This is a genomic window from Amycolatopsis vancoresmycina (genome assembly GCF_000716785.1).
In the GTDB taxonomy this organism is placed as follows: Bacteria; Actinomycetota; Actinomycetes; order Mycobacteriales; family Pseudonocardiaceae; genus Amycolatopsis; species Amycolatopsis vancoresmycina.
The window spans coordinates 57672-168157 of sequence record NZ_JNYY01000004.1 but is presented as its reverse complement, the minus strand read 5'-3'; the positions used below and the strand labels follow the sequence as shown (position 1 = coordinate 168157).

Sequence of the window (110486 nt, the reverse complement as noted above, 5' to 3'; positions counted from 1 at the left end):
CGTCAGCCTCGGCAGCGTCGACACGCTGATCCAGCACCCGGGTTCGATCAGCCACCGGATCGTCGACGCGGGCGACCGCCACGACGCCGGCGTCTCCGACCAGCTGATCCGGCTGTCCGCCGGGCTCGAGGACGTCGAGGACCTGTGGGCCGATCTGGAGCAGGCGCTGAAGGCGCTTTAGCCGCAGCAGCCGCCTCCGCAGCAGCCACCGCCGCCGGCCGGGGCCGCGGGACCGCTCGCGGCCCCGGTGAGGGCGACGGTGGTGAGCAGCTTGACGGTGTCGGCGTGGCCATCCGGGCAGGTCGCCGGTGCGCCGGATTCGCTCATCGGGCGCAGGAGCTCGAACGTCTCGGTGCACTCGCGGCAGCGGTAGGCGTAGGTCGGCATGCCGTGATTATCGCCGGAAACGGGCGGCCGGGACAGCCCGGGTCCGGGGTCGCGCCCGGGCCGGAACGCCGAGCGGTGGTTTCCGGCGCCGCCGCTCGGCTGCCCGGACCTGCCGGTGGGAAGCTGGGCGCGTGCAGCCGCCTCCGCTCGCCGACGTCCCGCACCTCGGCCAGGTCGTCCCGTCCCTGCTCGCCGCGCTCGGGGTGCCCGGCTGCGTGAACACGCTGGCGTTGCCGGAGGTGCGCAGCGCCGGCGTCCTGCTCGTCGACGGGCTCGGCTGGGAGCTGCTCGCCGAGCACGCCGCGGACGCCCCGGTGCTGGCCGAGCTGGCCCGCGAGCCGCTGCGCGTCGGCTTCCCCTCGACGACGGCCGCCGGCGTCGCGGCCATCGGGACCGGGCTCGCGTCGGGCGAGCACGGCATGGTCGGCTACACCTTCGAAATGCCCGGCACGGGCGTGCTCAACGCGTTGCGCTGGTGCAGCCACGAAGACGGCAGCGACCTGCGCGGCGCCCTCCCGCCCCGCGAGGTGCAGCCCCTGCCGACGACGTTCGAGCGGGCCGCCGCGGCCGGGATCGACGCCGCGGTGGTGTCCGCGGCGAAGTTCCGCGACACGGCACTGACCCTGGCCACCCAGAGCGGGGCGCAGTACGCCGGGGTGCACGCGCTGGGCGACCTCGCCGCGCGGACGTTGTCGGTGCTCGGCGGGCGGGCGTTCTGCTACGCCTACCACAGCGAACTCGACCTGCTCGGGCACGTCTACGGCCCCGGTTCGGCCGCCTGGCGGATGCAGCTGCGGCAGGTCGACCGGCTCGTCGAGTCCCTTGTGGACGGTCTGCCGCCCGGCGCGCTGCTCGCGGTGGTGGCCGACCACGGAATGGTGACCGTCGACGACAAGCTCGACCTCGAAGACGTCCCCGAGCTGCTGTCCGGCGTTCGCACGTTCGGGGGCGAGGTCCGGGCCCGGCACGTCTACACCGAGCCGGGCGCGGCCGCCGACGTCCTCGCGGCCTGGCGGGCGGTGCTGGGCGAGCGGGCCTGGGTGCGTTCGCGGGAGGAGGCCGTCGCCGAGGGCTGGTTCGGGCACACGGTCAGCGACCGGGTGCTGCCGCGCATCGGTGACGTCGTCGCCGCGGCCCGCGGCCGGTTCGGGATGGTGCGGGGGCTCGCGGAAGCCGTCGAGACGTCCCTGATCGGCCAGCACGGCTCGCTGACCACCGCCGAACAGCTGGTCCCGCTGGCGCTCGCCCAGGGCTGACCCCCGGTTTCCGGGAACGTGCTCCGGCGGGAACTTTCGCCGTCCCGGTGCCGACCTGTCCACTGCGTACCGGACTGACGGGAGTGGGCGGAATGAGCGTGCTGGACGGGATCGGGGTCGTCGGGGCGGGCGGCGAGGGACGGGCCGTGGCGGCCTACCTCGCCGCGCGGGAGCTGCCCGTGCACCTGTACACGCGGGACCTCGCGGCGGTGGGGGAGATCGCGCGCCGCCGGGAGATCGTCGCGCACGGGGTGCTCGACGGGCGGTTCCCGCTGCGGGAGGTGACCGCGGACCCGGCCGGGATGGCCGCGCGGGCCGTCGTCCTGGTCGCCACCGTGACCACGGCTTATCCGGAGGTCGCCGCCCGGCTCGCGCCGCACCTGCACCCGGGGCAGGTCGTGGTGCTGTTCTCCAGCAAGCTGTGCGGGAGTGTCGAGTTCGCCCACGCGCTCGCCGCCGCCGGGGCGCCGGACGTCGACGTCGTGGAGACGGACGCGCTGTTCGCCGCCCGGCCGTCCGGGACCGGCGGTGTCACGGTGCTGGGCGTCAAGGGGTGGAACCTGATCTCCGGCTGCACCGAGGCCGCCGTCGGCCGGCACGCCGGGCTGCTGCGCGAGTGGTTCCCGATGCTGGAGCTCGCGCGCAACCCGGTGGAGCGCGGCCTGCACGACTTCGGCGCGGTCGCGCACGTGCCGATCGCCCTCGCGAACCTGGGCACCATCGACCGGGCGGAGGAGCTGCTCTTCTACGTCGAAGGCGTTTCGCGGCGCACGGTCGCCCTGCTCGAACGCACCGAGGCCGAGTTCGCCGCCGTCGCGCACGCCTACGGCGCCCGGCTGCTGCCCATGACGGAGGTCCTCGACCGGTACTACGGCTGCCCGGCCACGACGTTGCTCGACGCGCTGCGGACCGTGGAGCCGTACCGGACGATCGCCGCGCCGACCAGCCTCGACCACCGCTTCCTGACCGAGGACATCCGGTCGACGCTCGTCCCGCTGCAGGCACTGGCGCGGTGTGCGGGCGTGGCGACGCCGATGGTCGACGCAGCGATCACCATCATGTCGGTGCTCGGCGGCGAGGACTTCCGCCGGACGGGCCGGACCCTGCGGCGGCTCGGCTGGGACGGCCTCGGCCACGAGGCGATCCTGGGCCGGCTGCGGTCCGGGGAGCGGGTGGCGGACCGGGCTGCTTGAGCCGACAAGGGCATCACGCGTGATTGGAGGGGCATCACGTGTGATTGAGGGGGCATCTCACGTGATTGGCGGGGCATCACGCGTACCTGGAGAGACGACTTGCGTACCTGGAGGGACGACTCGCGTACCTGGAGGGACGACTCGCGTACCCAGGGGGACGACTCGCGGGGGTGGGTGGGGGCGCGGTTACCGTTTGGGGGTGCCACGACGCAACCGTCCCGGCCGCCGCTCGGACGGTGGGCCGCCGCCCGAGCGGGAGCTCGGTGCCGCCACCGGGTGGGCCAGGGCCGAGTCCGGCACCGATGGGGACTGGCTCGTGCGGACGGTGCCCGGGAGCCAGGCCACCAAGGTCTACCGCTGCCCCGGGTGCGACCACGAGATCCGGCCCGGGACGCCGCACCTCGTCGTCTGGCCGGCCGACGAGACCGGCTCGGTCGCCGACCGGCGGCACTGGCACCGGGCCTGCTGGGAAGCGCGGGCCCGGCGGCGGCCCTCCCGCCGCTGGTGACTTCGCTCTGGAGTTGTCAAACAGCGCCCGGCCTCAGCGCCGGTAGTGCCGCGACATCGCGCCCTCGTACAGCTCCTCCGTGTACTCCGTGAAGCCGAGCCGCTCCGCCACCCTCAGCGACGGCTTGTTCGCGATGCTCACGCTCGCCAGCACCGGCACCGACGGCAGCTCGCGCGCGCACCACCCGAGGACCGCCTGGCCGGCCTCGACCGCGTACCCCTTGCCCCACGCCGACGGCCGGAACCGGTAGCCGAGGTTGAGCACCTTCTCGCCGTTGAACTCGCGGAGCCGCACGCCGCACGTGCCGATCACCTCGGTGCCGCCGCGTTCGGTGACCGCGGGGTAGCCGAAGCCGTGCTCGGCCCAGTGCGCCAGCCACCCCGAGAACATCTCCGACGCGCGCGGGACGTCGGGCGGGTCGGGGTGGAAGCGGTTGGTGCGCGGGTCGGTGTGGATGTCGACCATCGCCTGCCGGTCCGCCTCGTGGAGCGGACGCAGCAGGAGCCGGTCGGTTTCGATGTCGGTGAACACGTCGGCCAAGCTAGCGGCGGGGTCCGACAAAATGACGCGCATGACCGAACTGCCGCTGGTCCTCCTCCACGCCTTCCCCCTGGATTCCCGCATGTGGAACGCGGTGCGGGAGCCCCTCGCTTCACACCTTCGGGTGATCACCCCGGACCAGCGCGGGCTCGGCCGCTCGCCGCTGCCGGAGACCGATCGCGAACCGAGCCTGGAAGACGCCGCCCGCGACGTCGTCGCCCTGCTCGACCGGCTGGAACTGGACCGGGTCGTGCTCGGCGGCTGCTCGATGGGCGGCTACCTCGCCATGGCGGTGCTGCGGCTCGCGCCGGAACGCGTCGGCGGGCTCGTGCTCATCGACACCAAGGCCACGCCCGACACGCCCGAGGCCGCGCAGACCCGGCTCGACGTCGCGGCCCGCGTCGAACGGGAGGGCACCGCGACCTGGCTGGCCGAAGGGAACCTGCCCACCCTGCTGGCGGAATCGATGCGGGAGCAGCGTCCCGAGCTCGTCGAGACGGTCCGCGGGATGATCGAATCGCAGCCGCCCGCCGGCATCGCCTGGACGGCGCTGGCCCTGCGGACCCGGCCGGACTCCCTCGACCTGCTGCGGGACGCCGGCGTGCCCGCGCTGGTCGTCGTCGGGGAAGAAGACCCGATCACCCCGGTGGCGGCGGCGAGCGCGATGGCCGGGGTCATGGACGGCTCGACGCTGGTCGTGCTCGCGGGCGCCGGTCACCTGACCCCGCTGGAGGACCCCGCGGGCGTGGTCGAAGCGATCCTGTCCTGGTACCCGGCGACTCACGAGAAGTAGGCGTCGAGCGCCGAGCGGGCTTCGGGAAGGCGGTCCGGGAACCGCCGGGCGATCACGAAGCGCCAGGCGACGGCGAAGAGTTCGCGCAACCGCGTGTACGCGCGAAGGGCGTCGTCGGACGCGGAGCCGGGGTAGGCGGCCAGGTACTCCGGGCCGCCCTGACGGCCCAGGATGCCGAGGTCCCAGGCGAGCGGCCCGAGCCAGGTGTCCTCGAAGTCCAGCCAGCACGGCCCGGCCGCGGTCGCGATCAGGTTGCCGGGGTGCGCGTCGCCGTGCAGCGGCTGGACGGCGACGCCCGGCAGCCCGGCTTCGACGCGCGCGGCTTCCGCACGCAGGCGGGGGTCGAGGTCGTACCGGCCGAAGAGCCGGTCCAGGTCGTCCAGCGGCCCGCGGCGGGGCAGCTCGCCCGGGTACTCGCGCAGGGCCGCGTGCAGTTCGGCGAGCGATCGCGCGACGACGTCCGGGGCGTACCGGTGGGCCGGATCGTGCGGGGTGTGGTGCCAGAGCGTGACCGGCAGGCCGTCCGCGAAATGCGGCCCGGCCGGGGGATCCGCCGAGGGTGAGACGACGAGCACACCACGGTCCGTGAGGAACCGCGAGAGGGCGACGTCACGCGCCAGCCAGGCCGCCGGTTCCGGCCGGAGCAGCCGGGTCGTCGCGGGCACCCTCGCGACCAGCGGACCCAGTCTCACCAGCACGTTCGACCGCTCGTGGAGCACGTCGGGGTCCTGGTCGGGCAGGCCGAGCCGGGCGGTCACGGCGCGGGCCGCGCGGACCGCCGCGCGGGTGTAGTCGTCGGCCACGGCCCGATCTTGCCAGCCGGTGCGCGCGACTGTCGGTAGCGAGGGCTACGATCCCCCTAAGCCGCCGGATCGGGCCTTCCCGACCCCCGGTGGCGCGACGATGACCACCACAAGGTTTCAGTGTTGGAGGCAGGAGTGACGGCCGTAGCCCCCAAGCCGATCGCGACGCGCCCGTATCCCGCGCGCGAGTCGGTCAAGGGTTCGTACCTGCTGCGGTTGTTCCGCACGACGGACCACAAGCAGATCGGGATCATGTACCTGGTCACGTCGTTCGCCTTCTTCATGGCGGGCGGCGCGATGGCCATGCTGATCCGCACCGAGCTGGCGCGGCCGGGGCAGCAGTTCCTGTCCCAGGAGCAGTACAACCAGCTGTTCACCATGCACGGCACGATCATGCTGCTGCTGTACGCGACCCCGATCCTCTTCGGCTTCGCGAACTTCGTGCTGCCGCTGCAGATCGGCTCGCCGGACGTCGCCTTCCCGCGGCTGAACGCGTTCTCGTACTGGCTGTACCTCTTCGGCGGCCTGATCGTGATCTCCGGCTTCCTGACCCCGGGTGGCGCCGCCGACTTCGGCTGGTTCGCCTACACCCCGCTGTCGGACGCCATCCACTCGCCGGGCGTCGGCGCGGACCTGTGGATCTCCGGCCTGGTGGTCTCCGGTCTCGGCACCATCCTCGGCGCGGTCAACATGATCACCACCGTGGTCTGCCTGCGCGCGCCGGGCATGACCATGTACCGGATGCCGATCTTCACCTGGAACATCCTGGTGACGTCGATCCTGATCCTGCTCGCCTTCCCGATCCTGACCGCGGCCCTGATGGGCCTGCTGGCGGACCGGCACCTCGGGGCGCACGTGTTCGACCCCGAAAACGGCGGCGTGATCCTCTGGCAGCACCTGTTCTGGTTCTTCGGCCATCCCGAGGTGTACATCGTCGCGCTGCCGTTCTTCGGCATCGTGTCGGAGATCTTCCCGGTGTTCAGCCGCAAGCCGCTGTTCGGCTACAAGAGCCTGGTCTGGGCGACGCTGGCCATCGCGGCCCTGTCGGTCGCGGTGTGGGCGCACCACATGTACGCCACCGGCGCCGTGCTGCTGCCGTTCTTCTCCTTCATGACGTTCCTGATCGCCGTCCCGACCGGCATCAAGTTCTTCAACTGGATCGGCACGATGTGGAAGGGCCAGCTGTCCTTCGAGACGCCGATGATCTTCTCGATGGGCTTCATCGTCACGTTCCTCTTCGGCGGCCTGACCGGCATCCTGCTGGCCGCGCCGGCGATCGACTTCCACGTGTCGGACAGCTACTTCGTCGTCGCGCACTTCCACTACGTGCTCTACGGCACGATCGTGTTCGCCACCTTCGCCGGCATCTACTTCTGGTTCCCGAAGATCACCGGCCGGATGATGGACGAGAAGCTCGGCAAGTGGCACTTCTGGACCACGTTCATCGGCTTCCACGGCACGTTCCTCGTCCAGCACTGGCTGGGTGCCGAGGGCATGCCGCGCCGGTACGCGGACTACCTGACCAGTGACGGCTTCACCACGCTGAACACGATCTCCACGATCGGCGCGTACATCCTCGGTGCCTCGACGCTGCCGTTCATCTGGAACGTCTTCAAGAGCTACCGGTACGGCGAGATCGTCACGGTGGACGACCCGTGGGGCTACGGCAACTCGCTCGAGTGGGCGACCTCCTGCCCGCCGCCGCGGCACAACTTCACCGAGCTGCCCCGGATCCGCTCCGAGCGGCCCGCGTTCGAGCTGCACTACCCGCACATGCTCGAACGCATCCACAAGGAAGGCGAGATCGGCTTCTTCGGGAAGCAGAAGGTCAACAGCCACGCGGCGCCGTCGCAGCTGCTCACGGAAGCGGTGATCCCCGGTGATCACTCGAACGACAACGCGAGTGAGCAAGGGGATAAGTAACCCCTGATCGAGTGGAGCGCGTGCCCGGCTTATGTGAAGCCGGGCACGCGCTCTACTTATGTTCGACCCCGGACCGGCAGACTGATCGTGCAGCGTTGCCGAACGAGGGATGACGAGAGTGACCCAGACCCCCGTCCTGATCACGACGACCGGCCCCGACAAGCCGGGTGTCTCGTCCGTGCTGTTCGCCGTGCTGACCCGGCACGACGTCGACGTGCTCGACGTCGAACAGGTCGTCATCCGCGGGCAGCTCGTGCTCGGGGTGCTCGCCGGGGTCTACCGCGACCCGGAGGGCCTGCAGGAGTCGGTCGAGCAGGCGATGGCGTCCGTCGGGATGCACGTCGACGTCAAGATCGGTTCGGCGATCGGGGAAGACCCGTTCGCGCTCGGCCGCCGCGACTCCACCCACGTGCTGGTCGTGCTCGGCCGCCCGGTCACCGCGCGCGGCTTCTCCGAGGTCGCCCGGCGGCTGGCGGCGCTCGGCGCCAACATCGACGCGATCCGCAGCGTCGCCGACTACCCCGTGACCGGGCTGGAGCTGTACGTCTCGGTCGACCGGGACACGCCCGAGGCCGACGCCGCCCTGCGCTCTGAGCTCGCCGACGCCGCCGTCGAAGTCGGCGTCGACATCGCCGTCGAGCGGGCCGGGATCACGCGCCGGGCCAAGCGCATGGTGGTCTTCGACGTCGACTCCACGCTCATCCAGGGCGAGGTCATCGAGATGCTCGGCGCGCACGCCGGCGTCGAACCGGAGATCCGCGAGATCACCGAAGCGGCCATGCGCGGCGAGCTGAACTTCACCGAGTCGCTGGAACGCCGGGTCGCGCTGCTGGAGGGCCTGCCCGCCACGGCGATCGACGAGGTCGCCGCGACGATCGAGCTGACCCCGGGGGCCCGCACGACGATCCGCACGCTCAAGCGGATGGGGTTCAAGACCGGGGTGGTGTCCGGCGGCTTCACGCAGGTCATCGGTGGCCTGGTGGAAGAGCTGGGCCTGGACTTCGCGGCGGCGAACGAGCTCGAGATCGTGGACGGCAAGCTGACCGGCAAGGTCGTCGGCGACGTCGTCGACCGTGCGGGCAAGGCGAAGGTGCTTCGCCGCTACGCCGCCGAGTACGACATCCCGCTCGAGCAGTGCGTCGCGGTCGGGGACGGCGCCAACGACATCGACATGCTGTCGGCCGCGGGCATGGGGGTCGCGTTCAACGCGAAGCCCGCGCTGCGCGAGGTGGCCGACACCGCGCTGTCGCACCCGTACCTCGACGCCGTGCTGTTCGTGCTCGGCCTCACCCGTGGCGAGGTCGAAGCGGCCGACGCCGCCGACGGGCTCGAGCTGATGCGTCCGTGAGCAGCGTTCTCGACCCCCTGGGCGCCCGCTACGCCTTCTGGCTGGGGCTCCCGGCCGAAGACACCTCGGACACCTCCGGCGAGCTCCCCGGGGAAGTCCGGGCGATGCCGGTGATCCTCCGCATCGAGCGGGCCGAGCCGCCCGGCCGCACGCCGCTGCTGGAAGCCGCGGCGGCGGCCGCGCTCGCGGTGTGTCTCGACGAACGCTCGCAGCCCGGCGGCGAGTGGGCCGAACCGATGCACGCGTGGCTGGACAACCGGATCCGGAAGGTCGCACGGCGGGCGCGGGGCGCGCACTGGGCGGCCGTCCAGGACCTGCCGGGCATCACCGTCGAGGTCGACGGCGCCCAGGCGCGCGCCCTCGTGCCGGGCCTGGTCACCGAGACGCCCAAGGACGTCGCGCGGCTGCAGATCTCGGGCAGCGAACTGCCGCCTGACGAGCCGGGCCCGCTCCCGAACGGCGTGCCGCTGCTGCTGCTCAACCCGCACGTGCCGATGACCGTCGGCAAGGCCGCCGCGCAGGTCGGCCACGCGACGATGATCCTGGCTGCGCTGCTGGACGACGCGAAGCGGGCCGCCTGGGCCGAGCGGGGCTTCCGGGTCGCCGTGCGCACGGCGAGCCCCGTGCAGTGGAAGGAACTGCACCCGGGCGACGACCCCGAGGGCGCGTGGCGGCGCGACCGGGTGATCGCGGTGCGGGACGCCGGGTTCACCGAGGTCGACCCGGGCACGATCACGGTTCTTGCCCAGTGGGAGCCGGAACAAGCGGCTTCCTGACCCGGTTGGAGGGGGCATGGCACTGGAAGTGGAACGCACTGGCGAGCACGCGTTCGTCGGGCGCAACGAGCGGGGCGCGGAGGTCCGGCTGGGCCGGAAGGGCGCCGAAGGGGCGTTCTCGCCCGCCGAGCTGCTGCAGATCGCGGCGGCGGGCTGCAGCGCGGTGACGGCCGAAGAGCTGATCGTCCGGCGGATCGGCGAAGACGCGAAGTTCCGCGTGAACGTCACCGCGGATCGGCGTGAAGGCGCTGCGGAGCTGGACGCCGTGCACGTCGCTTTCGACGTCGACGTGTCGACATTGGCCGCGGATCAGCGGGAAGCGCTGGCCGGGGCCGTGGACCGGGCGATCGAGCGGCTCTGCACGGTGAGCCGCACGCTCAAGAAGGGGATTCCGGTGACGGAGGAGTTCCCGGCGTAGCGTCGGGGGCGACCGGGATCAAGGTGTCCCACTCCTCGGCGAGCTTGCGCTGGTACTGCTCGTCGAGGAAGGGCACCACGGCGAAGCAGGACCGGCAGACCCGGGCGTGCCGCACCAGGAACACCGGCCGGGGCTCGAGGAACCCGGGCCGCTTGAACAAGATCCGCGCCATGCTGGAGGCCGTGTCGAAATCGGCGAGCGGGCTCAGGCTCTCTTCGCCGCAGACCGGGCAGCGCACGTCAGTTCTGGCCGGATTCCCACACGACGTACGCCTGGTCGGCGTCGGTCGTCATGGCCTCGATGAACTTCTCGTTGTCGAAGCCCGGCAGGGCCTGCAGGCGCTCGATCAGCGCGTCGGCCGCCGGGTCGCCGCTGGGGACCGCGGTCCCCTTGCCGTCGGTGCCCACCAGCATGAAGAACACGTCTTCGTTCCACGGGCCGTCGGGGATCACCCGGACCATCACCGAGGACAGCTCGGACCACGTGACGGCCTCTTCGCTGCCGTCCGCGAGCCGCCGCCGCACGCCGGTGTCGTCGACGCTGACGGTCCGGGACTGGGCGCTGGACGAATCCTGGGTCAACCGGTGCTCCCTTGTTGCTTCGGTGGCTTCACCGTACCGGGCGCGGCTGTGGACCGCGTCACGCGGGCGCGGCTGCGTCGAGCCGGCGCAGCGCGTCCCGCACCACCTTCGGGTCCATCGTGGGCCAGAACGGCGGCAGGGACGCACGCAGGAATCCGCCGTAGCGGGCGTTCGCCAGCCGCGAATCCAGCACCGCCACCACCCCGCGGTCGCTGACCGCGCGGTGCAGCCGCCCGGTGCCCTGTGCCAGCAGCAGTGCCGCGTGCGTGGCCGCCACCGTCAGGAACCCGTTGCCGCCGCGGGCTTCCACCGCGCGCTGGCGCGCCGAGGACACCGGGTCGTCCGGGCGCGGGAACGGGATCCGGTCGACCACCACGAGCTGCAGCGACGGCCCGGGCACGTCCACGCCCTGCCACAGGCTCAGCGTGCCGAACAGGCAGGTGCGGACGTCCTCGGAGAACTTCTGGACCAGCAGCGACGTCGCGTCGTCGCCCTGGCAGAGGATCGGGAAGTCCAGCCGCTCGCGCATCTCCTCCGTGGCCTGCTTGGCCGCCCGCATCGAGGAGAACAGCCCGAGCGTGCGCCCGCCCGCGGCCTCGATCAGCTCGGCCAATTCGTCCATTGTGGACGAAGTCAGGCCGTCGCGGCCCGGCGGCGGGAGGTGCTTGGCCAGGTACAGGATGCCGTTGCGCCGGTGGTCGAACGGCGAGCCGACGTCCAGGCCGGTCCACTTCGGGCCCGAGTCGTCCGACGGCGCTTCCTTCTCCGTCGCGGCGCCCGGCGCCTGCTCGACCCGCGCCGCGCCCGGCGGGAGGCCCCACTGGCGCGCCATCGTGTCGAACGTGCCGCCCAGGGTCAGCGTCGCCGACGTCAGGATCGTCGTGTGCTGGTTGAACACGCGCTCTCGCAGCAGGCCCGCGACACCGAGCGGCGCCACCTTCAGCGCCGGCGGCCGCGGGTTCGACGAGTACTTGTCGCCGGAGAGCCAGACGACGTCCCGCTGGTGCGCCTGGTCCTCGTCGAACGCCTCCAGCAGCCGGACCGCGGTGTCGTGCACCTCGTCGAGCAGCGACCGCGCCAGCTTGCGCGCGGTGGCCCCCTCGACGTCCTCCTTGCGGTCGCTGCCCAGCGCCGTGATGCACGCGTGCGCGGCGTCGCGGACCGCCGGGATCGCGCCCTTCAGCGGCCGCGGCAGCTCGTCCATCCGGCCCGCGGGCAGGTCGTCCACGATCAGCGCCAGCCCGTCACCCGCCTCCAGCAGGCGGTCGGCGACGTCGGCGTCGATGAGCTTGCCGCAGCGGCGCGCGGCCGAAGCGCACATCGCGCTGGTCAGCTCGCCGGTGGCGACCGAGGTGACCCGGTCGACCAGGTCGTGGGCCTCGTCGATGATCACCACGTCGTGGTCCGGCAGCACCTGGTAGCCCTGCAGCGCGTCGATCGCCAGCAGCGCGTGGTTGGTGACGATGACGTCCGCGCGGCCGGCCTCGGCGCGGGCCTTCTCGGCGAAGCAGTCCGTGCCGATCGGGCAGCGCGAAGCACCGAGACATTCCTTCGCCGTCACGGAAACCTGACGCCACGCCTGGTCGGTGACGCCGGGGACAAGCTCGTCACGGTCGCCGGTTTCGGTGTCCGACGCCCACTCCCGCAGCCGCGTGACCTCCTTGCCCAGCCGGGACACCGCGAACGGGTCGAACAGCTGCGCGTCCTCCGGCTCGTCCGGCGCGCCGGAATCCAGCCGGTGCAGGCACATGTAGTTGCGGCGGCCCTTGAGGATCGCGAAGGTCGGCTCGCGGCCGAGCGGCTTCTTCAGCGCCTTCGCCAGGCGGGGCAGGTCGCGGTCGACGAGCTGGCGCTGCAGCGCGATCGTCGCCGTGGAGACCACGACCGTCGCTTCCTTCTCGACGGCGTGCCTGATCGCGGGCACCAGGTAGGCCAGCGACTTGCCGGTGCCGGTGCCGGCCTGCACGGCCAGGTGCTCACCGGTGCGGATGGCACGGCCGACGGCGTCGGCCATCTGCACCTGCCCTGGGCGTTCGGCACCGCCGACGGACTCCACCGCGTGGGTGAGGAGTTCGAGGACGCCGGGGAAATCGGTTCGGGCGGGCACAGCGACACACATTAGCCGCCACCACCGACAGAGATCGGTGCTCCGTCGCGAACGGGCCACTCGCGTCGCGGAGGACCCCGGCTCGTGAGTGGTAAGGGCAGTTAGAACTGCCCTTACCACTCACGAGGGCTCGGGCGATCAGTCCTGGGTGCGGCCGGAGACCAGCTTCCAGGTCAGTGGCAGCAGCCCGGCGGCCACGACGATCTTGACCGCGTCCCCGATCAGGAACGGCGTGACGCCCTTGGCGAACGCCGTGGACAGGTCGAACCCGGTCGAAGCCATCAGCCACGGCACGCCGAACGCGTAGATCACGACGTTGCCGAGCACCATGGTCCCCGCGGTGCGGACCGGCGTCCGGTCGCCGCCGCGGCCGGCCAGCGCGCCGACCAGCGCACCGGCGAAGACGAACCCGACGATGTAGCCGGCGCTGGCGCCGGACAGGCCCGAGGTGCCGTGCTGGAACCACGGCACGCCAACCGCGCCGACCAGCAGGTACACCAGCATCGACGCGGCACCGCGCGACATGCCGAGCGACGCGCCGACGAGCAGCGCGGCGAACGTCTGGCCGGTCATCGGCACCGGGCTGCCCGGCACCGGGATCGTCAGCTGCGCGGCGGCGCCGGTGAGCACGGCACCGCCGGCGACCAGCGCGATGTCCCGCACGAGCGAGCCGGGCACGAGGTCGGCCAGCACGGGCCGCTTGCCGGCGAAGGACAGCGAAGACACGAAACCTCCCGAGGAGAACAGGCGACGCCCGAGGTTAACGCTCGTTACCGTCCCGCGGACCCGCCGAGTTGCGTTCCTCACCGGCCACTCGTCCGGGTGGACCCGATCAGGGCGGCCGCCGGACCGGCCGATGACGAAGGGGGCGACTGCGAACTGTCACGGAACCGAGGAGGCCGGAGCATGCGAACCGCCAGGAAGAGGACATTTCGGTTGCTGGCCGTGACGACGCTGGCCGTGCCGGTGCTGGGGGCCGCCGCTCCCGCGACGTCCACCGGATGGGCGGCTTCCGGCTCGGTGGACGTGACGATCGACAACGAGCACGTCGTCACCGGCGACCTGGCGAAGTGCACCGTCGACGGGCCGTACCGAGGCTGGACGCAGGGGGGTGCCACCGGCGACGTCGCCGTGTTCGGCGCGGGTGACAGCGGGTGCGGGCGGTCGGAGGACGTGTCGGTCGCGCAGGCGTCCGGACGCCGCTTCCGGGCGACCGTGCTGCAGCGCTACGGCGGTCCGGAGATCACCGTGCGCACGTACTCCGTGAAGTGCGCGACGACCGCGACCGGCAGCCTCGGCGAAGTGGCCGTCGGAGCCGTCGAGGGCATCACCGTGCCCGGGCAGATCCCGCCGAACCACCGGATCGTCATCCCCGGCGGCGCCGCGGGCACCGCGCTGGCGACGGTGACCCTCAACGAGACCGTCACGCCCCAGCCACCGGACGGCAGCCTGGTGACGCACGCGGTGCACATCAAGCTGTTCCCGCAGGGCGGTCCCGCGAGCGGGGACATCTACCTGGGCACGGCCGCCTGCGACCCGTTCGCCGAGAAGTGATCAGGCGGTCGTGAAGCGCGAAGCCGCCGCGACGAACTCGCCCGCCCGCGCGGCCAGGTCCGGCAGGCTGCCGCCGGACGAGAGCGCGTCGCCCAGCAACGGCGTCGCCGCGGCGACCGCGATCGCGCCCGCCCGCAGGTAGCCCTCGACGTCGGCCAGGTGGACGCCGCCGGTCGGCACCAGCGGGACGTCCGGCAGGGGCGCCCGCACCGCGCGCAGGTACGCGACGCCGCCCACGGCCGCGACCGGGAACACCTTCACCGCGGCCGCGCCGAGCCGCCACGCCTGGTCGATCTCCGTCGGCGTCAGCGCGCCGCAGACCACCGGGGTGTCCAGGGCCGCCGCCCGTTCGAGGACCGCCGGGTTGACCGTCGGCGTGATCAGGTACGCCGCGCCGGCGTCCACCGCGATGTCCACATCGGACGGTTCGCGGACGCTGCCCGCGCCGATCAGCGCGGCTTCGCCCAGCGCCAGGCGCAGCGCGGTGATGGCCGCGGGCGCGCCCGGCGTCGTCAGCGTCGCTTCGAGCAGGCGGACGCCCGCCGCGTGCAGCACCATCGCCGCGTCGGCGAACCGCGACGCGTCGGCGGCCCGCAGGATCGCGACGAGCCGGTGTTCCGCCAGCGCCGCCTGCAGGTCCTTCACGCGGCCGGGCCGACGACGGCGGTGCCGGTGTAGGTGACGCCCGCCTCGTCGAAGTCCTTCAGCGTCGCGTCGACCGTCGGCTGCGAGCCGCCGACGGTCAGGTCCAGCAGCACCCGCACCCCGAAGCCGGCCTTCTTCGCGTCGAGGGCCGTCGCGCGGACGCAGAAGTCCGTCGCGATGCCGACGACGTCGACGTCGGTCACGTCGTGCTCGCGCAGCCACGCCTCCAGGGACTTCCCGTCGCGGGCCGCGCCCTCGAAGCCGGAGTACGCGGCGCTGTACTCGCCCTTCGAGAACACCTCGCCGATCGGGACGACGTCGAGCGCGGCGTGGAACGACGCGCCCGCCGTGCCGGCGACGCAGTGCACCGGCCAGCTGTCCTTGAAGTCCGGCGTCTCGCTGAAGTGGTCGCCCGGGTCGATGTGGTTGTCCCGGGTGGCCACGACGTGGCTGTACCCGCCCTCCGCGGCCTGCTTGGAGATGCCGGCGGCCGCCGCGGCCCCGCCCGGCAGGCCGAGCGAACCCCCTTCGCAGAAGTCGTTCTGCACGTCCACCACGATCAGCGCGGTCGCCATCGGTCGGCCTTCCTGTCAGAGAAACAACGTCGGGATCGCGGGCTCGCCGTGCGAGAGCTTGAGGCCCTCCCACGGCAGGCTGACCAGGCCGCGGCGCAGCCGCTGCCTGGCGTCGTCGAGCGTAGGCAGGTCCGGCTCCGGGCGGCCAGCGCGCAGCAGCGGGATCTGCAGCGGCCGGTCGTTGGTTTCGGGCTCCGGCGTGCCCGATCCGGAAGCCCAGACGACCTCCTCGACCGCCGTGCCCGTGCCGCGGTGGCGCCGCAGCGCGGACTTGCGGCCGCCGCGGGACTCCTTGTGCGCGCTGCGCTTGGCGACCGGCTTGCCGTCCACCTCGACCAGCTTGTAGACCATGCCGGCGGTCGGCGCGCCGGACCCGGTGACCACCGAGGTGCCGACGCCGTACGCGTCCACCGGCTCCGCGCGCAGCGCCGCGATGGCGTGTTCGTCGAGGTCGCCGGACACCACGATCCGGGTGTCCTTCGCGCCGAGGGAGTCCAGCTGCTCGCGGGCGCGGCGGGCGAGCGGGCCGACGTCGCCGGAGTCGATCCGGATCGCGCCGAGCTCGGGCCCGGCGACGCGGACGGCCGTCTCGATGCCCGCGGTGATGTCGTAGGTGTCGACCAGCAGCGTCGTGTCCGCGCCCATCTTGTCGACCTGGGCGCGGAAGGCCGCTTCTTCGCTGTCGTGCAGCAGCATGAAGGCGTGCGCGACGGTGCCGCGGGTCGGGATGCCGTAGCGGCGCCCGGCTTCCAGGTTGGACGTCGTCGCGAACCCGGCCAGGTAGGCGGCGCGCGCGGCCGCGACCGCGGCGTACTCGTGCGTGCGGCGGCCGCCCATCTCGATGATCGGGCGGCCGTGCGCGGCGCCGGACATCCGGGCCGCCGCCGACGCGATGGCGCTGTCGTGGTTGAGGATCGACAGCACCAGCGTCTCCAGCAGCACGCACTCGGCGAACGAGCCGGTGACGGTGAGGATCGGCGAGCCGGGGAAGTACAGCTCGCCTTCGGGGTAGCCGTCGATGTCGCCCGAGAACTCGTAGTCCGCCAGCCAGGCGAGCGTCGCGTCGTCGACGACCGCGGTGGCCTCCAGCTGCGCGAGCTCCGCGTCGGTGAAGCGGAAGTCCGCGATCGCGTCGAGGACACGGGCGGTGCCCGCGACGACGCCGTAGCGGCGGCCGTCCGGGAGCCGCCTGGCGAAAACTTCGAACACGCAGGGCCGCGCGTGCGTCCCGTCGGCGAGCGCGCTGCCCAGCATGGTCAGCTCGTAGTGGTCGGTGAGCAGCGCAGTGCTGGCCGTGGCCGGTTCCGGTGAACCCATGGGGTAAGCCTATTCACCCACATGGCCGGACCTGGCGCGGCGTACCCCGTGACCCCCGTGACACCATGGGGTGCATGTCCACGCCTGTCGCATCCGAACAGACGCAGGTCGAACCGGCCGGTGCGGAAGTCGCCGAGTCGGACACACCGTGGCGGACCGTGGTGTGGAACGACCCGGTCAACTTGATGTCGTACGTGACGTACGTCTTCCAGAAGCTGTTCGGCTACAGCCGCGACCACGCCACCAAGCTGATGCTGGACGTGCACCACAAGGGCAAGGCGATCGTGTCGTCCGGCAGCAAGGAGAAGGTGGAGACGGACGTGGCGAAACTCCACGCGGCCGGCCTCTGGGCCACCATGGAGCAGCCCTCGTGAACGGATGGCGGCGCAAGGGTGCGGTGATCCACGCGGGCTTCGAGCAGCAGGAAGCGGCCGTGCTGCGCGGACTGGTCAGCCAGCTCGAGGACATGCTCACCGCGCGCGCCGAAGAGGCCCCGCAGGACGAACTCGCCGAGCTCACCGGCATCCGGACCGGGCCGACCGAGTCCCCGGACGACCCGGTGCTCTCGCGGCTGCTCCCGGACTTCCACAAGCTCGACCCGGACAACCCGTCGCGCGAGGACATCGACTCCTCCGCGGCGATGCGGTCGCTGCACGAGCCGGAGCTGCTCGACATCAAGGTCGGCGTCGCGAAGATCGTGCTCGACACGCTGCCCCGCGACGGCGGCCACGTCCGGCTGACCGAGGAGCAGGCCGACGCCTGGCTGGGCGCGCTCAACGACGTCCGGCTGGCGCTCGGCACCGCCCTCGACGTCACCGAGGACATGCCCGACGAACTGCCCGAGGACGACCCGCGGGCGCCGCACCTCGGCGTCTACCACTGGCTGACCTGGGTGCAGGAGACGCTGATCCAGGCGCTGACCGGGTGATCACCGACGTGCCCGGTGTCCTCGTCGGGCACCACGAGCGGGTCGGCGACGGCTGGGCCACCGGGACGACGGTGGTGCTCGTGCCCGAGGGTGCGGTCGGCGCGGTCGACCAGCGCGGCGGCGCGCCCGGCACGCGCGAGACGAACCTGCTGGAGCCGGAGAACCTGGTGCAGCGGGTCAACGCCGTGTGCCTGTCGGGTGGGTCGGCGTACGGCCTGGCCGCGGCCGACGGCGTGATGCGGTGGCTGGCGGAGCGGAACCTGGGCTTCCCGGTCGGGACGCAGCCGCACGAGGTCGTGCCGATCGTGCCCGCGGCGGTGCTGTTCGACCTGCCGCGCAGCGAGTGGGGCAACCGGCCCGACGCGTCCTTCGGCTACGCGGCCTGCGAAGCGGCTTCGGGCTCCTTCGCCCTGGGGACGGTCGGCGCGGGCGCCGGGGCGGCTGTCGGGTCGCTGAAGGGCGGCATCGGCTCGGCGAGCGAGGTCGTCGGCGAGTACACGGTCGGGGCGCTGGCGGCGGTCAACGCGGCCGGGGAGGCCGTGGACCTCTCGACAGGCCGGGCCTACGCGGCCGACCACGGCGAGTTCGGCGTGACGTGGCCCTCGCGGGCCGCTGACCTGCCGTCGCGGCGGACGGATCTGAACACGACGATCGGCGTGGTCGCGGTCGACGCGGCCCTGTCGAAGGCCGAGGCGCGGCGGATCGCGGTCGCGGCGCAGGACGGGCTGGCGCGTGCGGTGCGGCCGGCGCACTCGATGTTCGACGGTGACACGGTGTTCGCGCTGGCCACGGGCGCGCGCGAGCTGCCGGACGCGAGCGGCCCGTTCGGCGCGGCGACCCGGCCGGCGGCACTGGACGCGCTGTGCTCGGCGGCCGCCCGGGTGTTCGCCCGGGCGATGGTCCACGGGCTGCTGGCGGCGACCACAGCCGGCGGGGTGCCCGCCTACCGGGACGTCTGGCCGGAAGCGTTCGCGTAACGCCGGGCGGCCCGGCTCGGATCATCCTGGGGTGCAGCTCGACGAGAAGTGGGTCGTCCGGATCCACGATGACAACGTGAACAGCCACGCCGGGGTGGCTTTGGTGCTGGCGGAGCTGCTGGAGCTGCCGGCCGAAGACTCCTGGGCCGCCGCGGAGCGGGTCCACACGACCGGCTCGGTCGCGCTCGACCCGCTGCCGGCCGGACCGGCGGAGGACTTCGCCGCGGCCCTGCAGGTCCGCGGCCTCCACGCGACCCTGGAGCCGGCCCCGTGACCGACTTCGCGCACGTCACGGCCTGGTCCGGGCGCGTCCGGATCGCGTTCGCGCCCAACACCGCGTCGGTGCTGCACGGGATGCTCTCCGACGTCGCGGCCCGGCTGGGCGGCTCCGGGCGGAAGGGCATCGCCGACACCACGCTGTTCCCGGACGCCTACCGCCGCCGCAAGCCGAGTGCCGCGTTCCGGGACCGGCACGGCGCGGCGATGCGCGCCGAGGTGGTGGCCGCGTTCTCGCGGGTGCTGGCGGCGTGGTCCGGCGGGCCGGAGCTGGAGCTCGACCTGGCGGGCGCCCGCGACCTGCGGCTCGTGCTCGCCCACGCCCAGTCGGCGTACCTGCGGAAGCCGCGCTGGGAGGTGCCGGCCGACGAGCTGTTCGCCACGCGCTGGGGCGCCGAACTGAAGTTCGCCTGGCTCCAGGAACTGGAAAGCCACGTCGCCGCGGCGGCGCTGGCCCGGGACGACGTGCCGGTGTTCCTGGAGCTCTGACCCTTCAGCCGCCTGGGTAGGGGTCTTCGGGCAGGGCGTCGTCGCCGATCTCAAGGTTCGCCGCGCGCACGGCGCTCACGTATTCCTCGTCGATCTCCATGTCGATGCCGCCGACCGACAGGACCGGGCCCAGCGAGGGGTGGATCTCCAGCGGGCCGAGCTCGGTGCTGCGCGGCAGGCGTTCCCAGATCTGCTTCGGGCGGTGCAGGCTCCAGCGGCTGCACGCCAGGAGCGTGACGTGCCGGTCGGTCACCATGACCAGGAACCCGACCCGCATGCGCATGCGGTTGACGTAGAGCGACATCCCGGGGATCAGGTACTGGATCCGCTCGTCCGTGCCGAGGTACATCCGGCACCGATCACGCACTTTCGACGACAGCGGCACCCGGCCAGTATCCCAAGAACGGCCGGTGAGCGGTATGTCTCATCATCTGGACCAGCTTTGTCCACCACCTAAGATGTCGGTGTGCTCCGGATCCGCCGTGAACTCGTCGACGAGATCGTCGCCCACGCCCGTCGTGACCACCCCGACGAGGCGTGCGGGGTGATCGCCGGGCCCGACGGCTCGGATTCCCCCGAGCGGTTCATCCCCATGCTCAACGCGGCCCGGTCGCCGACGTTCTACGAGTTCGACTCCGGTGACCTGCTGAAGCTCTACCGGGAGATGGCCGCGAACGACGAGGTGCCGGTGGTCATCTACCACTCGCACACCGCGACCGAGGCGTACCCGTCGCGGACCGACGCGAACATCGCCGCCGAGCCGGACGCGCACTACGTGCTCGTCTCCACCCGCGACCCCGAAGTGCACGAGTTCCGGTCGTACCGGATCGTGGACGCCGAGATCACCGAGGAGCCGGTCGAGATCGTCGACTGAGTCCCGTCGGAACAAACCGCGCGCCGAAGGCGTCTGCGTCTAGGAAACCACCGGAGGTAAGAACCCATGGCCGTGACCGTCTCCATCCCGACGATCCTGCGCACCCACACCGGCGGCGAGAAGTCCGTCGAGGCGAAGGGCGCGACCGTCCTCGAGGTCATCGACGACGTCGAGGCCCGGCACGCCGGCATCAAGGCGCGCCTGGTCAAGGAGGAGAAGCTGCACCGCTTCATCAACGTCTACGTCAACGACGAGGACGTGCGCTTCGCCGGCGGGCTCGAGGCCGAGGTCAAGGACGGCGACACGCTGACCATCCTCCCCGCCGTGGCCGGTGGCTGATCGATGGCTCGCTTCGAGTCCCTGCTCGACGCGCTCGGCGGCACCCCGCTGGTCGGGCTGCCCCGGCTCTCCCCGACGCACGACGTGCGCCTGTGGGCGAAGCTGGAGGACCGCAACCCGACCGGCTCGATCAAGGACCGGCCCGCGCTGGCCATGATCGAAGCCGCCGAGCGTGAAGGCAAGCTGCGGCGCGGCTCCACGATCCTGGAGCCGACGTCGGGCAACACCGGCATCGCGCTGGCCATGGCCGCCAAGCTCAAGGGCTACGGGCTGGTCTGCGTGATGCCGGAGAACACCTCCACCGAGCGCAAGCAGCTGCTGCAGGCGTACGGCGCGCGGATCGTCTTCTCCCCGGCCGCGGGCGGCTCGAACGAGGCCGTCCGGCGGGCGAAGGAGCTGGCCGAGGCGAACCCCGACTGGGTGATGCTCTACCAGTACGGCAACCCGGCCAACGCCGACGCGCACTACCGCGGCACCGGCCCGGAGCTGCTCAAGGACCTGCCGACGCTGACGCACTTCGTCGGCGGCCTCGGTACGACCGGGACCCTGGTCGGGGTCGGGCGGTACCTGCACGAGGCGAAGCCGGACGTCCAGATCATCGCGGCCGAGCCGCGCTACGGCGAGCTGGTGTACGGCCTGCGCAACCTCGACGAGGGGTTCGTGCCGGAGCTGTACGACGCTTCGGTGCTCAACGGCCGCTACTCCGTGGGCGCGTACGACGCCCTGCGGCGCACGCGGGAGCTGCTGGAGCACGAAGGCATCTTCGCGGGCATCTCGACGGGCGCGGTGCTGCACGCGGCGCTGGCGGTGGCCGAGAAGGCCGCGGCCCGCGGCGAGCAGGCGGACGTCGCGTTCGTCGTCGCGGACGCCGGGTGGAAGTACCTGTCGACCGGGGCGTACGCGGGATCGCTGGACGAGGCGGCCGAGCGGCTCGACGGGCAGCTCTGGGCCTGAGTCACTCGAGCCGCCAGAGCTCGGGGAGGGCGAGGTCGACGCCGTCGGCCAGCCGCTCGAAGGTGGCCATCGTCGTCCCGAGGTCGTCGAACACCTTCGGCAGCACCTTCAGCGGCTTGCTCAGGGGGCGCCAGAAGGCGTCCCAGTGCACCGGCCGGACGGTTTGCGCGCCGACCGCGCCGGCCGTCTCGCGCCAATACCGCTCCCGCCACGCCTCGGTCTGCTTCCCCGCCTGCCCGACGCCGAGGTAGCAGACGTCCGCCTCGTGGCCGGCCAGTGCGCCGGGCACGAAGTTCGCCGACGCGTGGACCAGCACGGTGCCCGCCGGGTGCGCGATGTGGAACGAATAGCAGCGACCGGTCTTGAACGCCTTGGACCTGGCCGGCAGCCGGACCGGCTCGGTGATCTCGCCGGGCACGCGGTCGCCGGCGCTGTGCACGGCCTCGACCGGCGTCACCGTGAAGGCGCCGAACTCCACCGGCCGGCCGGGCACCAGCTCCTCGAACGGTTCGGCGGCCAGTCCGTAGCCCTCCTGGACCTTCCGGGTCGACGGTGAGCCGGCCAGCGTGGCGCCGGTCCGCTGCGCGACGACCGGCGCGTCCAGGACGTGGTCGACGTGCGAATGCGCGACCAGAACGGCATCGAACCCCGTGACACCGAGCCGGCCGAGCGCGTCGTCGATGCGCTTGCGGTCCGGGGCCACGCGGGTCGCCATCTTCAGCAGCGACGGCCGGGAGAAGAAGCCGTCGACCAGGACGGCCGAGCTTCCGTCGGTGACCAGGACGTTCGAAACCCCGGCGAAGGCCGTGCGCAGTTCGGGCATGCTGGACATCATGAAGGTCATCGGGCTGCTCGGCGGGATGAGCTGGGAATCCTCGATCGAGTACTACCGGCTCGTCAACGAACGGGTCAAGGCCGTCCTCGGCGGGTTCCACTCCGCGCACACCGTGCTCTACTCCGTCGACTTCGCCGCCATCGAGCGGATGCAGGCCGAGGACCGCTGGGACGACGCCGGTGCCGAGCTCAACCGCGCCGCTCGCGCGCTGGAGGCAGCCGGCGCCGGCTTCGTCGTGCTCTGCACCAACACCATGCACAAGGTCGCCGACCGGCTCGAAGCCGGCCTCGGCATCCCGCTGCTGCACCTCGGCGACACCACCGCCGCGGCCATCAAGGCCGCCGGGATCCGCCGGGTCGGCCTGCTCGGCACCGGCTTCACCATGGGCCAGCCGTTCTACCGCGACCGCCTCGCCGCGCACGGCCTCGACGTGCTCGTGCCGAGCGCCGAAGACCGCGACCTCGTGCACCGCGTCATCTACGACGAGCTGGTGCTGGGCGTCGTCAAACCCGAGTCGCGCGAGGCCTATCGCGGCGTGATCGCGCGGCTCGCCGACGCGGGCGCCGAGGGCGTCATCTACGGCTGCACCGAGATCGAACTGCTGGTCGGCCCGGCGGACAGCCCGGTGCCGACCTTCCCGACGACCCGCCTGCACGCCGAAGCGGCGGTGGACTACGCGCTGGGCACCACCTCGCTGCCCTTGTCCCCGACGTGAGCCTCGTGCTGCGCGACGACGTTCCGCCACAGCCGTTCGCGTTCCTCGCTGGTGAACGCCGCCGCGGGGATGCCGAAGACGTCGCCGGCCGCCGTCCACCAGTCCGCCGGTGACCCGATCAGCTCCTTGACACCGTGGCGGTTCAGGGTCCGCGCCCGCAGCGTGTCGACGCCGGTCGCGTCCCGCCCGCTGCAGCACGCAGACCCGCACGAACCCGGACTCCGGCGAGGTCGACAGCCAAGTGTGCTTCTCGGCGAAGTCGGCCATCTCGGCGGGACCGGGTGCGAAGTCGAAGCCCGCGAAGCTGCCCGAAGGGTCGTGGTCGAACCGCCAGCCGCCCGGCGCCACCTCCGACGGCCGCAGCCGGTAGGTGTGCGGGCCTTGGACGTAGGTGCCTTCCCGGAGGGGGAGCGGCTCGTGGATGCCGTCGCCGAGCCCGACGTCCACCACCCAGGCCGCCGACGGTTCCCCGGGCAGGCCGGTGACGGTGAGGGCCAGGTGGTTGCGGTCCACGTTCGGCGCGTCCGCCGGACTGCCCTGCACCCCGCCCAGATGCCGCGTCACCTGGTAACCGAGGGCGCGCAGCAGCGCCGAGAAGGCGCCGTTGAGGTGGTAGCAGTACCCGCCGCGGCCCCGCAGGATCCGCGCCAGCGAGGCCGACGGCTCGAGCGAGGTCGGCCGCCCGAGCTGGATCTCCAGCGGCTCGTACGGCACGCGCTCGACGTGGGCCGCGTGCAGGCGCCGCAGCGCGGCCAGGCTCGGCGGTTCGGGGTCGAGGCCGAGCCGCGCGAGGTATCCGGTGACGTCCATGCCGACAAGCTAGCGGCGACCACCGACAAAACCGCGGGATCAGGGATTTCACCCGAGGTGGACCGCCCGCACCCCGTCGTAGCCTCGAAGCGTGAGCACTCTGAACCCCGCCCCGGAGGCCGACGCCGCCAAGCGCGTGCTGCCGCCGAAACCGATGGCGGCCGCGCTCGTCGCGCTGTCGTTCACCCTGCTGCTCTACCTGGTCGAGCTGGTGGACGTGATCCTGCCCGGCGACCTGGACCAGGGCGGCATCCACTCGCGCTCGCTGTCCGGCCTCGACGGCGTGCTGTTCGCGCCGGTGCTGCACGCCGGCTGGTCGCACCTGTTCGCGAACACCGTCCCCGTGCTCGTGTTCTCCTTCCTCGCGATGGCCGCCGGGATCGGCCGGTTCGCGCTGGTCACGGCGATCATCTGGGTGGTGTCCGGGCTCGGCGTGTGGCTGATCGGGCCCGCGAACGGCGTCACCGTCGGCGCGTCCGGGCTGGCCTTCGGCTGGCTCGCCTACCTGCTGGTCCGTGGCCTGTTCAACCGCGCGGCCGGGCAGATCCTGGTCGCCGTCGTGCTGCTCGGCGTGTGGAGCGGCATGCTGGCCGGGCTGCTGCCGGGCAACCCCGGCGTCTCCTGGCAGGGGCACGTCTTCGGCGCGCTGGCCGGCATCCTCGCGGCCTGGCTGACCACCCGCCGGTCCCGCAAGGCCGCCCCGGCGCCTGCGGGTAACCTCGAAGGGTGACATCCTCGCCCGCTGATGCCCCGATCGGCGTGTTCGATTCCGGTGTCGGCGGGCTGACGGTCGCGCGCGCGATCCTCGAGCAGCTCCCCGCCGAGCAGCTCCGGTACGTCGGCGACACGGCGCACAACCCGTACGGCCCGCTCCCGATCGCCACCGCCCGCAGCTACGCCCTCGCGGCGCTCGACGAGCTCGTGGAGAGCGGCGTGAAGGCGCTGGTGATCGCCTGCAACACGGCGTCGGCGGCCTGCCTGCGCGACGCGCGCGAGCGCTACGACGTCCCGGTGATCGAGGTCGTCCTGCCCGCCGCGCGCCGCGCCGTCGTCGCGACGCACACCGGCCGCGTCGGCGTGATCGGCACCGAAGGCACCGTGCGGTCGCGGGCGTACGAAGACGCCTTCGCCGCGGCGCCCGGCATCACCCTGACCAGCGTCGCCTGCCCGCGGTTCGTGGACTTCGTCGAGCGGGGCATCACGACCGGGCGGCAGGTGCTCGGCCTCGCGCAGGGCTACCTCCAGCCGCTGCTCGACGCCGAGGTCGACACGCTCGTGCTCGGCTGCACCCACTACCCGCTCCTGCAGGGGGTGCTGCAGATCGTGATGGGCCAGGAGGTCACCCTGGTGAGCAGCGCGGAGGAGACCGCCAAGGACCTCGTCCGCGTGCTCACCGAGCGGGACCTGCTGACGAGCGGGGAGACCGCGCCGCGGCACGAGTTCCTCGCCACCGGCTCGGCGGAGCCGTTCACCCGGCTCGCGCAGCGCTTCATGGGCTTCGCTCCGGGTGTCCTCGCTCCCACCACTGCGTGAACGGCCGTGCGGACGCTTAGGGTGTCGTCGTGCGACTGACCATCCTCGGGTGCTCCGGCAGCATCCCCGGGCCGAACGCCGCCGCGTCCGGTTACCTGATCGAGGCCGAGGGCTTCCTGCTCGGCCTGGAACTCGGCAACGGCACGCTCGCGCAGCTGCAGGCCGTGGCCGATCCGTTCGACCTCGACGCCCTCGTGCTGACCCACCTGCACCCGGACCACTGCGCCGACGTCAGCGCGCTCACCGTCCTGCGGCGCTACCACCCGGCGCCGCCGTACCCCGCCCGGCCGCGCCTGCTGCCGCTGTACGCGCCGCCGGACGCCCCGGTCCGGCTGGCGAACGCGTACGCGCCCAACGAGACCGAGCGGGCCACCACGGACCTCTCCGACGTCTACGACTTCCACCCGCTGCGGCCCGAGCCGTTCCGGATCGGGCCGTTCGAGGTGGTCGCGGTCGAGGTCGACCACCCGACCCCGGCGTACGGCCTCCGGATTTCCTACGGCGGCCGGATACTGGCGTTCACCGGCGACACCGGGCCCTGCGCGGCGCTGAACGAGCTCGCCGACGGCGTCGACCTGCTGCTCGCGGAGGCGTCGTGGACGGACTCGGCGGAGCGGCCGGCGGGGGTGCACCTGTCCGGCAAGCAGGCGGGCGAGCTGGCGCGCGCCGCCGGCGTCGGGCGGCTGCTGCTGACGCACATCGCGCCGTGGACCGACGCCGGCGCGGTCCTGGCCGAGGCGTCGGCCGGGTTCCCCGGGGCCGAGGTCGTCAAGCAGGGTGCCGTCTACGACGTCTGAGGGCCGGTCATAGAGTGCACTGGTGGCTCGTAAAGATGGCAGGACCGACGACCAGCTCCGCGACATCAAGATCACCCGGGGGTTCCAGCAGTGGCCGGCGGGGTCGGTGCTGATCGAATTCGGCAACACGCGGGTGCTGTGCGCGGCGAGCGTGACCGAAGGGGTGCCGCGCTGGCGCGCCGGGTCGGGCCTCGGCTGGGTGACGGCCGAGTACGCGATGCTGCCGTCGGCGACCAACACGCGCGGCGACCGCGAGTCGGTGAAGGGCCGCATCGGCGGCCGCACGCACGAGATCTCCCGGCTGATCGGCCGGTCCCTGCGGGCGTGCATCGACCTGGCGGCCCTCGGCGAGAACACGATCGTCATCGACTGCGACGTGATCCAGGCCGACGGCGGCACCCGAACGGCGGCGGTGACGGGCGGCTACGTGGCCCTGGCGGACGCGATCACCTGGCTGGCGGCGGCGAACCGGTTGAACGACCCCCAGCCGCTGTCGTCCTCGGTGGCGGCGGTGAGCGTGGGCGTGGTCGACGGCCGGGTCCGGCTGGACCTGCCGTACGAGGAGGACTCGCGCGCGGAGGTCGACATGAACGTGGTGGCGACGGACGCGGGCACGCTGATCGAGGTCCAGGGCACCGGCGAGGGCGCGACCTTCGCGCGGTCCACTTTGGACACGATGCTGGACATGGCGCTTGCGGGGTGCGCGGAACTGACCCGGCTGCAGAACGAGGCGCTGGCGCTGCCGTACCCCGGTGAGCTGCCGGAGCCGCGTCCGGACAAGAAGAAGGGCGCGAAGTGACGAAGCTGCTTCTGGCCACGCGCAACGCCAAGAAGCTCGGTGAGTTGCGGCGGATCGTTGCTGCTGAGGGACTTTCGGGGATCGAGGTCATCGGGCTTGCCGATGTGCCTTCGTTCCCGGAGGCTCCTGAGACGGCGCCGGACTTCGAGGGCAATGCCGTGGCGAAGGCTCGGGATGCTGTTGCTGCTACCGGCTTGGCTGCGATTGCCGATGATTCGGGGCTTGCTGTCGATGCGCTGAACGGGATGCCTGGGGTGTTGTCGGCTCGGTGGTCCGGGCGGCACGGGGATGATGAGGCGAACCTGGATCTCGTGCTGGGGCAGCTGCGGGACGTGCCGGATGAGCGGCGGGGGGCGCAGTTCGTTTGTGCTGCGGCTTTGGTGCTGCCGTCCGGGGAGGAGACGGTGGTTCGCGGAGAGTGGCGGGGGACGCTGATCCGGGAGCGGCGTGGGGTGAACGGGTTCGGGTATGACCCGATTTTCCAGCCTGATGGGGAGGGGCGGACCTCGGCGGAGATGGAGCCGGCGGAGAAGGATGCTCTTTCGCACCGGGGGTTGGCTCTGCGGGCGTTGTTGCCTGCGCTGCGGGATCTGGGTTAGCGGAGTTTGACGCCGGGGCCGAGCTTTTCGGTACCGATGAGCTCGGTGTCCACGGCTGTGATGGTCAGCTCGAGGTCCGAAAGCGGGCTGACATCGACGGGTGCGGTGAACGAATCGAAAGTGATCGAACGCAGCCGGGGCGTGGCGAGAGCACGAAGATCGGTGATCCCCATGCCGAAGAAGTGAATTGCTTTCATGCTGGGAAAGCAGCGTGCGATGGTTTCGCCGCTCAGACTGTTGTCCCCGGGGTCGTATCGGAAAAGGCCGATCTTGGTGGGCGCGGTGAGGGGCGTCGAAGCCTCCAGGGTCTTCGCCCGGATTTCCCAGAGGGCGATTTCGTCCAGGTTTTCCAGTGCGGCGAGTGGGTCCAGGTTGTCGATCGAATGCAGCTTGTCGAGCGCGAGGCGCCTGAGGCCGGTCAAACCGCCGAATGCTTCGATGCTGCGCCAGGCGGTGCTCTGGAAGATCGTCAGGGCCTCCAGCTTCCGCAGTTTCTTCAAACTCGGCAACCGCGTGAACCGGCGGGCGAAGTACAAGGAGACTTCGACGAGGCCGGGATGGTGTCCCAACGGAGCGAGGTCGACGGTCGCCCCACGGTGGAAGTCCGTCACGATCCGGGTCAGGTGCGGCAAGCCGTCCACCAGGCCGAGATCGGCAGGGGACTCCGAGTTGAGGAGGTCGACCTGCAGATCGGTCAGGTGCTTCAGGTGCCGTACGTGGGGCAGGAGCTGCGCTTGCGCCACCAGGACTGTGCCGTCGGGCAACGGTGAGTCGGCCAGGACTTCGACGGCATAGCGTTCCGGTTCGAAGTACTGCCACGCCTGGAGCAGCTGGTCCTGCACCGCAACCCGGGGGTCTCGCGCATAGGTGCGGAGCACCTTCAGTGCATCCTCTCCCGCAGTCAGTGCAGCCGCCCGGACCGACGCTGCGGCGACCGCTTCCGACAGGCCGTCCAGGCTCTCCGGGAGGTACCGCAGCACGCGGTGCCCGATCGATGCCAGCGATCGCGTCTCCCGCAAGCTCCGCGGCGGCACCAGCTGATCCCGGATCACCGCCTCGACCCGAGCGATGATCTCCGGATCCGCATTGCTCACAGTCTCGAGAGAAGCGGCCGCCAGCAATCGCAAGTGGCGCGCGTGGCGGGGCTCGGCATCCGCCCGGTCGAGAATGCCCCTCAACAACGTCCCCACCTGGTGGTGCTTCGCGTGGCCGCAGGCCATCACGAACGTCTCCCACCACGTATCCAGGTGCGCCCGGTCGATCAGCGTCTCCAGGTGGTCCTGCTCCGTCGCCTCGTTCGCCGCCAAGCACTCCTGGAACGTCCGGTGCACGAAATCCACCCGGCCCCGGACCGGTTCCCGCAGCACACCGCTTCGCTCCAGCAAGTGGTCCAAGACTTCCGAAGGCGTGTGATCGACATGCGGCAGCGAAGGCAGCCGAAGGGCGACATGCGACAGCACCCGCTCCTTCGGCAGCTCCACCTTCGACGCCAGCGAGAGCCGCCAAGCCAGATCACCCAGCAAGATCTGCTTCTGCGCCTCCGTCAGGATCACGTCGATCCGCCGCTCCGCGTCCCGCAGGTGCAGCAGCATCGACAACGCCTTGCGGTACAGATCCATCCGGTCCCGCGGCAGCTCCGACCGATGCGCCAGGTTGAGCGCGCACAACATCGCGCACAGCAACGGGCTTGCCGCGAGAGTCCGCAGGTGCGGCCGCGAGTCGAGCTGGTTGAGCAGCCGCCTTTGGACCGCCGCCAGGTCCGTGTCCCGGCGGACCTGGCCGCCGGCCGCGGCCGCGTTGTGCCAGCGGGTCACCAATGCCTGGATGTCGTCCGCGTTCATCGGCTCCAGCAGCACACAACCGAAGCCTTCCTGGGCCAGCCAGCGCTGATCCGCCGCCGCTGTCCGGGAGGTCACCACGATCAGCGTGTCCGGGAACGTCGAGGCGAGCTTTCGCAGCCATGCCTTCACCTCGCGGCGGTGGCCCGCGCCGACCTCGTCGACGCCGTCGACCAGGACCATCGCGCGGCCGCTCTCGAGCACCCGGCGGGCCCAGCCCTCCGGGGGCGCCTGCATCGGCGCGATGTGCGCGAGGAACTCCTCCGGCCGCGGCAACGGCTCGGCGGCGAAGCTGCGCAGCCGGATCGGGAAGGGCACCCGGCCGTTCCAGCCGGCGAGCTTCCCGGTGAAACCCGCACGGGCCGCCGTCACCGCCAGCCAGTCCAGCAGGGTCGTCTTGCCGGATCCGGCCTCGCCGCGGACCAGGACGTGCGTGGTCCCGCTCAGCGCCGTCTCCACGCGCATGTTCGCGCTGCCCAGGTGGTCCTGCCGCTTCTCGAACCACAGCTCGTCCACCCGGCGCTTGCGGGGCTCGCCCTCGGGCGAAACGCTCAGGCTGAGGTAGGCGACGGTCAGCGGCAACGCCGGCTGGTCGTCCATCGTCAGGCCGAGCAGTTCGAGCCGGTCGAGTTCGCGGGCGATCGAGCGCAGGTACGCCGACTCGAACTCGGCGTCGTGGTCGACGCCTTCAGGTGCTGCGAGGCTCGTCTTCGGCACCCGGGCCAGCAGCTCCTCGAGCTGGTCGCTCTGGCGGCTCAACCGCCCCAGGACATCCGCCAGCGCGCGCGGCTGGAACGACGGCAGGTGACGCACCACCTGGACCAGGTGGCGGCACGCCTGGTCCAAAGCGAGGTCGTACAGCGCCGCCGCCTTGGGCGCGAGGAGGCGTTCGTGCGCGAGGCCGCCGCGGATCTTCCGGGCCAGCTGCTCGGGATCCGCGTCCGCCGCCAGCAACGCCGAGTCCGACAGGTCCGCCTTGGCCAAGGCGTCTTCCACCGCCACGAACGCCGCCTCGACCTCCTGCGGCGGCAGCGTCGAGAAGCGGTCGGCGAGGACCGGCTCCAGCTGCTCGGCCACCTGCATCCCGATGTGCTGGACGAGGTTCTCGAGCTTGGCCCGCTCGAGCGGCCCCTTGAGCTCGCCCGCCACCAGGTCGACCAGCTCGGCGGACCGCTCGTGGGCCGCCTTCCGCCGTCGCAGCCACGACTTCGCCGCCGCCGAGGCGATCTGACCGCCCAGCTTGAGCGCCGGTCCCTCCAGGCTGGTCAAGGGTTCAGGACGCCAGGCCGAGGTCCCGGATCAGCTTGGCCACGTGGCCGGTCGCCCGCACGTTGTACCAGGCGTTGGCGATCTTGCCCTCCGGGTCGACGACGAACGTCGAGCGGATCACGCCCATATACGTCTTGCCGTAGTTGCGCTTCTCGCCCCACACGCCCCACGCCTCGAGGACGCCCTTCTCCGGGTCGCCCAGCAGGGGGAACGTCAGCTCCTCGTGCTCCACGAACTTCGCCAGCTTCGCCTGCTTGTCCGGCGAGATGCCGACGACCTGGTAGCCGGCGTCGTTCAGCTCGGCGAGGTTGTCGCGGAAGTCGCAGGCCTGCTTCGTGCAGCCCGGGGTGCTCGCCGCCGGGTAGAAGTACACGACCACGGACCGGCCGCGGAAGTCGCTCAGCGAGACCTCCTTGCCCGTGCTGTCGGGCAGGGTGAATTCCGGGGCTTCGTCACCGGGGGAAAGGCGCTCGGTCATGCCCCGAGCCTAACGGCGGACGGTCAGGCGGGGCCACAATAGGTGACTGCCGTGGGTTCCGTCGCGCTCGGCCGGAGCTGCAGGCGCAGCTGCGTCTGCTCCTGCGGCACCGCGAACGCCAGCGTCAGGTGCACCGACCGGCCCGGCAGCACGTCCTTGCCCGCGTCGGTGATGCCGGTGAACCCCTGGGTCGTGTCCACGACCTGCTTGACCGGGTTGCCCGCCGCGGTGGCGGTGACCGTCAGGCCCGAAAGCTTGTACGTCGTCGAACCCTCGTTGATCAGCTCGACGTCGAAGGCCGCGCCGCGCGGGCTCTGCGGGTACGCCGACGGGCTGGGGCGGAACGACGCCGGGGAGCCGACCGAGATCGTGACGCCGCTGGGGAACTTGTGGTCGGCGCCGAACTTGAGGTCGTTGCCCGCCGGCGAGGCCGACGCCCCGGCGCCCGCGGGGGAGCCGCCCACGCCGAGCGCCGCGGTGCCGTCGTGTGCCGAGGGGACCCCGCACGCCACCGCCAGGCCGAGCAGTCCTGAGGTGAACATGATCTTGCACGTGCGCGCGAGCGCCATCGCGGGTACTCCAGTCGGCGGGTCGGGGTGCCGTTCGGCAACGGGGATGCCGGGCGAACCCGCTCCACTCTGGCCGTGATCGCGCGCGGTTACGAGGCGCGACCGGGGGTTGTCGCGCACCTGGTGCCGCCCCGTGGCCAATCCGTGACCGGAACGGCACGGCTCGTGACAATCTCTGGCCACATGCCACTTAAACCGCGAGCGCGAACAACAGGATGAAGATCGCGACACCGGCCACCCAAGCGGCCATCAGCCAGCCGAAATCCCGGACCGGGTCGACCGCGCGGCTCTCTTCGCCGGGCACGTACACGCCGCGCTCCTCGAACCAGTCCGCCCACCGGGCGAACCAGCGCAACGGGTTGCGCGACGACATGCTTCACCTCCGGGAACCGGTTCCGCCGGTTACAGTACGGGTTCGGCCGGGTGCCCCGGAAGGCGCGGGCGGCCGTCCACCCCCGACACCCCACGGCCGGGTGAACTTCGGTGGCGTCGGTGTAGCAGTTCAGGCGAGTCCGTTACGCCGCAGCACCGACACCGCACGGACGGTCGCGTAGCCGCGCCATTCGAGTGCCGCCGCGGGTGAGTAGCTCGCGAAATCGACCCGCCAGCCGCCGTCGTCCTGCTGTTCGCCCGCGAGCCGCCGCAGTTCGGCGTCGATGACGCCGTCGGCGAACAACGCGCGCGCCGGGCGGTCCGGCAGCGGCGCGAAATCCAGGGCGCGCAGGGTTTCGCCGTCCGAACCACCGTCCACCGGGGCCAGGCCATCGGCCGGGACGAACGCGGCGAGGTGGGCCAGCAGCGCGGCCGCCTCCTCGTGGAGTTCGTGGGCGGCGTCGGCGAACTGCACCGCGAAGGACAACGCGATCGCGTGCGGTGCCGAGGACAGCTCACGGATCGCGCGGAAACAGTACTGCGTCGCCGCGGCCAGCCACGGGTGCTCGCGCACGGTCGCGTCGTGGCGGGCGACGCGCAGGGCCACCCCGGCGGCGAAGGCAGTGCTCTGGAGGGTGGCCACCGCCGGATCGGCCTTGGCCCAGAAGGGCGCGCAGCCGGCCGGGTCCGCCACGGGCAGGGCGAACGGCAGGCCGCCGTCCGGCCGGGACGCCGTCGCCAGCCAGTCGCAGAGCTGCGCCGCGTGCGGTGTCGTGACCGGGGCGATCTCCTCGAACACTTCGAAGGCGTGCAGGGCGCCGCCGGGCTGGCTTTCCGGGGCCCGCAGGTCCGGCTCGAGGCCCCAGCCGTAGCCACCGTCGGAATTGCGGTAGCCGTCGACCGCGGCCAGCACGGCGTCGGCGTTCGCCGCGCCGCCGAGCAGTTCGAAGCGGCGGCGGTCGAGGAGGCGGGCGTGCGTCGCCATGAAGGACGCCGCCGCGGGAAGGTTCACGGGCATGCGGCCAGCGTCGCACGGCCGTCTTGAACGGATCGGACGCTCAGGGCAGCTGCGGCCCGGTGGTGACGGCTTCGCGCAGCCGCGCCGCGTCCTGGCCGGGTGGCGCGCCGAACAGGCGGCGGTACTCGCGGTTGAACTGCGACGGGCTGTCGTAGCCGACGAGGTGCCCGACGCCGGCGACGTCACCCGTGCCGGCCAGCAGCAGCGACCGCGCTTCTTGCAGGCGGATGCGCTTCTGGAACTGCAGCGGGCTCATCGCGGTCGCCGCCCGGAAGTGGCGGTGGAACGCCGACGCGCTCAGCCCGCTCAGCCGGGCGAGCTCCTCGATCCGCACCGGTTCGGCGTAGTTGTGCCGGATCCACCGGATCGCGCGGCCGACGTGGGCGGCGCCGCTGTCGGTGAGGCCGAGCCGGCGGACCAGGCCGCCGTGCGGGCCGGTCAGCAGCCGCCAGAGGATCTCCCGTTCGATCAGCGGCGCGAGGACGGGCACGTCGGACGGGTGGCCGAGCAGCCGCACCAGCCGCAGCACCGCGTCGAGCAGCTCCGGACCGGCGTCCCCGATGGCGATGGGCGACGCCGGCGGCGTGCGCGGCGGCGCCTCGAGCAGCAGCGGGGCGATCGCCGCGGGCCGCAGGGCCAGGCCGATGCCCAGCGCGGGCGTCCGCGGCGTGGCGCCGACGAAGTGGCCGGTCACCGGCAGGTCGGTGCCGACCAGCAGGTACTGCCCGGCGCGGTGCTCGTGCACCTGCTCGCCGAGCAGCAACCGCTTGCCGCCGCGGGCCAGCACGACCAGCAGCGGCTCGGCGAGCGAGTGGTGCGGCTCGCTCGTGTCCACTTTGGACAAAAGGAGGCCGGGCACCGGGGTGCGCAGGTCGGCGTGCGCGTGCCGGGAGACGAGGTCGCGGAGTTCTTCGAGCACCGGTCCAGACAACCGAGGTCGAGAGGATTGTGCAAGAGGTCGCGGCGATCGGTCTACCGGTGAGCAGGTGATCCGCGGTTTCCTGGTCTCACTCGATTCGTTCGTAAGGAGAGTTTCGTGCCACTCGATCACTACGTCACCCTCGGCCGGTCCGGGCTCCGCGTCAGCCCCTTCGCCCTCGGGGCGATGACGTTCGGCGAGGACCCCGGCGGCGCCGGCTGCAGCGTCGAGGAGTCGGAGAAGATCCTCGCGGCCTACCTCGACCTCGGCGGGAACTTCGTCGACACGGCGAACTTCTACACCAACGGCCATTCGGAGCAGATCCTCGGCGACTTCTTCGCCGCCCACCCCGGGCGCCGTGCGCGTGTGGTGCTCGCGTCGAAGTTCTTCGGCAACATGTTCCCCGGCGACCCGAACGGCGGCGGCGCCGGCCGCGCGTCGATCATCGCCCAGCTCGACGAGACGCTCCGGCGGCTGCGGACCGACTACCTCGACCTGTACTGGCTGCACAACTGGGACCGCAGCACGCCGATCGAGGAAACCATGCGGACGCTCGACGACCTGGTGCGCGCGGGCAAGATCCGGTACGTCGGCTTCTCGAACACCCCGGCGTGGGTCACCGCCCAGGCCCAGACGACGGCGCTGCTGCGGGGCTGGACGCCGCTGATCGCGCTGCAGGTCGAGTACTCGCTGCTGGCGCGGACGGTCGAAGGCGAATTGGCGCCGTTCGCGCTCGACCAGGGACTGGCGCTGGTGCCGTGGAGCCCGCTGAAGAACGGGTTCCTGTCGGGCAAGTACCGGCGTGGTGCTCCGGCGCCCGATTCGGCCCGCGCGGCTTTCGTCGGCGGACCGTCCGAAGCGGAGTTCGCGGTCATCGACGTCGTGGCCGGGATCGCCGGGGAACTCGGGACGACGTCCGCGGCGGTGTCGCTGGCGTGGCTGCTGGCCCGGCGCGCCACGGTGGTCCCGATCGTCGGCGCGCGGCGGCTGGAGCACCTGACCGGCAACCTCGCGGGCCTGGACGTGACGTTGACGCCCGGGCAACTGGCCACTTTGGACGAAGTGTCGGCGCCGGCGCTGGACTACCCGGCCCCGATGCACGGCGCCCAGCGCGCGATGCTGCAGTTCGCGGGCGCGACGGTCGACGGTAAACCGTCCACTGTGTACCCGCCGTTGCTGCAGAGTGCCGTCCGTTATTGAGTCAGCCGGGTGAGGACGGCGTCGAGGCCGTGTCCGATGTGGTCCGGCACCCCGGCTTCGCGCAGGGTGTTCCCGAGTTCTCCGAAGACGTGGGCGACGTAGGCGTTCGCGTCCTCGGCGCGGACGCCGTGCGCGGCCATCCACGCGGCGATGGTGGCGAGCTGGTCCAGGTGCGCGGCGAAGGTGGCCGTGGCGGCGCTGAAGGTGGCCAGGGTGGTTTCGTTCTCGGGGACGACGACTTCGCCGACGCTTTCGAAGAGCGTCCGGGCGACGGGGTCGTCCGGATAGAGGGCGGTGCAGCTCGCGCGGCGGCTCGCCGTCGGGAGGGGGATGGCGCGGACGATGCGCTCGGCCGGAGCGACGTGGTCGCGCAGTTCGGCGAGGGACACCGCGGCGACCGCGCTGACGACCACGTGGTCCGGCCGGAAGGTCAGCTCTTCGAGCACGTCCCGGGTGATCTGCGGCCGAACGGCGATGACGACGGCCGTGGCGCGGTCGAGGACCTCCTGGTTGCTGCCGCAGGCGGTCACGTTCGGGAACCGGGCGGCGAGGTCGTGCGCGATGCGCTGGTTGCGCGGGGAGAGGAAGACCGGCGGCGGAGCGGGACTGCCGGCGCTGAGACCTTCGACGACGGCCGCGGTGAGCTCACCGGTGCCCACGAATCCGTACGGCTGCACGGGTGGACCCTAACTGCGGAACGTCCGCCGGTAGGTGTCCGGGGGCACCCCGACCGTCCGGTTGAAGTGCCGCCGCAACGTCGTCGCCGTGCCCATGCCAACCGCCTCCGCCACCGCGTCGATGCCCGCGTCCGTGTGCTCCAGCAGCTCCTGGGCCCGGCGGATGCGCTGGTTCAGCAGCCACTGCAACGGGGTGGTGCCCGTCGCGGCGCGGAAGTGGCGGGCCAGGTGGCGGGAGCTCATGTTCGCCTGGCGGGCCAGGTCCTCCACCGTCAGCGGGCGGTCGAGGCGGTCCGTGATCCACGGCAGCAGGGCGGCCAGCGGGTGGTCGTCGCGGGCCGGGACCGGGGCCGGGACGAACTGGGCCTGGCCGCCCGCCCGGTGCGGGGGCACCACCAGGCGGCGGGCGATCGCGTTGGCCGCCGCCGGGCCGTGGTCGGCGCGGACCAGGTGCAGGCACAGGTCCATCGCCGCCGCCTTGCCCGCCGAGGTGAGCACCTGGCCGTTGTCGACGTAGAGGACGTCCGGGTCCACCGTGACCCGCGGGTGGCGGGCGGCGAGGACGTCCGTGTGCGCCCAGTGCGTCGTCGCGCGCAGGCCGTCCAGCAGGCCGGCCGCCGCGAGCACGAACGCGCCCGTGCACAGCGACGCCACCCGGGCGCCGCGCGAGTGGGCCGCGCGTACCGCGTCGATCAGGTCCGCCGGCGGGGCCGCGTCGACGTCCGCCCAGCCCGGCACGATCACGGTGTCCGCGCTCGCCAGCCGGTCGAGGCCGTGGTCCGGTTCGAGCAGGAACCGGCCGACCCGCACCGCGTGCGAGCCGCAGACCGCGAAGCCGTAGCGGGGATCGTCGCCGAAGACCTCGGTGGCGATGGTCAGCTCGAAGCTGAGCATCCCGTCGGTGGCGGCGAGCGCGACTGCGTGCATGTCCGAAACTGTACGCAGCACGTCGTTCCGGACACTGGTGACCGGGTCCGGCGGTGGCCAGGATGATCGTCATGACTTCGGTACTGGTTTACGGCGCGTACGGGCACACCGGCCGTTTCGTGGTGGCTGAGCTGCGCAAACGCGGCTTCGAGCCGGTTCTTTCCGGCCGGGACGCGGCCCGGTTACCGGGCGGGCGGCCGGCGTCGGCCGACGACCCGGCGTCCCTGGACCGCGCGTTCGACGGCGTGGCGGCGGTGATCAACTGCGCGGGCCCGTTCGCCGTGACGGCCCGCCCGGTGGCCGAGGCGGCGATCCGCGCCGGCGTCCCGTACGTGGACGTCGCCGCGGAGATCGAGGCCAACCTCGACACCTTCGAGCTGGCGGCGGAAACCGCGGTGGTGCCCGCGATGGCGTTCTTCGGCGGCCTGGCCGACCTGCTGGCCACAGTGGCCATGGGCGACTGGCCGGCGGCCGACGAGGTGCACGTGGCCTACGGCCTCAGCGGCTGGCACCCGACACCCGGCACCCTCGCGGCGGGCCGGGTGTCCCGGGAACGGCGAGCCGGCCGCCGCGTCCGGTACGCGGGCGGCCGCCTGGAGTACCGCGACGACGCCCTGCCGTCGCTGGAGTGGGCGTTCCCCGAGCCGCTCGGCCCGCGGCCGGTGCTGGGCGAGTTCTCGATGGCCGACATCGTGACCATCCCGCGGCACCTTCAGGTCCGAGACGTGACGTCCTATATGACCTTGGACGCTGCCGAGGGCTTGGCGGCGGCCGGCGAACGCGATTCGGCGGAGACGTTCGTGGTCGAGGTGGTGGTGCGCGCGGGCGGTGCGGAGCGCCGGATCGTGGCGCGCGGGGAGGACATCTACGCGGTGAGCGCGCCGCTGGCGGTGGAGGCGGTGGAGCGGATCCTCGCCGGCCGGACCCGGGTGAAGGGGGTGGCGCCGGCGGGGGAGATGTTCGACGCGGGGGACTTCCTCCGGGCGCTGGCGCCGCGGATCACGGTGGAACAGCGGTGAAGCCGGGGTGGCATACCGTCACTACAGCAAGCGGCTGTCGAAGCCGGCGGCCACCAGGCGGTTGTAGGCGCCCTCGACGGCCGGCGGTACCGGCTGCGGAATGGCGAAGCCGCGCTCCGGGTAGACCATGACGCGCTGGAGGTCGCCGACCATCATGTCGACGACCTCCGCTGCGTCCCCGACGGTCTTGACGTACTCCTCGAGCGTCAGCGAAGCGGAGGTGCAGATCGGCGCCACCTCCGGCCAGAGCCGGCGGCAAGTGGCGTAGGCGCGCCGTTCCATGTACGGCATCGAGATGAGCAGCACGGATTCCGGTGTCAACCCGGCGCCGGCCAGGACGTGGCGGGCGAGGGTGATGTTTCCGCCGGTGTTGGTGGCTGCCGGCTCGACCAGGATGGCGCTGTCCGGCACGCCCAGTTCCAAGGCGCGCTCGCGGAAGTGGACGGCTTCACCGCGCGGGAAGACGTGTGCGGTGTCGCGGCTGGTGGCGCCGGTGAACACGACCGTCGGGAACAGGCCGCGGTGGTACAGGTCGGCGGCGTAGTCGGCAACGCCGATGTCGTTGCAGCCCAAGGCGACGGCGGCGGCCGCAGGCGCGACTCTGTGATGGACCCGGTGAAAGTCCCACACGGCTTGCGCGTCCTGCCATTCGGCGTCGGTGAGTTGCCGCTTCACGACGGGGTAATGCTCCTCGGGTCCGGCGAGCGGGCTACGCCTGCTGTTCGTAAGCCCGGCGAATACCCGTGATGGCCTGTAGCTGATGCAGCATGCCGTACTCGGTCGCGGTGGCAGCGGCGCCCTCCAACAGCGCGAGGCCGCTGTCTGCCGTGGCAGGGTCGGACAACAGGAGGTGACCGTGCGCGGTGTCGAGGCGAACGCGCTGCATGGGGGCATCGCCCGCCCGGTGGTCGAGGGCCACCTCGAGAGCGGCGGTGGCTTGGCGGAGGTCGCCGTCGCCGCGGTACGCCAGCGCCAGTTTCTGATACGCCACCGACCAGTCCTGCGGCTCTTCGAGGGCTTCGAACCGCCGGATGGCGGGCCGGATGAAGGTGATGGCCGCAGTGCCCTCGCCAGCCTTGCTCAATGCCGTCCCGACCCAAAGTAACGCGCGAGTGCGATCGCGGGCATCGAGCCGGTGATCGGCGGCCAGCCGCTCGTACTGCCGGCCGGCGGCTTCGAGCTGTCCGCTCATCTCGTCGAGGACCGCAAGGTGCAGTTCGAGTTGAGCCACTCGCCGGTCTGAATGCAACTCGGCGAAGACGGCCATGGCCTTGCGGTAGCTCTGTCGGGCGGACAACGGCCCGGTGAGCACACCCTGGTCTTGGCGCAGATCGCCGAGGAGCCGTAACGAGCGGCCGTAGAGATGCAAGGCGCGCTGGTCTGCGCCGGATGCGAGCTGACCGGTCCAACGGTCGAGTAGGAGCTTGGCCGCGACGAACTCCTGCCGCCCAAGGCACACGGCCGCCCGGTCGAGGTCATCGGCCCAAGTGTCGTAGTCGAGATCACCGCTGGTCGTGACGGCGTCAGCCGGTGGCGGAGCGGCGGCTGAACCGGCTGCGGACGGCGCGTTCTGTCCTTCGGCGAGCAGTTCTTCCAGCTGTTCGCGGTCGACGCCCAGCAGCTTGGCGAGCTTCGGCCGCTTGTACGGAAGTGGTTCGGACTTGCCCCGCTCCCAGTGGCCGACGGTGGTGGGGTCGACGTTCAAGGCGTAGGCGAGCGTCTCCTGCGTGTAGTAGGCCGCCTTGCGCGCCCGGATGAGCCGGGTTCGTCGCTCACCCACGAACACCTCCCTTGATTACAAACCGGGGTTGAAAGATTACCCCAGGTCAGAATGTCGAACGCAAGATCTGCGCCGCGAGTGGGCCAGGTCGCCGCCCTGGCCGCGCCGGTGGTGGCCGGTAAAGGTCGGTTCCGGCATCCCGCCACCTCGACGACCGGCAAACGACCAGGACGAACTTCATGACTGCTTCCTCGCTGCTCTCCGTACCCACCCTCTCGGCGGATGACAAACCGACGGCGCTCCTCCCCGCCCCGCCGGCCTACGGGTACCTGCGCGTGCCCGTCGATGTACCGGACCGTCGGGCGCGAGAACTCGAACTGGCCGTCATCCGGTTCGCCGAAAGCAGGAGCCTGAACTTCGTCTCGTTCTTCTTCGATTCCGACTTCGGAGTTCGCGGTGGGTTCACCGAGCTCGTCGCCGAGCTGGTCCGAGCCAACGCTCGTCATGTCGTCGTCCCGAGTCTGCGGCACCTGGCGCGCCACGCCCGGTTGCAGGACGCGATGCAGGACCGGCTGGTCTTGGATGCCGGGGCCGAAGTCCACGCCGTGTGGCACTCGGAGGCCGGCTGCCGGGAGCGATGGGTAAGCGGCAGCGCGGGGGCGGATGCATGACCCGACTCACGCAGGACCCGCTGCGGTAATCCTGCTGCACACCGCCTGTCGGGCGGAGCGTGGTGGGCTGTGTCGCTGCTGGTCAGAGTGGGGGGAGTGGGCCCGGAGAGACTCGAACTCTCACTGGCACGGACCTAAACCGTGTGCCTCTGCCAATTGGGCTACGGGCCCCCAGCAGTCCGAAGCGTAGCGTGCGGCGTGGCCCGTGCGGCGGCGGTGGGGCGGTCGACTAAGTTGGGGCTCGGAAGTACCGGCGGCGAGGAGGACACGTGGCCCGCGATCCCGAGACGATCGAGCGTGAGATCGAGCAGGCTAGGACCGCTCTGGCGGCGACGCTCGACCAGCTCACCGTCAAGGCCGACCCGAAGAAGCTCGCCGATGCGGCCAAGGACGGCGTGCGCGCCAAGCTGGACAACCCCAAGGTCAAGTTCCCGCTGATCGGTGCGGGTGTCCTCGTGCTCGTCCTGCTGGTGCGCAAGCTCCTCAAGTAACGCTCAGGCCTGCTTCGCCGGCGCCTTGCTCTCCGGGGCGGGCGCCGGCTCGGGCTTGCGGTCCTCGACCGCCTTCGGGAGCTGCTTGCTCGGCGGGAGCTGGGGCTTCTTGTCCGCGGACGCCTGCGTCTGCTGCTTCGGGACGCTGCCCGGCGGCGGGACCTCCAGCGGCGGGAGCTTCGGCAACGTCAGCCGCGCCGTCATGTAGGCGCTCGTGAAGTCCAGTGCACTGCCGTTGAGCAGGTGGACCACCGTTGTCCGGCCGTCGCCGGCGAGTTCCTCCACCAGCTGGTCGGCGCGGTCGCGGGCGGCGATGATGCCCGGCGCCCGCGCGGTCAGCTCCTTGCCGCGGCCGCTGACCGTGATCGCCCAGTCCGCGTCCTCCTGGACGTACGTCGCCGTGATCGTTTCCACCATCTGCCTCACGCCCCTCTCCCTCACCAGCATCCTTACACAACCGTGACGCGGTCACTGCGCTTTCGTGACGCGGCTCCCGTGCCCCTCCTCCGGTCGCGAAGGTCCAGCACACTTTCTACCGTGTCAGCAGAACAGTAGAGCAACTCTGTGTCACAGGACACGACAGCGCTGAGTAACGACCAAATGGCCTAGTGCACGCGCAAGCTAACGTGCACGCCGCTCCAGGCCGCTCCACAGCACGTCCATGGCGTATTCGGTGGCCGATTCGGGGCTCACTTCGTCGTGCCGCTCGCACCAGATCGCGAGCCGTTCGCACGCCCCGACCACGAATTCCGCAGCCGCCTCGGCCCGGAGGTCGTCGCCGCTGTCGAAGTAGCCGCTCATCAGCGCCGCGATCAGATCGGTCTGCTGGCGGCGGGTCTCCTCGACCTCGTCCGCGGCCGGCGTGCCGATCAGCGCCATCTCGTGCCGCAGCAGCGACCACGCCTGGCGGCGCTCGCGGATGAAGACGAAGAACGCCAGCAGGCCGCGCCGCAGCGCGTCCTCGGCGTCCGCCGCGCCCACCGTGGCCTGCTCGGTGACCTCGCGCAGCACCGCGCGGGACTCCCGGATGCAGGCCAGCAGCAGGCCCTCCTTCGAGTTGAAGTACTCGTAGAGCATCGGCTTCGAGACGCCCACCAGTTCGGCGATCTCGTCCATCGACGCCGCTGCGTACCCGCGCTGGGAGAAGACCTGCTCGGCGACCTCGATCATCTGCCGCATCCGGTCGGCTCGTGGCATGCGCTTGCGCTTCGCGGTGGTCACCCCGCACACTCTACCGGGGGTAACCTACTCTGAGTAAGATGGACGACGGGTAACAGGAACCGGGAGGCGTCATGGGCAACCGCACGGAGACCGGGGTCGTCATCGTGGGGACCGGGTTCTCCGGTCTCGGCATGGCGATCCAGCTGCGCAAGGAGGGCCGCGACGACTTCGTCATCCTCGAGAAGGCGCACGACGTCGGCGGCACCTGGCGCGACAACAGCTACCCCGGGTGCGCCTGCGACATCCCGTCGCACATGTACTCGTTCTCCTTCGAGCAGAACCCCGGCTGGTCGCGGGCCTACTCGCCGCAGCCGGAGATCTGGCGGTACCTGCGCGACGTCGCCGGCAAGCACGACCTGCACCGGTTCACCCGCTTCGGCCAGGAGATGACCGGCGCCCGCTGGGACGCCGAAGAGAACCGCTGGCACATCGCCACGAAGGGCGGCGACGAGTTCGTGGCGGACGCCCTGGTCGCCGGGGTCGGGGCGCTGCACCTGCCGATGATCCCGGAGCTGCCCGGCATCGAGGGGTTCGGCGGGCCGGCGTTCCACTCCGCGCAGTGGCGCCACGACGTCGACCTCGCGGGCAAGAAGGTCGCCGTGATCGGCACCGGCGCCAGCGCGGTCCAGTTCGTGCCGAAGATCGCCCCGGCCGTCGAAGCGCTGACGCTGTTCCAGCGGACACCGCCGTGGATCATGCCGAAGGCCGACCACGAGATGTCCGGGCGCACCCGCGCGCTGTTCCGGGCGTTCCCGCCGGCCCAGCGCGCCTACCGCACGCTGCTCTACTGGCTGCTCGAAGCCCGCGCCATCGGCTTCAACGGCCAGTCGTGGGTGATGAAGCTCGGGCAGCGGCTGGCCAAGCGCAACATCGACCGCGCGATCACCGACCCCGCGCTGCGGCGCAAGGTCACCCCGGACTACACCATGGGCTGCAAGCGCGTGCTCATCTCCAACGACTACTACCCGGCGCTGGCCCGCGACAACGTCGACGTCGTGACCGAGGGCGTCCGGGAGGTCCGCGAGCGCAGCGTCGTCGACGCGGCGGGGGCCGAGCACGAGGTCGACGTCATCGTCTACGGCACCGGCTTCCACGTCACCGACGCCTTCGACGACCTGGAGATCGTCGGCCGGGACGGGCGCAACCTCGGCAAGGAGTGGGCGGCCGAGGGCATGCGGACGCACCTCGGCATCACCGTCGCCGGCTTCCCGAACCTGTTCTTCCTGCTCGGGCCCAACACCGGCCTCGGGCACAACTCGGTCGTGTTCATGATCGAAGCCCAGATCTCGTACGTGGCCGAAGCGCTGCGGCTGGCCCGCGGGCAGGCCGTCGAGCCGAAGCCCGAGGTGCAGGAGCGGTTCAACGCGCGGATCCAGCGCAAGCTGGCCAAGGGCATCTGGACCCGCGGCGGCTGCAAGAGCTGGTACCTGGACGCGAAGGGCGTCAACCGGACGATCTGGCCCGGCTTCACCTGGCGCTACTGGCTCGACACGAGGAAGGTGCGCCGCGAGGACTTCCAGGTCGGCTGAGCGGTCGTGAGTGGTAAGGCGAGTTCTAACTCGCCTTACCACTCACGACCGGGCGGGATCAGCGGGAGGTGTAGCGGCGGAGGTGGGCGATCAGGTCCACGGTCGGCAGTCCGCACAGCTCGGCCATCCGCTCCAGCGCCGGCAGGTCGAGGGCGACCTCGCCGCCGGTCTGCTCGCCGGTCCGGCGCAGGCGGTCCTCGGCCCAGCGGCGCAGCGGCAGCAGGTCGGCCGGGGCGTCGGCGACGACCTTGCGCAGGTCGACGCGGACCCGGCCCGGCTCGTCGACGAACACCCGGCGGTGCACCTTGGCCAGCAGGTCCTGGGGCAGTTCGTCCATCGCGACGCACAGCTCGACCAGGCGCACGACGGAGCACTGTCTGGTGCCCAGCTCGTAGGTGGCCAGCGTCTGCAGCGAGATCTCGCTCTGCAAGTGCTGGTTCAGCTCCTTGCGCGTCCAGCCTCGGCTGCGCCGGAGCTTGCGGAGCTCGTCTCCGAGGATCCGCTGGTACTCCTCAGCGTCGATCAGCACATCAATGTCCCCTGCCGTGCGCTCCCACGGCACCCGCACGGCCGTGATAATTCCCGTGCAGGTGCACCCTCACGTGTATGTAAGTGCGCAGACCCCCGGCCCTTACGCGAATTCGGGCATGTCTTTGATACCGATTGCGCGAGTTAGGCCGAACGGGTTAACGGTGGCTCGCTGAGCGGTTCAGTTGACGCAGGGAACGCCCTCGGCCGTGATCGGTTTGTCATCCTCGGCGGCCGGCGGCGGGGCGGCCGCCTGCGACGACGTCGCGCCCGCGGCGCCGGCACCCGCGCCCGCGGCGGCGGTCGTGCTTTGGTAGTCGGCGCCGAGGAACACCGTCACGTGCCCGGCCTGGACGCTCTTGTCCTCCTGGACGGTCGGCGAGCCGCCGAGCGCGTCCGCGACCGCCTGCCCCTTGTCCCGGCCGCCCTTGGGCACCCAGATCACCGTGGTCTTGCGCGCGGTCGCGTTGGCCGTTTCGCCGGAGGTGAAGCCCTTGCCCTCGAGGGTCTTGGCGACGTTCGCGGCGAGGCCGGTGCGGCCGGAGGCGTTGCGGACGTCGACCGTGGTCGCCTTGTTGGCCGGGTCGGCCTGGTCCGCGGGCGGCGCGGTCTGGCCCGGCTGCGGCCCGGCGAGGCCCTGGACGAACTGCTTCACCTCGGCCGGGTCGACCTGGATGGCGACGCCGTCCTCGGGGGTCTTGTACTCGACGTTCTTCACCGGGATCGTGCGGAACTCGAGCTGGCCGCCGGTCAGGCCCTTCATCTGCTGGGCGAAGCCGAAGATGTCCCAGTTCTGGTTGAGCACGACCGACTTCTTGATGGCGTCGATCAGGTCGGACAGCTTCGACGGGTTGGTCAGCGTGCCGGCCGAGAGCACCTTGCGCGCCATGCCGGCCATGAACACCTGCTGGCGGACGACCCGGTCGAGGTCGCCGTTGGGCAGGCCGTGGCGCTGCCGCACGAACTCGAGGGCCTCGACGCCGGAGATCGTGTGCTGGCCCTTGGTGAAGTCCGCGCCGGAGTACTCGTCCTTGACGTTGTTCTTCAGGCAGACGTCGACGCCGCCGATGGCCTTGGTGATCTCGCTGAAGCCGAGCAGGTTCACCGCGGCGTAGTTGTCGATGGTCGAGCCGGTGAGCTTCTCGATGGTCTCGATGAGCTCCTTCGCCCCGGCCTGGTTGGCCTTGACGTCGAGCTCCTTCGGGTCGGTGACGCCCTGCTTCTGCAGGTCCTTGCGGGCCTGCAGCATCGCCCTGGCGTACGCCGAGTTGATCTTGTGCTTGCCGTAGCCGGGGATGTCGACGTAGGAGTCGCGCGGCAGGGACATCGCGACGGCCTTGCTGCCGTCGTTCGGGATGTGCACGAAGATCAGGGAGTCGGTGTTGAGCTCGCCGTCGGCGTCGCCGGCGCGCAGCTGGTCGAGCACCTCGCGCGGCAGCGGGTTGCCCTGGGCGTCGGTGCGGCTGTCGAGGCCGACCAGGAGGATGTCGCGGGCGCCGTCGGCGGGCTTCTCGCCGCCACCGCCGTCGCTGATCACGTTCTGGTAGTTCAGCCCGTTGACCAGGCCCTGCATGGCCGCCCACGCGTACCCGGTCAGGCCCATCACCAGCAGCGAGACGACGGTCAGCGCGATCTTCGCGCCGCGGAAGGAGTTGCGGCGGGCGCGCGGGGCCGGGCGCGGCTGCGGGCGGCGGGACGGCGACGGCGCGGCGCGCCGGGCGTCCGCCGGGTCACGGCGGGGTGCGGGGCGGCGCGGCGGCGGGGTGCCGCGCCGGGGAGCGTCCCGGCCTGGCTCGTCCTGCCAGGGCCGGGCGGGGCGGCGGCCGCCTTGCCCGTTCCGAGGCGGGTGATCCACGCGGGTGACTCCTCACTACATCGATCGGGTGGTGCCAGGGATGGGACGCATGGTGCCTGCCCCGGGTTGCCGTAGCGTTACACATCCCCCTGTGAATGTGTCATGCACCACCCATTTTCCCGCACCTTCGACGGTTTCGCCTGGTCAGGAAGGCACATTGGCCGTCGGCCGGACGGGCAGGAGCGTGCCGGCGGCGGCGAGCAGGGCGAAGCCGGCCGTGACGGCGTGCAGGGTGACGCCGAGGAACCCGGGCGTGCTGCCGCCGGCGGCGAACAGCAGCGAGGGCGCGCAGGCCAGTGCCGTGGTCAGCCAGGTGCCGGTCGCCGCGCCCGCCCCGATCCGGATCGTGTGCAGCAGGAACACCCCGAGCAGCAGGTGCACCAGGCTCTGGATCGGGTCGAGCCGCAGGCCGAGCAGGTCGGCGTCGGCCGCCACCCCGCCGAAGCGGGTCAGCGCGAAGCCGAACACGCCGAGTGTCGCGTAGCCGATCCCGAGCCCGGCCGCGGCGCGGGTCAGCACCGCCGTCCGGCGGCCGGGGTGGTCGGCCGCGCGCGGTGCCCGGGCGCCGTGGGTGTGCCGTTCGAACCACCAGAAGACGAGCGTCGCGGGCACCGCGAGCAGCCCGACCGCGACCAGCGTGCGGGGCCGGATCAGCCAGCTGAGCCCGTCGGCGATCCGGCCGGGCAGGTAGACGACGGCGACCAGCAGCAGCATCGCGGCGAGGAACGCCAGGTAGAGGCTCATCGGCGCGCGCAGGACGAACCGGAACGCGGTGACGACGCCGGGCCGGCCGCCGATCCGGGCCAGCGGGACGGCCAGCAGCCCGAGCAGGCCGAGCTGGACCAGGCCGAGCAGCAGCACGCCCCACGGCGGCGCCGACAACGCCGCGGGGGCGCCCGGGCTGCCGAGCAGGACGGGCGGCCCGTCCTTCAGGACACTCGCCACGGCGAGGCCCGCGACCCCGGCCGCGGCGGCCACGGCGAGCAGACGCCGAGACGGGCGTACGCCGTCAGCGTGCGCGAAGGCGAGTTGCTGGGCGAGGAGCGCGAGGGCGAACGTCGCGGCGTAGCGGGGCAGCGGCGAGCCGACGGCGTCGGCGGCCACCTCGCCGCCGACGACCAGGGCGAGCAGGCCGGCGGCCGCGCTCACCGGGGCCCGGCGGTGCAGGGCCAGCAGCGGGGGCGCGCAGACGATCGTCAGCAGGTAGACGCCGAGCAGCCAGAGCGGGTGCAGCGCGATTCGCATGACGGTCGCCGTCGTCCCCGCCGGGATCCCGAGCAGCTCGAGCGCGAGCGGCGTCAGCAGGGCGACGACCGCGAAGATCAGCGCCGGGCGCAGCAGCGGGCTGGCCCGTTCGGCCAGGTAGTGGCGGTAGCCGCCGCCCGCGGCCTGTTCGGCGCGCCAGCCGGCCGCGTTGGCGTGGCCGCCGGCGAAGAAGATCAGCGGGGCCAGCTGGGTGAGCCAGGTCAGCGGCCACAGCGCCGTCTCGTCCGCTCCGGCCCAGTGCACGAGCGCCGTCACGGATTCGCCGAGCAGCAGCACCACGACGCCGCCGGCCCCGAGCAGCGCCCAGCGGCTGACCTCGGCGGGCGTGCCGACGGGCGCGGGCGACCGCGGTTCGCGTCGCGCCCGCAGCCAGCCGCGCAGCCGGAAGACCAGCAGGCAGCCGATGACGAGCACCCCGGCGACCATCGGGCCGATCGGGTCGCCGACCGGCGGGCCCCAGCGCTGGTGCCACGAGTTGACGACCAGCCCGGCCGAGTAGAAGGAGGCGACGACCCGGCAGGTCAGGGCCGAGTTCATCGGGTTGAGGTCGCAGGTGTGGTGCATGTCGTACGACAGCCGGTCGTCCAGCGCCTCCCGGACCTCGGGCCCGAGCGGGTGGCCCTTGCGGTCGGCGTACCGGAGCAGGTCGTAGCCGAGGTCGTGGGCCTTGCACGGCACGGCGTAGTCCCACTTCGTGTTGTCGTCGCCCCAGGGCGTCGAGCAGCCGCCGTCGACGTGGACCGCGCGGACGGTGCCGTCGCGCGCCGGCATCGCGCCGGGGGTGACGCCGCTGAGCGCGGTGAAGTCCTTCGGCAGCCGCGCGAGGGCGTCGGGGTGCGGGCCGGGGTGGACCAGGGCGTCGATGGCGTTCTGCGCGGCGAGCACGTCCCCGGTGGGCGGCCCCTGGTCCGGCGGCGACGGCGGCCGCGAAGCGATCAGCCCGAACGCGAAGACGACCAGCAGGACCAGCAGCAGCCACCCGGACGTCGACCAGGGTCGGCGGACACGCGGCGGCTCGGACGGGGCTGGCATGGGTCCAAGGGTGCCAGCCCGGCCGCGGGGCCGGCATGGGGCTGGCCCCCGGAGTGCGCGGTGGTTTCCCGCAGCCTGCCCGGACGGCTGCCCGTTTCTCCCTGGTGCGCCCGGGACGTCCGGAACGAGACTGGAAAGGGGGCGCGGCGACCAGGAGGCTGCAGTGCGCTCGAGCGGATCGGCGGCGCCGGTGGAGGACACCGTCCGCGCCCTGCGGCGGCTCGCCCCCGGCGCTTCCCTGCGCGAGCCGCCGACACCGGAGCTGCGGCTGCTGGCGGCGGCGTTGCGCGACTGCGCGCCGGGTTCGCTGGCTTCGCGGCATCCCGAGGCGGTGGCGCGGGTGGTCCGGGGCGCGCAGCTGCGGGCCCTGCGACGGGCGATGACGGGGTTCTTCGGGACGGCGGGCCCGGAGGCGGCGCGGCTGGTCCGGGCGGCGCGGTTCGGCGAGGGGGCGGTGCGCGAGCGGCTGCGCGAGCCGGGCCTGCGAGCGGCGGCGCTGGGCTGGGCGGAGGTGCGCGGGTACCGGATGCTGGCGGGCGAGCTGTGCGGGGTGGCGGTGACGCCGGACGAGGAGGACGGGCGGGCAGCGGCGGAGCTGACGGTGGCGGCGCTGCTGCCGGCGGCCGACGCCGGGGAAGGGGGGCGCGAGGTCCTGCTGCCCGGGGCGGAAGGGGTGGGCGGCGCGCGGCCGGGGGCCGGCGCGGACCGGCTGCCCGGGCCTGGTTCGGGCGGCGCGGCGCCGGAGAGTGCCGGCGGGGACCGGGGGCCTGGGCCTGGTTCGGGCGGTGCGGCGCCGGAGGGTGCCGGCGGGGAGCGGCTGCTCGGGCCGGTGGCCGGTCGCCCGCCCACCGCGCCGCAGCGTCCCGGGACCGGCGAGCCGCCCGGACGGGCGGGCGGGGCCAGCGCCTTCCTCGATGTCCGCTCGGTGCGCGTCGGCGAGCGGGGGTTCCGGATCGATGTCCACGCCGATCCGCCCGTCGAGCTCCTCCGCGACCCCGGCGGCCTCGCGCTCCGGGCCCTCTGGTGGAACGGCCTCGGGCGGGTCGCCGACGATCTCGGGTACGAATACCTCCTGCTCGCCAAGGACTCCGCCGGGACCGGGGTCGTGCGGCACTGGTGCCACCCGCGCCCCGCCGCCGGGGCGCGGGTGCTGCGGCTCGAGTCCGCCGGTTACCGCGGTGAACGGCAGCTGCTCGACCGGGCCTCGGCCGGATCGTGTGCCGAGGTGCTCGTCAAGCTCGAACTCACCGTGCGGCTGGGGGCGTGAGGCTGTCCGGGGCGAAGCACACCTGGTCGCGGCCGTTCTCCTTCGCCAGGTAGACCGCCGCGTCGGCCGACTGCAGCAGGCGGTCCAGGTTGTCTCCGTGACGCGGGTGGCGGGCCACGCCGATCGACGTCGTGCGATCCGCGATCGTGGCCGGGTCGCCGCGCTTGTCCGTCGTCACTATGTGCAGTTTGGCGATCGCCGTCCGGATACGCTCCGCCGCGTCCCAGGTCGCTTCTTCGTCGATGTCCGGTAACAGAACGAGGAATTCCTCACCGCCGAAACGGCCCACCAAGTCGGCTGGTCTCGTCACTTCGTCGAGGGTTTGCGCAACGGTGCGGAGCACGTCGTCACCCGCCGGATGTCCATAGGTGTCGTTAATCCACTTGAAGTGGTCGAGATCGACCATCAGCAGTGCCAGTTGATCACCCGATCGAGCGGTCCGTTCGAGTGCCCGCTCCGCCGACTCCGACCAGCCGCGCATGTTGAGAATGCCCGTTTTCGGGTCCGTCCGGACGTCGTTCTGGAGCTGATCGAGTTCCGCGAGGCGATTGAAGACCACGGTGGCCACCGCCATCACGACGACCATCGGCGGGACGACGGCGAGCAGGATCGCGGTCACCGCGCCGAGGCCGATGGTGACCGCTTCGAGGAGGTTGTCGGCCGGGCTGCCCAGGACGTTACGCAGGGTCGGCTCGGACGAGAGTCCCAGCGCCAGTGCGCCGCCGACGTAGAGGATCTGGATCGCTTCGTAGACGACACCGGTCAGCACGATCGTGCCCGCCTCGTGCCAGAAGCCGCCCCAGCCGGGCTGCCCGAGCAGGTGCGGCCCGAGCGCGCCGTACGTCAGGTGCGCGACCGCGCCGGCCAGGCCGTGGGTGATCGACGAGAAAATGAAGTTGTGGGCCGGCCTGCGGGCGATGAACCAGTGTTGCAGCCGGATCAGGAAAACGACGAGCAGGGTCAGCGGCACCGGCAGGATCAACGCGGCGGAAAACGTCCACACCGCGGTCAGGTCGATCAGGACTTTTTTGGTGCGGTTGCGCCGCCGCTCCTCCTGCCGCTGCGTCAGTTGAATGTGGACGGTCGCCCCACCCGCGAGGATCCCGAAATTGATCCAGTCGCGATTTCCGGGCACCGCGGAATGGACGAAGGAAATCGCGAGCACGGTGATCGCGACGGCTTCCAGGCCGAGCATGAAGGCGATCAGCACCGGCGGGCGGCGCCAGAGCGCCCAGTTGCGGGGCCGGTACGGGTGGTCGCGCCCGGCCGGACCGCCTGCCGCGTCGTCGTGCGCGGTCACCGGCGGTGGCGCGGCCGCTCCCCGCGCCCGCCCGCCGGCCGCCCCGCCCGCGGCGGCCGGGTCGTCGTCTGGTCCGGGATGCAATTGGTCACCTCCTTTCCAGCCTAGCTCTGCGCTTGAGTAATCTCATCGGTACCTGCCAGAGTGTTGACGCATTCCGCGGCCGGGTATCATCCTTCACCAACAGAACCGCGCGTTCCCGGTCGAACTGACCGTCGAACGCGCTCAATCGCTTGTTCATGCTTCGCTTGACGGAGGTGGCGACCCGATGTCGAACCGCGACGGCTGACTCGGACGCGAATTGCTCGCCGTCCCCAGCTGAATGTCATTCATGATCTTGCCCTGCACGGAGAGGTGACGACCGATGTCGAACCGTGACGGCTGAAACCCGCGGAAAAACCGTTCATGACGACCCCGGCCCCGGTTCCGCACTCCCGACCCGGCGCCAGGACAACGCGACCGGGACGGCCACGAGCAGTCCCACCGCCCCCGCGAGCGCAATGGTCGCGTTCGCCGAACCGAGCGCCTGCGCGACCAGCCCGCCGACCCCCACCCCCACGCCCTGCGCGACCCGCAGCCCCGTCCGGTATAGCCCGCCGGCGCTGCCCCGGATGTCGTTGGGCACCCACGTGATGAACGTGGCCGTCACCGTGATGACGTACGCGCCGGTCGCCCCGGCCAGCCCGAGCAGCACCAGCGCGACCGCCAGGTCCGGCTTCAGCGCGAAGGCCGCGAGCGCGGCCAGCGGCAGGGCGGCCAGCACGCCCAGCAGCTTGCGGCGGTGTTCCGTCGAGACGAACCGCGAGAGCAGGAACGTCCCGACGACGAAACCCAGCGGATCGGCGGCCAGCAGCCAGCCGACCGCCTGGTCACCCGCGCCCAGCTGCGCGGCGAGCGGCGCGGCGAGGCCTTCCGGGATCACCGCGAGGCCGACGAGCCAGGACAGGTACAGCAGCACGCGCAGCCGTTCGTCGCCGAAAACCTGCCGGACGGCGCCGAACCACGGGGCGCCGCCGTTCCCGGCGGCCGGCCGCCGCAGCACCAGCAGCCGCACGGCGACGGTGGCGACCACGAACGTGAACGCGTCGATCGCCAGCGCCCACGACGTCCCGATGCTCGTCACGAGCAGGCCGCCGGCCGCGAGCCCGGCCAGCATCGCGGTGTTGTTCGTGATCCCGCGCAGGTCCTGGCTCTGCAGGTAGACGTCGTCGTCGGCGAAGATCTCCCGGCCGAGCGCGTTCTGCGCCGCGTTGCACGGCGCGTTCGCCAGCCGGGCGAAGACGAAGAGGACGAACAGCCAGCCCATCGGCATCCCGGGCACGGCCATCAGCCCGATCAGCACCGCCTGCGCGAACGAGCCGGTCGCGAGCACCGCGCGCCGCGGGTACCGGTCGGCGAGCTGGGACAGCCCGAGCCCGCCGGCGAGCGCGGGCAGGAACGTCAGTGAGTAGACGACCGCCGACAGCAGCGGCGACCCGGTCCGGTCGAAGATCAGGATGGCCAGCGCGACGATGGTCAGCTGGTCGCCGAGCATCGACTGCGTCTCGGCGAACCACAGCGCGCGGAACTCGCGGTTGGCCAGGACGGCCCGGAGCCGGGGTGTCGCGTGCGTCGTCACCTCGTCACCACCGTCCCCCGATCGAGTGAACATGGACCGTCCGCATTGTGCCTCGTCAGTGACGACCCCGTCCGGTGGAGTCACGTCCCACCACCGGAAAGCACTGACAGTATGCCGCCGGTCACGGCGCGGTGTCCCCGGAACGGCCGCCAGTCACCCCCTCGTGACCGGCTCGCGGGTACGTCCGGGCTGATCGAACCGGACTCGCTCGGCGCAGGGCGGCGGCCGCTCGTCGTCGCGGCGATGCCGCGTTGGACCGAATGGGCCAAGACTGGACACAGAGCCGGCCGGGGTGGACGGACCGCGCGCCGCCGGCGCCGCGCAGATCGGGGAGAAGCGATGGACGGGTTGATGCAGGGCAAGGCGGTCGTGGTGACCGGGGCCGGGCGGGGACTGGGCGAGGCGTTCGCGGTGCACGTCGCGCGGGCGGGCGGGGCGGTGGTCGTCAACGACGTCGACGCGGAGCTGGCGGAACGGACGGCGGAGACCATCCGGGCGCACGGCGGCCGCGCCGTCGCGAGCGGGCACAGCGTGGCCGAGGCCGGCGAGGCGCAGGAGATCGTCGACCTGTGCGTCAAGGAGTTCGGCGGCATCGACGGGCTGGTCAACAACGCCGGGCTAAACTACGAGGCGCTGCCCTGGGAGGACGACGCCGAGCAGGCGCGGGAGCTCGTCCAGGTGAACGTCCTCGGCGTGGTCAACACCGGGCTGGCCGCGATCAAGGCGATGGTCGACGCCGGCACCGGCGGCTCGATCGTCAACATCTCCTCGGGCGCTTCGCTCGGGCAGCGCAAGCTCGGCGTGTACGCGGCGAGCAAGGGCGCGGTCGCGTCCCTGACCTACTCCTGGGCGCTCGACCTCGAAGACGTCGGGATCCGCGTCAACGCCGTCTGCCCGCTCGCGCACACGCGCATGGTGTGGAAGTCCGAGCGTTCGCTGCGCGCCTGCCCGCCGGACCGCACGCCGGCCCGGATCGCGCCGGTCGTGCTGTTCCTGCTCGGCGCGGGCTCGGACGGCATCACCGGGCAGATGATCCGCTGCAACGGCCCGCAGCTGCACGTCATGGGCCAGCCGTTCCTCAAGCAGCCGATCCTCGAGCGCCCGGTGTGGGACACCGAGACCGTGCAGAAGGCGTTCGACGAGGTGTTCTCCGCCCACCTGGAGAACTACGGCCTGGAGAAGCGCGTCCCGCCGCGCCTGCGCAAGTGGACGGACACTTCGCCCCGCACCGCCTGACCGGGCCCGGTCGTGAGTGGTAAGGCGCGTTCTAACGCGCCTTACCACTCACGACAGCCGCGGCAGGGCTAGGAACCGGCGGCGGGCTCGGGGTCGCGGGCCGCCGCGTAGAGGGCTTCGATGTCGGCTGAATAGCGGTCGTTGATGACCCGGCGCTTGAGCTTGAGCGTCGGGGTCAGCTCGCCCGACTCGGGCGTCCACGTCTTCGGCAGGACGTGGTAGCGCTTGATCTGCTCGATCCGGGCGAGCCTGCTGTTGGCCGACTCGACCGCGCGTTCCAGCTCGGCGCGCACCGCCGGGTGGTCCGCGAGGTCTTCGGGCGCGGCCTCGACGCCGTTCGCCGCGGCCCAGCCGGGGGCGATCTCGTCGTCGAGCACGATCAGCGCCGTCACGTACGGGCGGTCGTCGCCGATCGCCACCGCCTGCCCGATCAGCGGGTGCTCCTTGAGCAGGCCCTCGACGCGGGTCGGGGCGATGTTCTTGCCGCTCGAAGTGATGATCAGTTCCTTCTTGCGGTCGGTGATCGTCACGAAGCCGTCTTCGTCGATCGTGCCGATGTCGCCGGTCGCGTACCAGCCGTCGGCGTCGGTGGCGTCGGCGATCGTGCCGTCCTCCTGGAGGTAGCCGAGGAACACGATCGGGCCGCGGACCAGCAGCTCGCCGTCCTCGGCGACCGTCACCTCGACGCCGTCGAGCGGCTTGCCCACGGTGCCGGCGCGGAAGTCCGTGCCGGAGTTGGACGTCGCCGCGCCGGTCGTCTCGGACAGGCCCCAGACCTCGCAGATCTCGATGCCGAGCCCGGCGATGAAGTAGATGATCTCGACCGGGAGGGCGGCCGCGCCGCTGGAGGCGACGAGCACCTTGTCGAGCCCGAGCAGCGCGCGCACCGGCGCCAGCGCGGCCTCGTCGGTCTGCCGGATCTTCTCGGCCAGCTCGGCGGGCACCGGCTGGCCGGCGCTGCGCAGTTTGTAGCCCTGCTGCAGCAGCTCGTTCGCCTGCAGCAGCGCGTTCCGCCGGTCTTCCGGCACGCCCGCGAGCATGTTCTTGAGCCCGGCGACCATCTTCTCCCACACGCGCGGGACACCGAAAAAGCTCTGCGGGTGCACCTTGCCGAGCGCTCCGACGACGCCGGACGGGTCGGCGAGGGTGTGCACGTGCCCCGCCCAGACGATCGGCAGGTAGATCGACAGCTCCCGCTCGGCGATGTGCGCGAGCGGCAGGTACGCGATGTTCGTCGCGTGCATCGGCGGGTGGTGCAGTTCGGTGACCGCGTACGCCTGGTGGATCGCGTTGCGGTGCGAGAGCACCACGCCCTTGGGGTCGCCGGTGGTGCCGGACGTGTAGATCATCGACAGCGGGTCGTCCGGCTTGATCTCCTGCCACGACCGTTCGAACGCTTCCGGGTCGGCGGCAAGCGCTTCCCGGCCCCGGGCACGCAGGTCGGCGAAGGCGAGGAAGCGGTCGTCGCCTTCGGGGATCGCGGCCGCGTCCAGCACGACGATGTGCCGCAGCGCCGGGAGGTCGTCGAGCACCGGTCGCCAGCGCGCCAGCTCGTTCTCCCCGCCCAGCACCACGACGGGCGCCGCGCTGTGCCGCGCGACGAACCGGATCTGGTCCGGGCTGAGGGTGGCGTAGGCGGTGCACGGGATCGCGGACAGGTGCGCCGCGGCGAGGTCGGCGACGATGTGGTCCGGGCAGCCGGGCGCCATGATGAGCATCCGGTCGCGCGGGGCGAGCCCGAGCCCGGCCAGCCCGCGGGAGACCTCGGCGATGGCCGTGCGGAACTCCAGCCAGCTCAGCGTCGGCTGTCCTTCGATGTCGAGCGAGGTGATCGCCGGCAGGTCAGGGTAGTCGACCGCGTTGCGGTGCAGCAGCCGCGGGATCGTCTGGCCTTCGGTCTGCTCGGCGACGGACGGGGTGGTCAACGCTGGCCTCCTCGGTGCTCCGGATGGCCACACTGTAGGGGCTCCCGACGCAGGTGGATAGAGAATCGCGGCCACGTCAAGCGCCCCCGTCGAAACGGACATCCCGGTCAGGCGCCCACGACTGTCCACTGTGTACACGGGCGCCCGCGCGGGAACCGCGCTTCAATGGAGGGACCACGGGACGCAGGGGGGACCGATGACGCGGTCGGCGCGCAAGCTGCTCGAAGAGATCCAGGCCGAACTCGCGCCGCGCGACGGCGACAACCGGCTCGTGCCGCTGATCACCGCCGGGCGGGCGCCGCGCGCGGTGTTCGCCGCGCTCGCCGCCGAGGAGAAGCTGATCACGCTGAGCGACTGGCGGAGCTTCCACGCACTGGCCGCGCGGGCCGACGAACCGAACGCGCGCACCTTCTTCGGCGGGCTCGCCCCCGGTGAGCAGCAGGCGAACGGGCTGCTCGACGCGTTGCTGGCGGCGACTGGTCCGGACCATGGGAAGGAACGGCCGCGCGCGGGCTGCCAGGCGTACCCGGCGTACGTCGCCTGGCTCGCGCTGAACGGCGAATCGTCGGCGACCGCGGCCGGGATCTTCGCGAACTTCTCCGCCTTCGGCCGGTACTGCCGGGACGTGGCGGCGGGCATGCGGGAGCACTACGGGTTCACCGCCGAGCAGTGCGCGTTCTTCGACTTTTTTGCTGCGGACGTTCCGGAAATAGAAGAACAAGCGCTCGCCGCGATCCAGGCCGGTCTCGACGCGCGCCGGCTCGACGAACGCGAGGCGCACCGCTGCGCCCGGCTGTTCCAGAGCTACGAGCTGCTCTTCTGGAACACGCTGGCCGACGAGTTTCCCGGCTGACGCGCCCGCCGGGCCGCGGAACCGGTTTCGGGCGCCAGCGCAGCGTGATCGACCGGCTGCGGGTGCGGATTGACGGGAATTCCGGCCTCCTGCCCGTGAAATCCGCGGCCGTGTTCGCCGATCCTGCCCATTCCGCGTTTCCGGGGCTGTCCACTCCGGACGAAGCCGGTCTCCGGGGGTGCCCGCGCGAGTCCGTGATGTTTGTCACCGAACGATTCGCCGCTGTCGTACGTAAAGGGCGCCGCCGGAGCGCGCGGCGATCCCGGGAGCGCTTCCAGTGCTCACCTTCGTGCGTGGAACGGAACTCGCCCTGCGACGGAAGTCACGACTTACGGTGGTGGACTTTCGAAGCGCAGGCAGGGAGTGTTGACGGGTCACCGTTCCAAGATCACGTTCTCGCCACGGACTTGACGCGCCCTGGAGGGCTGCCTAACGTCGTCGCGGGCGAAGCAGACCACGGTGATGTTGATCCGGCTGGTCGGAATCCGGGTGCAGACCACCTCGGGCGACCCGAAACCATGTACTGCCGGAAGGAAAACGGACCCAGGTGAAGCAGATTTCTCTTCGACGCAACCGGGGATCCTCGATTCGGAAGCGCGTGCTCACGATCGCGCTCATCCCCAGTGTGGCCCTGCTGCTGGTCGGCGTGGCCCTCGCGGGCTACCTCATCTACGACGCGGTCACCGCTCGCGATTACACCAGCCGGATCCGGAACTCGGAAGCCCCGGCGATCCCGTTCTTCGCCGCGCTCCAGCAGGAGCGCCAGGCGACCCTGAGCCTGCTGGCCGGGCAGAGCAACCAGCGGGCCGTGCTCGCGGCCGTCCGCCCGAAGACGGACGCGACCGCCGCGAAGGAGATCGAGAACCTCCGCGACAACTTCGCCGACTACGACAACACCCCGCCGAGCGTGCAGAAGAACATCGCCACGTTCTTCGGGCTGTTCCAGCAGCTGCCGCAGACCCGGCAGGCGGTCGACAGCGGCCAGATGCAGATCAGCCAGGCGTTCACCTACTACAACCGGCTGTTCGACCAGTTCACCGACGGTGTCGCCGGGCTGGCGCAGAACGCCCGTGGCGCGCAGAACGCGTTCGACCGGCTGACCGCCATCCCGCTGTTCACCGCGGCCGACGCGATGCAGCGCAGCGACGCGCTCGCCGCGGCCGGGCTGGCCGCGGGCGGCCTCACGAACGACGACTTCCGCGCCTACGTCGGCCAGGTCGGTGCCTACCACGCCCAGCTCGACGCGTCGGCGCCGAAGATGATCCCCGACGTCAAGGCGAAGTACGACCAGCTGCTGGCCAGCCAGCCGTGGCAGACGGTGAACCAGGTCGAGACCGCGTTCCTGCGCGGCGACCTGTCCAAGCTGCCGGTGCCGCAGGACCAGTGGCGCGCGGCCGCCCGCCAGGTCGGCGACGCGCTGATGGGCATCTTCGTCCTGCAGAGCTCGAACGCCAGCCAGGCCGCGATCGACGACGCCGACTCGACGTTCACCGAGTCGCTGATCGCCGGTGTGGTTGCGGTCCTGTTCGCGGTCTTCGTGGTCTTCGTCGCCGTCCGGCTGTCGAACCGGCTCATCGGCCGGCTGCACCGGCTGCGCGAGGACACCCTCGACGCGGCCGAGGTCCGGCTGCCGGAGCTGGTCGCCCGGGTCCAGGCGGGCGAGCCCGTCGACCTCGAAGAGGGCGGGCACTTCCTCGACCACGGCACCGACGAGATCGGCCAGGTCGCCGACGCGTTCAACAAGGCGCAGCAGACCGCCATCGCGGCCGCCATCGACGAGGCGAAGACCAAGGAGGGCACCAAGACGGTGTTCCTCAACATCGCCCACCGCAGCCAGGTCATCGTGCACCGCCAGCTCAAGGTGCTCGACCAGGCCGAGCGCAAGCAGGAGGACCCGGACCAGCTGGACACGCTGTTCCAGCTCGACCACCTCTCCACCCGCGCCCGCCGCAACGCGGAGAACCTGATCATCCTCGGCGGCGGCCAGCCGGGCCGCCAGTGGCGCAACCCGGTCGGGCTGGCCGAGCTGGTCCGCGGCGCGTCCGCCGAGACCGAGGACTTCGCGCGGGTCAAGGCGGCCGTGCTGCCGCAGATCGCCGTCCGCGGCCCGGTCGTCGGCGACCTCGTGCACCTGCTCGCCGAGCTGATCGACAACGCGACGTCGTTCTCGCCGCCGCAGTCGCGGGTCGAGATCCGCGGCAACGTGGTCGGCAAGGGCGTCGTGATCGAGGTCGAGGACCAGGGGCTCGGGCTCGAGCCGGACCAGACCGAAGAGATCAACGCGATGCTGGCCGACCCGCCGGACTTCGGGATCATGGCGCTGTCGGACGAGCCGCGCCTGGGCCTGTTCGTGGTCGCGCGGCTGGCCGCGCGGCACGGCATCCAGGTGCACCTGCGGGAGTCGGCCTACGGCGGCACCCGGGCCATCGTGCTGGTGCGCACCGACCTGCTGGCCCCGCTGGCGGAGCTCGAGCCGGAGCAGCCGATCACCCCGCCGAAGCCGGAGCTCGTCCCGAACCCGGTGGAGCCGGAGACCACGGCCAACGACGAGGTCGCGCCGCTCAAGCGGCCGGTCCGCCGCCCGGCCCGGCACCGCACCGAGCCGCCGATGGCCGTCCCGCCGGCGCCCCCGACGGCGCCCGCCGCCGTGACGCAGCCGCCGACGCCGGTCCCGCCGGTCACCGTGCCGCCGCCGGCCCCGGAGCGGTCGCAGCCGCCGTCCGCGCCGACGCCGGTCCCCGCCGCGTCCGTGTCGGAGCCGGTGAGCCAGCCGACCCAGGCCCAGCCGGCGGTGGCGCCGGTCCGGCCGCCCGCCCCGCCCGCCCGGACCTCGCGGCCGGCGCGCCCGGCGGCGCAGCAGCCGGTGTGGCCGCCGCAGGAGCCGCGGTCGGCGACGCCGGAAGGCCGTCCGCAGCAGCCGCGCCGCCCGGAGGCACCCGGCCGCCCGCCGCTGCCGCAGCGGCGGCGCCAGCAGAACCTCGTGCCCCAGCTGCGGGAGGACAAGCCCGCGACCGCGGCGGAGCGCGAAGAGGTCCGGCTGGACTCGCCGGAGGCCGCCCGCAGCAGGCTGTCCGCCTTCCAGCAGGGCACCCGGCGGGCCCGTGACGCAGAGTTTCCCGAGAACGACGACAGGTACGGAGAGCGCGAGTAATGGTCAACTCAGGCGCCCACGAGCTCGACTGGCTGCTGGACGACCTCGTCAAGCGGGTCGCCGGGGCGGACCGGGCGGTGGTGCTGTCCTCGGACGGCCTGCTCATCGGGCGGTCGGGCAACCTTTCCGAGGAGGATGCCGAGCACCTGTCCGCGGTGGCTTCGGCGTTCCAGAGCCTCGCCCGCGGCACCGGCCGGCACTTCGGCGGCGGCAACGTCCGCCAGACGATGGTCGAGATGGACCACGCGTTCCTGTTCGTGACGGCGGCCGGGCGGGGCGCCTGCCTCGCCCTGCTGGCCCGTGAAGACGCGGACATGGGGCTCGTCGCGTACGAGATGAACCTGATGGTGAAGCGCGTCGGCCAGGTCCTCACCTCGGCCCCGCGGACCGGCGCCGGCGTCCAGCCCACGTCGCCATGAGCGCACGGCACGAAGCCTGGTTCGACGACGAGGCCGGCCCGCTGGTCCGGTCCTACGCGGTCACGGGCGGCCGCACCCGGTCGGACACGCTCGGGCTCGACCTCATCACGCTCGTGGTCGCCCTGCGCACCGCGCACGAGGCGGGCATGCTCGAACCGGAGTACGCGCGCATCATCGCCTTGTGCCAGCGGCCGGTCTCGGTGGCCGAGGTGGCCGCCCGGGTCGATCTCCCGCTGCCCGTGGTGAAGGTGATGCTGAGCGACCTCATCGAGCAGAACCTGGTGCTGTTCCGTACCGCGGCACCGGTCCAGGAAACCCCCAACCGACACGTATTGCAGGCGGTTCTTGATGGCATCCGGAAACTCTGACCCCCGGCGGAACCTGACCGCGACCGCGGTCAAGGTACTCATCGCCGGCGGGTTCGGGGTCGGCAAGACCACGATGGTCGGCTCGGTGAGCGAAGTGCCGCCACTGCGGACCGAGGAGGTCATCACCACCGCGTCCGAGGGGGTCGACGACCTGTCCGGCGTCGAGCAGAAGACGACCACAACGGTCGCGCTCGACTTCGGCCGCATCACGATCAACCCGGACCTGATCCTCTACCTGTTCGGCACGCCCGGGCAGGACCGGTTCTGGTTCATGTGGGACGAGCTGGCCGAAGGCGCGCTCGGCGCCGTCGTGCTGGCCGACACCCGCCGGCTCGACAGCTGCTTCGCCGCGGTGGACTTCTTCGAGCGCCGCAACCTGCCGTTCGTCGTCGGCGTGAACTGCTTCGACGGCGCGTACCGCTACGGCACGGAGGAGGTCCGGCAGGCGCTCGACGTCGGCATGGACGTCCCGCTGCTGCTGTGCGACGCCCGCGAGCGGGAGTCGACGAAGCAGGTGCTGACCAGCCTGATGGAGCACGTGATGGCGCGGTCCGACCTCGCGGCCGCCCAGGGCGGCTACTGATCGGACCGCGCTGGGCCGCTCAGCGCTTGCGCAGGTTGTCGAGCGCGAAGCGGCCCGGGCCGATCGCGGCGAACAGCAGGAAGACCCACGAGTAGACCGCGGCGGGCTCGCCCATGTTCTGCAGCGGCAGCAGGCCCATCGGCGCGTGCACGGTGAAGTACGCGTAGGCCATCACGCCGGAGAGCAGGATGGCCGCCGGCCTGCTGGCGAGCCCGAAGAGCAGCAGCAGCGCGCCCACGAGCTCGAAGACGCTGCCCCACCAGCCGGGGAACGAGCCGAACGGGACGCCGCCGCCCTGGCCGTCGATCCCGCCGAAGAAGCCGAATCCCTGCAGGCCGTGGAAGCCGAACAGGAACGAGATCACGATCCGGCTCGCGCCGACGACGATGCCGGTGACGTCGGTCTTGCTCTGGGTGCCGCGGGCGATGGTGGCGGTCATGGCGGGTTCCTCTCCCTGGGGCTTGCTTGCCTTCTGCCTACGCGTCGAGTGACTTCTCCCCGGATCGACAACCCCGCCGGATTTTCTTCCGCCGGGTTTCGGGAGGATGGGCCGATGGCGGGCAAACAGAGTGCCGGGCTCCTGCTCCACCGCGGCCACGGCGGCGACGTCGAAGTGCTGCTCGGGCACATGGGCGGGCCGTTCTGGGCGAAGAAGGACGCGGCCGCGTGGTCGCTGCCGAAGGGCGAGCTCGACCCGGACGAGCAGCCGGAGGCGGCGGCGCGGCGGGAGTTCACGGAGGAGCTGGGGCTGCCGGCGCCGTCCGGTGAGTACGTCCCGCTGGGCGAGGTGAAGCAGTCGGGCGGCAAGGTCGTGACGGCGTGGGCGGTGGCGGCCGACCTCGACCCGGCGGCCGTGGTGCCGGGGACGTTCACCATGGAGTGGCCGCCGCGCTCGGGTCGTCAGCAGGAGTTCCCCGAGGTCGACCGGGTGGCGTGGTTCCCGATCGAGGTGGCCAGGGAGAAGCTGGTGAAGGGCCAGCTGCCGTTCCTGGACCGGCTGCTGGCGCTGGTCAGCGGCTGAGCAGCGCGTCCAGCGGCTTGGCGGTGAAGGCCGGCAGCACGACGTCGGCCTGCCCGAAGTCGAGCCGCTCGGTGATCGCGTTCGGCACGGCGACGCAGGTCAGCCCGGCGGCCTTGGCGGCGGTGACGCCGTGCGGGGTGTCCTCGAAGGCGATGGCCTCGGTTGCGCTGGTGCCGAGCGCGTCGAGGGCGGCGAGGTAGAGGTCGGGATCGGGCTTGGCCTTGTGGAGGTCCCCGGTGAGGACGGCGTCGAAGTGGTGGTCGATGCCGAGCCGCCGGAGGTGCGGGCGCACCCAGCCCCCGGACGAACTGGAGGCGACGGCGAGCTTGAGGCCCTTTTCCCGCGCGGTTTCGAGGTAGCTTTCGACGCCCTCGCGCGGACCGAGGGTCTCGAGCAGTTCGTGGACGCGCGCTTTGGTGACCGGCCGCATGGCTTCGGGATCGATGCCCGGGGCGTGCTCGGCGAGCAGGGCGAACATGGCGGGCGTGGTGTGCTGGGTCCCGATGACGGCGTACCAGGCATCGAGCGGGAGTTCGGTGCCGTGGGCGCGGAAGACTTCCTGCCAGGCTTGCAGCACGGCGGACTCGGTGTCGGCGAGCGTGCCGTCGAAGTCGAAGACCAGGGCGCGGGTGGGCACGGGTGCACCATGCCCGGCCGGAGATCGTTCGGGCAAGGGAGTTGTGACGAGCCGCTTAGGCGAGGAAGAACTCCGTCAGCACCGGGGCCAGGGCCGGCGCCTTCACGATGTGGGTCTGGCCCGGCAGCGTCCGGTACTCCGCCGACGGCAGCACCTTCGCCAGCGATGCCACGCCGTTGCGCATCCACTCCGGGCTGCGGCCGCCGTCGATCGCCAGTGCCGGGACCTTCACCTCCGGCCACGCCGCCGGCAGCGGGTGGCCCGACTGGTGTTCGCCCACCACCGCCGTGTCGTACGGGAGCGTGTGGGCCACTCGCTTCAGCTTGGCCCAGAACGGCATGATCCGCATCAACGCCACCGTCACGCCGCTCAGGCCGACGCCTTCGGTCATGAACATCTTGACCGCCTTGCCGCGCTTCCCCTCCTTCAGCGCTTCGTCGAGCCGGGTTGCGTAGTCGACCGGGACGCGGGGGCGCGAGTTGTCCACCACGAACGGTGGCTCGTACAACGCCAGCCTCGGCGCCGGGAGGCTGCGGGCTGCTTCGAGGGCGAGCGCCGCGCCCGACGAGATGCCGAACAGGAACGCCTCGCCGCCCGCTTCCTTGACCACCGCGGCCAGGTCCTCGACCTCGCGGGCGACCGTGTACGGACCCGTGTCGGTGCTCTCGCCGCGGCCGCGGCGGTCGTACGTGTACACCGTGAAGCGCGCGGCCAGTTCCTTCGCCAGCGCGTCGTTGGGGGAGGAGCCGCGGTAGCACATCGCGCCGTCGACCAGGACCAGTGCGGGTCCGGAGCCGGTGCGGGTGTAGGCGATCTTCGTGCCGTCGGCCGAGGTTGTCGTCGTCATGCGGACAGCCTGACTCCGACTGCTGGATCTGTCAAGACAAAAAAAGTTGTCGGTAAGGCCCGCCGAAGCGGAGAGAAGGGGGTGATCAGGCCGAGCGCAGCGTGAGGAGCGTGATCTCGCTGGGCGCGAAGATCCGGAACGGCGGCCCCCAGAACCCCGTGCCCCGGCTGTTGTACAGCTGGGTCGGCCCGTGCCGGGTCAGGCCGGACAGCGTCGGCTGGTCGAACCGCACCAGGAGGTGGAACGGCCAGATCTGCCCGCCGTGCGTGTGCCCCGAAATCTGCAGGTCGACGTCGGCCTCGCGGGCCTGGCGGACCTGCTTGGGCTGGTGGGCCAGCAGCACCACCGGAACGCCCTCGGGCCGGCCGGCCAGCGCCGCGGGCAGGTCGGGGCCGTGGCCGGGCAGGCCGGACGCGGTGCCCGTCGGGTCGTCGATGCCGGCGAACAGGATCCGGTCGCCGCCGCGCTCGAGCAGCGTCGAGCGGTTGTGCAGGGTGTCCCAGCCGAGCCCTTCCATGTGGTCGAGCCACGCCTGGGCTTCGCCGAAGTACTCGTGGTTGCCGGTGATGTAGAACCGCCCGAGGCCGGCCTGGACGCCGCCGAGCGGGTCGACCTGCTTGCGGCGCTTCGCCACCGCGCCGTCGGCGAGGTCGCCGGCGTGGCAGACGACGTCCGCCTCCAGGGCGTTGACCGCCGCGACCACCTGCTCGGACCACTTCGTGCGGTCGATCGGCCCGAAGTGGGTGTCGGTCAGCACGGCGACGCGCAGGCCGTCGAGCCCCGGGCCGAGCCGCGGGATGACGACGTCGACCGCCTTCACCGGCGGCACCCGCATGGCGACGCGGTTGCCGTGCACGAGCAGGACGGCGGCGACCAGCGCGGTCGCCCCCGCGACGATCCGCGACCGCAGCGGGTCGTCGACGCCGAGGAGCGCCACCCGCAGCACCAGGCTGAGCACGGACCAGCTCCACAGGACCCAGATCACCGCGAGGAGCGAGTCGCCGAGCCGCGCGGCGCCGTCCTGCTGCCGCCGTGCGTGCCCGCGGACCATGGCGACCGGCATGGCGACCATGGCCAGCGCGAAGACCGCCGTCCCGGCGAGCGTGCCGGCGGTGCCCCAGTCCGGCGCCAGCACCAGCGTCCACCACGGCACGGTGAACAGCACGACCAGCGCCAGGAGCGGCACGACGACCAGTTGGCCTCTCATCGAACCAGATTACAGCCCACCGGGCTGTTAGCGTTTTGGCTACTCTGGTGGGGAAGGAAGGGGACGCCGTGCACACACTGCTGGATCTGGCCTTCCCCGCGTTGACCAGCCCGACCGCGCTGGTCGCCTTCGCCTCCCTCGCCGCCGCGAGCCTGCTGGTCGTCCTGCTGGTCGGCAGCACCCACCGCGCCGAGCTCGCGTTGTGGTCGGTGCCGGTGCGCAGCCGCGTCACGGCGTTGCGCCGCCGGGCCCGCCGCGCCGAGTCGATCCGGCTCCGCGATCCCGGCGCACCCGGCCGCAGCAGGCCACGAGCACCCGGGTTCCGCAGCACGGCTGCGTAGGGCCCGGCTCCGCGCAGCCATTCCGCTCACCCCATCCCTTCCCCTCGTGCGGAGTGCTGCCCGTGTTCGGTTTTCTCGACGTGCCCGTCGCCGGCGCGTACCACCTGATCCACTGGCTCAGCGGCCCCTTGCCGGCGGCGCTGGCCATCGTCGTCTTCACGTTGTCCGTGCGGCTGGTGCTGCACCCGCTCGCCCGGTCGGCGGCCCGCGGCGAGCGCGCCCGGGCCGCCCTGCTGCCGGAAATCCGGGCGCTGCAGGAGAAGCACGGCCGCGACCGGGACCGGCTGGCCGCGGAGATGACGAAGCTGCAGCAGGAGTCCGGGACCTCGCTGTTCGTCGGCTGCCTGCCGATGCTCCTGCAGCTGCCGTTCTTCACGGTCATGTACCGGCTGTTCACCACGGCCACGATCGGCGGCGAACCCAACTCGCTGCTCGGCGCGACCCTGCTCGGGACGCCGCTGGGCGCGCACGGCCTGGCCGGCAGCCCGCTCGTGTTCCTGATCGCGGCCGGGCTCGCCGTCGTGGCGTGGTTCACCGTGCGCCGGCAGCCCGCCGCCGGTGACGTCCCGGGCGGGAAGCTGCTGCGGCTGCTGCCCTACGGCACGGTGCTGGCGACGCTGGTCGTGCCGCAGGCCGCCGGGATCTACCTGCTCACCACCACGGCGTGGAGCGCGGCGGAACGGGCGTTGCTACGACGCGGCTCGTGAGCGCCGCCAGTCCTCGACCGCCTCTTCGGCGTCCACCAGCGCCACCGTGAGCGGCGGGCCGGAGAGGTGGTTGAGGTAGGCATGGCGGATGCGGGTGTTGAGGTCCTCGACGAGCTCCCGCACCCGCCGTTCGGTCCGCTCCGCGGCGAGCCGGTCCGGCAGGTCCTGGACCTCGCGCTTGAGCGCGAGCGCCGGGGGCAGCAACGCCTTCGTGTCGTGGCCGCCCTTGCGGACTTCGCGCAGCACCCAGTCGGTCGCCGCGTCGTTGCCGGTCGGCTTCGGCAGCGGCTGCCCGGTGCCGGGCAGGTCGTCGAACTCGCCGCGCTCCCTGGCCTCGTCGATCTGCCGGTCGACCCACCAGCGGAAGGACACCTTGGGCGGCTTGCGTGCGGTCATCGGTGACACCCCCTCCGTCCGCCTTCCAGGGTAGTGTCCCGGGAAAAGCGAGGGGACCGCATGACCGTCGAACGCAGTGGTGCCGAGGACATCGACCGGACGCTCGCGTTGCTCTGGCGTGCCCGCGGCGGCACCCCCGAGCCGACCAGGGGCCGCCGCCCCACGCTGACGATCGAGCGGATCGTCGCCGCGGCGGTCGCGGTCGCGGACGCCGACGGGCTCGCCGCCGCGTCGATGCACCGCGTCGCGAAGGAACTGGGCGCCGGCACGATGACCCTGTACACGTACGTGCCGGGCAAAGCGGAGCTGGTGGACCTGATGGTCGACGACGTCCTCGTCGGGCGGCGGCTGCCGGGCCCGGGCGAACCGCGCCCGGGGGACTGGCGCGCGCAGGTGGCGCTGTACGCCGAGCGGACGCGGCAGGCGTACCGGGAGCACCCGTGGCTGTGCGAGGTCTCGCGCGTCCGGCCGCCGCTCGGCCCCGGCCAGCTGGCGGGCCAGGAGTACCTGCTGTCGATCATGGACGCGCTGGGCCTGCCACCGCGCGAGGCGGTCGCGGCGGCCAACGGGATCGGCACCTACGTCGACGCGAACGCGGCCCTCGACGCGGAGAACACCCGGCTGGAGCGGAGCACGGGCCAGTCGACCGAGGCGTGGTGGCACCAGCGGTCGTCGTTCTGGGAGAACTACTTCGTGGTGGACGCCCACCCGGCGATGAACCGCATCTGGCTGGGCGGCGGCTTCGACCAGGGAGCCAAGGCCCAGGGGGACACGGCGTACGAGTTCGGGCTCAACCGGATGCTCGACGGGATCCAGGCGCTGGTGGACTAGCACCGCCGCCGCGACGGAACCCGTAACCGGCGTGATTGGGGCCGTGACCGGCGTGATTGCGGCCGGAACTCGCGAGTTACGGCCCTGATCACGCGAGTTACGGGTCTGATCACGCGAGATCCGGGGCTGATCACGCGGCTAGCGGCGCGTGCGCCACCTCAGGCGGCGCCGCTCCTGCGTCGGCACCGAGGGCGCCGCACCCTCGCGCAGTACCTCCCGGCACTCCGGGTCGAACCGGCCGGGTTCCTCGATCATCGGGGCCGCCAGGACCTCGTGGCCGCAGACCGCGCGGAAGCGGCCCTCGTGGCGGCCCGCCGCGAACTCGTCCTCGGTGATCGCGTGGGTGTAGCCGTCGGTGTCGCAGCGGATGTGCACCAGGAACGGTTCCACCGGGCTCACCCCGTCGCGCTGGTCGACGTGGTCGTGGTCGAGGTGCCCGCCGAGTCGGCCGGGGTGTTGGCCGCCGTCGTCGACGGCGGCGGGGTCGTGCTGGTCGTCGACGGCGGCGTGGTGGGCGTCGACGGCGGGGTCGACGTGGGTGTCGAGGACGTGGGCGTCGTCGACGAGGGGGTGGTCGAGGCCGGGGTGGTCGAGGTCGGCGACGAAGGCGTCGTCGTCACCGGCAGCGAGCCCGGCGGCAGGACGACCACCGGCGGTGCCGCCGGCGGGGCCGGGACGCCGACCGGGGCGCCCGCCGCGGCGGCGTCCGGGGCGTCCGGGGCGCCGATCGGGACCTGGCTGTCGGGCAGCTGGGACACCCCGGCGCGGTAGGCCGCGGCCCACGCCAGCACCGTGTCCACATAGGACTGCGAGTTGTTGTAGCGGCGCACGGCGACCCGCTGCCCCGAATCCGTCGAGAGGTCCAGTCCGCCCGAGCAGAGGTAGCGCGCGGTGGCCAGGGCTTCGTCGTAGATGTTGTTCGGGTTGGACACGCCGTCGCCGTTGCCGTCGGAGGCGTAACCGCGCCAGGTCGACGGGATGAACTGGGTCGGGCCGACCGCGCGGTCCCAGACCGGGTCGCCGTCGTACTTGCCGCCGTCGGTGTCCGGGATCGCGGCGAACGCGCCGGCGCCGTTGAGCACCGGGCCGAGGATCGGCTCCAGCGTGTCGCCGTTGGCGTTGACGTACCCGCCGCGCGCGTGGTTCGACTCGATCCGGCCGATGCTCGCGATCAGCGCCCAGTCCAGGTGGCAGTTCGGCTGCTCCTTGGCGAGGATGTCGGCGGCGTTCTTGTACGCCTTGAGCATGCTCGCCGGGATGCCGAGCGGCCCGGAGATGCCCGCGGACCCGGCGCGCCCGCCCGGCACGACCAGCGGCTCGGGCAGCGGGGGCTGCGGCAGGCTGCCGTCGACGGCGATCGGCGGCATGACGACGTTCGGCTGCTGCGCCGGGGCGGCCCGGTCCGGCAGGACGCCGCCGTTGCCGGCGTCGGCGACCACGACCGGCGTGGGCAGCCCGGTGGTCAACGTGGGCAGCACGACGAGCGCCCCACCCGCGAGCGCGGCGGCGGCCCGGCGGACCGAACGCGTGCTCTTGCGACGTGGCCGGTGCTTGGGCATGGACGTCCCCGCTTCCCTCGATCTGTCGCTGATCGCCTCACTCGATCGGCCTCACCCACCGGTACTGACCGGTAGGAGCAAGCTATCCGATGGAACCGAACTTTGGCGAATGGCGCAGCAAAAACCCGTCCTCACGAAGAAGTTCGTCCGGATGGCACAAAACGTTAGGAGGGAATCTGTCAGATTCACCGAAACTTAACGCACTGCTGCGGACAGTTTGTCCAGCAGGACACCGGGGACGGTGAGCCCGCGCTGCCGCACGTCCGAGGAAAACCGCCGGACGAGCGAATCCGACGGCGTCGCCGTGAACGTCACGACGTCCCGGTGCAGCGCCGGTGCGAGCCGCCGCAGCGCGCCCGCGAAGGTGCGGGTGAGCGCGGTGGTCGGGACCAGTGCCACGCCGAGCCCGGCCGCGGCGAGCTGGGCCGCCGTCGCCGCCTGTTTCGTCCGCATCACCGCCTCCAGCGCCGTTCCGCGCCGCGCCGCCTCCTGGTCGAGCCAGCCGCCGAGGCCATTGTCGCGGTGGTAGTGCACCACCGGAATGCCCGCGAGGGCAGACATCGGGACCGTTGCGCGGGTGGCGAGCGGGTGATCCGCGGCCAGCGCGACGACGATCTCCTCGCGCCCCACCAGCTCGGCCGGCCCGGTCCAGCGGCTCGGCCGCGGCCCGGCGGCGACGTCCGCTTCGCCCGCCTCCAGCGCCTCGGCCAGCGCATCCGCGCTCGTGGTCTCGGTCAGCGTGATCAGCACCTCCGGGCGGTGGCGGTGCCAGGCGCGCAGCACCGGGGCGAGCAGGCCGGCGGTCATCGTCTCCGCGCAGGCGATCCGGAGGGTGCCTTCGCCGCCGCCGGCCACCGCGCGGCCGGTCCGGACGACCCGTTCGGCGGCGGCCAGCGCCGCCCGCGCGTCCGTGAGCACCGCGCGTCCCGCGGCGGTCGGGCGGACCCCGCGCGGCAGCCGTTCCAGCACCGGCGTCCCGAGTTCCCGCTCGAGCGCGCCGATCTGGTGGGACAGCGCGGGCTGGGACAGGTGCAGCCGCGCGGCCGCCTCGGTGATCGACCCGGCGTCGAGGACCGCGACGAGGCACTCGAGCGCGCGCAGCGTAGGCATTCGCGAATTCTATCGCAACCATCGAAAACCTTCGGTGGACGACGGGATGGTTCCCGGCTCGCGCAGCGCTGAACCCGGCGTGCGAGACGGAAGGAGCACGGAAATGTCGTTCGAGGGAAAGCGCCTGGTCGTCGTGGGCGGGGGTTCGGGGATCGCCCGGCGGATCGCGGTGGACGCGCACGCGGCGGGGGCCGAAGTCACCTGGGCCGGGCGGAATCCGGCGCGATTGGCGGAGCCGGGGATCGGCGCCGCATTCGCGGACCTGAGTGAAGAATCGTCGCTGAAAGCGCTTGCCGAACAGGCCGGGGAAATCGACTTCCTGGTCACGCTCGCCGCCGCGCCGGCGAACGGGCCGGTCACCACGCTGGACCGGGACGCGGTGACGCGGGCGTTCGACGCCAAGGTGGTCGGCCCGCTCATGCTGGCCAAGCACTTCGCGCCGCGATTCCGGGAAGGTGGTGCCATGGTCGTGTTTTCCGGGGTCGCGGCCTGGCGCCCGGTGCCCGGCCGGGCGGTCATGGCGACGGCGAACGGTGCGGTCGCGTTCCTCGCGGAAGCGCTTGCGGTCGAGCTCGCACCGGTCCGGGTCAACGCGATCTCCCCCGGCATCGTCGATTCGGGTGCGTGGGACCGGCTCGGCGAGGAGAAGGACGAGTTCTTCCGCCGCACCGCGGAGGCGAACCCGGCGCGCCGGGTGGGCCGGCCCGCGGACGTCTCGGCGGCCGCCCTCCAGCTGCTGGCGAACCCGTTCGTCACGGGCTCGGTGCTGCATGTGGACGGTGGCGGCCGGCTCGCCTGAAAACGGTGGGTGAACGAGCCTTTACACGAAGGGGGGCGATTCCTATGATCGGCCGTCCGGACTGTTGCCGCACGTCCGGACGGCCCAGGTGGAGGGTTTGATGGCACGTAGTGCTCCGCGCCCCGAGCGGGTGACCGTCGCCGAGCTGCTGGGCCGTTCCGACGCACCGCGCGACCGCTACCGCGACGAGGACACCGTCGTGCTCCCGCGGGCACGCCACCGGGAAAAATCCCCCGTACTGAGGTCTCTGACGCGGTTGCGGGTGTTCTCCGTGGTGGCCGGGGCCCTGGCATTGACCGGCGGGGTCAGCGCGGCGGTGTCGATGCCGCCGGAGCGGACCGCGGGCGCGGCCTGGCCGCCGGCCGGCCTGGAGCCCCCGGCGGTGGCGCTGGTGCCGCTGCCGGCGGACGTCGTCGTGCCGCCGGCCAAACCGGCTCCGAAATCCGTGGCGCCGGTCGCGGAACCGGCCGGGATCGCCCCGCCGGTCGCGGAACCGGAATCGAATTCCGCAGTCGTCCCGCCCGCGCGCCGCGGGACGCTGGCGCGCGCGGTCAAGGTCGTCGGCAAGGTCAAGGAAACGCCGAAACCGAAGCTGCCCCCGCAGGCGGCGCCGGTGCGCCACGAGATCCCGGACGTCCCGCTCTGGTCGCGCGGCCGCCCGGACCTGCCGGACTGGCAGTCGATGTGGGCCGGCCGCCGCCCGGCGGGCTTCCCGGGCGGCGGGCACGACGGCTGCGGCGGCGGGCGGCACCGCCGCTAGCCGTCACGCGTCCAGCGGGATCTGGTACTGCATGAACCCCTTGTCGAGCGCCACCTGGTCGTAGAGCCGCCGGGCGGTCGTGTTCGACGTCTGCGTGTGCCAGTAGATGCGGGCGCACCCCCGCGCCCGCGCCCAGCCGGCGACGGCTTCGATCAGCGCGCGGCCCGCCCCGCGGCCGCGGGCCTTCTCGTCGGTGAAGAGGTCCTGCAGGTAACAGACGTCGGCCGACGTGGTGCTCGCGTGCGTCAGGAAGTGGACGATGCCGACGAGTTCGCCGTCGAGCCGCGCGCCGAGTGCGTGCAGCCGCTCGCCGCTCGCGAACTCGCGCCAGGCCCGGTCCAGCAGTTCCGGCGCGAGCGTGCGGCCGTAGAAACGGTTGTAGCCGGCGAACAGATTTTCCCAGGTCGGCCGGTCTTCCGCGGTGAGGCCCCCAATGGTGATCATGGCGCGAGGCTAACGCGGAGGGACACGCGCGGGACACAACTCGTCAGTAAGGTGACGAACCCGAAACGAATTCATAGAATCGGGGCCCGGTCGGCGAAAAGCAGCGGAGGTTCCTGATGGCGCGCACGGCGCACCGTGCCAGTGGCAGACCCGTCACCGTCGGGGAGCTGATGCTGCGGCCGGATGTCCGCGGCCGGCGTCGCCCCGAAGACCTCGAAGTGCTCGAACTCGCCTACCGCATGCGCCGCCGGATCGGCCCGGAGCCGGTCGCCCCGGTGCCCTCGCCCGCCGCTCGTGCGCTGGCCGCCGTCACCGGGCTGTGGCGGCGCAAACCGCGGTAGCCCGCCGGTTTCACCGGGCCGCCACCGCGAGGGCCGCGGCCAGCACCCGGTGTCCGGCCGCCGTCGGGTGGACGTCGCAGCCGCCGCCGGGTAGTGCGATCAGCAGGCCGGCCGCGCAGGGGTCGCCGCCGGAGCGCAGGGAGGCCAGCCGGAACGCCGTGAAGCCGTCGGCCACCGCGCCGTGGTAGCGCCGGGTCACCCGGCTCAGCAGCGCGTCGAGCGCCTTCACCTGCGATACCTGGGCCGCGTTCCGGTAGTCGAGCGAGTAGTAGGACACGAGCACCAGCTCACCGCGGTAGTTCGCCCGCACGGCACCGAGGATCGCCGCGAGGTTCCGGCCGACCTGCTCGAGCGCGGCCGGGAAGGAACTCGTGCAGTGGTCGGGGGTGGTGTCCTGGCAGAGGAACAGGTCGTTGGCGCCGATCGTCAACGTCACCAGCCGGGTGTCGCGGTGGGCGCGCAGGAACGCCACGGCGTAGTCGATCTGGGTGCCGGGATAGGCGACGTGGAGCGGGAACGCCGTCCGGTAGCCGGCCGGGGAGCCGAGGGAGTTCTCGCAGCCGTTGCTCTGCGCGCCGGCCCTCAGCATGCTCGCCGTCGTCTCGCCGGGACAGGACGCATTGGCGAGCCGGAGCCCGCGAAGGGCCGCGTACTTCTCGGCGTAGCCGCGGAAGTTGGCCGGGTTCAGGTAGTCCGAAGGCGGGGTGACAGCGCCGGGCCGGTAGCCGAACGCGACGGAGTCGCCGAGCGCGAGGTACCGGCCGTGGTCGCCGGTCGCCTCCGCGGGCGCCGTCGTCAGCGACACCCCGGCGAGGACGGCCGCGGCGACGGCGAAAACCCTGATCCCGAACCCCATGACCCGGCTCCTTCCGCGCGCCATTGCGTGGCCGGAACCGATTCTGCCACGCGGCGGAAGGGTCAGAAGCCGATCGTCGACGGCGGTTTCGGCCCGGCGGCCCTGGCCTGCGCCGTGCCCGGCTCGACCGCCGGGCAGTGCGTGCCCCGGGCCGGGAGCTCGCCGGTGATCAGGTAGTCGTCGGCCGCCTTGGTCACGCACGGGCTGTGCTTGAAGTAAGCGCCGTGGCCCCAGCCGTCGTAGGTGAGCAGCGTGCTGCCGCTCTGCCGGGCGGCGGCCTGCGACCACGCGTACGGCGTCGCCGGGTCGTGCCGGCTGCTCAGCATCAGCAGCGGCGGCGCGCCGTGCACCTGCAGCGGGTGCTGCGGGTTGCGCGCCGGGTCCGGCCAGCCGATGCAGCCGGTGATCGCCCGCCAGCCCAGTGCGTTGACCTTGACGTCCGGCGCGAACGCCGCGGCCGCCCGGCGGTAGACCTCGAGCTCGGCGAAGCTGTGCACGGGCAGGCGCCAGTCGTTGCAGAACACGCTCTGGAAGACGGCGTTGACCCCGACGTCGTCGCGCACCTTCGCCGCGGCGGCCGCGGTGCCGTCGGCCAGGGACTTGAGCACGGTGGCCAGCCGGTCCCAGTCGGGACCGTAGAAGTTGCCCTGGATGACCGAAGCGAGTTCCAGCGGGGTGACCGGTTCGCCGCTCTGCGGGTCCTTCAGCGCACCGCGCGCGGCCTTGTCCTGCAGTTCGCGGGTCAGTTCGGGGACGTCCCTGCCGTGCAGGGCGCAGGTTGGCGTCCGGTCGCACCAGGCGGCGAACTCGCGGAACTCCGCCTGCACCGACTGCGTCTCGCTGTGGAGAAACTCCCACGCCGTGAACTGCGAATGGTCCATGTTGCTGTCCAGCACGAGCGCGCGGACCCTGTCCGGGAACAGCTCGGCGTACTGCTGGCCCATCAGCGTGCCGTAGGAGACGCCGTAGTACGTCAGCTTCGGCTCGCCGAGGGCGGCGCGGATGGCGTCCATGTCCCGCGCGACGCTCTTCGTGTCACCGGACTGCGCCAGCGGGCCGGTGATCCGGGTGCAGCTCTCGCCGACCTTCCGGTTGTACTGCGCGAGCTGGTCGAATTCGGCCTGGTTGCGCGGAACCTGCGGGTGGTCGGCGATCAGCTCGGCGAGCCCGCACAGAATGGAGGTGCTGCTGCCGACGCCGCGCGGGTCGAAACCCACGGTGTCGAAGCGTTTCGTGATCTCGGCCGAGAGCGACCAGCCGGCCTTGACCTCGCCGGCGCCCGCGCCGCCGGGGCCGCCCGGGTCCATCAGGACCGCGCCGATCCGGGCCTGCGGATCGGTGGCCTTCCGCCGGGCGAGCGCGAGGGTCGTGGTGCCCCGGTCCGGGTGGGCCCAGTCGATCGGCACGGTCACCGTGCCGCACTCGGCGCCGGGCGCGTCGGCGCACGGCTGCCAGGCGATGGTGCCCGCGGCCGAAGCCGGTGGTGCCGCCAGCAGGCTGCCCAATACCGCCATGACGGCCGTGGCCGTCAGGAACCGGTTTTTGACCCCCGTCATGCCCAGTCCTTCCCCTCACCGACAGTGCACGATCGACTCCAATAAATCACCGATCCGGGGATCGCGCCAGCTTCCCAGGTGAATCAGACTCTCTTGTCCACTGTGGACGATCGTTCCGCGTGCCGGAGCCAGGCGGTGGCCACCACGGCCAGTGCGCACAGCGCCGCCAGCACGCCGAAGGCCCAGCCGAACCCGGTCGCCGGGCCGTCGGCCAGCCCGTGGGACAGCACGATCACGCACACCGCGCCGCCGAGTGCGCCGCCCACGCGCATGACGATGTTCACCAGTGCGGTGGCGTGGCCGAGCTCGCCCGCGCCGGCCGAGGCGTAGGCCGCCGTCGACGCGGGCATGACGGAAAGCCCGAGCCCGGCGCCACGGACCAGGAGCAGCGCCTGGACGAACCAGCCCGGCGCGTCCGGGCCCAGCCACGGGAGCGGCACCGTGCTCGCCAGCACCACCAGCGACCCGGCGAGCGCGACGGTGCCGCCGCCGTACCGGTCGGTCAGCCGTCCGGCGGCGAACACGAACACCGTGGTGGCCAGCCCCATCGGGGCCAGCAGGACGCCGGACTCGGCGGTGCCCGCGCCGAGCCGGACCTGGAACCACAGCGGCAGCAACAGGACGGCCCCGAACATCCCGGCGCCGCCGAGCAGCACGGACACGAGCGCGGCACCCAGCACCGGCCGCGCGGCGAGCCGCAGCTGCAGCACCGGGTGCGGGACGCGCAGCGACCGCCAGGTGAACAACCCCATGGCGGCGGCTCCGATGCTCGCCAGCACGACGTCGAGCGAGCCGGGCGTGGCGAGTTCGGTCAGCGCGTACACCAGCAGCGGCAGGCCGAGCGAGACCAGGGCCAGGCCGCGCCAGTCCACCGGCGGCGGCTGCCCGCGGTCGCCGCGCGGCACGTACCGCAGGGCCAGGCCGAACGCGAGCAGCCCGATCGGGACGTTCAGCCAGAACAGCACCGGCCACGGGAAGTGCGCGAGCAGGAACCCGCCGGCGCTCGGCCCGATCACCGGCGCCAGCCCGACCACGAGCGCCAGTGTGCCCATGGTGCGCCCCAGCCGTTCCGGGCCGACGGCCAGCCCGATCACCGTCTGCCCGGCGGTCACCATGACGCCGGCGGCCATGCCCTGCACGGCCCGGACGCCGATCAGCGTGCCGGCGTCCGGGGCGAGCGCGCACGCCACCGACGTGAGCAGGAACGCGGCCAGCGCGCCGAGCCACAGCCGTCCGGCGCCGAACCGGTGCCCGAGCCACGGCGTGAGCGGGAGCGCGGCCGACAGGCCCAGCAGGTAGGCCGTCGCGACCCACTGGATTCCGGTGAGTGCGACGCCGAGGCTGTCCCGCATCGACTCGAGCCCGACGGCGACGATCGAAGCGTCCATGTTGCCGAGGAAGCCGCCCAGTGCCATGACGCCGGAGGCGATCCAGACGGTGCGCGGAACCGGTGGTGCAGTGGTCATGCGGCCGACGGTAGGAGTTCGACAAAGGTTGAGGTCAATACCCGCCGGACCGGGTGGCGGCCGAGGTCACCCGGCCCCGGCCGAGCGGCGGACCGCTGCCCCCTGCCAGCCGCGTCCCGCCGCCAGGCCGCGGTAGTGCTCGAGAGCCGCCACGGATTCGGTGACCTGCTCGAAACTCGGCAGCGCGCGCACGTTCGCCACCAGTGTCATGTCCTTGCGCGGGATTTCGATGAAGCACACCTCGACCCCGGCGAGTTCGGCGTGCGCGGCCACCCGGGCCTGCCAGCCGGGCAGATCGTCGTCACCGAGCCATTCGTGCAGGTAGACGCACCACTTGCCGCGCAACAGCTCGCCCGCGATGGCTTCCAGCCCGACCAGGTACGGTTCCGTCACCCGGCCGGCCATGACCGTTCTCCGGCACACCAAGGCACTGTTCCCTCCTGCCCCTCCCGGCGGCGACCCCTGACCGCCGGAAAGCGCTCTCTCGGCGATGGCCTCCCCGCCTCCGCCGAGCAGCGCGAACCCCGGTGACCGATGGCTGAGCACCGGGGTTTCGCCAAACTTACCGGTGGTTTTGGTTCACAGCAACCGGTTGCCGTGATCACCGGGCAGCGCGTGCACAATCGGCGTGCGGATGCACGTGCCGATTCCGTTCACCGCAGGAGGGTGCGCAGCAGATTGGGTGATCCGCCGAAGTACGCGCTGTCGGCCACGTACAGCGTGTCACCGCGGACGGCGACCGACGTCGGGTTGGCCAGACCATCCGAAATGGACAGGATCGTCCGCGTGCCGTCGCGGCCGGTCGTGATGACCCGGTTGTCCTGGTTGACAGCCGCGATGACGGTGTCACCGTGGAACGCGAAGTCGTCGACCGGCCCGAGTCCCGACGCCGCCACCCGGCCGGGTGCGCCGGTGAGCGGGAACCGGACCAGCGTGCCGCGGTCCAGGTTGGACACCCACACCGCGCCGTCGTGGACCTTCACGCCGTTCGCGCCGAACCCGGTCACCGGGGCGAGCAGCTCGCCGGTGGCCCAGTCCGTGACCTGCCCGGTGTGCGCGGAAACGCGCCGGACGACCGAGCCGAACGAGTCGGCGACGAAGAAGTCGCCGCTGGCCGGATCCCGGGCGACGCCGTTCTGGAAGCCGGCCGGCGGCAGCGCGGCCACCTGTACCGGCGGGCTCCCGGGCCGCACCCGGTAGAGGCCGGTCGCCGCAGTGCCGGTCGAAACGGCGACGTACAGGTCGCCGCCCGGCGCGCGCACGATCCCGCCGAGGAACAGCTTCTTGTGCACCACCGGGACGTCGCCGTCGGCGGGCACCGGGATCCGGGCGAGGACGCTCACCCGCCCGCCGGGCGAGACCCGGCCGATTTCGCCGGTGTAGGCGAAGGTGAGGTCGGCGGAGCCGTCGGGCTCCAGCGCGATGTTTTCCGGCTGCTGCCCGGCGGCGAGGTCGAGCGGGACGATCCTCGACGTCGCCTGTGCGGGCGCGGCCGGCAGGGCGAAGACGGCGGCCGCGGCCAGCGCGACGCCGATCTGCTTGATGCGCAAGGGAAACTCCGGTTCGGTTCGGTTCGGTTCAGTACGGGAGCGGCGAAGAGAGCCCCAGATCGCCGTGCCTTCGACCGTAGGCCGGATGTGCGTGCCGCCGCCAATAGCTCGGCTTGGGGCGGCCATCGGAAAACCGATGGCCGGGGCTGCCCGAAGGGGCAGCGGCAGGTGCGGCCGAGTGTGCCCTCGGTGTACCTCGACCTGACTGCGACAATCCTGTCACGCTGAGTGCATGCGAAAGCGGAAGCACCCGGACCGGCCGGAACCCGAGGCGGTGCCGGCACCGCGCACGTCGATCGCCGCAGTGCCTGCCGCCGTGTTGCGGCTGCAGCAGGCGGCGGGGAACCGGGCGGTCACCGGCGCGCTGCCGATCCAGCGCTTCCGCTCGCAGAACGTGCCGGCCGACGAGGTCGCCGAGCAGGCGCGGCACGGCGGCGCCGAAGCGCTGTCGGAGCGGAACCTGGCCGTCGTCTACGTGGCGGAGCAGGGTTCCGCGGAGGCCAAGGCGGAGAAGCCGGTGTGGAGCAGCGGAACCCAGGACCCCGAGCAGCACGCCGAGCGCATCGCCGTCCGGCAGGCGGTCGCCGGGGGCGCCCGGCCGGAATACCACCCCCAAAACCCCGGCGCCAAGCGCATCGTCCGCGTCTACACCGAGCTGTCGCCGTGCAGTTCCTGCCACGAACGGCTGGCCACGGAGCTGAACAGCGGTGTCGTCGTGCAGTCGACCGCGCCGCCGCAGAACCGGGACCGGTGGGGAGCGCAGGTGCCCAACGCGTTGTGGCGCACCAGGGTCGTCCTGCTCAACGAGCTCTACGGGTTGCGTGCCCAGGCGACTTCGCCGGAGGCGGTGGCTGCGTTCGAGGAGGCGCGGTCCGCGATCGTCAGCGTCAAGCTGACTGCGGACGAGTGGGAGCGGCGGTGTCATTCGGCGAACGAGGCCGCCGAGGCCGCGAAGCAGGTCGATGCCGGCTGGCAGGCCGCCGTGGCCCACGCAGGGGAAGTCGTGCGCGGGGCCGGCCGCCCTGCGGCGCAGGACGTTCCGGTGCCAGTGCCGCAGAACGTGCCGGTTCCCGTGCCGCCGCAGGATGTTCCGGTTCCGGTTCGACAGGGCAACCTGGACGCGTGGCTCGCCAGGGCCAACTCGCCCGCAGTTCTCACGAAGAAGGCGGCGGCACCGGTTTTCAAGGACGGTGGCCTGGCCTCGCCCATCAAGAAGGCGAAGGACGGGGCGGCCTGCCCGATCTGCGGCAAGAAGGTGACGATCAACAAGACCGGCAAGCTCCGGGCGCACAAGAACGCGACGGGTGCGCAGTGCCGGCGGTTGTAGCCCGGCTCAGAGGTCGCGGGCGAAGCAGCGGGAAAGCAGCGAGCCGCGGTAGGGCCCGTAAGCCTCGATCGGTTCGTAGCCTTCGCGCTGGTAGAAGCGGATCGCATCCGGCTGGCCGGTGCCGGTTTCCAGTAGCAGCCGGGTGACGCCGAGCTCGCGGGCGTGGTCTTCGAGCGCGCGCAGCAGGGCGGCCGCGACGCCGGTGCCGCGCGCCGCCGGGTCGACGTACATGCGCTTGACCTCGCCCGACCCGGGGCCGAGCAGGCGCAGCCCGCCACAGCCCACGGCGGCGCCATCGGCGTCGCGCGCCACGAGGAACACGGCGACGGTGTCGGCGGTCGGGACCGCGCCCGGCTCGTGGTCGTCGGTGCCGTAGCGGGCGTCGAGCTCGGTCCGCTGGGCTGCGCGCAGCCGGAAGGCGTCGGGATCGTCCCAGGTCACCGCGGTGATCGTCAGCGTGCAGTCGAGCATCGGGTCCACTCTCCCTTTCCGTAACAGTCGTTACCGTAGCAGCTGTTACGATTCCGGGGAAGGAGGTTCGATGCCGAAGCAGCGTGACGTCCAGGCCCAGCGGGACCTGCTGTCGAACGCGACCTGGCAGGTGCTGGCGGAGCACGGCCTGCCGGGGCTGACGCTGCGGGCGGTGGCCGAACGCGCCGGCTGCACCACCGGTCTGGTCATGCACGCGTTCCCGACCAAGAAGGCGCTGCTGCTGCACGCCCGCGACCTGCTCTACGAACGCACGGCCCGCCGCGCCGACGCGGCCGAGGCGGCGAGCGCGGACGCGCCGGGGGCGCTCGCGGCGGTGCTGGGCGAGGCCGTCGACCTCCCGCACGGCCACCACGACGAATCCCGCGTGTGGGTCGGGTTCCTGGCGGCGGCACTGGCCGACGACGACCTGGCCGGACGCCACCGCGCGGCGAACCGCTCGTTCTTGGCCCGCGTCAACCGGCTGGTGGCCGCCTGCTGTCCGAAGTGGACGGACGAGCGGGTCGAGCGGACGACGAAGAGCCTGGTGGCCCTGGTGGAGGGGCTGAACGTCCTGGCCGCGGCGGACCCCGGAACGTACCCGGCCGACCTGCAGCAGGCGGCGTTGCGGGCCGCGCTGTCCGTCATCACCGAATGTGGTTCCGCCGTGCCGTGAGCCGCTAGGATTGCCGGTCCGGCGGGAGGAGCGTTCGTGACGGAGGAACCGGCCAACCGCATCACCGGAGGCGTGATCGGCTCGGCGGTCCAGGTCGGCGCGCTCCACGGCGACATGTACGTCGGCGTCGCGCCGCCGTCCGAGCCGGTTTTCGCCGAGCCGCCCGCGGACTGGTCGTCTCGGCCCGAACTGCCCCGGAAGATCGTTTCCCTGCTGCAGGCTCAGATCCGCAGCGCGGAGAAGCTGCCGTACCGCCTGCGGGGCGCTCGCCGCCCGTCGCTGGCGACGGTCTACGTCCGCCAGGACGTGACGACCGGGACGGAGCTCCAGCCGTCCGGCCAGGCGCGCCCGCTCCCGGTGCTCGACAGCAAGGGCAGGCTGATCGACGTCCCGCACCCGCCGGCGGCGCGGCTGACGGTCCGGCCGCCGTCCCGGAGCATGCGGGAGGCGCTCGACGGGTGCGAGCACCTGCTGGTGACGGGCGGGCCGGGCCAGGGCAAGTCGACGCTGTCGCTGCGCCTGGCCGCCGACGTCGCCCGCTGCTGGCAGGAGGGCGCCGATTCCCCGCCGCTGGCCGAGCCGGTGGTGCCGCTGCGCCTGACGGCCCGCGAGCTGGCGACCCGGCTGGAGCTGCCGTTCTTCGAGGCGCTGGCGGAGACGGTCCGCGGCGAGTACGGCGCGATGCTGGCCCAGCCGCTGCGGCCGGAAGACCTGACCGGCCGCGTCGCGGGCTGCCGTTGGCTGCTCCTGGTGGACGGTCTCGACGAGGTGGCGGACGCGGCGGTGCGGGACCGCCTGGTGACGGTACTGGCGACGTGGTCGTCGGACGAGGCGTACCGCGTGGTCCTCACGACGCGGCCGATCGAGGGGGCGACCCTCGCCCCCTTCCAGCGGATCGGCTCGGCGCGGTACGAACTGCTGCCGTTCGACGAAGAGGCGTTCCGCCGGTTCGCCGAGAACTGGTTCGCGGGAAGTCCCGGTGACGCCAGGAGGTTCGTCCGCCAGATCCGGGACGCGCACCTGGACGAGCTGGTCCGGGTCCCCCTGCTGGCGACGATCGCCGCGATCGTCTTCGAGCAGTACACCGACCGGCCGTTGCCGGACAACCAGTACGAGCTGTACGAGGCGTACCTGGAGTACCTGCGGTCCGGGCATCCGGTGCCTTCCGGGCCGTTCGACGCGGACGGCGATCGGCTGCTGGAGTACCTCGGGCGGGTCCGGCTGGAGGAGGACACCTCGCTGACCACCGCTGCCTGCCGGTGGGTGGGTGAGCGGTTGCCCGAGCTGGGCGCGGAGGTGCTCTGGCGGGACCAGCTGGTCGGGTACCTGGCCGCGGTGGGGCCGTTCCTCTTCCGCGGGGAGGACCTCGGGTTCCTGCACCACAGTTTCGCCGAGCACCTGGCGGCCACGGCGAAGGGACGTTTCCTCCCGGCGGATTTCGACCCGTCGCACCCGGAGTTCGTCGACCTGCTGCACACGGCCGAGCCGGCGGAACGGGGCCGGTACGCGCGGCGGGTGCTGCTGCACTACACGCGGTTGCACCCGGTGGCGGCGAACCGGCTGATCCGGCACCTCCACGACGGCGGGCCGCAGCAGCACCTGCTGGCCGCCCGGTTGCTGGCCTGGCACGTGCCGGCGGGCGCGGAGATCGTCGACGCGTTCCTCGCGACGGCTCGTGCCTGGGCCGCGACCACGCAGGCTCCCGGCGGCGAAATCCTCGCCGAGGTCAGCCGGGCCGCGCACCACCCCGGCCTGGTCGGCTGGCTGCTGGCGCTCATGCGCGACGAGGGGACGCCGTGGTCGTCGCGGGTGGAGGCGGCGGTGGCGTTGGGGACGCGGCTGCACAGCGAAGCGCGCGCGGAAGCCGTGGAGACGCTCCGGACGGCGGTGCGAGACGCCGGTATCGACGTCCAAGCCCGGCTCGACGCCGCGGAAGCGCTTTCGCAGTGCGGTGACGAGGAGCGTGACGCAGCGGCGTCCGGGCTGGTGTCCGTGTTGGACAGTCCGGCCATCACGGCGTCGCAGCGCGGCGATGCCGCCGTGGTCCTCGCCGGGCTGGGTGCCGGGCCTCGCGCGCACGCGATCGGCACGTTGACCGCGTTGCTGGACGATCCCGGCGTGCCGGAGGAGGACCTCGTCGCGGCCGCGGTCAGCCTGCTCGACATCGACGTCCGGCTCCACGAACGGTGTGCGACGGTGTTCCGGGCCGTGCTGCGGCGCCGTTCGTGGTCGGTCGACGGGATCGAGGAGGCCGCGATCGCACTGGCGTCGCTGGGGCCGGAGGGGCTCGCGGAGGCCGCTGCCGCTCTCGAACACCGGGTCGCCGACCGCCGGTTGCACTACGCCGACCGCCTGCTGAGCGCTCGCTCCCTGTCGCGGCTGGGACCCCGGTACCGGACCAGGGCGGGCGAACTGATCGCCGGGTTCGCCGCGGGCCCGGCCGGCGGGGCCGTCGACCGGGCGTACCTCGGCTCGGTGCTCGCCGACTGCGGGCCCGAATCCCACGGGCCCGCCGTGGCCATCCTCCGCGCGGTGCTGGCCGATCCGGTCGCGGCCGCGGGGCACCGGCTCACCGCGGGGAGCCGGCTGGCCGGCCTGGGTCCCGAGCACTGGCCCGATGCCGCGCAGGCGCTGATCGACGCGGCCGAACATCCGCTGGGGACCGACATCCTCGCCATGAACGCTCTCGCGTTCCTCGCCACGCTGGGCGAACCGTACAAGACGCAGGCCGTCGAGCAGCTGCGGTCGGCGATGAGCAGCCCGGACTCGACCGCGGAACGGCGGTGCCGGGCGGCCGCCGAATTCGCCTACCTCGGCCCGGATTTCCACCCCGAGGTGATCGGGCAGCTGGTCCGCCTCACGGCCGCGTCGTTCGCCCCGAAGCTCCGCGCCGAAGCGTGGCGGCAGCTCAAACGCCTGGATCCGGAGCTGGAACAGCGGGCTTCCGCGGCGCTTGTCGGGCTGCTCGGGCAGGGCGAAGACCTTCCGGTCCACCGGTGGGACGTGGCCGATCCGGACGAGCTCGCCCGTGCGCTCGAACGGACGATGGACGACCGCGACCTGAGCGGTCGTCAGCGGTGTGACGCGACTTCGCTCCTGATCCGGCTGCACCACCGCTACCACGCCGCGGCCGCCCGGGGCATCGCCGGCCTGATCCGGGACGACGTCGTCCCGGACGACGAGCTCGTCTCCCTGACCCGGCCGGGCAGCCGGGCCGGCGCCGGGTTCCGGAGCCTCGTGGCCGGTGAGTTGCGGGCCGTGGTGCTGTCCCCGGCCAGCCGCCCCGGCCGGGTGTGCGGCGCCGCGGACGCGATGGACGCGTTGGACACGCTCGACGACGAAGCGGTGTTTTCGGCGCTGCGGACGATCGTCGCCGACTTCACGGCCGAAGCCGTGGCCCGCTGCGACGCGGCGATCCTGCTGGCGCGCAGCGGTGTGGTCCGGTTTTCGGAGGCTGCCGAAGTCGTTCTCGGTCTCCACACCGAACTGGACAACGCCGACTGGGGCGACCGGGTTCGCCGCCTGGTGTTGCTGGGTGCGGATCTCGGGGAAGACATCCGCGCGCTGCTTTCCGGCCGGGACACGGAATTCCGGGTCCGGCAGCAGGTGGCCGTCCTCGCCGCGGAACGGCAGCCGGCCCCGGAGGCCGTCGCCGAACTGCGCGCGCAGACGGAAGACCCGTTCCTGTACGCCGGCTGGCGGAGCATCGCGATGCGGAGGCTGGCCACGGCGGACCCGGGCACCGCGCCCGCGTCCGCCCGGGCGGTCCGGGCGATGATGGTGGACGAGCGGCAGCAGGTGGAGGACCGCAGCTATGCCGCCTACGACCTCGCGTCGGTCGATCGCTCGGCGGGCGCGGAAGCGCACCGGACGCTGGCGCGATTGGCCGGTGACCCGGAGCTCGGGCCCGAAGAACGGGGGGCCGCGCTGAGGCTGTTGAGCTACTTCCGGCCGGACGGCGGGACGGTCCGGTTGCTGCTGGCGCTGGCCCACGACCCGGCGAACGCCGCCGGCAAGGTGCGCGCCGGCGTGCTGCGCGAACTCACCGGCCCGGACCGCCGGTCCGTCGGGCGGGCGCTGGTGTCGGACCGCCTCGCCGCCCCGGACACCTGGTCGGACGAGGTGAACCGGTGGAAGGACGGGCCACTGGCCCGGGAAGCCGAACGGAACCTGCTCGACCGGCTGGCCGGCCCGGAGTCGCCGCCGGCCACCCGGATCACGGTGGCCGTGGCGCTGGCGAAGCTTTCGCCTTCGCTGGAAACGAAAGCGGCCGAAGCGCTCGACGAGCTGAGCCGGGGCAGGGTCGCCGCCGGCCGCGCGCGACGGGAACTGGCGGCGCTGGATCCCCGCCGGCGCCGTCGGATCGTCTCCGACGCGCAGGCGGTGCTCGCGGATGCCGCGCGGCCCGGGCGCGAGCGGGCCGAAGCCGGGGCCACGCTGCTCCTGCTCACCTCCGAGCTGCCCGGGCCGAGCCGGGAGCACCTGGAAGACCTGTTGGTGGACGACCGGCTCGCCGACCGGCTGCGGCTGCGCGTCCTGTCCGACCTGAGGCGCTGGGACGACCTCCGGGCGGTCCGCGACGACCAGCGGCAGCCGACGGCGCTGCGGCGGATCGCCGCGCTGAAGCTGACCGACCTCAGCCGGGAGGACCGCACTGCCGCGGCGGAACTCTTCCGCGCCACGGCCGTCGACCCGGGCTGCCACCCGAGGCTGCGCTGGTGGACGGCCGACGACCTCGCCGAGCTGGGCAGCCGGGGACACGAACTCGGGACGGCGGCGCTGGCGGACCTCATGAACGACGAAGCACTCCCGCTCGCCGCGCGCCGGGAGGCGGCCGCCCGGCTGGGGATGTTCCGGCCGGACCTGCGCAGCGAGGTGCTCGAGGTCCTGCGTGGATTCCTGGCCGTCCCGAACCCGCACGCGAGGGTGCTGGTCTGGCGGGCGATCGGCGACTTCCGGCTCGAGGAAGCCGCCCTCGGCCTCCTCGGCATGGCCCGCGACGACGCCCTCGGCCCGGTCGTCCGCTGCCGGGCCGCCTGGGCCGTGGCGCGCCTGCACCGTGACCACCGCGAAGCCGCCGCCGTCGTCGCCCGCGAAATCGCCCGCGACGACCGGGCGCCTGCCCACATCCGCGTCTCCGCCGCCCGGTTGCTGGCGCTGGCCAGCGAACTCGGCCGCCCGGAAGCCCGCGAGCTGCTCACGCGCCTCACGCGGCCGGGCCGAACCGGCGGCGGTACGCACTCGGGCTGAGCCCCGTGTGGCGCCGCAGCTGCAGCCGCAGGTTCGCCGCCGTCCCGAAGCCGCTGGACTCGGCCACCCGGTCCAGCCGCAGCTCGCCCCGCTCGATCAACCGGCACGCCAGCGTCACGCGTTCCGTCGTCAGCCACGCCAGCGGTGTCGTGCCCAGCTCCGCGCGGAACTTCCGGTGCAGCGTGGCCGGGCTCGTGGCCGCCCGGGTGGCCAGGTCCGCGACCGTCAGCGGGGTGTCCAGCCGCTCGAGGGCCCAGGCGAGGACCGGCGCCAGCGACGTCTCCGGCACCGCCGGTACCGGCCGCGCGATGAACTGCCGCTGGCCGCCGTCGCGGTGGCCGGTGAACACCAGGCGGCGGCTCACGGCGTTGACGACCTCGGCTCCGTGGTCGCGGTGGATCAGGTGCAGGCCCAGGTCGAGGGAGGCCGCGCTGCCGGCCGCGGTCAGGACGGTGCCCTCGTCGATGAACAGCACGTCCGGTTCCCACTTCACCCGCGGGAACCGGGCCGCCAGGGACGCCGCCCACTGCCAGTGGGTCGTCGCGCGCCGGCCGTCGAGGACGCCGGCCTCCGCCAGCGCGAGCGCCCCGGTGCAGAAGCTGACCAGGCGGGCGCCGCGCTCGGCGGCCCGGCGGACGGCCGCGATGATCGCCGGGTCCGTCGGGACGTCGGTGTCCGGGCGGGCCGGGACGATCAGGGTGTCCGCCGTGTCGGCCGCCTCGAGACCGGCGACGCCCGACAGCGTGAACATGCCGAGGTTCATCCGGACGTCCGGCGTCGCCGAGCAGAGCGTGAAGTCGTACCACGGCCGGTCGAGTTCGGGCCGCCGGAGACCGAACAGCTCGGTCGTCACGCCCAGCTCGAACGGGTTCGACTGCTCGGTGACGATCGCGACCACCCGGTGCGAGAATTCTTGCGGCATGTGCGATTCCTAGCACTCGTGCCGGCGGAACACCAGGTCGAGCATGGGGCGCATGAACCCGATCGACCTGAACGAAGTCCTCGCGAGCTTCGACGCCGCCTGGAGCCCGCGCATCGTCACCCGCGTCAACGACTACGACATCCGCCTCGCCCGGTTCGACGGCGAGCACGTCTGGCACGTCCACGAAACCACCGACGAGTTCTTCCTCGTCCTGGACGGCGAGATCGAGATCGGCCTGCGCGACCCGGCCGAACGCGTCGTCACGCTCGGGCGAGGGCAGGTCTTCGTGGTCCCGAAGGGCACGTTCCACAAGCCGTCGTCGAAGGCGGGCGCGAGCGTGCTGCTGGTCGAGCCGGCCGGGACGCTGTCGGTCGGCGACGAGCACGACGAGGTGCCCGACCACGTCGACGTCACCACGGGACACCTCCTCTGACCTGCTGAGTCTTCCCGGGCAACGGCGTACTCTCGGCCGTATGAAACGGACATCGTTCGCGCAGTGGCCGTGCTCGATCGCGCGCACCATGGACCTGCTCGGCGACTGGTGGACGCCGCTGGTGCTGCGGGACGCCTTCTACGGCGTGCGCCGCTTCGACGAGTTCCAGCAGGCGCTCGGCATCGCGCGCAACACCCTCGCCGACCGGCTCAAGCGGCTGGTCGACGAGGGGTTGCTCGAAAAAGTGCCGTACCAGACCGAGCCCGTGCGCTACGACTACGTCCTCACCGAGAAGGGCCGCGACTTCTACCCGGTGCTGCTCGCGATGACCCGCTGGGGCGACAAGTGGCTCGCGACCGAAGCCGGGCCGCCGATCACCGTGCACCACCTCGCCTGCGGGCACGACACGCACGCCGAAATCGTCTGCGCGGAGTGCCGGGAACCGCTGACGCCGGACGACACGCGGATGCGCCGCGGCCCCGGCTTCCCGCCCCGGCTGGCGCAGCGCCCGGACGTCGAGGAGCGCTTCGCCCGGCAGGAGTGATTGACAGAGTCAGTCTATCTACGCAACTATCGTGGTCAACCGGGAGAAGGGGACCACGATGGAGTGGACGGGTGCGCGGTACGCCGACCTGCCGACGGCCGAGGTCTCGACCTGGATCGACGCCGCGCCCGAGGACGTCTGGCCGGTGGTCTCTGACATCTCGCTGATGCCTGAGCTGAGCGCGGAGCTCCAGTCCGTCGAGTGGCGCGAAGCAGGCCGCACGTTTGTCGGCCGCAGCAAGCACGACGCCTTCGGCGAGTGGGAGACCACCTCCTTCGTCGTCGAGTGCGAAGCGCCGCGGGTGTTCTCGTGGGCCGTCGCCGATCCGGCCGAACCGAGCGCGACCTGGAGGTTCACCCTCGAACCCGACGGCGGCGGCACCCGGCTGAGCCAGTGGATGCGGATGGGGCCCGGCCGGTCCGGGCTGTCGTTCGCCATCGACCGGATGCCGGAGAAGGAACAGAAGATCGTCTTCGTCCGCCTGCGGGAGTTCGAAACGGCGATGCAGGGCAACCTCGCCGCGATCAAGGCCCGGGTCGAACGCCGATGAAGACCGCGACCACCGTCGAGTTCTCCACGGACACCCGCACGACGCTGGACTTCGTGCTGGAAGCGGAAAAGCTCGGCCTCGACGTCTGCTGGGTGGCCGAAGCGTGGGGCTCGGACGCGCCGTCCGCGCTCGGCTACCTCGCCGCCCGCACCGACCGGATCCGGCTCGGCTCCGGCATCATCCAGCTCGGCACGCGCACGCCGGTCGCGATCGCGCAGGCCGCGCTGACGCTGGCCGACCTGTCCGGCGGCCGGTTCGCGCTCGGCCTCGGGCCGTCCGGGCCGCAGGTCGTCGAAGGGCTGCACGGCGTCCCGTTCGCGAAGCCGCTGACACGCATGCGCGAGACCGTCGAGATCATCCGCCAGGCGTTCGCGGGGGAGAAGATTTCGTTCTCCGGCAAGGCGTTCGAGATCCCGCTGCCGGGCGAAGCGCGTCCGATGCGGCTGTCCACCGCCCCGAACCCGGACATCCCGATCTACCTCGCGACGCTGTCGCCGAAGCTCCTGGAACTCACGGGCGAGGTGGCGGACGGCTGGCTCGGCACCAGCTTCGTGCCCGAAGGCGCCGACGCGTACTTCGCCCACCTCGACGCCGGACTCGCGAAGGCGGGCCGCAAGCGCGAGGACATCGACGTCTGCCAGGGCGCCGAAGTCGCCTTCGCGGACAACGAAGACGAGCTGCGCACCCTGGTCGGCAGCCGCAAGAAGGAGCTCGCGTTCAGCCTCGGCGGAATGGGTTCGGCCACCACGAACTTCTACAACAACGCCTACAGCCGCCAGGGCTGGGCGGACGTCGCCGCCGAGGTCCGCGAGCGCTGGCAGGCCGGGGACCGCGACGGCGCCGCCGCGCTCGTCACCGACGAAATGGTGCTCGGCACGACGTTGATCGGCACCGAAGAGATGGTGCGCGAACGCCTGCGCGTCTGGCGCGCCACCGGCATCGACACCGTCCGGCTCTACCCGGCCGGCGAAACCCTCGAAGCGCGTCTCACGACGCTCGGTCGCGCATTGGAGCTGATATGAGCGGCGAGTGGCAGCGCACCGCGTGCAGCCTCTGCTACCTCAACTGCGGGCTGGAGGTGCAGGTCGACGGCCGGAAGATCACCCGCGTCCGCGGCGACAAGGCGCACCCGCGCTCCGGCGGCTACCTCTGCCAGAAGGCCCAGCGCCTGACCTGGTACGGCGACCACGAAGACCGCCTGACGACCCCGCTGCGCCGGCGTCCCGACGGCACCCACGAGCCGATCGGCTGGGACACCGCGCTCACCGAAATCGCCGCCAAGCTGCGCGGGATCCGGGACGCCGACACCGCGGCCGGGCGGCCCGGCTCGTTCGCCTACGTCGGCGGCGGTGGCCAGGGCAACCACTCCGGCGGCGCGTACGGCGCTTCGCTGCTGAAGTGGATGAACTCCACCCGGCACTTCAACGCGCTGTCGCAGGAGAAAACCGGCGACTTCTGGGTCAACGGGCAGCTGTTCGGTTCGACGATCGTGCACACCGCCGAGGACGTCGAGCACTGCGACCTGCTGGTCGTGCTCGGCTGCAACCCCTGGCAGGCCCACGGGTTCACCAACGCCCGGCACGCGCTCAACACGCTCAAGAACGACCCGGACCGCCGGATGATCGTGATCGACCCGCGGCGCACCGAGACCGCGGAGCTCGCCGACCTGCACCTGCCGCTGCGCCCGGGCACCGACGCCTACCTGCTGGGCGCGATCCTCGCGCTGCTGCTCGAACGCGGTGGCGCCGACGAACGGTTCCTCGCCGAACGCACCGAAGGCTTCGACGAGGTGGCCGCCGTGCTGGCGAAAGTGCCGGTGGACGCGTGGATCGCGCACGCCGAAGTGTCCCGTGTGGACGTCGAGCGCGCGGTCGAGCTGATCCTTTCGGCGCGCGCCATGACCGTCCGCGTCGAGCTGGGCATCCAGCAGGGACGGCACTCGACGCTCAACAGCTACCTCGAAAAGCTGCTGTTCCTGCTCACCGGGCACTTCGGCCGCCGCGGCACGAACAACCTGCACTCGTGGCTGCTGCCGCTGTGGGGCGCCACGAGCGGGCAGCGCTCCGAGATCACCGGGTTCGAGTACATCGGCGGCCTGCTGCCGGCGAACACCCTCGCCGAGGAGGTCCTCGCCGACCACCCGAACCGCGTCCGCGCGGTGTGGGTCGAATCCTCGAACCCGGCCAACACCTTCGCCGGCACGCGGGACGTCGAACGCGCGCTGCGGGCCGCGGAGCTGTCCGTGGTCGTCGACGTCGCCTACACCGAGACGGCCGCGCTGGCGGATTACGTGCTGCCAGCGGCTTCGCAGCACGAAAAGTGGGAGTTCACGCTCTTCACCTTCGACTGGCCGACGAACTACTTCCAGCTGCGGCGGCCGTTGCTGGACCCGTTGCCGGGCACGCTCGTCGAAGCCGAGATCTACGCGCGGCTGTTCGACGCGCTCGGCGTGCTGCCGCCGTCCGACGTCCTCGCCGCGCTGGCCGCCGGGCCGCGTTCGGACCTGCAGGCGGGGCTGGGTGCTCTGGTGCAGGCGATGCCGGAGCGCGCGGCGATCCTGCCGGTGCTGCTCTACCGCACGCTGGGCGCGTCGCTGCCCGATGGCGCGGCGTCGATCGCGCCGCTGTGGGCGGGGTGCCACCGCGCGGCCAAGACGATGACCGTGCCGGTGCAGCGCGCCCTGGGCACCGCGGCGACCGGCGCGCAGCTCGGGGAGGAACTCTTCGAGCGGGTCCTGGCCGGTCCGACGCCGTTTTCGGCGCACGAACAGGACGAGGTGTGGAGCCTGCTGCGCCGCGAGCGCGTCCGGCTGGCCGTGCCGGAGCTGCTGGACTGGCTGGCCGCGCTGGACCCGGCCGCCGAACGGCCCGATCCGGCGTACCCGTTTTCGCTGCTCAACGGGCAGCGGCGGGCGCACAACGCGAACCAGATCCTGCGTGACCCGCGCTGGCGCCGCACCGACCCGGACGGCGCCCTCCGCGCGCGTCCCGAAGAACTGGCGTCGATCGGCGCGGCCCCGGGCGACTGGGTGGCCGTCGTGACGGCGTCGGGACGGGTGGTCGTGCGCGCCGAAGCCGATCCGGGGTTGCGGCCGGGCCAGCTCGCGCTGCCGCACGGCTACGGCATGGCGCACCCGGACGCCCACGGCAGGCGGGTGGTCAGCGGCCTGCGGATCAACCTGCTGACCGACCCGCGGGACCGCGATCCGATCGCGGGCACGCCGCACCACAAGGACGTCCCGGCGCGGCTGGAACCCGCGACCGAACGGGAACGCGCCGCCGCGGAGGCAGACAGCGCCCGGGTGCGCGAAACGGTCGCAAGTGGACGGACGGCACGGCTCGCCGGTTTATAGTGGGCGCATGCGCAAGATCGTCGCGAACCTGTTCATTTCGCTGGACGGCGTGGTCGAGGCGCCGGACAAGTGGTCGTTGCGGTACTGGAGCGACGAGATAGGCCAGGCGGTCGGCAGCGGGATGGCCGCCGCCGACGCGATGCTGCTCGGCCGCGTCACCTACGAAGGGTTCGCCGAAGCGTGGCCCGGCCGGACGGTCGAGGACGACAAAGGCGCGGAGTTCATGAACAACGTCCGCAAGTACGTGCTTTCGTCGACGTTGTCGGAAGTCGCCTGGAACAACTCGACGCTGCTGACCGGCGACCCGGCCGAAGCGGTCCGGACGCTGAAGGCCGGTCCGGGCGGCGACATCATGACCAGCGGCAGCCCGACGGCGGTGCGGTGGCTGCTGGCCGAGGGCCTGGTCGACGAGCTGAACCTGCTGCTGTACCCGGTGGTCGTGGGCCGCGGGAAGCGGCTGTTCCCCGAGTCCGGGCCGTCGTTTCCGCTGGAGCTGCGGAAGTCGGCGACGTTCGGCAACGGCGTCGTCCAGCTGACCTACGCGCCGGCGTGATCACGCCGTTCCGGATCGACGTCCCCGAGACCGACCTCGACGACCTGCGCGCGCGGCTGCGGCGGACGCGCTGGCCCGAGTCGGGGCCGGACGACTGGAGCCAGGGCACGCCGCTGGGCTACCTGCGCGACCTGTGCGAATACTGGGCGTCGGACTACGACTGGCGGCGCACGGAAGCCCGGCTGAACCGGTTTCCGCAGTACCGCACGGAAATCGACGGCCTCGGCATCCACTTCCTGCACGTGCGTTCGCCGGATCCGGCGGCGCTGCCCCTGATCCTCACCCACGGCTGGCCCGGCTCGTTCGTGGAGTTCTCGAAGGTGATCGAGCCGTTGTCCGCGGAGTTCCACCTGGTGATCCCGTCGCTGCCGGGCTACGCCTTCAGCGACAAACCGGCGGTCCCCGGCTGGGGCATCGAGCGCATCGCGGCGGCGTGGGCGACGTTGATGGCCCGCTTGGGCTACCGGCGCTACGGCGCGCAGGGCGGCGACTGGGGAACGTCGATCACGACGGCACTGGCCCAGCAGGACGCGGCCCACCTGGCCGGCATCCACCTGAACCCGCCGATCGCGGCCCCGGACCCGGCGACGTTCGGCGACCTGACCGAGGCCGAGCGGGCGGCGCTGGCGGCGTTGGAGCACGCGCAGCGCTGGGAGGACGGCTATTCGGTGCTGCAGTCGACCCGCCCCCAGACGCTCGGCTACAGCCTGCTCGACTCCCCGGCGGGCCTGTGCGGCTGGCTGGTGGAGAAGTTCCACGCCTGGTCGGACGGCTTCCCGTTCACCCGCGACGAGCTCCTGGACGACATCACGCTGTACTGGCTGACGGGCACGGCGGCGTCGTCGGCCCGGTTGTACTGGGAGAGCATCCGCAAGGTCCAGAAGTGGTTCTCGGAGGCCACGGACGACACGGTGGACGTCCCGGCGGGCTGTTCGATCTTCCCCGCGGAGATGCCCCGGCCGTCACGCCGGTGGGCCAAGAAGCGGTACACCGACATCCGGCACTGGAACGAGCTGGACCGAGGCGGCCACTTCGCGGCGTACGAGCAGCCCGAGCTGTTCGCCGAGGAGGTGCGGACGTTCTTCCGGCTGGTCCGCTAGTTGACCTGCCTGGACTGCCCCTTCCAGAACGGCTCCCGCAGCTTGAACTTCTGGATCTTCCCCGTCGCCGTCCGCGGCAGGGCGTCCAGGAACTCGATCCGCTTCGGGCACTTGTACCCCGCCAGGTACTCCCGGCAGTGCCGGATCAGCTCCTCCGCCGTGACGTCCCCGTCCACCACGACCAGGGCCGTCACCAGCTCGCCCCACTTCTCGTCCGGGATGCCGATCACCGCCGCCTCGCGGATCGCCGGGTGCGAGTTGAGCGCGTCCTCCACCTCGATCGACGACACGTTCTCGCCGCCCGAGATGATCACGTCCTTCTTGCGGTCCGCGATCGTCAGGTAACCCTCCGAGAACGTCCCGCCGTCGCCCGTGTGGAACCAGCCGCCCTCGGTGACCCGGGCCGTCTCCGCCGGGTTCTCCCAGTAGCCGTCCAGGTTGTGGTTGGACTGCGCGAGGACCTCGCCGTCGCTGTCGACGGCGATCCGGACGCCCAGTGCCGGCGTGCCCGCGCGGCCCAGCCGCCGCGCCTGCTCGTGCGGGTCGAGGTCCGCCCACTCGCTGCGCATCCGGTTGACCGTCAGCAGCGGTGCGGTCTCGGTGAGCCCGTAGATCTGGATGAACTCCCAGCCCAGCTCGGCCCGGACCCGCTCGATCGTGCGCGTCGGCGGGGGCGCGCCGGCCACCACGATCCGGACGCGGTCGCGGCCGGGGATCTCGCCGTCCCAGGTCGCCGCGCCGTCGAGGGCGGCCGTCACGACCGCCGGAGCCGCGCACAGGATCGTCACCCCGTGCTCGCCGATCCGCCGCAGGATCTCCGTGCCGTCGACCTTCCGCAGCACGATGTGCCGCCCGCCGAGGCCGGTCACCGCGTACGGCATGCCCCAGCCGTTGCAGTGGAACATCGGCAGGGTGTGCAGCAGGACGTCGTGGTCGCTCAGCGTCGTGTGCAGGCCGAAGACGGCCGCGTTCAGCCAGATGTTGCGGTGGGTGAGCTGCACACCCTTCGGCCGGGCGGTCGTCCCGGACGTGTAGTTGATCGTCGCCGTGGCCGACTCGTCGGCGTCCCACGGCCGGGGCGTGCCGTCGCCGCCCCAGATGGCCTCGTCGTCGCGGCCGAGGACGAACACGTGCTTCGCCGTCACCGTGTCCAGCAGGTGCTCGAGCTCCGGGTCGACGATCAGCACCTCCGCGCCCGAGTGCTCCACTATGTACTTGACCTCGGCCGGTGCGAGCCGGAAGTTCACCGGCACCAGGATCCGGCCCCAGCCCGACACGCCGAAGAACGACACGAGCAGCCGCGCGGCGTTGTGCGACACCATCGCGACGCGCCCGCCGGACGGCACACCGAGCGCGTCGAGGTTGGCGGCTTGTGCGCGGGCCCGGCGCGCCACCTCGCGGTAGGTGAGCGAACCCCAGCTCGGCGCGGGCTGGTCCGGCTCGTCGACCACCGCGACGCGGTCCGGGTACACCGTTTCCGCGCGGTCGAGGAAGTCACGCACACCCAGATCGAAGAACATCCCCCGATGATGACTCTTCGCAGGTGCTCGCACCAGTCCGATGTGGTTCGCTGGACCACGATGGACTTCGACACGGTGGCCGGCGAGCTCTACGGGGGTGACCTCGCGGAGTTCGTCAGCGCGCGCAACGCGGCGGCGAAGGCGGCGAAGGCCGAGGGGGACGCGGAGCTCGCGAAGCGGATCCAGCAGCTGAGGAAGCCGACGACGGCCGCGGCGATCGTCAACACCCTCGCCCACGAGGACCCGGACGAACTGCAGGAGCTGGCCGGGCTCGGCGACGAGCTGCGCGACGCGCACACGCGCCTGGCCGGCGACGAGCTGCGGGCCCTGACCCGCCGCCGCGGGGAGCTGGTGCGGCGGATCCTGCACGGGCTGCCGTCGATGAGCGACCCGGTGTCCCGCGAGGTCGAGGCCACCCTGGAAGCCGTCGCGGCCGACCCGGACACCGCCGCGCTCGCGCTGGCCGGCCGGCTGACGTCGGTGGCGCACCAGGACACCGACCAGTGGTTCAGCCTCGCCGCGAGCGTCCCGCCCGCCACCGGCAAGCGCCCGGCGAAGCTCGTGGACAAGGCCGAACCGGCCAAGCCGAAACGGGACCACCGGCGCGAGGAGGAGGAACGGGCGAAGGCCCGCGCGGAACGTGATCGCCTGCGCAAGGAAGCCGCCGAACGGGCGAAGGAACGCGCGACGGCCGAACGCGACCTCGTCCGCACCGAGCGCGCGGCCGAGCAGGCCACCGCCCGCGTCGAAGACCTGCGTGCGCGGCTGGCCGAAGCCGAGGAACGCGCCGAGCGCGCGACAGCGGAGCTGGAGACGGCGAAGGCGGCCTTCGACGAGGCCGACGCTGCCGCTCGGAAAGCCGCCAACGCCGCCGGCTGAGCCCCGGGCTATGCGGTTGGGGGATGGCCCGCTTCCGGGCCGGGTCGGTAACGTGCGAGGCCGGCACACGGAGGTAGTGGCTTGATCACGCTCACCACGACCGGCGCCCGGACGGGCCGGCAGCACCGGGTTCCGCTGGGCGCCTTGGACATCGACGGCCGCCTGGTCGTCGTCGCGTCCGCGATGGGCGCGCCGAAGCACCCCGCCTGGTACCACAACATCCGGCAGAACCCCTTGGTGACGGTGGAAACCGAGACCGAGAAGTTCGACGCGATGGCCGCCCTGCCGCCGGACCGCGACGAGCTGTTCGCCAAGGTCGTCGCGCAGGAACCGGGGTTCGCGGCGTACCAGGCGCGAACGACCCGGGTCCTGCCCGTCGTGGAGCTGCACCGCTTCGACCCCGCGCGCCGCATGGGCGACTGGATCGTCGAGGTGCACGACTGGCTGCGTGCCGAGCTGAAAGAGATGCGCGCCGAGCTGGACTGCGGCACCCCGCGGCGGCTGAGCACGCGGTGCGCCGGGTTCTGCACGGCGCTCACCAAGCACCACACCGGGGAAGGCGCGAACCTCTTCCCCCTGCTGGCCGAGCGGTTCCCCGCCCTGGCGCCGACGCTGGCGAAGCTCGACGAGGAACACGTCGTCGTGGCCCGCCTGCAGGAGGACGTCCAGCGGCTCGTCGACGAGGAAACCGACCCGGTCAAGCTCCGCGCCGAGTTCGACCGGCTCAAGTCCGAACTGGACAGTCACTTCGACTACGAGGAGCGCACCCTGGTCGCCGCGCTGAACGCCCTGCTGCCCGCGCCCGGCTGATCAGAACAGCAGCTCGGCCAGCTGCCGCTGGTGCTCCCGCTCGACCGCGGGGGACGGGCCGAGCACCTGGACGGCCACGTGGTCGGCGCCGGCGTCCACATGGGACCGAAGCCCCTTGGCGACGGTTTCCGGCGTGCCGTGCAGGACGAGGTCGTCGATCAGGCGGTCGCTGCCGCCACCGGCGACGTCGGCCTCGGTGTACCCGTGGCGCAGCAGGTTGTTCACGTAGTTGCGCAGCCCCAGGTACGGGGTCTGCACGTACGGGCGGCCGATGGCCCGCGCGGCCGCCGGGTCGTCGTCGAGGACGACTTTCTGTTCCGGCGCCAGCAGTTTGCCCGCGCCCAGGATCGCCCGGGCGTGCCGCGTGTGCCCGGACGGCACGAGGTACGGGTGCGCGCCCGCGGTGCGCTCGGCGGCCAGCTTCAGCACGCGGTCGCCGAGCGCGGCGAGGATCCGGGCCTCGGCCGGGACGCCGGCCGCGTCGAGCCGGTCGAGGTAGTCGACGATCTTGGCGTACGGGCTCCGGTACTCCGTCACGGACTCGGGGTGTCCGACGCCGACGCCGAGCAGCAAGCGCTTTCCGTACCGGTCCGCGAGGCGGTGGTAGGACTCCGCGAGGGTCTCCGGCTCGTCGACCCACATGTTGACGATCGCCGTCGCCACCGTGATCCGCTCGGTCGAGGCGAGGACGTCCTCGACGAGCGCGAGGTCGCCGACGGAGTTCCGGCCGGTGCCGAGCCAGACCGCGCCGTAGCCGAGCGCGTCGGCGGCGACCGCCTGCTCCTTCCGCGTCGCGTCGTCGCGGTGCGGGGCCAGGAACAGGCCGAACTGGTTCGATACATTTGTCATAGAGCTCAATGTAGCAAATGTAGCGACGGCTGTCAGGCGGCCAGCCGGTGCAGCCACTCCCGCAGCATCTGACGCTCGGTGGTGGTCAGGGCGTCCGTGTCGTCCTCCAGTGCAGTCGACAAAGCGACTGCGAGGGCGCTCACGGACGACCCTTCGGCCGGCTCGTCGGCCAGCAGCCCGGCCAGCACGGACTCCCTGACCTGCGCGGACATCGCCAGGTCGCGCCGGTCTTCCGGCTGGGCGATCAGGCTGAGCGTCACGCCGCTGTTGGCCGCCGCGAACTGGCGCGCGGCCTCCGCCGCCTCGACCCGCAGGCGGCCGTCGCGCGCCAGCGGCGTGAACAGCTCCAGCAGCATCGCTTCGGCGCTCGACGTGAGGTTGCACGGGACGCCCGGCTCGATCTGGCCGTAGAGCAGCACGTAGAACGCGGGGTGTTCCAGGCCGTATTCGACGTGCCGGTCCCAGCCCGCGCGGATCCGGTCGACCGGATCGCCGTCCGCCGACGGCACCTGGACGTACTGGGTGAAGCCGTAGTTCACGACGGCGTCGAGCAGGCCCTGCTTGCTGCCGAAGTGGTGGTACAGCGTGGGGGCCTGGACGCCGGCGCGCTCGCAGATCGCCCGCGTCGACACCGGGCCGTCGCCGGCTTCGTGCAGGAGCTGGCCGGCGGCCAGCAGCAGGCGGTCGCGGGTACTGGTGGCGTTGCTCGATCGTCCGGCCATGTAGCAATTGTAACGCCGAGTTATAGCGCCCGCCGCAGCCGCAGCTGGACCCGCCGGAGCCCGGCGAAGGCGGCCAGCACCTCCGGGTCCGTCGTGGCCGCGGCCGGGCGCACCGACCGGTAGCCGTCCACGAGCGCCTCCCGCAGCTCGTCGCGCTGCGGCAGGTGCGCGAGCGCGGCGGAGGCGACGGCGAGGTCGTACGCGTAGTGCCCGTAGCCGCAGTCGTCGAAGTCGATCACCCGCACCCGGCCGCGGTCGAACAGGTAGTTGTCCTGCCGCAGGTCGCCGTGCACCAGGCCGAAGACGTCGGCGCCGTAGCCCAGCTCGGCCCGCACCGCGCGGACCCGCGCCACCGCCTCGCGGACGGTCTCGTCCCCGCCGGCCGCGGCGACGGCCCGCTCGACGACGGCCGCGGAGAAGCCGTCCACCTGCGTGCGCCCGAACTCCGTCAGGTCGTCGACGCGACCGCGGTCGAGCCCGTTCATCCGCGAGCCGTGCAGGTGCAGCCGCGCGGTGGCCGCGCCCACCGCGTACAGCTGCGGCGTGCCGAGCCGCTCGTCGGCGAACCGGCCGTCGACCCAGTGGCAGAGCACGCAGGTGCGGGGTTCGGGCACCGCCGGGTCGGCGACCACGGTGGCCAGCTCCCGCGCGCGCGTCGGCACCGGCCGCGGGACGACGAGGTCGGTTTCGCGGCCCAGCGCGGCGAGCCAGGCCATCTCGGCGCGCACCTGCGCGACGCCGGGGCCGTCCGGCCGCTGCACCCGCAGCACGTACCGCCGTCCGTCCGCGCCGTCGACGCGGAACGACGTGTTGAGCCCGTGCGCCAGCGGGGTCAGGCGCGCCACCGGCACGGCGTAGGCGGTCAACGCCGCTTCGGCGAGGCGGCGCAGGCGTCGCGTGCGGCCGGCGCGGTCCAGCTCGGCGAACGGCCGGGTGTTCGCCTGGAAGTCGGCCATCGCCCAGGTGCTCAGCTGATCGACCGTTCCGGCTCGCGGGCGTGCGAGACGAGCTCGATCGCCGGCGTCGATGGCCGTCCGCCGCCCAGCCGCTCCACGCCGCGCAGTCCCTCGACCAGCCGGTCGACCTCGGTGTCCGGCCGCACCCCCAGGCGGATGAACTGGCTGGTCATGCCGATCTTGTTGCCGCACTGGCGCACCAGCAGGTGGTGCTCGGTGAGCAGGTGGTCGCACAGCTCGGCGCCGTCGACCGACGCGGGCAGCTTTACGAGCAGGAAGTTCGCCTGCGACGGGTACACCGTCAGCTCCGCGAACTGGCTCAGCTGCGCGTTCATCACGAACCGGTCGAGCGCGAGCTTCTTCAGGCTTTCCTCGTATTCCGCGCGGTGCTCGGCGAGCATGAAGATCACGGTTTCGGCCAGCGAGTTCAGGTTCCACTTCGGCAGCGCGGCCGACAGCTTGCGTGTCATGGCCGGGTTGGAAACCTGGTAGCCGAAGCGGATCCCGTGCAGCCCGAAGTTCTTGCCGAGGCTCTTCAGCACGATCACGTTCGGCCGCACGACGGCTTCGGCGGCCACCGACGGGTTCCGCTCGACCTCGACGAAGTCGACGAACGACTCGTCGATCACCACCAGGTCGAGGTCCTCGAGGGCGTCCATGAACCGGATCACCTCGCGGCGCGGCAGGTACCCGCCGTCGGGGTTGTTCGGGTTGCACAGCACCGCCACCCGTGAGCCTCGGCGCCTGATGAAGTCGACGTACTCGTCGACGTGGAGCTCGAAGTTGTCCGCTTCCTTGAGCAGGAACATGTCGACGCGCTTGCCGGTCTCCATCGGCTGGTCGGTCCAGCGGCCGAACGTCGGGATCGGCACCGCGACGCTGGCGTCGACCAGCAGCCGGTCGATCCAGGTGATCAGCTCGGTGGAGCCGTTGGCCGGCGAGATCGTCGACGGGTTGAGCCGCAGCACGCTCGCCAGCTGCGCGGTGATCGCGGCGGCGTCGCTCGGGTAGAACTTGAGGATCGTGCGGAGGTTCCGTTCGAGCTCGGCGAACATCCCGTCGGTGGGGAAGTACGGGTTGCACGGGATGCAGAAGTCCGCGAGGTCGTCCGCGTGCCTGCCCATCGCCCTGGCCACGGAGAAGAACGACGGGCTGTGGGCCTGGCCCTGCTGGAAAAGGCCGCTGGTGGTCATGCCGTGCCGCACGCGTGGTCTCCGTCCGCCGCTTTACCGGCCCCTTGCCTTCCCGTGGGGGACACGTACGAATCGGACGGCCGGTTCAACGCCCGACCACGCGTAGACCCCGGTACCCGCCAGCGCGACGGCGGCGAGCGCGGACAACGCCGTGAGCGGCAGCGGTGCGGCCAGCGGGTCGATGCCGGCGAAGGACTCGAGGCCGATGACGGCGGTGAGCACGGCGTCCGCGGCGACGGCGACGGCGACCACGCGCAGCCGGTGGGCTTCGGGCCAGCGGGTGAAGCGCAGGAGCCAGGCCAGCGCGGGCAGCACCAGGATCGCGTGCATGGCGACCGCGTGCAGGGGTTTCAGCGAGCCGGCGGTCGTGTAGGCCAGCTCGGGGTTTCCGCCGCGGGCCGCGACGACGCCGCGCCCGATCATCACCGCGCCGGTGGCCAGCGCGACCAGCAGCACGACCAGGCCCGCACGGACGGCCAGGCGCAGGCTGGGCGCGCCCGGGCCCGGCTCCACGAGCGCCGCCGCCGTGAAGCCGATGACGGTCAGGATGATCACCACGCCGCCCCCGGCGAGCGTCATCGAGACGGCGGTGTCGAACGGCGTCTCGAAGTCGAAGTGCGACGGCACCCCGCGCCACGCCTGCATGCTGACCAGCACGACTTCGCTCACGCTCGCCGCGGTGAAGGCGCCGAGCAGGACGCCGCGCACGCGCGGGCGGATGGTCAGGAACGACGTCGCCCAGGCGACCGACGCGAGCGTCAGCCCGAACGACAGGCCGAACGTGACGGCCTTGCGCAGCGACAGCGGGCCCAGCCACGAGCCGCCGGTGGCGAGGAGCACGACGGCGTGGGCGAGGCCGCTCAGGAACAGGGCCGCGCCGACGGCGTAGGCGATCCGCTCGGCTCGCCGGCCCTCGTGCCGGATGCGGGTCAGTGCGTTCATACCCCGGAGTCTCGGCCGGTTGCGGGGCGGCCGCGTCGGTCCGGCGGCGACACCACGACGTACGACGACGGGCGTACGGCAATCGGTGAGTATGTCGAAAAAGGGCCGGTAAAGGAACGGAAATTTTCTTGACGAAATATTGGCGGCCGCGTGTCGGGAGCCACTCGCCAGGCGGATGCGAACGGGTGGGAAGCGTCCTACGCTGCAATCATGTTCATCGCACTCTTGACCTACACGGCACCCGAAACAGAAGTCGGCTACGCGTTACCGGACCATTCGGACTGGTTGCGCAAACAATTCACGAAGGGACTCTTCCTTGTTTCCGGAAAGGGCAGCGGCGCGGCGGACCAGGTGATACTGACGCGGTCGGTGCTGCGCGGCAAGCTCGACGCCGTGCTCGCCAGCGACCCGTTCGTGGTCCGCAGGCTCGCCCGCTACGACATCATCGAGTTCACCGCCACCCGCACCGCACAGGAGCTGCTGGCGATCAACGAGGCCATCGCCTCCTAGGAGCCGTCATGAGTCGGGTGGCCCGGCGACGACGCCCCGCCACCTGACGGCGAAGAACACTCGCCCGCTGCGCCTCGCTTATGATCGCGAAGGACGTCCAGCAGGGAGAGTGCGATGAAAACCCCCGACCTCGTCTTCCGGGGCCGCCGGTTGAGCAGTGACCGCGCGCTGGTGCTGGCTGCGGTCGACGCGCTCCCGTCGGCCAGGGACGCCACCCGTGCCGCCGTCGCCGACGGCGCCGACCTCGTGAGTTTCGCCGGGCCCGGCGTCGAAACCCTGGTCGGGTGGGCGCGTGAGACGTTTCCCGGCCTCGTCGTGGGGGCTGAAACCGCAGACCCCTCGGTGGCCGCCGCCTGCTGTGAAGCGGGGGCGGACCTGATCGTGGCCCACGCGGACCTGGCGGCGGTCGCGGCCCGGTTCGGCGCGGGTTACGCCGCTGCTTCGGTGCCGTCCGGTGTGCCGGGTGCCGTCTTGGACGTCGGGGAATTCCGGCTGCCGGTGCCGGAGGACGTGCCCGTGCTCGCCGGGGTGGCCGGCGACGGAACGCCCGGCGGCCTGGCGCGGGCCGCGCTCGCGGCGTCGGCGGGAGTGGCGATCCTGCGCACGAGGCATGTGCGCGAAGTGCGGCAGGTGGCCGAGATGGCGGCGAGCATCGCGGGCACCCGCCCGCCGGCGAAGGCGGTCCGGTGGGAGTGATCCGCCAGGTCTGGCCGGCCGCGCGCGAACTGGCCCAGCACGACCTCGAACAGCTGTACCGCTACCCGGCGGACCCCCGCTGGCTGGCGGTGAACTTCGTGTCCAGCACGGACGGCGCAATCACGGTGGAGGGCCGCTCGGGCGCCCTGTCGACCCCGGCGGACCGGATCGTCTACCGCCTCGGCAACGACCTGGCCGACGTGGTGCTGGTGGGCGCGGGAACGGCGATGGCGGAGGGCTTCGAGGGAATGCGTCCCGACGCCGCCTCGGCCGACCGCCGCCGCCGGTTCGGGCTGGCCCCGATCGCCCCGGTGGCGGTGGTGACGACGGGCCGTTCCCTGCCGCCGGACGCCCCGGTGATCACCAAGGCAGCGGTCCCGACGCTGGTCTTCACGTCCGCGGCGGCGCCTTCGGAGCTGCGTGCGGCGTGGGCGGCGAACGGCGCCCGGGTGTTCGTCGTGGGCGAGGCGGCGGTGTCGGCCGAGGGCGTGGTGTCGACGCTGGTGGCGGAGGGCCTGGGCCGCATCGACTGCGAGGGCGGCCCGCGGTTGTTCGGTTCGCTGATCGAGGCGGGCGTGGTCGACGAGTTCCGGTTGACGGTGGCGCCGTTCCTGGTGGCGGGTTCGGCAAGCCGGGCAGCTGTCGGAGGGGCGGTCGACCCGGCCGGGCTGGAACTGGCTTCGGTGCTCACCGACGGCGCCAGTGTCCTGCTGCGGTACCTGGTGCCGCACTAGTTTTGTCGGTCCCTTCCGGTAGCGTGGAAATCGGGGGCTCCCTAGCGCGGTTCCCGTTGCGCCACAAGGGAAAACGCGCCCCACCGTACCCCGCACAGTTCACCCGGTCCAGCGATGATGTTCGAACTTCTGTTCGGGTACTGTCGGAGACATGACCGCCATCCGAAGACCGCGGCAGCACCCGGAACCGGTGCTGCGCCAAGGAAAACCCCTACCGATCGAGCAGCCGCCGGAAATGGTCCGGCAGCGGCCGCTCCCGCGCCTCCGCCGGCGTCAGCCAGGCGAAGTCGTCGTGCTCCTCCGGGCTGAGCACGACGTCGCCGGTGCCGTCTTCTTCCACTGTGTAAACGAAAGCGTGGATCCGCAGGGCCCGCCCCGCGACGTCCGGCCACGCGTCGCGAGCCAGTTCGCCCGTGACGCGGACCGCCAGCCCGGTTTCCTCCGCCGCCTCGCGCACCGCTGTGGCTTCGCCCGGCTCGCCCGGCTCGGCCGTCCCGCCGGGCAGTTCCCACCGGCCGGCGAGGAACACTCCCGGGCTGCGGCGGAGGAACAGCACCCGGTCGCCGCGGGCGATCCAGCAGTAGGCCAGGTGCTTGTGCGCGATCTCCGTCATGCGCGCGATTCTCGCTCAGTTGGTCTTGGACGTCGGCAGGTGGGCGCCGAGGTACCCGACGTACACCGTGCCCGTCCGGTCGGTGTCGTCGAGGAAGTGCAGCCGCGGCGCCGGCGACTTGAACCGTTCAAGGGCGATGTGGGCGCCGAAGTAGTCGCGGCCCGCGGGGTTCGTCCGTGGATCGACGCGGAACGTGCGGGCCTGGCGGAGCCGTTCGTTCGTCGTCACCGTGTCCGACTCGGCCAGGGCGATGATGTTGGCGCTGATCAGCGAACCGGGCTGGCCGGTGCGGGCGAACGCGAGCACGTCCGAGAGCTCGGGCCCGGGGTCCTGGCCCGCGTCCAGCAGCGACGTCCGGGCGCCCGCGTAGGCGTCGAGGGTGCGGAGCGCGTCCCACGCCTTGCGGCGCCAGGCGGCGGCTTTCGGGTGGTGGTCGAGGATCGCGGCCGGAGCCGGTTCGGCCGTGATCGCGAGGTGCTTGAGCGACGCCGACGCGGCGCCGATCAGCTCGCCGAAACTGGGGAACTCCTCCGGCGGCCGCTCGGCGGCGACGACCTCGTCGTCCGCGTCGTGGTGGCGGGCGAGCCGTCCGGCCAGCAGGCCGTTGACCCGTCTCAGCTCGTCGCGCTCGGCCTCGGTCTCCTCGAACGCGCGGGCGTAGTCGTCCACCTCCGCCTGCAGCTGGGCGAGCTGCTCCCGCAGGCACGCGACGTCGGTCGCGCAGACGTCTTCCAGGCGGCGGCGGAGGGTCTTGACCTCGCCGGCGTGCCGGTCCCGTTCCTCGGCGTGGGCCTTGGCCTTCTTCCGCAGGATCGTGATCACCCCGCGCGCCTCGGCGAGTTCCCGTTCGGCACGGCCGAGTTTCCCGACCAGCTCGGCGTCGGGCTCCCGCTCCGGCGACGCGAAGGGATCCGTGGCGTACCAGTCCCGCACGCTCGGCACCTGGGCCCACTCCTCGGGCAGCGGCGTCCGGCTGCGCGCCTGGATCAGCCGCGTGATCGCGTCCTCGAGCGCCTCGCCGGACACCGGGCTGGCGGCTTCGACGAAGTCCGGGAGCTGGTCGCACGGGGGCACGTACAGCCGTGCGCCCTGCGGCAGCACGCAGCCCAGCGGAAGGTGCCGGTTGAGGGTGTGGCGGAAGCGGTCGTCGACGTCGAAGACGTTGACCAGCCCGGGCCACCCCGCCACCGGCACCGTCGGCGGCTCGGTGAGTACCAGGACCGCCGAAGACCGCCACGGGGCGACCAGCGCTTCGCCCAGCAGGTCGGCCAGGTGGTCGCATTCCTGGCGCGACCAGCCGCGCATCGCCAGCACCGGCGTTTCGATCGGGATTTCGTCGCTGCCGCTGGCGCCCAGCTCCTCGAGCCCGATCCGGTGCGCCGGAGCATCGTGGCAGCTGCGCCACGGCCGCGTGCACGCCGCGGCGAGCAGCCACGTCACCCGGTCCTCACCGGCGCGGTAGCACAGCGAAAGCAATACCTGAACGGAGTAGCGGCGTTCGCCGCCCTCGTACGCGAACTTCAGGTCACACCGGCGCGAACCACCGTCGTCGGACGAGCCGAGGTCGGCCACTGTGTAGTCGTCGTGCTGCCGCTGGCGGCTGATCAGCCTGCTGCGCAAGGCGTCCAGGGGGCGTTTCCCCTCGGTGGGGACCAGTCCGTGGTGCCAGATCCGGTGCACCCCCACAGGACTCAACTCCGTTCGCCGGGAACAGGACCTCAGCCGAACATAGCGGATCCTGTGACCGTTCGAACGCGGGGCGTCACCCCGTGCGCGTCCAGAGGCAGAAGGGGTGCCCCGCAGGATCGAAGCAGACCCGGACATCATCCTGCGGCTGGAAGCCGGCAACCACCGCGCCCGCAGCGGTCGCCACCGCCGTCGCGGCCTCGAGGTCATCGACCTCGATATCGAGGTGCAGCTGCATCTGCTGGGCACCCTCGGCCGGCGGCCACACGGGCGGGACATGCCCGGTCTCGAGCTGGAACGACAGCCCAGCACTGCCATCGTCCGGCCGCAGCGTCACCCACTCCGGTTCGTCGGTGCGGATAGGCCAGCCAAGCAACTTCGAGTAGAACTCGGCAAGCGCCCGGGGTTCCGGAGTCCCGAGCACGGTGGAGGTCAGCTTCATGATCGGACTGGTACCCGCACACCGGATTCTCTACCGCTCTCCGGAGCTGCTGTTGCATCGGCGGCCCGACCTGCCGCCACGACAACCGCAGCACCGGCCAAGCCGAGCAGCGCGGTGATCGCGGCCAGCAGCGCGCCGGTCCGCACAAACCCCGGCCCCGCCTGAGCCAGCACGCTGACCGGCAGCAGCCCGAACCACAGCCCGCCAGCCCCGCTGCAAGCCCTCGCGGCGTGGCGAGGGGCATCTGGCCGTTCGCCGCGATGCCTGGCCGCGTGGCGCGGAATATCCGGCTGCCCGGCGGCGGATGCCTGCGTGGCGCGAGGTGCGGACACTCGGCTGCCCGCCCGTGCGGTGCACACCCGGCTGCCCGGTTCGATGCCCGGCCCAAGCACAGCGCAACCCCCAGCCAACAAGCAGCCGCACCCCGGCCCGCCGCTCCGGAATACCTCGCCACCGCAGCGGTTGGATCCTGGCGCAGACGTTGTGATCACTGAGGGAGCTGCCATGTCGTCCGAACAAATCCAGGGGACCGTCGCCGACGGGTTCGAGAGCGTCCGCGCCGAATTCGCCGCCGTCGCGGCTGCCGAGGGCGGCGACTACGCCGCCCAACTCGTTGCGCACGTCGATGGCGAGCGCGTCGTCGACCTTTGGACCGGCCCCGAAATGACCGGCGACTCGCTCACCGGCGTGTTCTCCTCCACGAAGGGCGCCGCGCACCTGGTGGTCGCGCTGCTCGTCCAGGACGGTGTGCTCGACCTCGACGAGCGCGTCGCGCACTACTGGCCGGAGTTCGGTGCCGCCGGCAAGGATCGGATCACCCTGCGCGAGCTGCTCGCGCACCGCGCCGGCGTCGTGGGCGCCGACGGCGGGTTCACCGCCGAAGAGATCGCCGACGACCGTGTCATCGCCGAACGGCTCGCTCCGCAGCGGCCCTACTGGCGGCCCGGTACCGCCTTCGGCTACCACGCGCTCGTGATCGGCGCGCTGACCGGCGAGGTCGTCCGGCGCGTCACCGGCCGCAGCATCCAGGAGCACTACGAAGACCGCATCCGGAAGCCGTTCGGCCTGGACTTCCACCTCGGGCTGCCCGAGGAGCTGGAGCCGCGGTTCCTCACCACGCAACCGATGCTGCCGACGCCGGAGCAGCTGGCGCAGCTCGAAGCGAACGCGACCGGCCCGGACAGCATCACGGGCATCGCCTTCAACCGGAACCACCCGAAAGCCCCGGAACTCTGGGACCTGCCGAACATCAAGCTGGTCCGCCAGCTGAGCCCGGCTTCCGTCGGCGGTGTCGCGTCGGCGCGGGGGCTCGCCGGCATGTACGCGGCGGCGATCTCCGGCTCCGAGCCGCTGCTGCGGCCGGAAACCGCCGCGGAGTTCGCTCAGATTCACTCGATCGGTGACGATCTGTCCACTCGCAACCACAACGCGTTCGGCCTCGGCTTCGCGATCGTGTCGGACGACTACCCCGTCCTGGGCCAGGGCGCGTTCGGCCACAGCGGCGCCGCCGGCTCGCAGGCGTTCGCCGACCCGCGCAGCGGCCTCGCGTACGGCTACAACCGCCGCCGGTTCGCCTTCCCGGGTGGAGCCGCTCCGGAGAACGTTCGCCTGGTTAGCGCGGTCCACGCGGCGGTGACCGCCTAAGCGGCGGCACCCCGGGGCTGGCTCGCAATACGCCTGGACCTCGGCAACGACTCACCCGCCGCGCGAGCCGCGCGGCGGGTGAGCTACCGCCCGGCCGTCCGTCCACAGTAGACGCTTCAGTGCGGGCGAAGGACCCCTCGGTCACGCTCCGCGTTCGGAGCAACACGTACCTGCGGGTGGCCCCGCCGGACGCCCAAATGCACGTCCGGAGTGGACGTCGTTACAGACTTCACCCGTTAGGACGTTCCGACCGGGACATCCCGCCTGCTCACGCGGCCTGGACTGACTTTCCGTAGCGAAAACTCTCCCGATCATTGCTCCGATGTGCAACTATTGGGCCGTTCGCGGGGAAGAGGGCCCCGCGATGGGGGACTCACCGTCATCGGCAGCGTCCCCATGCAGATCCCCAGGGGAGAGGAGATCGACCATGTCGACGCCCACGGATGTCAAGCCCGGCGAAGCCCCGGAGCCGGTCGAGGAGCCGGCCGAACCGACCCAGCCGCTCGTGCAGTGGACGGATGCGGACGGCAAGGTCCACGTCGACCACCCGGTCCACACCGAGTGCGCGAACGGCTGCTACCAGGGTGTCACGCCCTGAGCCAGGCCTCGTCGAGGCAAGCCCGCCTGCTGATCTACCGGTAGGCGGGCTTCTTTTTGCCGAAGCCTGTGCTGTCATAGGTGAGTGCCCGTGATTGACCTGGACCCCTCCGAGGTGATCGAGAGGGTTCGTTCCCTGCAGAAGGACGCCGCCGATGCTTCGTGCGTCGCGCGGTACCACCTGAGCCTCCGGCTGCTGCGCCGCGGGATGAGCCTGCTGGATTCCGTACACCCGGTGCCCGCCGGGCACCGCACCGACTGGCTGGTGACGCGCATCCGCTTGGCCAGCACCATGACGGCGGTCTCCTCGGAGATCTCCAACGACCTCGCCGCCGGGCTGGCGGGCCTGGACGACGTCCGGCTGCTGATCAACGCCGTCGAGGACCCGGTCCTGCGGGCCGAGCTCAACGGCTCGCTCAACCACAACTACGCGATGCGGCTGATGGGGGTCGGGCGCAACGACGAAAGCCTCGTTTCGTTCGACCAGGCCGTCGAGCACCACGAATACCGCCTGGCGCACGGTACCGACCCCGAGTCGCGGATGAGTGCCTTCACGTTGACGCTGGCGTCCCGCGGCTGGGTGCACATCCGGCTGGGCAACGTGCGCGAAGCCCAGGCGGACCTGACCCGGTCCCTCGAGCTCGCCGAGAAGTACGAGCTGCGCGGCAACGCGGCCAGCACCCGGCGGACGCTGGGCACGCTCGCGCTGCGGATGGGGGACGTCCCCGAAGCCCTGCGGCTGTACGACGAGTGCGAGCGCAGCTACCGCGCGCTCGACATGGAGATCCCGCCGACCCTGCGGCTCGCGCAGGCCGAGGCACTGCTCGCGGCCGGCCTCGCGGACGAGGCCGGGGCCCACCTCGACGAGATCCTGCCGGTCATGGTCGAGGAGCAGAGCGTCAGCCGCGAACTGGCGCTGGCGGAGCTCTACCGCGCCTCGGCCGCCCTGATGGGCGACGACGTCGAGCTCGCCAGGGAGATGGCTTACTCGGCGCGCCGCCGGATGCTCAAGGTCGGGTGCCTGACCTGCACCGCCAACGCCACCCTGATGGGGCTGAAGGCCGACGCGCGCGACGCCCTGGAGACCGGTGACGTCCCCGCGAGCCTGCCGACCCGGGCGCTGCGCCAGGCCGAGAAGATGCCGACCCCGCAGCTCACCGACCAGGCCGCGACCGCCCGGATGCTCGCCGTCCGGCTGGACATCCGCCGCGGCAACCTCAAGCGGGCCGTCGAGACCCTCCGGCTGGTGCCGCGGCCCGGGCAGCTCACCCCCATCGACTACCGGATGCTGCGGCGGCTCTGCCGGGCCGAACTCGCCGTCGCCCAGGGCGACCGGGCCAAGGCGCTCACCGAGATCCGGTCGGGGCTCACCGAGCTGGACGCCGTCCGGGACCGGATGGGCGGGCTGGACCTCGTCTCCGGGACCGCGCTGCACGGCCAGGAGCTCGCCGACCTCGCCGTCAAGCTCGTGCTCGAACGCAACGACGCCCGGCGGCTGTTCGTCTGGCTCGAACGGACCCGGGCCCAGACCTACCGCTACGAGCCGCTCTCGGCGGGCACCGATCCCGAGCTCGCCGCGCGCGTCGCCGAGGTGCGCGGGCTCGGGCAGGCCATCCAGGAAGCCCAGCACGACGGGCATCCCAGCGCCGGCCTGCGGGCGAAGTACAACGAACGGCTGCGGGAGGCGCAGCGGCTCGGCTGGCACACCGGGCGGTGGGGCCGTCCGCGGCCCGTCGCGGGGCTCGCCGAGGTCGCCGGGCGGCTCGGGGAACGCGCGATGGTCAGCTTCGCCGCTTCCGGGGACGAGCTCGTCGCCGTCGTCGTCGCCGGGGGCGAGTGCCGGCTCGTGCGGCTCGGGTCCGCCGGGGCCGCCGCGGAGTCCGCGCGCGTGCTGAACGTCGACCTCGACGCCCTCGCGCCGGACAACCTGCCCGAGCGGCTCGCCGAGGTCGTGATGACTTCGGCGCACAAGCAGGCCGACAAGCTCGACGCCCAGCTCGTCCAGCCCCTGGCCGGTCTCATCGGCGACCGCGAGCTGGTCATCGTCCCGACCGGCCCGCTCTACGCCGTGCCGTGGGGCGTGCTGCCGGGGCTGCTGGGGCGGCCGGTCGTCGTCGCGCCGTCGGCGACCGCGTGGCTCGCCGCCGAGCTGACCAGGTCGTCGCGCGCCCGCAAGATCGTGCTCGTCCGCGGGCCGGGGCTGGCCGGCGCCCGCGGTGAGCTGGAGAAGCTGACCACGCACTACCGCACCGCCACGACGATGACCGGCGCCAAGGCCACCGTGAAGTCCGTGCTGCGCGCGATGGACGGCGCGAAGCTCGCGCACTTCGCCGCGCACGGCGCGCACGAGCCGGAGAACGCCCTGTTCTCCCGGCTCGAACTGGCCGACGGCGCCCTGTTCGGCCACGAGATGGCCGGGCTGCGGCAGCCGCCGCGGCAGGTGGTGTTCGCCGCGTGCGAGCTGGCGATGAACCGGATCCGGCCCGGCGACGAAGCCCTCGGCTTCGCCAGTGCGCTGCTGGCCAGCGGCTCCCGGACGGTGATCGCGCCGCTGTCCCGCGTCGGCGATCTCGCTTCGGCGGCCGCGATGGACGACTACTACCGCGCGCTGGCCGTCCGGGACAGCCCGGCGCTGGCGCTGGCCGACGCCATCGCCGTCGACCCGTTCCGCCGCCCGTTCGTCTGCCTCGGCGCGGGCTAGGAAGTCAGGACAGCTGCGCGGGTGGCGACCACACCAGCCGCGGGTCGGTCTGGACGAAGCTGCCGAGCAGCTGGTCGACCCGGGTCAGGACGTCGAGGTCGAGCCGGACGCCGGCGGCCTTGGCGTTCTCCGTGACCTGCTCGGGCGTGCTCGCGCCGACGACGGCCGAGGCGACCGCCTCGTGCTGCAACGTCCACGCCAGCGCGAGCTGCGCCATCGTCAACCCGGAGTCGTCCGCGACACCGCGCAGGAGCTCCACGCGTTCCAGCAGTTCCGGCATGAGCAACGGCCGCGCGTGCGGCTGGGTGGCCGCCCGTGAACCGGCCGGGATCCGCCCGTCCCGGTACTTGCCGGTCAGCACGCCCTGGGCGAGCGGCACCGACGCGAACTGCCCGGCACCGATCCGCGTGCCCACCGGCAT

117 protein-coding genes, 1 tRNA gene and 1 pseudogene (2 of these 119 cut by a window edge) are annotated in these 110486 nt (G+C 72.2%); 61 read left to right on the top strand and 58 right to left on the bottom strand.

What is annotated here, in order from left to right; translation table 11 throughout:
- Positions 1–181, top strand: the end of a protein-coding gene (locus OO60_RS10520) for a trans-sulfuration enzyme family protein (protein WP_004560421.1). The gene continues 938 nt to the left of window position 1, outside the view; the window shows 181 of its 1119 coding nt (coding positions 939–1119); the start codon falls outside the window, past its left edge; it ends in the stop codon at positions 179–181.
- Here OO60_RS10520 and OO60_RS10515 read toward each other — a convergent pair.
- A complete protein-coding gene (locus OO60_RS10515) occupies positions 178–387 on the bottom strand; it encodes an FmdB family zinc ribbon protein (protein ID WP_004560423.1) in 210 nt (69 codons plus the stop codon). The genes OO60_RS10520 and OO60_RS10515 overlap by 4 nt on opposite strands.
- Positions 388–518: 131 nt before the next feature.
- Here OO60_RS10515 and OO60_RS10510 point away from each other — a divergent pair, with 131 nt between their 5' ends.
- The 3 genes from OO60_RS10510 (at position 519) to OO60_RS10500 (ending at position 3344) form a co-directional block, all read left to right on the top strand.
- On the top strand, positions 519–1643 hold the full coding sequence (locus OO60_RS10510) for an alkaline phosphatase family protein (RefSeq protein WP_004560425.1): 1125 nt from the start codon (positions 519–521) through the stop codon (positions 1641–1643).
- 92 nt (positions 1644–1735) lie between these two features.
- Positions 1736–2836: an NAD/NADP-dependent octopine/nopaline dehydrogenase family protein gene (locus tag OO60_RS10505; protein WP_004560427.1), complete on the top strand. Its 1101-nt coding sequence runs from the start codon at positions 1736–1738 to the stop codon at positions 2834–2836.
- 199 nt (positions 2837–3035) lie between these two features.
- Positions 3036–3344, top strand: coding sequence for a hypothetical protein (locus OO60_RS10500; RefSeq protein ID WP_033261270.1), 309 nt, complete (start codon positions 3036–3038; stop codon positions 3342–3344).
- 33 nt (positions 3345–3377) lie between these two features.
- Here OO60_RS10500 and OO60_RS10495 read toward each other — a convergent pair whose 3' ends face one another.
- Positions 3378–3917 (bottom strand): GNAT family N-acetyltransferase, encoded by a 540-nt coding sequence (locus OO60_RS10495; protein ID WP_004560431.1) that lies wholly within the window; start codon positions 3915–3917, stop codon positions 3378–3380.
- Here OO60_RS10495 and OO60_RS10490 point away from each other — a divergent pair.
- Positions 3916–4677 (top strand): alpha/beta fold hydrolase, encoded by a 762-nt coding sequence (locus tag OO60_RS10490; protein ID WP_004560433.1) that lies wholly within the window; start codon positions 3916–3918, stop codon positions 4675–4677. The genes OO60_RS10495 and OO60_RS10490 overlap by 2 nt on opposite strands.
- On the opposite strand, the gene OO60_RS10485 is transcribed toward OO60_RS10490, so the two are convergent.
- Positions 4665–5480 (bottom strand): phosphotransferase, encoded by an 816-nt coding sequence (locus OO60_RS10485; RefSeq protein WP_004560435.1) that lies wholly within the window; start codon positions 5478–5480, stop codon positions 4665–4667. The two genes, OO60_RS10490 and OO60_RS10485, sit on opposite strands and share 13 nt — an antisense overlap.
- A 135-nt stretch (positions 5481–5615) precedes the next feature.
- Between OO60_RS10485 and ctaD the strand changes: the two genes are divergently transcribed.
- The 4 genes from ctaD (at position 5616) to OO60_RS10465 (ending at position 9945) form a co-directional block, all read left to right on the top strand.
- Positions 5616–7403 (top strand): aa3-type cytochrome oxidase subunit I, encoded by a 1788-nt coding sequence (gene ctaD / locus OO60_RS10480; protein WP_004560437.1) that lies wholly within the window; start codon positions 5616–5618, stop codon positions 7401–7403.
- Positions 7404–7521: 118 nt separating this feature from the next.
- Complete coding sequence (serB, locus tag OO60_RS10475; RefSeq protein WP_004560439.1) at positions 7522–8751, top strand: phosphoserine phosphatase SerB; 1230 nt, start codon at positions 7522–7524, stop codon at positions 8749–8751.
- The gene (locus OO60_RS10470) at positions 8748–9527 is read left to right on the top strand and encodes an aminoacyl-tRNA hydrolase (protein ID WP_004560441.1); all 780 of its coding nucleotides are present in this window, start codon (positions 8748–8750) and stop codon (positions 9525–9527) included. Before serB ends, OO60_RS10470 begins: the two co-directional genes overlap by 4 nt.
- A 16-nt stretch (positions 9528–9543) precedes the next feature.
- A complete protein-coding gene (locus tag OO60_RS10465) occupies positions 9544–9945 on the top strand; it encodes an OsmC family protein (protein ID WP_004560444.1) in 402 nt (133 codons plus the stop codon).
- Here the strand turns inward: OO60_RS10465 and OO60_RS10460 are convergent.
- The 4 genes from OO60_RS10460 to OO60_RS10445 form a co-directional block, all read right to left on the bottom strand.
- The gene (locus tag OO60_RS10460; RefSeq protein WP_156081302.1) at positions 9905–10117 is read right to left on the bottom strand and encodes a hypothetical protein; all 213 of its coding nucleotides are present in this window, start codon (positions 10115–10117) and stop codon (positions 9905–9907) included. The genes OO60_RS10465 and OO60_RS10460 overlap by 41 nt on opposite strands.
- A gap of 67 nt (positions 10118–10184) precedes the next feature.
- A complete protein-coding gene (locus tag OO60_RS10455) occupies positions 10185–10526 on the bottom strand; it encodes a hypothetical protein (RefSeq protein WP_004560447.1) in 342 nt (113 codons plus the stop codon).
- A 58-nt stretch (positions 10527–10584) separates the two neighbouring features.
- Positions 10585–12633 carry an ATP-dependent DNA helicase gene (locus tag OO60_RS10450; RefSeq protein ID WP_004560449.1) on the bottom strand — a complete coding sequence of 683 codons (2049 nt, stop codon included), beginning with the start codon at positions 12631–12633 and terminating at the stop codon, positions 10585–10587.
- Positions 12634–12771: 138 nt separating this feature from the next.
- Complete coding sequence (locus OO60_RS10445) at positions 12772–13359, bottom strand: biotin transporter BioY (RefSeq protein WP_004560450.1); 588 nt, start codon at positions 13357–13359, stop codon at positions 12772–12774.
- A 210-nt stretch (positions 13360–13569) separates the two neighbouring features.
- On the opposite strand from OO60_RS10445, the gene OO60_RS10440 reads away from it, so the two are divergent.
- Positions 13570–14187, top strand: a complete 618-nt coding sequence (locus OO60_RS10440; RefSeq protein WP_004560452.1) for a choice-of-anchor P family protein — start codon at positions 13570–13572, stop codon at positions 14185–14187.
- Here the strand turns inward: OO60_RS10440 and OO60_RS10435 are convergent, their stop codons facing one another.
- From OO60_RS10435 to OO60_RS10425, 3 genes are read right to left on the bottom strand one after another with little or no spacing between them, the layout of a single operon-like run.
- Entirely contained in the window at positions 14188–14832 is a 645-nt protein-coding gene (locus OO60_RS10435; RefSeq protein ID WP_004560454.1) for a bifunctional 4-hydroxy-2-oxoglutarate aldolase/2-dehydro-3-deoxy-phosphogluconate aldolase, read from the bottom strand.
- Complete coding sequence (locus tag OO60_RS10430) at positions 14829–15407, bottom strand: isochorismatase family protein (RefSeq protein WP_004560456.1); 579 nt, start codon at positions 15405–15407, stop codon at positions 14829–14831. Before OO60_RS10430 ends, OO60_RS10435 begins: the two co-directional genes overlap by 4 nt.
- Positions 15408–15422: 15 nt before the next feature.
- Positions 15423–16724 carry a nicotinate phosphoribosyltransferase gene (locus OO60_RS10425; RefSeq protein ID WP_004560459.1) on the bottom strand — a complete coding sequence of 434 codons (1302 nt, stop codon included), beginning with the start codon at positions 16722–16724 and terminating at the stop codon, positions 15423–15425.
- A gap of 74 nt (positions 16725–16798) precedes the next feature.
- Between OO60_RS10425 and clpS the strand changes: the two genes are divergently transcribed.
- From clpS to OO60_RS44965, 5 genes are read left to right on the top strand one after another with little or no spacing between them, the layout of a single operon-like run.
- Positions 16799–17098: an ATP-dependent Clp protease adapter ClpS gene (gene clpS / locus OO60_RS10420; protein WP_004560461.1), complete on the top strand. Its 300-nt coding sequence runs from the start codon at positions 16799–16801 to the stop codon at positions 17096–17098.
- Positions 17095–17652 (top strand): DUF2017 domain-containing protein, encoded by a 558-nt coding sequence (locus OO60_RS10415; RefSeq protein WP_004560463.1) that lies wholly within the window; start codon positions 17095–17097, stop codon positions 17650–17652. The genes clpS and OO60_RS10415 overlap by 4 nt, the downstream gene beginning before the upstream one ends.
- The gene (locus OO60_RS10410; RefSeq protein WP_033261269.1) at positions 17649–18629 is read left to right on the top strand and encodes a P1 family peptidase; all 981 of its coding nucleotides are present in this window, start codon (positions 17649–17651) and stop codon (positions 18627–18629) included. Before OO60_RS10415 ends, OO60_RS10410 begins: the two co-directional genes overlap by 4 nt.
- Before the next feature lie 31 nt (positions 18630–18660).
- Positions 18661–18903, top strand: a complete 243-nt coding sequence (locus OO60_RS10405; RefSeq protein ID WP_004559272.1) for an ATP-dependent Clp protease adaptor ClpS — start codon at positions 18661–18663, stop codon at positions 18901–18903.
- Positions 18900–19394: a DUF2017 family protein gene (locus tag OO60_RS44965; RefSeq protein WP_004559271.1), complete on the top strand. Its 495-nt coding sequence runs from the start codon at positions 18900–18902 to the stop codon at positions 19392–19394. Before OO60_RS10405 ends, OO60_RS44965 begins: the two co-directional genes overlap by 4 nt.
- A 4-nt stretch (positions 19395–19398) precedes the next feature.
- On the opposite strand, the gene OO60_RS10395 is transcribed toward OO60_RS44965, so the two are convergent.
- Complete coding sequence (locus OO60_RS10395) at positions 19399–19779, bottom strand: hypothetical protein (protein ID WP_033261268.1); 381 nt, start codon at positions 19777–19779, stop codon at positions 19399–19401.
- A gap of 81 nt (positions 19780–19860) precedes the next feature.
- On the opposite strand from OO60_RS10395, the gene OO60_RS10390 reads away from it, so the two are divergent.
- The 3 genes from OO60_RS10390 (at position 19861) to OO60_RS10380 (ending at position 21561) form a co-directional block, all read left to right on the top strand.
- Positions 19861–20268, top strand: a complete 408-nt coding sequence (locus OO60_RS10390) for a M67 family metallopeptidase (protein WP_004559269.1) — start codon at positions 19861–19863, stop codon at positions 20266–20268.
- Positions 20269–20334: 66 nt separating this feature from the next.
- Positions 20335–20607 carry a MoaD/ThiS family protein gene (locus OO60_RS10385; RefSeq protein ID WP_004559268.1) on the top strand — a complete coding sequence of 91 codons (273 nt, stop codon included), beginning with the start codon at positions 20335–20337 and terminating at the stop codon, positions 20605–20607.
- A 3-nt stretch (positions 20608–20610) separates the two neighbouring features.
- A complete protein-coding gene (locus OO60_RS10380) occupies positions 20611–21561 on the top strand; it encodes a PLP-dependent cysteine synthase family protein (RefSeq protein WP_004559267.1) in 951 nt (316 codons plus the stop codon).
- Position 21562: 1 nt separating this feature from the next.
- On the opposite strand, the gene OO60_RS10375 is transcribed toward OO60_RS10380, so the two are convergent.
- The gene (locus OO60_RS10375; RefSeq protein WP_004559266.1) at positions 21563–22384 is read right to left on the bottom strand and encodes an MBL fold metallo-hydrolase; all 822 of its coding nucleotides are present in this window, start codon (positions 22382–22384) and stop codon (positions 21563–21565) included.
- A gap of 10 nt (positions 22385–22394) precedes the next feature.
- On the opposite strand from OO60_RS10375, the gene OO60_RS10370 reads away from it, so the two are divergent.
- Complete coding sequence (locus OO60_RS10370; protein WP_033261335.1) at positions 22395–23111, top strand: aspartate/glutamate racemase family protein; 717 nt, start codon at positions 22395–22397, stop codon at positions 23109–23111.
- On the opposite strand, the pseudogene OO60_RS45390 reads toward OO60_RS10370, so the two are convergent.
- Positions 23069–23921, bottom strand: a pseudogene (locus OO60_RS45390) (arylamine N-acetyltransferase family protein). The gene OO60_RS10370 and the pseudogene OO60_RS45390 overlap by 43 nt on opposite strands.
- Before the next feature lie 91 nt (positions 23922–24012).
- Between OO60_RS45390 and OO60_RS10365 the strand changes: the two are divergent.
- Genes OO60_RS10365 through rdgB form a run of 5 tightly spaced genes read left to right on the top strand, consistent with a single transcriptional unit; the run spans position 24013 to position 27649 of the window.
- The gene (locus OO60_RS10365; protein WP_004559264.1) at positions 24013–24651 is read left to right on the top strand and encodes a rhomboid family intramembrane serine protease; all 639 of its coding nucleotides are present in this window, start codon (positions 24013–24015) and stop codon (positions 24649–24651) included.
- Positions 24648–25454 (top strand): glutamate racemase, encoded by an 807-nt coding sequence (gene murI / locus OO60_RS10360; RefSeq protein ID WP_081656022.1) that lies wholly within the window; start codon positions 24648–24650, stop codon positions 25452–25454. The genes OO60_RS10365 and murI overlap by 4 nt, the downstream gene beginning before the upstream one ends.
- Positions 25455–25483: 29 nt before the next feature.
- A complete protein-coding gene (locus OO60_RS10355) occupies positions 25484–26251 on the top strand; it encodes an MBL fold metallo-hydrolase (protein ID WP_004559262.1) in 768 nt (255 codons plus the stop codon).
- Positions 26252–26273: 22 nt separating this feature from the next.
- Positions 26274–27050 carry a ribonuclease PH gene (gene rph / locus OO60_RS10350; protein ID WP_004559261.1) on the top strand — a complete coding sequence of 259 codons (777 nt, stop codon included), beginning with the start codon at positions 26274–26276 and terminating at the stop codon, positions 27048–27050.
- Positions 27047–27649 (top strand): RdgB/HAM1 family non-canonical purine NTP pyrophosphatase, encoded by a 603-nt coding sequence (rdgB, locus tag OO60_RS10345; protein ID WP_004559260.1) that lies wholly within the window; start codon positions 27047–27049, stop codon positions 27647–27649. The genes rph and rdgB overlap by 4 nt, the downstream gene beginning before the upstream one ends.
- Here rdgB and OO60_RS10340 read toward each other — a convergent pair.
- From OO60_RS10340 to OO60_RS10315, 6 genes are all read right to left on the bottom strand, one after another.
- The gene (locus OO60_RS10340; protein WP_004559259.1) at positions 27646–30756 is read right to left on the bottom strand and encodes an NACHT domain-containing protein; all 3111 of its coding nucleotides are present in this window, start codon (positions 30754–30756) and stop codon (positions 27646–27648) included. The two genes, rdgB and OO60_RS10340, sit on opposite strands and share 4 nt — an antisense overlap.
- 4 nt (positions 30757–30760) lie before the next feature.
- The gene (bcp, locus tag OO60_RS10335) at positions 30761–31234 is read right to left on the bottom strand and encodes a thioredoxin-dependent thiol peroxidase (protein WP_004559258.1); all 474 of its coding nucleotides are present in this window, start codon (positions 31232–31234) and stop codon (positions 30761–30763) included.
- A gap of 23 nt (positions 31235–31257) precedes the next feature.
- On the bottom strand, positions 31258–31803 hold the full coding sequence (locus tag OO60_RS10330) for a hypothetical protein (RefSeq protein WP_004559257.1): 546 nt from the start codon (positions 31801–31803) through the stop codon (positions 31258–31260).
- Positions 31804–31993: 190 nt separating this feature from the next.
- Entirely contained in the window at positions 31994–32176 is a 183-nt protein-coding gene (locus tag OO60_RS10325) for a hypothetical protein (protein ID WP_004559256.1), read from the bottom strand.
- 129 nt (positions 32177–32305) lie between these two features.
- Positions 32306–33193 carry a hypothetical protein gene (locus tag OO60_RS10320; RefSeq protein WP_004559255.1) on the bottom strand — a complete coding sequence of 296 codons (888 nt, stop codon included), beginning with the start codon at positions 33191–33193 and terminating at the stop codon, positions 32306–32308.
- Between the two features lie 40 nt (positions 33194–33233).
- Positions 33234–34112, bottom strand: a complete 879-nt coding sequence (locus OO60_RS10315) for an AraC family transcriptional regulator (RefSeq protein WP_004559254.1) — start codon at positions 34110–34112, stop codon at positions 33234–33236.
- Positions 34113–34229: 117 nt separating this feature from the next.
- On the opposite strand from OO60_RS10315, the gene OO60_RS10310 reads away from it, so the two are divergent.
- Positions 34230–35312: an aldo/keto reductase gene (locus OO60_RS10310; protein ID WP_004559253.1), complete on the top strand. Its 1083-nt coding sequence runs from the start codon at positions 34230–34232 to the stop codon at positions 35310–35312.
- Here the strand turns inward: OO60_RS10310 and OO60_RS10305 are convergent.
- Together OO60_RS10305 and OO60_RS10300 are read right to left on the bottom strand one after the other, a co-directional pair.
- Positions 35306–35989, bottom strand: coding sequence for an NAD(P)-binding domain-containing protein (locus OO60_RS10305; RefSeq protein WP_004559252.1), 684 nt, complete (start codon positions 35987–35989; stop codon positions 35306–35308). The two genes, OO60_RS10310 and OO60_RS10305, sit on opposite strands and share 7 nt — an antisense overlap.
- A 9-nt stretch (positions 35990–35998) precedes the next feature.
- Positions 35999–36916 (bottom strand): helix-turn-helix domain-containing protein, encoded by a 918-nt coding sequence (locus tag OO60_RS10300; RefSeq protein WP_004559251.1) that lies wholly within the window; start codon positions 36914–36916, stop codon positions 35999–36001.
- 71 nt (positions 36917–36987) lie between these two features.
- Here OO60_RS10300 and OO60_RS10295 point away from each other — a divergent pair, with 71 nt between their 5' ends.
- Positions 36988–37935 carry a saccharopine dehydrogenase NADP-binding domain-containing protein gene (locus OO60_RS10295; RefSeq protein ID WP_033261334.1) on the top strand — a complete coding sequence of 316 codons (948 nt, stop codon included), beginning with the start codon at positions 36988–36990 and terminating at the stop codon, positions 37933–37935.
- Positions 37936–37956: 21 nt separating this feature from the next.
- Here OO60_RS10295 and OO60_RS10290 read toward each other — a convergent pair whose 3' ends face one another.
- Together OO60_RS10290 and OO60_RS10285 are read right to left on the bottom strand one after the other, a co-directional pair.
- A complete protein-coding gene (locus OO60_RS10290; RefSeq protein WP_004559249.1) occupies positions 37957–38610 on the bottom strand; it encodes a YdcF family protein in 654 nt (217 codons plus the stop codon).
- 34 nt (positions 38611–38644) lie between these two features.
- Positions 38645–39715, bottom strand: a complete 1071-nt coding sequence (locus tag OO60_RS10285; protein ID WP_162146251.1) for a helix-turn-helix transcriptional regulator — start codon at positions 39713–39715, stop codon at positions 38645–38647.
- A 179-nt stretch (positions 39716–39894) separates the two neighbouring features.
- Here OO60_RS10285 and OO60_RS44960 point away from each other — a divergent pair, with 179 nt between their 5' ends.
- Positions 39895–40326, top strand: coding sequence for a hypothetical protein (locus OO60_RS44960; RefSeq protein WP_004559247.1), 432 nt, complete (start codon positions 39895–39897; stop codon positions 40324–40326).
- Between the two features lie 97 nt (positions 40327–40423).
- Here the strand turns inward: OO60_RS44960 and OO60_RS10275 are convergent.
- Positions 40424–40497 (bottom strand) — tRNA-Leu (locus tag OO60_RS10275).
- Positions 40498–40595: 98 nt separating this feature from the next.
- Between OO60_RS10275 and OO60_RS10270 the strand changes: the two genes are divergently transcribed.
- Complete coding sequence (locus OO60_RS10270; RefSeq protein ID WP_004559246.1) at positions 40596–40817, top strand: DUF3618 domain-containing protein; 222 nt, start codon at positions 40596–40598, stop codon at positions 40815–40817.
- A gap of 3 nt (positions 40818–40820) precedes the next feature.
- Here the strand turns inward: OO60_RS10270 and OO60_RS10265 are convergent, their stop codons facing one another.
- Positions 40821–41234 carry a hypothetical protein gene (locus OO60_RS10265; protein ID WP_004559245.1) on the bottom strand — a complete coding sequence of 138 codons (414 nt, stop codon included), beginning with the start codon at positions 41232–41234 and terminating at the stop codon, positions 40821–40823.
- 204 nt (positions 41235–41438) lie between these two features.
- Positions 41439–41996 carry a TetR/AcrR family transcriptional regulator gene (locus tag OO60_RS10260; RefSeq protein WP_051767673.1) on the bottom strand — a complete coding sequence of 186 codons (558 nt, stop codon included), beginning with the start codon at positions 41994–41996 and terminating at the stop codon, positions 41439–41441.
- A 113-nt stretch (positions 41997–42109) separates the two neighbouring features.
- Here OO60_RS10260 and OO60_RS10255 point away from each other — a divergent pair, with 113 nt between their 5' ends.
- A complete protein-coding gene (locus OO60_RS10255) occupies positions 42110–43567 on the top strand; it encodes a flavin-containing monooxygenase (RefSeq protein WP_004559243.1) in 1458 nt (485 codons plus the stop codon).
- 58 nt (positions 43568–43625) lie between these two features.
- Here the strand turns inward: OO60_RS10255 and OO60_RS10250 are convergent, their stop codons facing one another.
- The 3 genes from OO60_RS10250 to OO60_RS10240 all read right to left on the bottom strand — a co-directional run bounded on the left by OO60_RS10250 (position 43626) and on the right by OO60_RS10240 (position 48248).
- Positions 43626–44096, bottom strand: coding sequence for a helix-turn-helix domain-containing protein (locus OO60_RS10250; protein WP_004559242.1), 471 nt, complete (start codon positions 44094–44096; stop codon positions 43626–43628).
- A gap of 180 nt (positions 44097–44276) precedes the next feature.
- Positions 44277–45950, bottom strand: a complete 1674-nt coding sequence (locus tag OO60_RS10245) for an LCP family protein (RefSeq protein WP_033261266.1) — start codon at positions 45948–45950, stop codon at positions 44277–44279.
- Between the two features lie 144 nt (positions 45951–46094).
- The gene (locus OO60_RS10240) at positions 46095–48248 is read right to left on the bottom strand and encodes a phospholipase A2 (protein ID WP_033261265.1); all 2154 of its coding nucleotides are present in this window, start codon (positions 48246–48248) and stop codon (positions 46095–46097) included.
- 163 nt (positions 48249–48411) lie between these two features.
- On the opposite strand from OO60_RS10240, the gene OO60_RS10235 reads away from it, so the two are divergent.
- Entirely contained in the window at positions 48412–49515 is a 1104-nt protein-coding gene (locus OO60_RS10235) for a hypothetical protein (protein ID WP_033261264.1), read from the top strand.
- On the opposite strand, the gene OO60_RS10230 is transcribed toward OO60_RS10235, so the two are convergent.
- Together OO60_RS10230 and OO60_RS10225 are read right to left on the bottom strand one after the other, a co-directional pair.
- Positions 49493–50899, bottom strand: a complete 1407-nt coding sequence (locus OO60_RS10230; RefSeq protein ID WP_033261263.1) for a GGDEF domain-containing protein — start codon at positions 50897–50899, stop codon at positions 49493–49495. The two genes, OO60_RS10235 and OO60_RS10230, sit on opposite strands and share 23 nt — an antisense overlap.
- Before the next feature lie 319 nt (positions 50900–51218).
- Positions 51219–52466 (bottom strand): MFS transporter, encoded by a 1248-nt coding sequence (locus tag OO60_RS10225; RefSeq protein WP_033261262.1) that lies wholly within the window; start codon positions 52464–52466, stop codon positions 51219–51221.
- 306 nt (positions 52467–52772) lie between these two features.
- Between OO60_RS10225 and OO60_RS10220 the strand changes: the two genes are divergently transcribed.
- The gene (locus OO60_RS10220; protein WP_033261261.1) at positions 52773–53669 is read left to right on the top strand and encodes an SDR family NAD(P)-dependent oxidoreductase; all 897 of its coding nucleotides are present in this window, start codon (positions 52773–52775) and stop codon (positions 53667–53669) included.
- Between the two features lie 68 nt (positions 53670–53737).
- On the opposite strand, the gene OO60_RS10215 is transcribed toward OO60_RS10220, so the two are convergent.
- Complete coding sequence (locus OO60_RS10215; protein ID WP_033261260.1) at positions 53738–55594, bottom strand: AMP-dependent synthetase/ligase; 1857 nt, start codon at positions 55592–55594, stop codon at positions 53738–53740.
- A 196-nt stretch (positions 55595–55790) separates the two neighbouring features.
- On the opposite strand from OO60_RS10215, the gene OO60_RS10210 reads away from it, so the two are divergent.
- The 5 genes from OO60_RS10210 to OO60_RS10190 all read left to right on the top strand — a co-directional run bounded on the left by OO60_RS10210 (position 55791) and on the right by OO60_RS10190 (position 60968).
- Complete coding sequence (locus OO60_RS10210) at positions 55791–56447, top strand: hypothetical protein (protein WP_033261259.1); 657 nt, start codon at positions 55791–55793, stop codon at positions 56445–56447.
- A gap of 598 nt (positions 56448–57045) precedes the next feature.
- Entirely contained in the window at positions 57046–59598 is a 2553-nt protein-coding gene (locus tag OO60_RS10205; protein ID WP_033261258.1) for a sensor histidine kinase, read from the top strand.
- The gene (locus OO60_RS10200; protein ID WP_004561732.1) at positions 59598–60017 is read left to right on the top strand and encodes a roadblock/LC7 domain-containing protein; all 420 of its coding nucleotides are present in this window, start codon (positions 59598–59600) and stop codon (positions 60015–60017) included. The genes OO60_RS10205 and OO60_RS10200 overlap by 1 nt, the downstream gene beginning before the upstream one ends.
- Positions 60014–60385, top strand: a complete 372-nt coding sequence (locus OO60_RS10195; RefSeq protein ID WP_004561733.1) for a DUF742 domain-containing protein — start codon at positions 60014–60016, stop codon at positions 60383–60385. The genes OO60_RS10200 and OO60_RS10195 overlap by 4 nt, the downstream gene beginning before the upstream one ends.
- Positions 60366–60968: a GTP-binding protein gene (locus tag OO60_RS10190; RefSeq protein ID WP_004561734.1), complete on the top strand. Its 603-nt coding sequence runs from the start codon at positions 60366–60368 to the stop codon at positions 60966–60968. Before OO60_RS10195 ends, OO60_RS10190 begins: the two co-directional genes overlap by 20 nt.
- Positions 60969–60987: 19 nt before the next feature.
- On the opposite strand, the gene OO60_RS10185 is transcribed toward OO60_RS10190, so the two are convergent.
- The gene (locus OO60_RS10185; RefSeq protein ID WP_033261257.1) at positions 60988–61407 is read right to left on the bottom strand and encodes a DoxX family protein; all 420 of its coding nucleotides are present in this window, start codon (positions 61405–61407) and stop codon (positions 60988–60990) included.
- A 114-nt stretch (positions 61408–61521) separates the two neighbouring features.
- Between OO60_RS10185 and OO60_RS10180 the strand changes: the two genes are divergently transcribed.
- A complete protein-coding gene (locus OO60_RS10180) occupies positions 61522–61989 on the top strand; it encodes an NUDIX hydrolase (protein ID WP_004561737.1) in 468 nt (155 codons plus the stop codon).
- Here the strand turns inward: OO60_RS10180 and OO60_RS10175 are convergent.
- The 3 genes from OO60_RS10175 to OO60_RS10165 all read right to left on the bottom strand — a co-directional run bounded on the left by OO60_RS10175 (position 61979) and on the right by OO60_RS10165 (position 64680).
- Positions 61979–62626, bottom strand: a complete 648-nt coding sequence (locus OO60_RS10175; RefSeq protein WP_004561738.1) for an HAD family hydrolase — start codon at positions 62624–62626, stop codon at positions 61979–61981. The two genes, OO60_RS10180 and OO60_RS10175, sit on opposite strands and share 11 nt — an antisense overlap.
- Before the next feature lie 55 nt (positions 62627–62681).
- Positions 62682–63473 carry an alpha/beta fold hydrolase gene (locus OO60_RS10170; protein WP_004561739.1) on the bottom strand — a complete coding sequence of 264 codons (792 nt, stop codon included), beginning with the start codon at positions 63471–63473 and terminating at the stop codon, positions 62682–62684.
- A gap of 85 nt (positions 63474–63558) precedes the next feature.
- On the bottom strand, positions 63559–64680 hold the full coding sequence (locus tag OO60_RS10165; RefSeq protein WP_240490923.1) for a metallophosphoesterase: 1122 nt from the start codon (positions 64678–64680) through the stop codon (positions 63559–63561).
- Between the two features lie 68 nt (positions 64681–64748).
- Between OO60_RS10165 and OO60_RS10160 the strand changes: the two genes are divergently transcribed.
- Together OO60_RS10160 and OO60_RS10155 are read left to right on the top strand one after the other, a co-directional pair.
- Positions 64749–65021: a DUF6412 domain-containing protein gene (locus OO60_RS10160; protein ID WP_004561741.1), complete on the top strand. Its 273-nt coding sequence runs from the start codon at positions 64749–64751 to the stop codon at positions 65019–65021.
- 62 nt (positions 65022–65083) lie between these two features.
- Positions 65084–65728: a YidC/Oxa1 family membrane protein insertase gene (locus OO60_RS10155; protein WP_004561742.1), complete on the top strand. Its 645-nt coding sequence runs from the start codon at positions 65084–65086 to the stop codon at positions 65726–65728.
- Here OO60_RS10155 and OO60_RS10150 read toward each other — a convergent pair.
- Positions 65711–66124: a DnaJ family domain-containing protein gene (locus OO60_RS10150; protein ID WP_004561743.1), complete on the bottom strand. Its 414-nt coding sequence runs from the start codon at positions 66122–66124 to the stop codon at positions 65711–65713. The two genes, OO60_RS10155 and OO60_RS10150, sit on opposite strands and share 18 nt — an antisense overlap.
- A gap of 60 nt (positions 66125–66184) precedes the next feature.
- Between OO60_RS10150 and OO60_RS10145 the strand changes: the two genes are divergently transcribed.
- Positions 66185–66955, top strand: a complete 771-nt coding sequence (locus OO60_RS10145; RefSeq protein ID WP_004561744.1) for a TetR/AcrR family transcriptional regulator — start codon at positions 66185–66187, stop codon at positions 66953–66955.
- A gap of 138 nt (positions 66956–67093) precedes the next feature.
- Here the strand turns inward: OO60_RS10145 and OO60_RS10140 are convergent, their stop codons facing one another.
- The 3 genes from OO60_RS10140 to OO60_RS10130 form a co-directional block, all read right to left on the bottom strand.
- A complete protein-coding gene (locus tag OO60_RS10140; protein ID WP_004561745.1) occupies positions 67094–67345 on the bottom strand; it encodes a hypothetical protein in 252 nt (83 codons plus the stop codon).
- Positions 67346–67350: 5 nt separating this feature from the next.
- Positions 67351–68514, bottom strand: coding sequence for a lytic transglycosylase domain-containing protein (locus tag OO60_RS10135; RefSeq protein WP_033261256.1), 1164 nt, complete (start codon positions 68512–68514; stop codon positions 67351–67353).
- Between the two features lie 195 nt (positions 68515–68709).
- Positions 68710–69624: a LysR family transcriptional regulator gene (locus tag OO60_RS10130; protein WP_033261255.1), complete on the bottom strand. Its 915-nt coding sequence runs from the start codon at positions 69622–69624 to the stop codon at positions 68710–68712.
- Between the two features lie 103 nt (positions 69625–69727).
- Here OO60_RS10130 and OO60_RS10125 point away from each other — a divergent pair, with 103 nt between their 5' ends.
- On the top strand, positions 69728–70423 hold the full coding sequence (locus tag OO60_RS10125) for an SDR family oxidoreductase (RefSeq protein ID WP_033261254.1): 696 nt from the start codon (positions 69728–69730) through the stop codon (positions 70421–70423).
- Between the two features lie 100 nt (positions 70424–70523).
- Positions 70524–71183: a hypothetical protein gene (locus OO60_RS44560; protein ID WP_244885508.1), complete on the top strand. Its 660-nt coding sequence runs from the start codon at positions 70524–70526 to the stop codon at positions 71181–71183.
- A gap of 3 nt (positions 71184–71186) precedes the next feature.
- On the opposite strand, the gene OO60_RS10115 is transcribed toward OO60_RS44560, so the two are convergent.
- Entirely contained in the window at positions 71187–71627 is a 441-nt protein-coding gene (locus OO60_RS10115; protein WP_003054828.1) for a GNAT family N-acetyltransferase, read from the bottom strand.
- Positions 71628–71743: 116 nt separating this feature from the next.
- Here OO60_RS10115 and OO60_RS10110 point away from each other — a divergent pair, with 116 nt between their 5' ends.
- Positions 71744–71968 carry a hypothetical protein gene (locus OO60_RS10110; RefSeq protein ID WP_003054831.1) on the top strand — a complete coding sequence of 75 codons (225 nt, stop codon included), beginning with the start codon at positions 71744–71746 and terminating at the stop codon, positions 71966–71968.
- A 10-nt stretch (positions 71969–71978) separates the two neighbouring features.
- Here the strand turns inward: OO60_RS10110 and OO60_RS10105 are convergent, their stop codons facing one another.
- From OO60_RS10105 to OO60_RS10085, 5 genes are all read right to left on the bottom strand, one after another.
- Positions 71979–72824: an SGNH/GDSL hydrolase family protein gene (locus OO60_RS10105; protein ID WP_003054834.1), complete on the bottom strand. Its 846-nt coding sequence runs from the start codon at positions 72822–72824 to the stop codon at positions 71979–71981.
- 62 nt (positions 72825–72886) lie between these two features.
- Positions 72887–74380: an alpha/beta hydrolase gene (locus OO60_RS10100; protein WP_033261253.1), complete on the bottom strand. Its 1494-nt coding sequence runs from the start codon at positions 74378–74380 to the stop codon at positions 72887–72889.
- A gap of 83 nt (positions 74381–74463) precedes the next feature.
- The gene (locus OO60_RS10095; RefSeq protein WP_003054844.1) at positions 74464–75846 is read right to left on the bottom strand and encodes an MDR family MFS transporter; all 1383 of its coding nucleotides are present in this window, start codon (positions 75844–75846) and stop codon (positions 74464–74466) included.
- Positions 75847–75912: 66 nt separating this feature from the next.
- Positions 75913–76251: a hypothetical protein gene (locus OO60_RS10090; protein WP_003054848.1), complete on the bottom strand. Its 339-nt coding sequence runs from the start codon at positions 76249–76251 to the stop codon at positions 75913–75915.
- A 248-nt stretch (positions 76252–76499) separates the two neighbouring features.
- Positions 76500–77396, bottom strand: coding sequence for an NHL repeat-containing protein (locus OO60_RS10085; RefSeq protein ID WP_003054851.1), 897 nt, complete (start codon positions 77394–77396; stop codon positions 76500–76502).
- Between the two features lie 232 nt (positions 77397–77628).
- On the opposite strand from OO60_RS10085, the gene OO60_RS10080 reads away from it, so the two are divergent.
- Positions 77629–78723 carry a hypothetical protein gene (locus OO60_RS10080; RefSeq protein ID WP_003054854.1) on the top strand — a complete coding sequence of 365 codons (1095 nt, stop codon included), beginning with the start codon at positions 77629–77631 and terminating at the stop codon, positions 78721–78723.
- A 6-nt stretch (positions 78724–78729) separates the two neighbouring features.
- Here OO60_RS10080 and OO60_RS10075 read toward each other — a convergent pair whose 3' ends face one another.
- On the bottom strand, positions 78730–79194 hold the full coding sequence (locus OO60_RS10075) for a GNAT family N-acetyltransferase (RefSeq protein ID WP_033261330.1): 465 nt from the start codon (positions 79192–79194) through the stop codon (positions 78730–78732).
- A 70-nt stretch (positions 79195–79264) separates the two neighbouring features.
- Between OO60_RS10075 and OO60_RS10070 the strand changes: the two genes are divergently transcribed.
- Both OO60_RS10070 and OO60_RS10065 read left to right on the top strand, forming a co-directional pair.
- Positions 79265–79867, top strand: coding sequence for a TetR/AcrR family transcriptional regulator (locus OO60_RS10070; RefSeq protein ID WP_003054862.1), 603 nt, complete (start codon positions 79265–79267; stop codon positions 79865–79867).
- 36 nt (positions 79868–79903) lie between these two features.
- Entirely contained in the window at positions 79904–85117 is a 5214-nt protein-coding gene (locus OO60_RS10065; protein WP_033261252.1) for an NACHT domain-containing protein, read from the top strand.
- Here the strand turns inward: OO60_RS10065 and OO60_RS10060 are convergent.
- The gene (locus OO60_RS10060; RefSeq protein WP_003054868.1) at positions 85074–86039 is read right to left on the bottom strand and encodes a helix-turn-helix domain-containing protein; all 966 of its coding nucleotides are present in this window, start codon (positions 86037–86039) and stop codon (positions 85074–85076) included. The genes OO60_RS10065 and OO60_RS10060 overlap by 44 nt on opposite strands.
- 52 nt (positions 86040–86091) lie before the next feature.
- On the opposite strand from OO60_RS10060, the gene OO60_RS10055 reads away from it, so the two are divergent.
- The 7 genes from OO60_RS10055 to OO60_RS10025 are packed head-to-tail and all read left to right on the top strand — an operon-like array spanning position 86092 to position 92571.
- On the top strand, positions 86092–86472 hold the full coding sequence (locus tag OO60_RS10055; RefSeq protein WP_003054870.1) for a cupin domain-containing protein: 381 nt from the start codon (positions 86092–86094) through the stop codon (positions 86470–86472).
- A gap of 40 nt (positions 86473–86512) precedes the next feature.
- Entirely contained in the window at positions 86513–87016 is a 504-nt protein-coding gene (locus OO60_RS10050) for a winged helix-turn-helix transcriptional regulator (protein ID WP_003054873.1), read from the top strand.
- 58 nt (positions 87017–87074) lie between these two features.
- A complete protein-coding gene (locus OO60_RS10045) occupies positions 87075–87566 on the top strand; it encodes an SRPBCC family protein (RefSeq protein WP_033261329.1) in 492 nt (163 codons plus the stop codon).
- Positions 87563–88588 (top strand): LLM class flavin-dependent oxidoreductase, encoded by a 1026-nt coding sequence (locus tag OO60_RS10040; RefSeq protein ID WP_003054879.1) that lies wholly within the window; start codon positions 87563–87565, stop codon positions 88586–88588. Before OO60_RS10045 ends, OO60_RS10040 begins: the two co-directional genes overlap by 4 nt.
- The gene (locus OO60_RS10035) at positions 88585–90918 is read left to right on the top strand and encodes a molybdopterin-dependent oxidoreductase (RefSeq protein WP_003054881.1); all 2334 of its coding nucleotides are present in this window, start codon (positions 88585–88587) and stop codon (positions 90916–90918) included. Before OO60_RS10040 ends, OO60_RS10035 begins: the two co-directional genes overlap by 4 nt.
- 7 nt (positions 90919–90925) lie before the next feature.
- On the top strand, positions 90926–91471 hold the full coding sequence (locus tag OO60_RS10030) for a dihydrofolate reductase family protein (RefSeq protein WP_003054884.1): 546 nt from the start codon (positions 90926–90928) through the stop codon (positions 91469–91471).
- Complete coding sequence (locus OO60_RS10025; protein ID WP_003054887.1) at positions 91468–92571, top strand: epoxide hydrolase family protein; 1104 nt, start codon at positions 91468–91470, stop codon at positions 92569–92571. The genes OO60_RS10030 and OO60_RS10025 overlap by 4 nt, the downstream gene beginning before the upstream one ends.
- Here OO60_RS10025 and OO60_RS10020 read toward each other — a convergent pair.
- Positions 92568–94091: an AMP-binding protein gene (locus tag OO60_RS10020; protein WP_003054889.1), complete on the bottom strand. Its 1524-nt coding sequence runs from the start codon at positions 94089–94091 to the stop codon at positions 92568–92570. The genes OO60_RS10025 and OO60_RS10020 overlap by 4 nt on opposite strands.
- A gap of 60 nt (positions 94092–94151) precedes the next feature.
- On the opposite strand from OO60_RS10020, the gene OO60_RS10015 reads away from it, so the two are divergent.
- Positions 94152–94970: a hypothetical protein gene (locus OO60_RS10015; protein WP_003054892.1), complete on the top strand. Its 819-nt coding sequence runs from the start codon at positions 94152–94154 to the stop codon at positions 94968–94970.
- 81 nt (positions 94971–95051) lie between these two features.
- Entirely contained in the window at positions 95052–95780 is a 729-nt protein-coding gene (locus OO60_RS10010) for a nitroreductase/quinone reductase family protein (RefSeq protein ID WP_003054895.1), read from the top strand.
- Here the strand turns inward: OO60_RS10010 and OO60_RS10005 are convergent, their stop codons facing one another.
- From OO60_RS10005 to OO60_RS09985, 5 genes are read right to left on the bottom strand one after another with little or no spacing between them, the layout of a single operon-like run.
- Positions 95781–96629, bottom strand: a complete 849-nt coding sequence (locus OO60_RS10005) for an LLM class F420-dependent oxidoreductase (RefSeq protein ID WP_003054899.1) — start codon at positions 96627–96629, stop codon at positions 95781–95783. It abuts the gene before it with no gap.
- A 32-nt stretch (positions 96630–96661) separates the two neighbouring features.
- The gene (locus tag OO60_RS10000; protein WP_003054901.1) at positions 96662–97351 is read right to left on the bottom strand and encodes a TetR/AcrR family transcriptional regulator; all 690 of its coding nucleotides are present in this window, start codon (positions 97349–97351) and stop codon (positions 96662–96664) included.
- Between the two features lie 20 nt (positions 97352–97371).
- On the bottom strand, positions 97372–98307 hold the full coding sequence (locus OO60_RS09995; RefSeq protein ID WP_033261249.1) for a phosphotransferase enzyme family protein: 936 nt from the start codon (positions 98305–98307) through the stop codon (positions 97372–97374).
- A gap of 11 nt (positions 98308–98318) precedes the next feature.
- The gene (locus tag OO60_RS09990) at positions 98319–99512 is read right to left on the bottom strand and encodes a pyridoxal phosphate-dependent aminotransferase (protein WP_003096847.1); all 1194 of its coding nucleotides are present in this window, start codon (positions 99510–99512) and stop codon (positions 98319–98321) included.
- A gap of 21 nt (positions 99513–99533) precedes the next feature.
- A complete protein-coding gene (locus OO60_RS09985) occupies positions 99534–100442 on the bottom strand; it encodes a hypothetical protein (protein ID WP_003096846.1) in 909 nt (302 codons plus the stop codon).
- Between the two features lie 210 nt (positions 100443–100652).
- Here OO60_RS09985 and OO60_RS09980 point away from each other — a divergent pair, with 210 nt between their 5' ends.
- From OO60_RS09980 to OO60_RS09970, 3 genes are all read left to right on the top strand, one after another.
- The gene (locus tag OO60_RS09980) at positions 100653–100952 is read left to right on the top strand and encodes a YciI family protein (RefSeq protein WP_003096844.1); all 300 of its coding nucleotides are present in this window, start codon (positions 100653–100655) and stop codon (positions 100950–100952) included.
- 114 nt (positions 100953–101066) lie between these two features.
- Positions 101067–101648: a hypothetical protein gene (locus tag OO60_RS09975; protein WP_003096840.1), complete on the top strand. Its 582-nt coding sequence runs from the start codon at positions 101067–101069 to the stop codon at positions 101646–101648.
- Positions 101645–102382, top strand: coding sequence for a dihydrofolate reductase family protein (locus OO60_RS09970; protein ID WP_003096838.1), 738 nt, complete (start codon positions 101645–101647; stop codon positions 102380–102382). Before OO60_RS09975 ends, OO60_RS09970 begins: the two co-directional genes overlap by 4 nt.
- A gap of 211 nt (positions 102383–102593) precedes the next feature.
- Here the strand turns inward: OO60_RS09970 and OO60_RS09965 are convergent, their stop codons facing one another.
- The 3 genes from OO60_RS09965 to OO60_RS09955 all read right to left on the bottom strand — a co-directional run bounded on the left by OO60_RS09965 (position 102594) and on the right by OO60_RS09955 (position 105123).
- On the bottom strand, positions 102594–102995 hold the full coding sequence (locus OO60_RS09965; protein WP_003096835.1) for an NUDIX domain-containing protein: 402 nt from the start codon (positions 102993–102995) through the stop codon (positions 102594–102596).
- 15 nt (positions 102996–103010) lie between these two features.
- Complete coding sequence (locus tag OO60_RS09960) at positions 103011–104681, bottom strand: hypothetical protein (RefSeq protein ID WP_003096832.1); 1671 nt, start codon at positions 104679–104681, stop codon at positions 103011–103013.
- A gap of 76 nt (positions 104682–104757) precedes the next feature.
- Positions 104758–105123, bottom strand: a complete 366-nt coding sequence (locus OO60_RS09955) for a VOC family protein (protein WP_003096829.1) — start codon at positions 105121–105123, stop codon at positions 104758–104760.
- A 504-nt stretch (positions 105124–105627) separates the two neighbouring features.
- Here OO60_RS09955 and OO60_RS09950 point away from each other — a divergent pair.
- The 3 genes from OO60_RS09950 to OO60_RS09945 all read left to right on the top strand — a co-directional run bounded on the left by OO60_RS09950 (position 105628) and on the right by OO60_RS09945 (position 110065).
- Entirely contained in the window at positions 105628–106767 is a 1140-nt protein-coding gene (locus OO60_RS09950; protein ID WP_003096827.1) for a serine hydrolase domain-containing protein, read from the top strand.
- Between the two features lie 427 nt (positions 106768–107194).
- Positions 107195–107365, top strand: coding sequence for a hypothetical protein (locus tag OO60_RS47125; protein WP_003096823.1), 171 nt, complete (start codon positions 107195–107197; stop codon positions 107363–107365).
- Between the two features lie 90 nt (positions 107366–107455).
- Positions 107456–110065 (top strand): CHAT domain-containing tetratricopeptide repeat protein, encoded by a 2610-nt coding sequence (locus OO60_RS09945; RefSeq protein ID WP_033261248.1) that lies wholly within the window; start codon positions 107456–107458, stop codon positions 110063–110065.
- Positions 110066–110069: 4 nt separating this feature from the next.
- Here OO60_RS09945 and OO60_RS09940 read toward each other — a convergent pair whose 3' ends face one another.
- Positions 110070–110486, bottom strand: partial view of an aldo/keto reductase gene (locus OO60_RS09940; protein ID WP_003096817.1) — the end only. The gene runs 549 nt beyond the window's last position; only the last 417 of its 966 coding nucleotides appear in the window; the start codon falls outside the window, past its right edge; its stop codon occupies positions 110070–110072.

What these genes read in the sequence shown, in the direction of transcription:
- OO60_RS10515 (WP_004560423.1), bottom strand. Translation starts at nt 387, where the DNA reads ATGCCGACCTACGCCTACCGCTGCCGCGAGTGCACCGAGACGTTCGAG.
- OO60_RS10505 (WP_004560427.1), top strand. Translation starts at nt 1,736, where the DNA reads ATGAGCGTGCTGGACGGGATCGGGGTCGTCGGGGCGGGCGGCGAGGGA.
- OO60_RS10490 (WP_004560433.1), top strand. Translation starts at nt 3,916, where the DNA reads ATGACCGAACTGCCGCTGGTCCTCCTCCACGCCTTCCCCCTGGATTCC.
- OO60_RS10495 (WP_004560431.1), bottom strand. Translation starts at nt 3,917, where the DNA reads ATGCGCGTCATTTTGTCGGACCCCGCCGCTAGCTTGGCCGACGTGTTC.
- OO60_RS10465 (WP_004560444.1), top strand. Translation starts at nt 9,544, where the DNA reads ATGGCACTGGAAGTGGAACGCACTGGCGAGCACGCGTTCGTCGGGCGC.
- OO60_RS10460 (WP_156081302.1), bottom strand. Translation starts at nt 10,117, where the DNA reads ATGGCGCGGATCTTGTTCAAGCGGCCCGGGTTCCTCGAGCCCCGGCCG.
- OO60_RS10430 (WP_004560456.1), bottom strand. Translation starts at nt 15,407, where the DNA reads ATGGCGACCGCGCTGATCGTGGTGGACGTGCAGAACGACTTCTGCGAA.
- OO60_RS10425 (WP_004560459.1), bottom strand. Translation starts at nt 16,724, where the DNA reads ATGGGTTCACCGGAACCGGCCACGGCCAGCACTGCGCTGCTCACCGAC.
- clpS (WP_004560461.1), top strand. Translation starts at nt 16,799, where the DNA reads ATGTCCACGCCTGTCGCATCCGAACAGACGCAGGTCGAACCGGCCGGT.
- OO60_RS10385 (WP_004559268.1), top strand. Translation starts at nt 20,335, where the DNA reads ATGGCCGTGACCGTCTCCATCCCGACGATCCTGCGCACCCACACCGGC.
- OO60_RS10380 (WP_004559267.1), top strand. Translation starts at nt 20,611, where the DNA reads ATGGCTCGCTTCGAGTCCCTGCTCGACGCGCTCGGCGGCACCCCGCTG.
- OO60_RS10375 (WP_004559266.1), bottom strand. Translation starts at nt 22,384, where the DNA reads ATGCCCGAACTGCGCACGGCCTTCGCCGGGGTTTCGAACGTCCTGGTC.
- OO60_RS10370 (WP_033261335.1), top strand. Translation starts at nt 22,395, where the DNA reads ATGAAGGTCATCGGGCTGCTCGGCGGGATGAGCTGGGAATCCTCGATC.
- bcp (WP_004559258.1), bottom strand. Translation starts at nt 31,234, where the DNA reads ATGACCGAGCGCCTTTCCCCCGGTGACGAAGCCCCGGAATTCACCCTG.
- OO60_RS10330 (WP_004559257.1), bottom strand. Translation starts at nt 31,803, where the DNA reads ATGGCGCTCGCGCGCACGTGCAAGATCATGTTCACCTCAGGACTGCTC.
- OO60_RS10325 (WP_004559256.1), bottom strand. Translation starts at nt 32,176, where the DNA reads ATGTCGTCGCGCAACCCGTTGCGCTGGTTCGCCCGGTGGGCGGACTGG.
- OO60_RS10320 (WP_004559255.1), bottom strand. Translation starts at nt 33,193, where the DNA reads ATGCCCGTGAACCTTCCCGCGGCGGCGTCCTTCATGGCGACGCACGCC.
- OO60_RS10300 (WP_004559251.1), bottom strand. Translation starts at nt 36,916, where the DNA reads ATGCACGCAGTCGCGCTCGCCGCCACCGACGGGATGCTCAGCTTCGAG.
- OO60_RS10295 (WP_033261334.1), top strand. Translation starts at nt 36,988, where the DNA reads ATGACTTCGGTACTGGTTTACGGCGCGTACGGGCACACCGGCCGTTTC.
- OO60_RS44960 (WP_004559247.1), top strand. Translation starts at nt 39,895, where the DNA reads ATGACTGCTTCCTCGCTGCTCTCCGTACCCACCCTCTCGGCGGATGAC.
- OO60_RS10265 (WP_004559245.1), bottom strand. Translation starts at nt 41,234, where the DNA reads ATGGTGGAAACGATCACGGCGACGTACGTCCAGGAGGACGCGGACTGG.
- OO60_RS10260 (WP_051767673.1), bottom strand. Translation starts at nt 41,996, where the DNA reads ATGCGGCAGATGATCGAGGTCGCCGAGCAGGTCTTCTCCCAGCGCGGG.
- OO60_RS10255 (WP_004559243.1), top strand. Translation starts at nt 42,110, where the DNA reads ATGGGCAACCGCACGGAGACCGGGGTCGTCATCGTGGGGACCGGGTTC.
- OO60_RS10240 (WP_033261265.1), bottom strand. Translation starts at nt 48,248, where the DNA reads ATGCCAGCCCCGTCCGAGCCGCCGCGTGTCCGCCGACCCTGGTCGACG.
- OO60_RS10225 (WP_033261262.1), bottom strand. Translation starts at nt 52,466, where the DNA reads ATGTTCACTCGATCGGGGGACGGTGGTGACGAGGTGACGACGCACGCG.
- OO60_RS10220 (WP_033261261.1), top strand. Translation starts at nt 52,773, where the DNA reads ATGGACGGGTTGATGCAGGGCAAGGCGGTCGTGGTGACCGGGGCCGGG.
- OO60_RS10210 (WP_033261259.1), top strand. Translation starts at nt 55,791, where the DNA reads ATGACGCGGTCGGCGCGCAAGCTGCTCGAAGAGATCCAGGCCGAACTC.
- OO60_RS10200 (WP_004561732.1), top strand. Translation starts at nt 59,598, where the DNA reads ATGGTCAACTCAGGCGCCCACGAGCTCGACTGGCTGCTGGACGACCTC.
- OO60_RS10195 (WP_004561733.1), top strand. Translation starts at nt 60,014, where the DNA reads ATGAGCGCACGGCACGAAGCCTGGTTCGACGACGAGGCCGGCCCGCTG.
- OO60_RS10190 (WP_004561734.1), top strand. Translation starts at nt 60,366, where the DNA reads ATGGCATCCGGAAACTCTGACCCCCGGCGGAACCTGACCGCGACCGCG.
- OO60_RS10185 (WP_033261257.1), bottom strand. Translation starts at nt 61,407, where the DNA reads ATGACCGCCACCATCGCCCGCGGCACCCAGAGCAAGACCGACGTCACC.
- OO60_RS10180 (WP_004561737.1), top strand. Translation starts at nt 61,522, where the DNA reads ATGGCGGGCAAACAGAGTGCCGGGCTCCTGCTCCACCGCGGCCACGGC.
- OO60_RS10170 (WP_004561739.1), bottom strand. Translation starts at nt 63,473, where the DNA reads ATGACGACGACAACCTCGGCCGACGGCACGAAGATCGCCTACACCCGC.
- OO60_RS10165 (WP_240490923.1), bottom strand. Translation starts at nt 64,680, where the DNA reads ATGAGAGGCCAACTGGTCGTCGTGCCGCTCCTGGCGCTGGTCGTGCTG.
- OO60_RS10150 (WP_004561743.1), bottom strand. Translation starts at nt 66,124, where the DNA reads ATGACCGCACGCAAGCCGCCCAAGGTGTCCTTCCGCTGGTGGGTCGAC.
- OO60_RS10145 (WP_004561744.1), top strand. Translation starts at nt 66,185, where the DNA reads ATGACCGTCGAACGCAGTGGTGCCGAGGACATCGACCGGACGCTCGCG.
- OO60_RS10135 (WP_033261256.1), bottom strand. Translation starts at nt 68,514, where the DNA reads ATGCCCAAGCACCGGCCACGTCGCAAGAGCACGCGTTCGGTCCGCCGG.
- OO60_RS10130 (WP_033261255.1), bottom strand. Translation starts at nt 69,624, where the DNA reads ATGCCTACGCTGCGCGCGCTCGAGTGCCTCGTCGCGGTCCTCGACGCC.
- OO60_RS10125 (WP_033261254.1), top strand. Translation starts at nt 69,728, where the DNA reads ATGTCGTTCGAGGGAAAGCGCCTGGTCGTCGTGGGCGGGGGTTCGGGG.
- OO60_RS44560 (WP_244885508.1), top strand. Translation starts at nt 70,524, where the DNA reads ATGGCACGTAGTGCTCCGCGCCCCGAGCGGGTGACCGTCGCCGAGCTG.
- OO60_RS10115 (WP_003054828.1), bottom strand. Translation starts at nt 71,627, where the DNA reads ATGATCACCATTGGGGGCCTCACCGCGGAAGACCGGCCGACCTGGGAA.
- OO60_RS10110 (WP_003054831.1), top strand. Translation starts at nt 71,744, where the DNA reads ATGGCGCGCACGGCGCACCGTGCCAGTGGCAGACCCGTCACCGTCGGG.
- OO60_RS10105 (WP_003054834.1), bottom strand. Translation starts at nt 72,824, where the DNA reads ATGGGGTTCGGGATCAGGGTTTTCGCCGTCGCCGCGGCCGTCCTCGCC.
- OO60_RS10100 (WP_033261253.1), bottom strand. Translation starts at nt 74,380, where the DNA reads ATGACGGGGGTCAAAAACCGGTTCCTGACGGCCACGGCCGTCATGGCG.
- OO60_RS10095 (WP_003054844.1), bottom strand. Translation starts at nt 75,846, where the DNA reads ATGACCACTGCACCACCGGTTCCGCGCACCGTCTGGATCGCCTCCGGC.
- OO60_RS10090 (WP_003054848.1), bottom strand. Translation starts at nt 76,251, where the DNA reads ATGGCCGGCCGGGTGACGGAACCGTACCTGGTCGGGCTGGAAGCCATC.
- OO60_RS10080 (WP_003054854.1), top strand. Translation starts at nt 77,629, where the DNA reads ATGCGAAAGCGGAAGCACCCGGACCGGCCGGAACCCGAGGCGGTGCCG.
- OO60_RS10075 (WP_033261330.1), bottom strand. Translation starts at nt 79,194, where the DNA reads ATGCTCGACTGCACGCTGACGATCACCGCGGTGACCTGGGACGATCCC.
- OO60_RS10070 (WP_003054862.1), top strand. Translation starts at nt 79,265, where the DNA reads ATGCCGAAGCAGCGTGACGTCCAGGCCCAGCGGGACCTGCTGTCGAAC.
- OO60_RS10060 (WP_003054868.1), bottom strand. Translation starts at nt 86,039, where the DNA reads ATGCCGCAAGAATTCTCGCACCGGGTGGTCGCGATCGTCACCGAGCAG.
- OO60_RS10055 (WP_003054870.1), top strand. Translation starts at nt 86,092, where the DNA reads ATGAACCCGATCGACCTGAACGAAGTCCTCGCGAGCTTCGACGCCGCC.
- OO60_RS10050 (WP_003054873.1), top strand. Translation starts at nt 86,513, where the DNA reads ATGAAACGGACATCGTTCGCGCAGTGGCCGTGCTCGATCGCGCGCACC.
- OO60_RS10045 (WP_033261329.1), top strand. Translation starts at nt 87,075, where the DNA reads ATGGAGTGGACGGGTGCGCGGTACGCCGACCTGCCGACGGCCGAGGTC.
- OO60_RS10040 (WP_003054879.1), top strand. Translation starts at nt 87,563, where the DNA reads ATGAAGACCGCGACCACCGTCGAGTTCTCCACGGACACCCGCACGACG.
- OO60_RS10035 (WP_003054881.1), top strand. Translation starts at nt 88,585, where the DNA reads ATGAGCGGCGAGTGGCAGCGCACCGCGTGCAGCCTCTGCTACCTCAAC.
- OO60_RS10030 (WP_003054884.1), top strand. Translation starts at nt 90,926, where the DNA reads ATGCGCAAGATCGTCGCGAACCTGTTCATTTCGCTGGACGGCGTGGTC.
- OO60_RS10020 (WP_003054889.1), bottom strand. Translation starts at nt 94,091, where the DNA reads ATGTTCTTCGATCTGGGTGTGCGTGACTTCCTCGACCGCGCGGAAACG.
- OO60_RS10015 (WP_003054892.1), top strand. Translation starts at nt 94,152, where the DNA reads ATGGACTTCGACACGGTGGCCGGCGAGCTCTACGGGGGTGACCTCGCG.
- OO60_RS10005 (WP_003054899.1), bottom strand. Translation starts at nt 96,629, where the DNA reads ATGACAAATGTATCGAACCAGTTCGGCCTGTTCCTGGCCCCGCACCGC.
- OO60_RS10000 (WP_003054901.1), bottom strand. Translation starts at nt 97,351, where the DNA reads ATGGCCGGACGATCGAGCAACGCCACCAGTACCCGCGACCGCCTGCTG.
- OO60_RS09995 (WP_033261249.1), bottom strand. Translation starts at nt 98,307, where the DNA reads ATGGCCGACTTCCAGGCGAACACCCGGCCGTTCGCCGAGCTGGACCGC.
- OO60_RS09985 (WP_003096846.1), bottom strand. Translation starts at nt 100,442, where the DNA reads ATGAACGCACTGACCCGCATCCGGCACGAGGGCCGGCGAGCCGAGCGG.
- OO60_RS09980 (WP_003096844.1), top strand. Translation starts at nt 100,653, where the DNA reads ATGTTCATCGCACTCTTGACCTACACGGCACCCGAAACAGAAGTCGGC.
- OO60_RS09975 (WP_003096840.1), top strand. Translation starts at nt 101,067, where the DNA reads ATGAAAACCCCCGACCTCGTCTTCCGGGGCCGCCGGTTGAGCAGTGAC.
- OO60_RS09965 (WP_003096835.1), bottom strand. Translation starts at nt 102,995, where the DNA reads ATGACGGAGATCGCGCACAAGCACCTGGCCTACTGCTGGATCGCCCGC.
- OO60_RS09955 (WP_003096829.1), bottom strand. Translation starts at nt 105,123, where the DNA reads ATGAAGCTGACCTCCACCGTGCTCGGGACTCCGGAACCCCGGGCGCTT.
- OO60_RS09950 (WP_003096827.1), top strand. Translation starts at nt 105,628, where the DNA reads ATGTCGTCCGAACAAATCCAGGGGACCGTCGCCGACGGGTTCGAGAGC.
- OO60_RS47125 (WP_003096823.1), top strand. Translation starts at nt 107,195, where the DNA reads ATGTCGACGCCCACGGATGTCAAGCCCGGCGAAGCCCCGGAGCCGGTC.